Source organism: Anaerotruncus sp. 80 (assembly GCF_009936115.1).
GTDB classification, from domain to species: Bacteria; Bacillota; Clostridia; order Peptostreptococcales; family Anaerovoracaceae; genus Senimuribacter; species Senimuribacter intestinalis.
Genome location: NZ_QWES01000001.1, coordinates 230686 through 346028 on the forward strand (window position 1 = coordinate 230686; position 115343 = coordinate 346028).

The following is a 115343-nucleotide window of genomic DNA, read 5'->3' on the forward strand; positions in this document are numbered from 1 at the left end:
GATATGGAATTCTCATCAAAGCAGCAACAAAGTAAAACCGTTTAAAATACTGATAAGGCTTCGGATCGTCGTCAGCTTTAATAAAGCAAATGTCTGCGCTATCCATCATCATTCTGCCCTCAGACAGACTCAAATCACTTCTTACATATTCCTCCAGCAGAATTTTTTCGCTGACAAATCGCTTTCCTGCTATATCAAGACTACAGTTCAAATTCAGTTCCTTACCCTTCAACAAATAATCTGCATACATCGCAGGAAGATTTACACCGCACCGGGTAAAGGCATGAATTGATGCCCCCGCACGAAAGTTCAGCTCTACAAAATAGATATTTCCATCTGTTGTTTCAATAAGATCAATGTCAAATAAACCAGTGTAATTCAAGGAATCGACAAAAGCAATGCACTGCTCGACGATAGGCTGCAGAAGCGAATGAGAAACCGTTTCCCCCATTAACGCTACGCCTTTTCTCTCCCGGTGTCCGCCTGCTACAACCCTAAAAAGTCCCGGCGCTATAACGCCTGCCGCAGTACTCACCCCAAGCAGCGAATACTCCGCTTTAATTTCTGCAAAGGTTTCAACCAGAATTTCAAAATCAGACGATGCTGCGTACTCACGTAAAACACCGTTGAGTTCGTCCCTGTCCCTACATTTCATCATTTTTGCTTTAGTATCCTTTGAACTGACATTCGGCTTTATAAAACACGGATACACAATTGTTTCCGGAAGTTCAAACTGTCCGTTTCGGGATTTCACCAATACACTGTCAAGCACAGGTAACGAAAACGTAGCAGCAAGTTTCTTCTGCACAGCCTTGTTCATCAGTTGGCTTAGCGCTCCGGCACAATCTGAAATATTAGGGAGTATATAATAAGGTTTCAGTTCTTCTAGGTTCTCATCTATAATTTGTGCAGTATAATCATCTACCGGTATCAGAAGAGTTCTGCCATTTGACGCTGCAAGATCCGACAAACTGTGAAGAAGCCGCGCCGGATTATCTCCGCTCACACATTGGTGAAACTGTCTTACATACTTGCTGTAAATCTCCGGCTTCATTCTACTGAGCAGATTCATTACTTTCGGTTTCTTCTTATATACACGAAGGACATCTATCTGATATCCTTCCATTCCCAAATCTCGAGTCATCGTAAGGATATTGCCATAGTTTCTGCCTACTACCACAGCAACAGGGTGTCTATCATCGGCCTTTCTAGTATCCGCAATATCTTTTTTCTCCGTTTCTCTTTGCAAAAGATGTTTGACACGATGCTTCAATGCGCTTAAACGAATCCTTTTTTGAAAAATCTTTCCAGGTGCCGGATCGTCTGTATTTGAAAGGAGCGTGTAATCAGCATTTTTTATACAGCGATGAAGTTCACGCTTTGTCATATAGCCATAAATATAATCCTCCCAGACAACCTTTTCATATACAAAGGTTTTTCCAAAGGAAGTAATCGTCTCATCCTCACTGCTGCGCTCTTCTCCTGTGATTTCCTTTACAAAAATCTCCGGCAGATTTACACCGTTTAAATAGTACGCAAAATTAGGCCCACCGCTGCGAAAGTTTACTTCGTTGAAATAAATCTTATCCCCGCAAAGGTTTAATTCCACATCAAACATCCCAACATAGTGACACTGTTTCATGAGCATTTTAACACGTTCCAGGGTTTCACCTAATATATCTGGCGGCAACATTCTGCCGGACATAGTAACGCCTCGCTCATACTCTGCTACCCTGATTTTTTCTATGATTCCCGGAATAATAACCTTTTGATCCAAACAGATACCGGACATGTCATATTCCTTATCAATATGCAGATACTCCTGAATCAGCACAGATCGGTTACTGAAAAACTTTTTCATCTTCATCAGCTGCCCTTTTAATTGTGTTCTGTCCCAGCATACCATCATTTCTGTTTTGCGTCCAGAAACACTCTCAATAGGCTTCACAAAACAGGGATAAACCACGTCTTCAGGAATAATAACTGTCTCTTTCAGAGAAACCCTCCACGCCAAAGGTGTCAAAAGCCCTGCTTTTTTCGCTAGACTTTCCTGCATCGTCTTGTCCATCAAATCAACAATAGAACAATCAGAATCTCTTGTAGTATGCGGAATCAAAAAATGTTTATCCAATACTCCGCGATTAGAATCCACCACAGATGCAGTAAAGTCATCTGCCGGAAAAAGAACCATTTTTTCCCCACAGCATTTTGCATACTCCATCAGCACTTCCATCAACGATGCCCCAGTATCGCCCTGAATCTTAGGTGAAAGAACTTCTGTTGTTTTATTCAGATATTTGCTGCTAGAAATAATAACAGAACTTCCTTTTTTCTTCGTACTGGCAATCAAATCTACCCGATAGCCAGCAGCGCCCAAAGAACGAATAATGCCAAGTCCGGTAGAATAGTTTCTTGAAAGCACAATCACAAACGGTTTCAATTTACTCAATATAATCTCCTTGACTGTAATATCTCAAAATAGTTTTTCCATCTGTTGTATATATATGTCATAATGTTTAAATTTCAATGATATTTTACATATTCTTGATACTCCATTATATAACATCATGCAAAAAAAGTCAAACAGGTCAAAAGAACTGCTATGCAGTTTACAGAAACATCAGGGCTATATAAAAGGGTGTCGCATCATCTAAAAATAGAAGATTCTGCAACACCCATTTCTTTTCACGCAGAATATATTTACCTGCGTTCTTTCTATTTGCACTAACGATAAATGCGGTTCGCCTGATTGGACCACTTTGTGTAATACTTCATTCCGTTGATTACCCGAACTCCACGCACTTTGTAATAATATCTTGTACCATTTACAAGATTACTTGTATTCTTCAGTGTCCGTTTAGTTCCGTCCGTTGTAGTGTAAAGTGGCTTGCTACCGTAGCCACCCGACTTTGTACTTTTGAAAATCTCAAAATAATCCACTTTATATCCATAGGATCTTTCCCAATTGATACGGATATAACCATCCCCCAGTTCCGAACTTGCTGTCAGAGTAGTTCCTTCTACACCATCTATGATATCCTGATTTGGATTCTCTGGGCTTTTATATATGCGGTTGGCTTCACTGGACCACTGGGTATAATATTTCGTTCCGTCGATTACCCGAACTCCACGCACTCTATAGTAATACCTTGTGCCATTCACCAGATTGCTTGTGTTCTTCATCGTACGTTTAGTACCGTCTGTCGTGGTGTAAAGTGGTTTGCCATCGTAAATTCCTGATTTTGTGCTTTTAAAAATTTCAAAGTAATCCACTTTATACCCGTAGGATTTTTCCCAATTAATTCGAATATAACCGTCCCCCAGTTCCGAACTTGCTGTCAGACTAGTTCCTTCTACACCGTCTATGATATCCTGATTTGGATTCTCTGGGCTTTCCGGATTTTTATAAGTGCGGACGGTTTCATTAGACCACTTTGTATAATACTTCGTTCCATCAATTACCCGAACGCCACGCACTCTGTAGTAATACCTCGTATCACTTACTAAATTACTTGTGTTCTTCATCGTACGTTTGGTACCATCTGTCGTGGTATAAAGTGGTTTGCTGTCATAATTCTCCGACTTTGTACTTTTGAAAATTTCAAAGTAGTCTACCTTATATCCATAAGATTTTTCCCAATTGATACGGATATAACCGTCTCCCAGTTCTGAACTTGCGGTCAGAGAGGTCCCCTCTACACCGTCTATGATATCCTGATTTGGATTCTCTGAGAGAGACGAATCCTTGCTGACCGTCACATAGTAATTTTTTGTATATTTACCAGATGGAGATTTCACCTTAATCGTAATCTTATTGTCGCCTTCCTTCAGACTGTTCCCACTGATTGTCACAGTTGCATCACTATCATTTTTCATAGTCTTGATGGTCAATTTATCTACAGAAGCGCCTACCGTCGTCTTCACTGTATAGTTTGAAGTAAACCGGTTAAAACTTTTGGTAAATGACAGCTTTTGATCTCCTGCGGACACAGTAATGCTGTCTAAATAACAGTTATTACTTGCCGCACTGGGCTTTGCCGCAACTGTACTCGGCATACTCTTATAGACGGGAATCTCAAAAGTGAAAGATTCACTCAAAACACCGAAATCATAATAGTTATTCTGAATTAAGGATGCCTGCGTTGCTGCCGAAAATATTGCTGTTGCATATTGATAAGTTCCGATTCCCGAAAGCCCGTTCATGATATTGTATCTTTCGTAGTAAGAAGTATACTGATTCCTTTCCAAAAAAGTACTGGCAATATAAATTGCGCCTCCTTTAACTGCTTTTTCCAAAGTATTCCAGGGCCGTAAATAACTAGTGTCAGTCTTATTCACACCACCTGCCGCATAAACAAGCCCTTTGGTTGCTGCACTGCCGTCAGGACTGTCTACCGACCCAATATTATACACATTATAACAGTTTTCAAAGGTTTTTCCACTGTATGTAAATTTATGTCCGTTTATCATAAAATCGCTGCTGCCTAGTTCCTGTCTTGTCTTAGTCGCCAGATATACAGGACTGATCACATACTTTTTCCCGTTATAAGTCTGCTCTGCGGCACTGATATAATACTTTGCCGCAGTTGACGGCAGTGCAGTAGTTGAAAGAATTTTTTTCACCAGAGATTCTGTCTGATAGGTAGGATCATAATTATTTGGCTCAAACATAAAAATACTGGATTCCGTCAGCCAGTTTCTAGGATCCATATAGTAAGCAACGCCCTCTTTGGAAGCTGACACCCACGAATCTCCATCTTTTCCGATATAAGTATGCTTATCAAAGTCATAATCTCCCTTTTGAACAGATTTAAATCCATCCGAGAAATTTCTTGATACTAAATTCGCATTGGAATTTGCACATTGCTTATTCAGCGCTTCTTCCCATGTAAAGTCAACGTGTTTTGCGCGGAATTTCCAATTAGGGTGATTCACATGAAGTTTTCGAAGCATCGTCTTATAGCTTTCAGGAAAACCTTCTGACTCAAGCATTGCCTCAAACTGCGCATCGGTCAGTGCACCGCCCCCAATACCTTCAGAGGGACTGTCCATATCTACATAGCTTGCAGATATGTAATAGTACGCATTATTATAATAGATTTTATACCAGGACGAGCCCGCAGCGGTCTCTGCTGCCAAAGCTACTTTCACCTGTGTCCCTTTTTCCAGAGTTCCTTCACTGGAAAAATCCGTTCCCGGTCCTTTTCTATAATTAATCGTAGAAGTTGTCTTTCCCTCTCTATAAGAATAATTAACCGATGCCAAATCAGAACGAATATAACCGTCTCCGTAACTGCTGGAAATCTTGTACCAGATATCAGTCTTATTGCTACTTCCTGCAACTGTATACTTTTCTTTCTCTATATATACTGTGGATCGATATGGAATTGCTCCAACGATAGAGGAAGAAGTGGAATAACTGCTGCGTATATTAACGCCGTCACTTTCTGTGATAGTCGCCGTCGCTTCCGGTACCGATACTCCGTAAGACTCGGAAGTTACAACAAAAAGACACGTCACAGCAATGCACAACAAAAATAATACTGTTCTTGTAACATGGATTTTAATCGTCATAGACTCTTGCCTCCTATTATTTAGTAGAAAGGGTTCGATATATCTACTATTTCATAATTCAGTAAATCTCATTAGCTTATGATTCTTCAGTGCTACTTTTACATTTTATAGAATTCATAGCAATGGGGTTCTTTCAAAATACGATTGGAACCATAACTGCGTCCAGTATACCATAGTTCGACTTCTTTTTCAAATGTATAAAAAAGGTTATAGTCTGCTGATAACTCCCCATAGCGTTTCCCCAATGCTTCTCTGCTGGTGACGCGCCCCAGCAAATCATAACTACCCTTCAAAAGGGTGGTTTGCTCTAGGACTATAGCCCTTCACTACAGGCTAGCATCCCAAAGTGCTAGCTTTCACTTTGTTCAAGCTACATTGCCGTTGCCTCTTTAGCCACCCCACAAAGGGGTTTTCTTTATTTTGTAAATGGGTCGTTATACTCTTTCACGCTCAGTTTGTCAATCGCCTGATCATGTTTTTCTTGCTCTCTGACATATTTTCGGATTGTTTCCTCGTTCAATCCAACTGCAAGTTGATTACAAATGTACTCCGCAATTCGTTCTGTGTTTTTTCCTGCGGTATCAACATAATATCCCTTGCACCAAAACTCTCTGTTTCGATATTTGTATTTCAGCTCCCCGAATTGCTCGTACAGCATCGTACTGCTCTTCCCCTTGAGGTAACCTACAAATTTTGAAACAGAATACTTTGACGGAATCTCTAAAAGCATGTGAATATGGTCAGAGCAGACCTCTGCTTCTACAATTTTTACACCTTTCCACTCACAAAGCTGTCTTAGAATCCTACCTATTTCTCTCTTGTATTTCCCATAAAAGATTTTTCTTCTATATTTGGGTGCAAACACAATATGGTATTTGCAATTCCACTTGGAATGCGATAAACTGTTAATGTCATTCATACTCATTGAATGTCCTCCTTCTCTATTCTTCTTTGCAGTTGGCAGACCGCATTCCAAGTATAGCAGAAGGAGTTTTTTTATTCAAATGTGTAACATTTCCGGAACCTCGCGTCCAATGCGTGGTTTTCTCATATACAAAAATACAGGCATGTCTCAACGCAGTACATGCCTGTTTCTACATGGCTATTGCAAGGTTCCCATCGACACGTGAATTTCGTTTCCACATACAGCTGCTTCAATTGCCGCCTGCAGCCCCTTTGTGATATCTGAAAGAGCCATAGACGGTGTATCCTCCTTATCCGCTACTTGCTCCGGAATAAATGGCACATGAATAAAGCCTGCCTTCATCTGAGGATACGATTGTTCCGCTAAATGTAGGGCCTCATATAAAAGAGTATTGCATACATAGCTCCCTGCCGAATAAGAAAGATTCGCAGGAATTCCTGCCTGACGGATACGTTCCACCATCGCCTTTATCGGTAACGTCACAAAATACGCAGCTGCGCCATCTTCATGTATCGGAATGTCGATAGGCTGATTGCCATCATTGTCAGGAATGCGCGCATCAATCAAATTGATACCAATACGCTCCACCTCAAGGGCGTCTGCGCCGCCTGCCTGCCCAACGCACAGCACTATGTCCGGATTATGCGCTTTTACCGACTGAGCCAATACAAGCCCTGCTTTTTCAAACACCACGGGAATCTCTGCTTTTATAATTTCTGCACCAGAAATTACGTCCGGCAGCCTGTGAACTGCCTGCCATGACGGATTGGTATTTTCCCCGCCAAAGGTCTCAAATCCTGTTACCAAAACTTTCATCTTATCAACCTCCTCGTATTTTCTCAAATACTCCGTTTCATTCATTAGATTAAACTATTCTGTTAAAATGTCAACAGCTTTTCTAAAAGTATTCCCTGATAGCAAAAGAACCGTAAGCGGGTCATCACCTTGCTTACGGTTCTTTTATAGGAATACAACTATGTGTGTCGTTTGCTATATTAGTTTCTCTCGCCGCACAGTTCTAAAATCGCAGAGGCAAACATAGCCCCGCTTGTCAGAAGTACGTCTAAATCAGCAAATTCATCAGGTCCGTGCATTCTGTTGTCAACCCCCGGCATTGCGCAGCCAAAAGTGACACCGTAAGGCATATTGTGCACATAGGAACCTCCGCCTATAGCAATGCAGTGTCCGACAAAGCCCGTATAAGCCTCATAGCACTTTAACAGCGTCTTAACCAGTACCGTATCCTCAGGCACGTGGTGCGCTTCCTCTCTTTCAGCCTCATACTGCAATCCTTTTTCTTCCGCCATATCCTCAATAGGTTTTAAGTTTTCCAAATTTGCGCAAATCGGTGTACGTGAATCAAATTCACCGGTTAACGTTTTTCCATTATAATTTAGAATATCAAGGCTTACAGTAATTTTGCCGGACAGTTCATCCTCCATATAGATACCGGCAGCCTTTCCGTAATAATCTCCATGGGGAAAGATTTCCTGTAAACTCTGTAGCTTTTCAAAGCCTAAGGATTCAGCAACCGGAAGCCTCACTAAAAGCTGCAGCATCGCAGTCGCAGCATTTCTCGCCTGCTCCGGTCTGCTGGCATGGCCGCCTTCACCATCAGCAGTAATTCCAATGAAATCACCTTTCAGCTTTTCCAGCGAAAAATCCACATTGGTTTCTTCTGAAACCACATTTAAGATATTTTTTAAATCTTCCGCAGTCAGACCCTCTATCACTGCCTTTGCCGAGCTTGGAATCACATTGATACTGCTTCCGCACTGCACAGATACAATGCGCGGCAGTCTTTTATCTTCAGGAAACTCTGCTGTCAAAGCTCCTTTTAAGCTGCCCTTTTCAATGTTGACAACGGGAAATTCTCCGTCAGGTGAAAAAGCCATCTCTGCTGGTTTCGTTTTTGCTCTGTACATCTTCAAATCCAGGCAGCCCGATTCTTCATCGCAGCCAAGGAACAGCCTCACATTCTCAGCCAGCGCAATTCCTTGTTCTTTAATAGCGCGAAGTGCGTAAATCGCTGCCAGAGCCGGTCCTTTATCGTCAGCGGTTCCTCTTCCATAAACACAGCCATCGACAAGTTTCATCACAAAAGGTTCAGTGACCTGCCAGCCTTCCCCAGCCGGAACAACGTCCATATGGGCAAAGATATCCAGCTTTCTTTCACAGCTGTCATTTAGCTGTACAATGCCCAGACAGTTCTCCCAGTTTTCGGTATAAAGGCCAAATCTCTTCGCAATTTCAAGGGCTTTTTCAAGAGCCTGTGCAGGGCCGCGACCTACAGGAAAACCCGGTTCGCTTTCACCTCTGGTGCTGTCAATAGAAATCAGTTCTTCTAAATCCTGCAAAAACTCCTCTTTATATCCTTCAAAATACGCTTTTAAATTCTTTTGCTTCATAATATCTCCCATGCTTTAGTCTGCAATACGCGTGGCGCTTTCCTTACTGCAGCTCAGCAACTGCTTCGATTTCGATGAGAGTTCCCGGTTCAAAACCCTTTATCGGAACAATGATGCGGGCAGGCTTGTGTTCTCCGAAAAACTCTGCATAAATCTTATTCACAATATCCCAATATGTGTGATCCGCAACATACACCTTGCACATCACAATATTTTCCTTCACTGCACCTGCAGCTTCCACTACCTTCTCAACATTTTTAAGTGCGGCAACAGTCTGTGCTTCGATTCCAAGCTCCCTCTTTCCAGTCTCTTTATCTTCGCCGATCTGCCCTGCAATATAAAGGGTGCTTTCGCTGATTACACCTGCGGAATAATGTCCGCAATTTTCACCAAATGGATTTACAAATCTCATACTTTGACCTCTCTTCTCCCAGCTTATGCCTCTTTTACAGCGGCAATTAAAGTGATTTCTACCTTAAATTTCGTATCTGACAGTGCTGCGCCTACGCAGGTACGTACCGGCTGCGTGCCTTCTTCGAACCAGTTGTCCCACACGCCGTTAAATTCATCAAAAGTTCCCATATCCGGAAGATATACACTGGCAGAAATGATATGCTTCTTGTCTGATCCATACTTTTCTAGCTTTCCCTCCAAAATTTCCAGACAGGACAGCGCCTGCTCGGAAACAGTTTCGCCTTTATCAGAAATCTGACCTGAAAGGTAAAGCACTCCGTTGTGAATGACTGCTTCGTGGAAGCGTCCGTTTGAATTGTAACGTTCTAATTTCATATTTCTTTCTCCTTTTCGTTCCATAAATTATTTTCTTTGCATCTTTTTATTTTTACCGGTCTGCGTAGCGTTCTATCATACCGCTGCGCACATGGCTGTGGTTGCCATGCTCCATGGCGACTTTGCCGTTTACCAGCACATAGCTGATACCTTCCGGCTTGCTTCTGGGATCCACCATGTTCTTATTCGGTTTCAAGTTTTCCAAATCTGCAATGACGATATCTGCCTGCATACCTTCCTTCAGATATCCTCTCTTTGTTAAACCGAGAACCTTTGCCGCATTGCCTGTCAGCTGTCCCACTACTGTCTCCAGCTTATATCCACGCTCTAATCTGCTGTTGATGTACTCTATGATTCCGCAAAATCCAGATGGCGTTCCGTTATCCTTTGGCATATCCTCTACATCGCCTTCAAAATCATAGTTGGTCGCCATATTATCCGTTCCGATGCAAGCTTCCTTCGCCTCATAAAACCTTTCCGACTGCGGCTTGGCAAGAGACGGCGCAATGGGCTGAATATACCGAGTTTCCGGATCCCTTGCCAAAATTTCTATCAGTGCATGGGCAGAATCCGTTTCTAAAGCTTCTGCAATATCACAAATGCGTTTACCTTCCCATTCCTTGCATGCGCACCTGCCGATTACAGCTTGATCGTTCCACCTTGGAAATACGATGTTCTCATTTCTGTTGATGCACTCTGCCAGATACTCTCGGTATCCTTCACTTTTTAATCTTTCCCCGAAAGCCTTTTTGCCTCCGCAGCTCGTTACGTAGTAAAGCAGCACCTTACTCAAATCACTGAAATAGTACATGGCATAAAGGTTCGGCACCGAAACATCCCATGTAGCGCGCACGCCCTTTTTTCGATAGACTTCAATGAGTTTCAGCGTTTCCTTTTCACTTTCGTAGATTGCTTTTTCATCATCTAACTCATCAGCTGCTTCAATATGACTGACATGAACATGCACGCCGGTCTTAAGACCGATTTCCATCAATTCTTTTACGCCATCTAAAGTTCTATGGTCTTCTACGGTTTTTCCGTGGCGATGGTTTCGCATCTGCACATGGGCAGTGAGAATGCCATCATATGGCTTTAAGCATTCTGCTAACCTAAGGAGTTCCTCATCGTCTGCGTCCCAGCCCGGCGTATAGTCAAGACCGTATGAAATTCCAAAAGCGCCTGCTTCCATGGCTTCCTTGACCCAGTACTCCATTTCTAAAAGCTCCGCTTCCGTCGCAGGTCTTTCCGCATGGAGCCCCATGGCGTTCTGACGCATGTTACTGTGTCCTGCTATCATAAACAGATTGACGGCAACACCTTGCTCCCTCAAATACCGCTGATACTCCCCAAAGGTTTTCCACGACATATTGATTCCAAAGCACTTTTTCATGCCGGCTTTTAACGTCGGCACATCGATTGCCGGATATTCTCCCGGAAAATGTCCGATTGTAGAAAAAGGCATCATTTCCTCGTATGCAGGACCTTCTACGTGCATCAACGTCCAGTATTTATCAAGGGGCGTCATTCCCATACCGCAGTGGCCTGTAAATGCTGAGGTTACGCCTTGACCAATGAGGTTTTCCGCATCCGGCTGCATAAAAATGCTTACATCGGCATGGGAGTGCATATCGATAAAACCCGGCGTTACAAACTGTCCTTTTGCGTCAATGATCGCTTCACTGTCTGCCTCTGCAAGGATTCCAATTTTTGCAATCTGCCCGTCTTTTACTCCAATATCTGCTTGATAGCGCTCACTTCCCGTTCCATCAATGAGCATACCATTTTTTATGATTAAATCATACATGTCGACACCTCTTGGACTTTTTTCTATTTCTTTCCGATTTCTTTCGTCATATAAAGGTCGGTTCTTCTGCCGATGACAAGAGGCAGCTGCTGTCTGGTGTTCCCCACTTCTGCCATGTCAAGGTCCACATACAGCATGCAAGGCTTTTCCTCTGCTCTGACCAAAATGCGTCCCATCGGATCGCAGGCAATGGAGTTTCCGTAGGAAACATACACACCGTCAACATCTCTTGCAGGCGCTACACCCACCGTAAAAATCTGCTCATCTACGGCACGCTGTCTGAACATGGTCTCCCAGTGCAGTGGTCCTGTAGTCATATTAAATGCTGCCGGCACGATGGTTACCTGTGCGCCTTTCAGCATCATGAGGCGGGATAGCTCCGGAAAACGGAAATCAAAACAGATACATAGGCCAAAGGTAATACCCTTGAACGCAAATGTAGTCACATCATCTCCCGGCGTAAAGGTGTCTGATTCCTTAAAATACTGCCCACCCTTGATATCAATATCAAAGAGGTGCATTTTTCTATGCTTTCCAATCTGTTTTCCTGTCTCATCAAAGACATAAGCTGTGTTATAAATCTTTCCGCAGCAGGCTTCCGGCATACTGCCTGCGACAAGACCAATCCGGTTTTCTGCAGCGCATGCCGACATGGTTTTCCATGAATGTTCCCCTTCCTCTTCTGCAAATCGCTTAAAGTATTCTGCAGTATACGGACACTGGAACATTTCCGGAAGCACCGCAAGCTCTGCACCCCGCTGTGCTGCTTCCCTTACTTTCTCGCAAGCATATTTCAAATTCGCTTCCTTGTCCTTTGTGACAGGCATTTGAATCATCGCTATTCTCATCGTTTCTTACTTCCTTTCCTAAAGCCTTCCCAGCTGCTTTAATGCATCTGCTGCTTTTTCAATATCAGAAACCGAATTATGTAACCCGATAGAAAGTCTGATATATCCCGGTCTGTGGGTCACTCTTATCTTTGCCTTTTCAAAAATGTCACTAGCCCGGTCGTAATGCTTTTCATCATAATACATCACCAAAACCCCGGACAGGTTTTCTGACTGGGGCAGAATATCCAGCCCGCAGCCCTGCAGCTTTTCTCGCAGGAGTATTTCAAGACCTCTGACATGATTTTGTATATTTTCTTTGCCCAGCTCCAAAATCAGGCTCAAACTGCTCTCAAGAAGGGCAATGCCGATAGCATTTGTCGTACTTCCTTCAAAGCGCTCCGCATCGCTACGCAGGGAAACTTCATCAATACTATCCAGCGTCTGCGGCGGATCCGGTTCATATACGGCGCTGCTTCCTCCTACATACGAAGGAACTATCTTTTCAATCAAATCCTTGCGGCAATACATAATTCCTGTTCCAAAGGTTGCCAACATACCCTTATAGCAGCCGCAGGAAAGAACGTCTATGTGCAGTTTTTTTACGTCGATAACAAGTCTACCCAATGCCTGTATACCGTCAACTACAAAGAGAATATTTCGCTCTCTGCAAAATCTGCCGATTTTTTCTAAATCCAAGCAAATTCCCGTTCCAAACTGAACAGCCGATAAGCTGATTGCCCTCGTATTTTCATCTACCGCTGCAAAAATCTGTTCTTCCGACAGGTTTCTCCCATCCGTCTTTATCAGTTTCAACGCATACCCGTATTTCTTGGAACTGCAAATCCACGGATAGAGGTTAGACGGATTTTCCATATCACAGACAACCACGTTATCGCTCTTTTCAAAGGGATAGCCCTGCGCCACGATGGAAATTCCCTCCGTAGTACTTTTGGTAAAGGCAATTTCATCAGTGTCTGCATGAATCAATTCCGCCAGCATCTCCTTTGCGCTAGTTCGCTGTGGTCCAAGGCTTGTAATGCCGTTGACACAAAGACTCTCTACATAGCCTTCCATGAAGCGCGAACCCGCCCTTTGGGTGCGCAGCGGCGGAAGTCCTATAGAGCTGGTATTCAAATAAACCACATCGCCGAGAAACCCATACTCGTTTTGAATTAACGTTTCATTTATTACACTCATGCTTTGTTTCCACCAATCATCACATTTTTAACTAAAAGGCTCGGCCCTCCGTAGCAGTAGTTTTTATAATCGAATTCATGCAGCTGCAAATCTTCTCCTACCGCCGCAATATTTTCGAATAAATCACGGAGATTTCCTGCCATGGTAAGCTGATCTGCATAGCCTATCGCTGCGCCATTTTCATAGACCACCCCTTTGCAAGGAATGGAGAAGGAACCGTCGGCAACGTGAACGGAATGGAACTCGTCTGAGGAACAGGTGATATGGAGTCCATCCAGTAGCTTGTCTGTCAGTTCCTCTTTGGGCGTTTTGCCCGGCTTGATATAAAACACGTTTGGCAGAGTCTGCAGGTCGATTGGAAGCATTCCAGTCAGCGTAATCCCTCGACCGCCATGTCCGGTTGCTTTTAAGCCCAGCTTCTCTGAAGCCCTGTGATTTGTCATAGGCGATTTGAATATACCATCCTTTACAATTTCTGTCTCTTCACAAACAGTGCCTTCCGCATCTACCGGAATGTCATAGCCCCAGCCGTCGCAGCCGGCTCCGCTTATCACCGTAAAAAGGTCACTTCCCACTCTACTGTTCAATGCGTCCGCAAGAGGAGACAGCCCCGAAACCATGTGGTCTCCGCTAAAGAGCTGCCATGCAGTCATCAAAATATTGCAAACGACTTCATTGCTCAGAACCACGTCATATGTGCCGGACGGAATTTCAGTAGCCACAAGCTTTCCCGCTCCGTCCAGCAAGTTTGCTTCAGCGATTGCATACTGCAGCAATTTTTCAAAGTCAAGGTCTGCCAGTTTTTTTACACAGAATAACTTGGTACCTTTTTGAGGTTTTCCGCTTTCCCGCTTCATGGCAACCTGCAGCGTTACCATGTAATATACATTTTCAGCATAAGCGTCTACACCCCATGTATTTACTACATACCTTGTAAAGCAGGTTTTGCGCAGCGTCAGTTCAGCAGAAATAACACCTTCTTTTTCTCTTGCCGATTTCACAAGAAAAAGGGCTTTTTCCTTCATCTGATCATAATCTGTGCCGTCATCTTCGGCAAAAATCCTTACAGGCTCTGCGCAGTGATGCATCGGTTCTTTTTTGGTATTTTCACCCTTTGGGGCATTTGCCAGAGCCTCCAGAAGAAGCGCCTCCGGATCTGCGTTCATATCCTCGGTGTAAAGGTATCCTGTACCGGTCTTTTCTCCTACTGCCCGCAGGTACATACTGGTCGTATCGAAGTAACGGCTGTCCCTTACCTTATCATCGCAGATTGTGACGAGGCATTCTTCCCTACGCTCCGCGTTTACTTCCGCTTCTGTAACTTCTGACGGCAGATTGGAAAATATATTTTTAAACTGATCTAACGTAATTCTCATTTTTCGCCTCCTACCATCATTTCTTTTATACGCATCTGTGCGCCGGAAGTGGTTGTATTGACAAGGCCGGAAGCTGCACCGCAAAATGCGCCGCCGTCTTCATATACCATTTTCTTTCCGACACGGTCGATATTCATCATTGCGTCTTTTGCTCTTCCTGTAAGAATCGCACCTTTCACAAGTCTGTCAAGCTTTCCGTTTTTAATCAGATACGCTCTTTGTGCACCGAGAGAAAACTCTTCTCCCGCTGTACCACCTCCAAGCTCTTCTACGAAAAGGCCATAAGGCACAGAGCGAATCATGTCTTCTTCATCGTCTTTCCCACAAGCAAGATAGGTGTTGCTCATTCTTGCTACCGGCGCATAGGTATAATCCTGGCGACGGCCGCTTCCTGTTCTTGCAAAGCCTGTTCTAATGCTGCCGATTCTGTCGACCAGATAGGATTTTAAGATTCCATTTTCAATGAGTACATTTTTCTGCCGCAGCATGCCCTCATCGTCATAAATAGAGGAACCGTACATCTGCGGCAGCGTTCCGTCATCGATAACAGTCACCTTGTCAGAAGCAATCTGCTGCCCCATCTTTCCTGCATAAGTCGGATCAATCTGCAGATTAGTAACCTCCAGTCCGTGACCGCAAGCTTCATGGAAAAATGTGCCGGAACTTCCTCCTGCTGCAAAGATAACCGGCATTCTGCCCACCGGTGCAACCTCTGCAAACATGGTTTCCTCCATACTCTTTAAATCTGCTGTCATGCGATCGATATAGCTCTCGTCAGAAAAAGCTTCAAATCCCATCGGCCTTGTAAAATCAGTGAAATGCCCTGCCGATTTATCTCCGGCCTCAAGCTTTGGCATCTGTCTGATTCTGGATACAACTCTTCTGTCCTCTGCCAAAACACCTTCGGTATTTGCAATGCGTACCCTCTGGTCTACATCGAAATAGGTTAAATCCAAGCTTCTGAGGTACTTACAAGAACTCCTCATAGCTTTATCAGCATTTTCAAGAACCTTTAACTTTTTAGCACGCTCTACACTAGATGGTAAGACCTTTGCCTCGCACGGATTGGAAATCCCAATAGACGCTGTCTTTGGCGCTGTAAATCTGCCCTGTTTTTTCTCTTTCAGCATCGCAGCACCGATTCTTGCCAGCTTCATCATCTCGGTATGGGATAAACTATTTGTATATACATAGACACATTCTGTCCCCGAAATCAGATAAAGACCTGCCCCTTTGCGTCTTGCCTTTGCAATATTTCCTACCGATGACTCCTTGTATGAAATATTGAATTCATCCCTGTCTTCCAAAAATAGCTCAGCAAATTCAGCGCCCAGTTCCAGTGAGTACTGTAACACTGCATTGATTTCTGCCTGTTTCATAACCATTCTCCTTTCACGCCGCTCACTTTTCAGTTAAGTGACAGGCAGCAAAGTGCCCTTCTGCAATCTCCCTTAACTGCGGTTTTTCTGCTCTGCAGCGATCTGTCGCATAAGGACAACGCATTGCAAAATTACACCCTTGCGGCAAATTGATAGGACTCGGTACATCGCCTGTTAAAAGCATTCTTTTTCTCTTGCGCTCAATGGTCGGATTTGGAATCGGAATTGCAGAAAGCAGGGCTTTGGTATACGGGTGAGCGTGATTCTTATAAAGCTCATCGCTAGGCGCAAGCTCCACAATAGAGCCCAGATACATTACCGCAATCCGGTCGGAAATCTGTCTTACCATGGAAAGGTCATGGGTAATGAATAAATAGGACAGTCCTCTCTCCTCCTGCAGCCGCATGAGAAGATTTACAATCTGCGCCTGAATGGAAACATCCAGTGCAGAAATCGGCTCATCGCAGACAATCAGTTCCGGATCCATCGCAAGAGCTCTTGCAATACCGATACGCTGTCTCTGCCCTCCGGAAAACTCGTGAGGATAACGGTTGACATGTTCCTTATTAAGACCGACAAGCTGCAAAAGCTCTACAACCTTTTCCTGCCTTTCTGCCTTTGTCCCGATTTTATGAATTTCCATGCCTTCATCGATAGAACTTCCCACCATCACCAGCGGGTCTAAGGAAGCGTAAGGGTCCTGAAAGACCATCTGTACTTTCTGTCTGTAGGTAAAGTTTTCTTCTTTATTAAACTTCCAAATATCTTTTCCGTTATATTTGATACTTCCTTCACTGGGCTGATACAGCTTTACGACGGTACGCCCAAGGGTCGTTTTACCACAGCCGGACTCGCCTACAAGACCTAGAATTTCACCTTTTCCGATGGAAAGGGTAATATCGTTGACTGCCATCAGCTTGCCGCCGCCAGCCACATCAAAGCTCTTTTTTACGTGATCTAATTCCATCAACGTTTCTCTATTCATTGACAGTCACTCCTTTCTCTTTGATATAATCCGGATCGTGAAGCCAGCAGGACGCATAGTGACCTGCTTCCTCAAAGTCCTGTTTTGGCGGTGCGCAGCGTGCGCAGATATTCATGGCATATTTGCACCGTGCTGCAAAAGCACAGCCTAAAGGAGGCGCAAGCAAATCCGGAGGGGAACCCGGAATGGAAGATAACTGTTCTTTGTGATTGCTATCCAGTCTTGGCACGGAATCCAGTAGTCCCCATGTATACGGGTGCTTTGGATTTTCAAAGATTGTGTCCACATCACCGTGCTCCACAACCTGACCGGCATACATGACGTAAATTCTTTCTGCCATGTTTGCTACAACGCCAAGGTCATGGGTAATCAAAACGATAGATGTATCGATTCTGTCCTTTAAGGAATTCATCAGTTCAATAATCTGCGCCTGAATGGTTACATCAAGCGCCGTCGTCGGTTCGTCTGCAAACAGTACCTTCGGGTCACAGATCAGCGCCATGGCTACCATAATTCTCTGGCGCATACCGCCGGAAAGCTGATGTGGATAGCGCTTGATATTTTCCTCCGGCGAAGGCAGGCTGACAAATTTCAGCATTTCTACTACTTTCTCCATCGCCTCTTTTTTGCTGACCTTGTTGTGCTCTCTATAAGCTTCTGCAATCTGATCGCCTACTCTCATAGTCGGATTCAGATAGGTCAGCGGATCCTGGAAAATCATCGTCATTTCGTTACCCTGCAGCTTTCTCATCTGCTTTCTGCTGTAGTTTGTAATATCCTCCCCACGGAAGATGACTTTTCCCGATTTGATTTTTCCGGCAGGCTTTTGCAAAAGTCCCATGGCAGTCTGAATGCTGACTGTCTTGCCGCAGCCGGATTCTCCTACAATGGCAATGGTCTCTTTCTTATGTAAATGCCAGTCTACGCCTCTGACGGCCTGTACTTCTCCCGCATAGGTAGCGAAGCTGACCGCAAGATTTTCTACTGAAAGTATTTTTTCTCTTTCCATAATCTACCTCCTATTAGGAACGCAGGCGCGGGTCTAATGCGTCACGCAGTCCATCGCCGATCAGGTTAAAGCAGAGCAAGGTGATGCTCACAAAGATACAAGGAATAATAAACTGATATGGATAGCTCTTAAAAGATTCTGATGCAATTTTAATCAGCTGACCCCAGCTCGGTGTCGGCGGCGCTACGCCAAGACCGATAAAGCTGAGGAAGGCCTCGTTAAAGATAACCGACGGAATCAGCAGGGTCATCTCTACAACCAAAATACCCAGAGCATTTGGAATCAGGTGCTTAAACACCAGTCGTTTAGACGATGCTCCCAGCACCGTACTTGCCATAACAAAGTCTCTCTCCTTGTTTTGCAGCACCAGGGCTCTGGTGGTTCTCGCTGCACCCAGCCAGCCGGTCAAAGAAAATGCAATAATCAGCGTAAAGATATTGCCGCTTCCCAGTACCATCATCAGCAGAATGTTGTAAATCAGAGACGGAATACCCATGAGGATATCGATGATACGCATGATGACCATATCTACAACGCCGCCAAAGTAGCCGGCAAAACCGCCCACAGTCATACCGATCAAATATGGAATCAAGGTTGCCGCAACAGCAATGAATAAGGAAATTCTTCCTCCCTGCCATACACGAACCCAAAGGTCACGCCCCAGGGTATCTGTGCCAAACCAGTGTTCTCCGCCCGGCCTGCAATTGATAGCAGAGTAGTCGTTGCTGTAATAGTTATATTGTGAAATCATCGGTCCAATCAGTACCAGCAAAAGAATCAAAGCAAGTATCCATAGAGCCACGATGGCTGTTTTTCTCTTTTTAAAGTTTCTCCATACATCTTTCATAAAAGTTGTAGGCGGACGAGATATCACCTCGGCAAAGCCGTCGCTTTGCACCAGAGCTGATAGATCGTCTTTACGAAATTTTGTCTGTGTCATTCCTCTTTCTCTCCTTTAACTTGTTCTGATTCTAGGGTCTACAATGCCATACAGAATATCGACGATAAAGTTCATCAATACCAAAAAGCTTCCATAGAAGACGGTCAGTCCCATAACCAGCGGATAATCCAGTGTGCTGACTGCGTTGACAAAGTGCTTGCCAAGTCCCGGGATTACAAAAATTTGTTCCACAACGAAGGAACCCATTACCACACCTGCAATAGCCATGCCCATGCTGGTCAGAATCGGAATCATCGCGTTCTTCAGCTCATGGCGCAGGGTAACCTTTACCGGCGATAAGCCCTTAGCGTAAGCTGTTTTGATGTAATCCTGGGTCGTAATGTTTAGCATGCTGGCACGCATACTTCTGGTGACGCTGGCGATGGTTGCCACCGACATGACAAATGCAGGCACGATAATATGCTGCATCGTTCCCCAGCCGGAAACCGGAAATAGGTGTAGCTTTACGCCAAGGAAGAAACGAAGAAGCGGTCCGATTACCATACAAGGCAGGGAAATACCTGCAACTGCAAGGACTATCAAAAGATAATCAGGCCACCTGTTTTTAAATTTTACACATAAAATGCCGAATAAAATTCCCACCGCATAAGCAAAAAGAACTGCAACCAGTCCCAGCTTTGCCGAAATAGGGAAATGAGTTTTAATAATATCAGAAACACTTCTACCTACATATTTCAGGGAAGTTCCAAAATCTCCGTGAAGCAGATTTTTCATATAAGTCACATACTGCTCCATCACCGGCTTATCAAGGCCGTAGTATTCCATCTGCTGCTGCTGGATTTCCTTTGGTACCTTGTCATTTAAGAATGGATTGCCCGGAAGCAGCTTCATCAAAAAGAAGGTCAAAGTAGCCAGCACGAAAATGGTCGCTAAAGAGATTAAAATTCTCTTAAAAACATATTTTGCCATCTTATTTCTCCAATAAAATGGGACTGACTGATTATCTCATTCAGTCCCATATTCCAATAACTTATTCTGTCAGTTCAACGTAAGTTGCATCGATATAGTTTCCGTATGTGATGCCTTTTACATTTTTTGTATGTGCACAAAAGCTCTTGGACCAGTATGCAAGGATGCTTGCCGGGTCGTCGCAGGCAATCTTTTCCATATCAAAGAGCAAATCCTTACGTTCTTTTAAGGTTTCAGCACCCTTAGCTTCTTTATAGGTCTTAGAAAAATCTTCGTTCTTGTAGCCAAAACACTGAGAGCTGCCAAAGTCATACGCGTCAGCAATGCTGTCTGTGCTCGCCCAGTCTAAGGTACCGAGAGTCTTTCCGCCCCACCAGATGTCCCATTCGCCGTTATCGACCTTGCTCAGCATCTGCTGAATCGGAAGTGGGTTTAAGCTGCACTTGATATTCAGTGTGGACAGAATCATATCCTGTACTGCCTGCAAGGCCATAGTGCTGTTCTGAGATTCGTAGCATACCATGGTAAGCTCCGGTACATCGTCGATGCTTGCACCCAGCTCTTTCAGCGCAGCTTCCAGGCATTCCTTTGCCTTTTCCGGATTTCCTTCCGCCGGCCAGGCTTCAAACGGGTACTCCTCATTAAAGGTCTTTTCTACACCCAGTGCATCCGGCGCTGTAATACGAGTAGCCGGCTCTGCTGCTCCTGCGTAGATACTGTCGACCAATGCCTTTCTGTTTACTGCATAGTTGAGGGCACGTCTGAAGTTTGTATTTTCCATAAAGCGTTTGCTTTCTTCTGTACAGCCGCCGGAGTTCATATGTACAAACTGATAACCTGAAGTAAATGGATCAATCACAATGTTTCCGTCCTCAATGTCTTTTACTGACTCATAAGCAAAGGCTACCATTGCGTCCACTTCACCGGCAGACAGCATATCCGCAGCTGCTTTTTCTTCCACGTCTACGGTAAGCTCCATGCCGTCAACCTTGATGGAATCCTTATCCCAGTAGTTTTCGTTCTTTGCAAGGATAATCTTGCTGCCGTGTTCCCAGGAAGTCACAGTAAAGGCCCCGTTACCCATGAACTTTTCTGCTTCACTGCCGTACTCGATTCCGTATTCCTCTACCACATCTTTCTTCACCGGTGCAAACCAGTAGTTGGATAATTCATAGAGCTTTTCAAGACCAGAAGACTCAAAGGTAACCTTCAGCGTGTGTTCATCTACTGCTTCAACGCCTACATCTTCTGCCTTACATTCTCCCTTAAAGAACTCTTCACCATTCTTGAAAATAAAACCTCTGTCAGCATTGCCACAAGCATTATCTGCAGTGATTAAATTTAAGAAAGAATAGGCGAAATCCTCTGCTGTCAGCGGCGTACCGTCGCTCCAGGTTGCCTCTTCTCTCAGGTTGAAGGTATATTCTTTTCCATCATCGCTGACAGTCCAGTCCTTGGCAACGCCGGGTACGATTTCACCACCTTTAAATCTGACGAGAGTTTCCACCAGCAGAATCGCAACTTCATAAGAGCCGTCATCGTTGATGCTTCTAGTGTCAAGAGTCGTCGCATCATAGTTTCTAGCCCAGCGGAAAATCTTTGACTGGCTGCCGTCTCCGTCGTCTCCGCCGCCGCAACCGGTTACCATGGCTATACAAAGCAGTACAGCTAGCAGTGAAACTAATTTCTTTTTCATTTTTTCCTCCTCATTTGACTTCTCCAATTCCCTTTTGAGCCGTCTAATCTGTCTCCTCATTTCTGATTCTTTCTGTGATTAGATCACTAATTGGATTATAGTCTCCTCGCTGGATTTTGTCAAGTATTTATCTGAATTTTTCTACTATCATCAAATATTTTATCCCGCATTAAAGACCTGTCTTTATTTTGAAAAAAGACGAAGACTCTCTATTTTTCTTGTTAGATACGCCTTGTAAATTTTTTCTTGCCAAAAGTCAGAAAATGGTATAATCTATGGTTAGATAGTTTTAACAAAGGAGACCAGTTATGGATTCTATAGTAAACCGTGTTTACGATGATCTAAGACGCCGCATTCTGCAGAATGAGTTTGGACCAAACGGTGTTTTAGTAGAACAGGATATTGCCGAGGAATACAAAGTTAGCCGCGGCAGTGCCCGCGAAGCCATGCAAAAGCTTTGCGAAGCCAAATTTTTGATCAAAAGGCCTAGAAAAGGCTATTTTATTTACAATTTTTCTACCAGGGAAATGCAGGAAATTATACATACTCGTTACTTCCTGGAAGTAGGTGTTGTTAAGCATATCATTGCCCATTGCACTGATGAACAAATTCGCGATTTATACAACTGTATAGACGGCGAAGAGTATCCTACTTTACCTGAAAAGGTAGTCAACCGTCAGTTCCACCTGCAAATGGCTGAACTTACAGGAAATAAGTTTCTCGTAGAATTGCTGGAATCACTCCTTGCCTTTACCGTTCGAAAAGCAATTCATCTTTCCACCTCCAGCACCAAAAGTAAGCACGAAGCATTAATTGAGGCTCTTTTAGCAAGAGACGAAGAACTAATATGCCAACGCTTAAGAGAGGATTTAGACGTTGAACCTCTATTGCCGCAAAGCGACCTTGCATTCAGATAATCAAGGTCATGATTACCTCTTCCAGCAATAGTTTTTTCTATGGTCGCAAAATATTTGATACTCTTTATACTCTAATAATAATCCACCGGCTTAGCCGGTGGTTTTCGTTCTACAAGAAAAGGTATAGCCTCAAGCCTTTATGATTCAGCTTGACTCTATACCTGTTTTCCTCTAAAAACCCCTTTAAGTTTAGACCTCCGCCAAAGTCTACCCCCCCCCTAAAAAGTTTATAGTCCTTTAAAATTCTAGTTTTATTCAGCTTTCTTCACCATGCAGCCCTTCTTGTACATTGCAATTCCGTACTTTAATATCGGTCTGTATCCGTCAGCTGAAAGTGGTGCAGCATAATCCTGTGCTTCTATCTGCTGCAATGCCTCTTCGCATTTCTCTTCCATCTCTGCAAAGGTCTTTGCCACTTTTAACTCCAAAATCATAGCTTTTCCCATAAATTTCTTTTCACAGAGAATCAAATCCGGTCTGCCCGTTCCACTCTCACGATTGGACTGCACCATATACCGACCTGCATTCTTCAAAAGCCCTGTCAAAAATCCATGGTAGTAGCTCTCCGCATAGTCGAAGTAGCTGATGGTGTCCATCAGCTGCTGGCTGATGAAGTTCTCAGCCGCTTCGCAGTCCCCTTCTTCGAAAGCCTTGATGAGACTGCTTCTATCCACATTTGCTATCTTTTGATCAAACCATTCTTTGATGCTTTGTTCATAAATGGATGCAATCTCCTCGTTGGGAATCGCCATTTCAATATAGATATTCCGTTTCTCTATTCGCTGGCCTTTCATCTTTAGATATCCAGTGAAGAACAAAAAGTTCCATAGATTATCTTTCGATGTGTGAATATCTCCGTAGGTAATTTCTTCGTGAACCGGTTTTTCTATGGTGCCGCCTTCCATCAAAATCTCCAGCTCCTGGCGGGTCATATCGTCGGCATCCTCCACAAGTTCCTTTACAATTCCGTTGCTGGAAGTGTTGGACCAATAGGGTTTTGTTGAAATTTGATTACCCGACAGCACGCTTTTCGTATAGTTTAAAATGCTCCACGGATTGTAAATTTCTGTATTTCCGAAAAGATAGCCGTCATACCAGTCCCTTGCCTCGCAAAACCTGTCAGAAAGGTCATAATAGGCAAGCATCTCCTGCACTTCTTCACCCGTAAAACCAAAACAGCTGCTGTAATTCTCGCTGATAATCGAATGAATCTCTAAATTGTTCAGTCCTGTAAAGATGCTCTCCCTGCTGATTCGTAGGCAACCTGTCACTACACCAAACTTCAGATAGGGATTGGTTTTCAGGGCGGACTCAAAGAGGGAGCGGATGAAGCCAATCATTTCATCGTAAAATCCACCGAAATATGCACACTCTAAAGGTACATCGTATTCGTCAATGAGAATCATTGCTTCCTTCCCATGATATTTGTACAGGCACTCGGACAGAAATCGTATTGCGTCTGCATATAGAGAAGCTTCTTCTCTTTCTTCCAAAATCGCCTCGTATTTTTCCTGTGCGTTTCCGTTCATTTTTCCAGCAAGTACGTACTGATGTCTGGAAAACTCTGCAACAATTTCCCGTTTTAACATAGTGTACGCCATTGCAAAGTCACTTTGTTTGGCTGATTTTAGCGACAAAGAAATCACAGGGTACTGCCCCATATGGGCAAGATACTTTTCTCCGGAGCCCATGATAGCAAGCCCTTCAAAGAGATGGCGATTGTCTATTTTCTCGCCTTCCGGCGTTCTCTCATCTTCAAAGAAACGACGAAGCATGGAAAGATTCAGGGTTTTACCAAAACGGCGGGGTCTTGTGAGCAGCGTTGTCTGTGCCCCTGTATCAAGTAATTCCTTTATCAGCAAGGTTTTGTCTACTAAATACAAGTCTTCTTCTTTAAATTTCTTAAAATCCTCAAATCCAATGGGAATTCTCTTCTTATCCATCTTCGACTCACCTCTTTTTCTTCGTATCTATAGTATACGTGAAAAATGGGAAAATCACAAGTAAGATTTTCCCGTTTACTTTCGCTGTCACAGTATGCGTTTTTCAGCCAAAAAAGTCGTTTCACCAAATGGTAAAACGACTTTCGATATGCTTATGATTTATTTTCCGCAGTTCTTCTTTGCTGTTTCGCAAAGCTGTGCAAATGCAGCTGCGTCGTGGATAGCCAGTTCAGACAGCATCTTTCTGTTGATTTCGATACCGCTCTTCTTTAGACCGTCCATCAGTCTGCTGTAGGACATGCCGTTCATTCTTGCAGCAGCGTTGATTCTTGCGATCCACATCTGTCTGTACTGTCTCTTCTTTAACTTTCTGCCAACGTAAGCAGATCTCAGCGCTCTCATTACTGCAGGGTTAGCTGCTCTGAAGACCTTGCTTTTCTGTCCATAGTAACCCTTTGCTAATTTTAAAATTTTCTTATGTCTCTTGTGGGCGTTTACGCCTTTCTTTACTCTTGCCATGATTCATTACCTCCTAAAACTATTTTGCCATTGATCTTAACATTCTCTTAGTGTCAGCACTGGTTAAAATTGTGGATTTTCTAAGACCCATCTTTCTCTTCGGAGTCTTCTTAGTAAGAATATGGCTCTTGTATGCCTTGTTTCTCTTGATTTTACCGGTTCCAGTTAATTTCAGTCTTTTGCATGCGCCTCTGTGGGACTTCATCTTATTCTTTGCCATGATGATTTTTTCCTCCTATGTTAATACAAAGTTTTACTTATCAGTTTTCGGTGCCAGGAACATGGTAAGGCTTCTGCCTTCAAATGTCGGCTTCTTATCAATGGTGCTGACCTCACTGCAGCATTCTGCGAACTTATCCATAACTTCGCGGCCTTTTGCAGTATAGTCTTTTTCTCTTCCTCTAAATCTGAGACTCACCTTGACTTTGTCCCCATCCTGCAGGAATTTGCAAGCGGTCTTAGCCTTCACCTGAATGTCATGATCTTCGATAAAGGTACTCAGTCTGATTTCCTTTACCTGCATGTTCTTCTGCTTTTTCTTGGCTTCTTTTTCTCTCTTCTGGATTTCGTATCTGTACTTTCCGTAATCGAGAATCTTACATACCGGCGGCTTGGCGTTAGGTGAAATATTGACCAGGTCAAGCTTCTTCTCATCTGCCAAAGCAAGCGCCTCGTCTCTGCTCATAATACCGAGCATCTGACCGGTTTCATCGATGACACGCAGTTCTTTGTCACGAATTTCTTCGTTGATCTTGTTCTCCTTACTAATGGTTCGCACCTCCTGTGGTTTCTACACAAACAAGAAAGCGGGCACTTCATGTACCCGCTTCAAAACACGCTAAAACGCGCATGTTTCAAAATTATTAACCCAGCAAACTGACTGTCTGAAAGGTGAGAAGCGGATAACTTCTTCTTCATTACTGAAATAGGTTATCATATTTCCACGCCTGTGTCAAGGAAAGTTTTTGGATTTCCAACGACTTTCAAGAAATTTTCCTTATAGTGAAAAGTGTTCTTTCTTGATTTTATCCAAAAGTTCCTCATCTGTAAACAGCCTATAGGTCAATTCCAACAAAAACTTTGCACTGTTTAAAATAGCCTTATGGACAGCTGGCGTCGTCATTGCTCTTGCAAATTCATAGGTATGTGGTACCAGTCCTTTCCCAATGCCCATACATGGGTGGAATGCTGCGCAAGCGGTCGCCACATTCCCGATATCAGAAGAACCATTGCCCTGATTTTCCGGTCTGACTACTTCAAGTCCCAAACTATGAAAACAAGTGTCCATCACTTCTTCCTTTAGAGGTCCCGTAAAATAATCGTCATAGTCTTCGCCCGCCGGCAAAATTTCCACTTCTGTGCGTGTTGCCATTGCTGCCGCCTTTGCGCAATTTTTCACCCAGCTTGTAATATCGTTGAGCTGATGTCTTCTGGGCGCTCTAGTGATAAAAACCGCTCGGGTCTTGTCAGGTATGATGTTCGCTGCCTTTCCTCCATCGGAAATATAGCCTGAAATAATCGCTTCTTTAATGACATGCTGTCTCATCATATCTGTACTTTCAAATAACAGACGCACTGCATTCAGCGCATTCCTTCCTTTCTCCGGACATGCCGCCGCATGCGCCGGCGCACCTTTAAACACAAACTCCATGCCGTCCAAGGCGTAAAACTGCACCGCAGACTGATTTTCGCCCATCATGTGCACCATTGCCGCAAAATCATATTGGTCAAAGATGCCCTGTCTTTGCATAATTACTTTGCCGCCGCCCCATTCTTCGTCCGGCGTACCGATGATATCAATTTGCACATCACCCAACTGCGCCTTCACTGCATTGACTGCCAAAATCGCCAGAACGCTTGCTGCTCCCGATGCACAATGACCGCAGCCGTGTCCTATTTCCGGCAGGGCATCGTACTCTGCCAGAAAGACCGCTTTTTTCCTGCCTCCAGGATTGATAGACGCTTTAAATGCTGTCGCCATGCCGGCAAAAGGATATTCCACCTCTATTCCATATTTTTCAAGCAATGCTACGATATTCTTTGAGGATTCAAACTCCGCCGATCCAAGTTCTGGATTTGCCGCCATACAATCGCTGAGAGCATACGCTTCCTCTTCAAAAGCTGCAAGACCTTCACGGAGCAGCTTTTTATGTGTTTTCTCTGACCACATGTCAATTCCTCCATTTTAATACCCGATGACACCTGCAATTACCATAATAATCACGCCCGCTAAAACTTGCAAGAGGAAAACCGGCAAAATCCATTTTGCCCACTTCTCGTAAGGAATTTTTGCAAGAGACAGAGCCGCCATCATGATTCCGCCTGTTGGAATAATAATGTTGGATAAACCATCGCCCATCTGATATGCAAGAACAACCGACTGTCTGGATACTCCCACCATGTCACCCAGCGGCGCCAGAATCGGAATGGAAACGGCTGCCTGACCGCTTCCAGATGGAATCAGGAAATTCAGGCAAGTTTGGAACAGGAACATACATGCTGCACTGACTGCCGCCGGCAGCCCTTCCATTGCGCCTGCAACATAATATAGAATTGTGTGCATGATATTTCCATCGGTCAGTGTAACCATAACAGCACTGGCAAAGCCCACAACCAGCGCGCCGGCTGCGATTTCCGCCATGCCTTTCCCCAGCGCCTTTGCATAGTTGTTAAAGCCCATACCTTCAATAACAGCAACAACAATTCCCATGCCGAAAAAGAGTCCGGAAATTTCGTCCAGATACCAGCCCCATTTGGTGACACCAACAACCAGCAGAATCAGAGACGCAATAAACGCAAGCAAAATCAGTTTTTGCTTTCCTCCAAATTCTTTTAACTTCGCCATTGCATCATTGTCCATTTCCAAACGATCCTGTTCATACATGGACGACAGCTGCGGATTCTTCTTTACTTTCATCGCATACCGCATCGTACAAATGATTGAAATCCCAACCATTACAACAAAAACTGCGATTCTAAACGAAGATCCGGAGAAAAGCGGAACCCCTGCAATGTCCTGTGCCACACAGACCGTAAACGGATTTGTTACAGCACCTGCAAAACCGGCACTGGTCGCTGACATAACCATCACCATACCTGTAATAGAGTCAAAGCCCAGTGCTTTTGCCAGTCCAACCATAATTGGAACAAACAGAATCAGCTCTTCTGCCATTCCCACAAAAGCAGAACCCAGAGAAAATACAATCATCACGATAGGAATCAGTAAAATTTCTTTTCTGGCTGCTACTTTTGCCAGCTTGCCAAGGCCTGACTCTACAGCACCGGTCTCAGTCAGCACATTGAAACTTCCGCCCACAATAAAAATCAGAAAGATAATGGACGCGCTGCTTTGTAATCCTCTTGGAATTGCAGTCAGAAACTGTATTAACGATACAGGTGTCTGATCAATTCTGTGATAAGTTTCCGGATTCAGCACTTCCTTTCCGTTTTCAAGAGTAATCATATCATAAGCACCCGCCGGAATAATATAAGATAATACCGCACAAACAAAAACAATTCCAATCAATAAAATGTACACGTGAGGCATCTTAAATTTCTTTTTCTCGTTCATTTCTTTTTCTCCTCTACCTTTTCATTGGTATATACGACAGAAAATCCATCGCCCTTTTTCTCACACAAAATGCTTTCTTCCTCCAGATACTGATGACCTTTGCCGACACCTTTTTCTCCATCCGGTACAGATTCCTTTTCTATAATCGTGCGGAGCACTTCTGCAGTCTCTCTGAGCTTTGCTGCCGGTGCAATAAAATCGTTATGAGAGCAGTAAAGCTGCACATCTTCTGGAATCTCTCTGCTGAGTCTGTCCATCGTCTGCCAATACATAGATATGTCCGAACAGCCAAACTGCGCACAATGAAAGTGTGCGTACAATGCACCCATATAGAACGTATCTCCTGTAAAAAGAATTTTATTATCTTCATCATACAGCATAAGGGAGTCGAAACTGTGCCCCGGTGTATGCAGAACGCGCAGTTTACGATTTCCTAAATCAAAGATATACCCCTCCCTGACAGCTTTTACCTGATACGACGGCACTGCATATCGGTCCGGTGCAAAACCTTGCGGATAGCCTCCTTTAAACATATCTTCATCCATCTGCGCACCTACATCTGCGCAAGTCAGTCCTCTTTTTGCAATCCCAGACACATAGGAATCCACACAGCTGTTAACTGGTTCAAAAATATGATTGCTTCCAATATGATCAAAGTGAAAATGGCTGTTTACCGCAATCATTTCCCCTTGATAAAGCTCATCAATCAGCGGCTTTACAGGAACAATTCCCATACCGGTATCAAATAAAACCGCCCTGTCTGTTCCTACAATCAGAAAGAAATTTACTTCCTGAAAATGCCGCGGTTCCGCAATCGCATAGACATTCTTAGGCAGACGATAAACCTCATACCAGCCCCCATCATTTTTTACATCCATTCTCTCGTATTTCTCGTAATACGCCCGTCTGGGCATATCTTTCCACTCCATACTATTATCTCCTTTCGCTGGTTTACGATATCGTTACTGTAATATAGAGCAAATTCCGTGCCAAACAAAAAATCAGTATTTTCAGCCATAATCTTGAGATATCCGTTTACTTTCGTATCAATTTTCTTTATAATAGTAATATAATTTTTTACTCTTGATCGAATCGGAGGTTGCTGATATGCGTTATGAAGAAATCGCTCGTTCTGTCTTTCAAATGCAGAATTTTTTCGATGAGCTTACCATTTTTGATACAGATTGTATCTGCAGATATTGTGAAATCACCAATCCAGATACTTACAGTTTTACTGCCGACGAAATCATCGGCAAACATCTCTTTGAAATTTTCCCATCTGCCAGCGAAGAAAATAGCGAAGTATACAGTGTTGTAAAGACCGGTCAGCCGATCATTGGCTATGAAGAAAACGGCATCACCTATAAAGGCGACCACGTAAAAGGCTATAGCAGCGTATTTCCGCTATATCATAAAAAAAAACTCATTGGCGCTGCGCTTGCGCTTAAATTTATCGGCAACGAATACAAGAACGAATATATCAGCGTGCAGGATTTTTCCAGTAGGCGAAGCAAAGGCGCTGAAAACTACACGATCGATGATATTATTACCATCGACCCGGATATGGAAAAGCTAAAACAGAAGATTATAAAAGTACGTAATATGGATTCATCAGTGCTGATTGAAGGCAGCACCGGTACCGGCAAGGAACTGATTGCACAAGCTTTGCACTACTCCAGCAACCGTGCACCCATGCCCTTTATCTCCCTGAACTGTTCCGCAATTCCTGCCAATCTTCTGGAAAGCACATTGTTCGGTACAGAAAAGGGCAGTTATACCGGCGCCGTTACACGCAAAGGACTCATCGAACTTGCAGATCAGGGCACGCTGTTTCTCGACGAAATCAACTCCCTAGATATTGCGCTGCAGGCAAAACTATTAAAAGCCATCGAAGAAAAATCGGTGCTTCACCTTGGCGGCCATCAGCCAATTCATGTCGATGTTCGTATCATTGCTGCCATCAACGAAGAGCCCTTTGCGGCAATTGCGGCAGGGCATCTGCGAAGCGACCTGTTCTACAGACTCAACATCATCTCCTTCAAACTTCCGCAATTAAAAGACCGTCAGGGTGATGTTGACCACCTGACGGCATTCTATATTGATCAATTTAATAAAAAATTCAACCGGGATATCTGCGGCCTTACTGAAGAAGCGATACGTCTTTTCCATCTGCACGACTGGCCCGGCAATGTCCGTGAACTGCGAAATATGCTTGAGGGAGCCTTTGCTATAACTGAGAATGCATTCATCTCTGCAGATGACCTACCGGACTACATGAGAGACCGTGCTAGCACCACACCTGAAAACAGCAGTAAGCAGCCTTGCACCTATCAGGAATACCTGGCAGCTTTCGAAAAACAACTTCTAACAAAAACCCTAGCCTCTTATCCGACAAAAACTGAGGCTGCTAAAGCACTTGGTATCACAAAACAGGCCCTCAACTACAAGCTGACCAGTCTGGGTTTGAAATAAATCCTCAGCCCATTAACGTCAGCAGCACTGGTATCATCGGTAGTGACAGCAAAGTTGTCAGAATCACGCCGGCAGACGCCAATTCTTCTTTATAGCCCTGTTCCGTACAACCCATAGAAACCATTGCCGCAACAGGCATCCCCAGAGAAATGACCGCAGCGCCTCGAAGGACTCCATCAAAACCAAGGAAAGTCATCACAACGTAAACCACCGCGGGAAAGAGTAAGAGACGAATGGCAGCAACCAAATACAGCTTCCTATCACAGGAAAAAACACTTTTGATAGAATAGGTACCAATGCCTGCGCCAATGACCACCATAGAAAGCGGAGATGCCATTTCTCCAATGAAATTGCAAACCTCCGCTGCACCGTCGGGCAGCTTCACACCGCCAAAGAACATAGCAAGCGCCAAAAGAGAAGCGACTGTACCGGGGTTCAAAAGTTCCCGCACAGAGAGTTTTCCCTTTGTCGTACCAGCGCCTTTGCAAATCTGCCATCTAGCATAAGTATAGTATAAAATGTCAAATCCCAGATGAAAAATACTCAGTTGAAAAATACAGCCACTGCCGTAAAGAGACGCTGTCACAGGATATCCCATATACATCGTATTTCCAAAGATATAAAACTGTTCATAGACAGGTCTGTCTTCCTTTGGAATTCTTGTCAGCACATTGATTCCCTTTGCAATAAACGGAAGCAAACAGTAAAAAACACCGCCGACCAGAACAAATCGAATCAAAAGTTCTTTGCCCATGGCGCCGTCCGCCTCACTGAGAGAAGTAAGAATCACCAGCGGCAGACAGACATCAATGACAAAAGTGCAAAGCTTCTGATTCACGTCCTTTGTAAATATGTCTTTCTTGTTCAAATAGTAGCCAACTGTAAGCGCTAGCAGTAATTTGCAAAGAGTAACGATAATCATAAAATTTTCCTTTATATATTTCCTGATAAAATGTATCGGCAGCAAATGCCAGCTTTTTTATTTTATCATCTATTCTGCATAATTGCAAAATCATTTTTAAATAATCGTGAACAAATGTTTACTTTTTGTTCGTTTTATGATATAATACGAACAAAGAATTTCAATTAAGCAAATAAACGGAGGGTATTATGAATCAGCTTAAAGAACGCGAACAGAAGATTTTAGATTTTATGAAGGATGAGATCAGAACCAAGGGCTACCCTCCTACGGTCAGAGAAATCTGCAGTGCTCTGAATATCAAGTCCACCTCTACCGCTCACAAGGACATCGCAAGCCTTGTCAAGCAGGGTTATCTGAAGAAGGACCCGTCCAAACCGAGAGCGCTTATGGTTGTCGACATGGAGAAAGAGGTATCAGAATCTTCGACTTCCACTGCACCATCTTATGCAGAGGACTTTCATCGCGAAGATATTATCGATGTTCCTGTAGTCGGCAGAGTTGCTGCAGGTACACCGATCCTTGCAGAACAGAATATAGAAGAAACCTTTCCGATTCCTGCCCAGTATGCAGGCGGTTCCAATTTCATGCTCAGAGTTTGCGGCGAGAGTATGATTAATGTAGGCATTATGGATGGCGACCTGATTCTCGTTGAACAGCAAAGCACTGCCAGAAACGGCGAAATCGTAGTCGCTATGATTGACGGCTTCGAAAGCGAAGCCACAGTCAAAACCTTCTACAAAGAAAACGGTCACATCAGACTGCAGCCGGAGAATGACACTATGAGTCCTATTATCGTGCAGGACGTCAAGGTTCTTGGCAAGGTCAAAGGTGTCTTCCGATATTTTAGTTAAACCCAATCATATCGCAGGAAGAATTTACAATTTTTTCCACACTTGACCCGATTTTTAAAATCTGTTAAAATAATATTATCAATTATATAAATGGCAAACGACACACGTAGAGCAAGCGCTCGTAAATCTGATTACGGTACAGGCTAAGCGTGTGTTTTTTATTGTCTCACGCTGCGCCTTTCCGAAGTTTTGAAAAGCGTTTAGTTTTGTGTGTTTATTCTTGTCAAAATCGAAAGGAGTTTTGAAATGGTTGAAACACACAACCCAAAGACGCAATCTGGCGCCAAAGAAAAAACAACCAAGTATCAACTAATTATCTTTGTTGCTGCCTTTTCTGCTTTTCTCGCAACGTTTAACGAAACGTTCTTAAATGTATCATTTTCTGCTGTCATGGAAGATTTTCATGTCAGTGTCGGCACTGTACAATGGTTGGCAGCCGCATATATGCTCGGCGCTGCAATCATGGTTCCGGTCTCTGCTTTTGCATATAAAAGCATTCCGACTAAAAAACTGTACTTATTTACCGTAGGTCTTCTCATTGTCGGCAGTGTTATTGGCGCTGTCAGCAGCAATTTTTCAGTTCTTCTCATTGGACGTATCGTCCAGGCTCTGGGTACAGGTATGCTGATTCCAATCGGCATGAATATCACGCTGGAAGTCGCTCCAAAAGAAAAACTGGGTACTTTCATGGGTATTATGGGAGCCATGACAACACTGGGACCTTCCAGCAGTGTCATCGTTGCAGGCGCACTGTTAGAATTCTTTGACTGGCATGTGCTATTATGGGTCTTCGGCGGCTTATCTCTGCTTTGCTTCCTTTGCGGCGCAGTACTTCTGCCGAATATCGCAAAACTGACCCATCCAAAGCTGGACGTTTTGTCGGTCATTTTCATCAGTCTGGCACTGATCGGTATACTTTACGGTATTTCTACTGTTTTAGCAGGTAATGTAACCATCGCTCTTTTAGCTGCAATTATCGGCATTATCTTCCTGATCTTCTTTGTTAAAAGACAGGGAACTCTGACTGAGCCGCTTATTCAGTTAAGTCCGCTTAAAATCAAAGCATTCTCCATCGGCGTTATCATCAACATGATTTCCCTGCTGGTTATCTTCGCAATGAACATTGTAATACCATTGTTTATGCAAAGCGGCATAGGTATGTCACCGTTCAATGCGTCAATGGTGCTGTTCCCTGCTATTTGTTTATCTTGTGTGATTGCACCGATTGCAGGACAGATTTATGATAAAAAAGGCGGAAAAGTACTGCTGCCGCTGGGTTTCCTCTGTATCGGAGTTTGCACCGCTGCACTCTCTCTGGTTCACACAGAATCTTCGATTCTGCTGGCAATTTTGTACATTCCTGTTATCTGCGGTAGTGCACTGATCATCGGTCCTGTACAGTCCTTTGCTCTGGCAAAACTTTCTCCGCAGGAGAATCCTCATGGTGTCACCGTAATGAGTACAGGCTTTCAGATTGCGGGCTGTATCGGTTCCTCCCTCTTTTCAGGTGTTTTCGGACTCTTTGCTTCTGAAGCACAGGGATTCTCCGCTGTGGGCTTCCTTGCTACAGCCTTTGCTGCAGTAGGACTTATCCTGGCGGTCTGCGTAACTAAAGAATAATTGTGCAAAATCTCATAAAAAAGGCATTATGCAGGTAAAACTATTTCACTTTGCATAATACCTTTTTTCTTATTTTTCCAAAAGCCAGTCCAGCACATTGACGACTTTAATCCCCTCATAATTTCCCGTAGAAAAACGATCCAGCGTGAGAACTATCTTTTCATAATGATCAGGAATACTCCTAAGTGCTCTCATTTCCCGCTCAAAAGTTACCTCCGCTGTCATATCCGCTGTAACCTGATAGTACGTTATGACACCCTGTTTTTGAGCTACAAAGTCAACTTCCATCATCCCATTCTTCCCGATGGTCACTTTATATCCTCTTCGGAGCAGTTCAAAGAATACGATATTTTCTATGGAAAAGCCTATATCATATCTTTTTCTCGGTAAAATATGGTTTCTCAATCCCAAATCTACCATATACATCTTTTTATTGACCTTTAAAAGCTGCTTACCTACTATGTCAAACCGTTCTGCAGGGTAGAAAATAAACGACTCCGTTAAAGCCTCCACGTAATCACTCACTGTATTGGGCGATACTTTGCGTCCGGAAGATATCAGATAATCTGTTATTTTCTTAATAGAAAGCGGACTGCCGATTACACTTGCAAGATACTGCGCAATACTTTTCAGCAATACGATATCAGTAATTTTGCGAATGCCGCAATACTTTTCTTTGCGGCTCTGCCGCTCTTCAATATCTCTAATAATTACAGTATTATAAATGCCTTCTAAATATGTTTCTTCTTTTTCATCGGTGCGATTCATGGCAACAACATAAGGCAAGCCTCCGGTTTTCATATATTCTGAAAAAGCCTGCTCATCAGAAAGCCCTGTAACCTCAACATATTCTCGAAAAGAAAAAGGCAGCATAGATATTTCTACATAGCGCCCGGTCAGCAATGTTGCCAAATCACCAGAAAGCATATATGCGTTAGAAGCAGTAATATAGATATCTGTGTTCTCTTTTACATAAAGGCTGTCTACCACTTTTTCAAAAGAAGGTACTTTCTGAATTTCATCTAGAAAAATATACGTGATTTTATCAGCACATAGACGTTCTTTCAAGTATTGATATAATGCCTGATAGTCAAGAAGGTGCTCATATTCTAATTCTTCAAAGTTCACAGAAACAATTTGCTCCTGCGATACACCCTGGGCAGTCAATTCTGCCTGATACTGCTTCAGCAGTGTGGATTTTCCGCACCTGTGAATGCCCGTTACTACCTTAATAACCTGTTCATCTTTCCATGAAAACAGCTGCTCCAAATACACTTCTCTTTTTACCATAGCCGCACCTCCTTTTCTAAATATAGCATATTTTATTCTTTTTTCAAATTATATTCCTAAATGGGAATCTTTTTATTTGGTTTTTATCTCACCAGCAGTCTCTGTATCCCTTTATCCAGCCCATCTAAAGTCAGCTCAAACATAGGAAAAACCTGACGAACCATTTGAATCGTCCTACTTCCATAAGCATGCTCCCACCGCTGTTCTTTGATTGGATTCAGCCAAATACACTTCTTATATCGCTTCGGAAATTTCTGCAGCCAGAGAATACCCGGCTCTTCATTATACAGACTCCAATCGTTATTGCCGCCCTTTGCGATGAGCTCATAAGGTGACATAGCGGCATCGCCTACCAAAATCACTTTATATTCACTGTCCAGATTATTGAAAATCCAGTCAGTTTCTACCCACTCTCCATGCTGACACCTTGGACTTGTATAAAGATAATCGTAGATACAGTTATGAAAATAGTAGATTTTCAAGTCTTTCAGATGGGTCGACTGATGCACTGCCTGAAACAGCTGATTGCAAAGATTGGTATAAGGCGACATAGAGCCGTCAGAGTCCATAAGCAGCAGTAGTTTTACAGTATTTTTTCGAGGCTTCTCATAGACCAATTTCAGCATCCCCGCATTATTACAAGTTGCATCAATGGTTCCTTCTACGTCAAGTTCCGTCTTTGCCATATCCACTCTGGTTGAAAACTGACGCAGTTTTCGAAATGCCATCTGAAACTGTCTGGTATCCAGCGACTGATCCTGCCGGAAATCGCGGAAGTTTCTGTCTCCAGCAACCTGCACCGCTGTTCGATGGCGGCTGTAACCGCCTACACGAATGCCTGACGGATTGTAGCCGCCATGCCCCATGGCAGAGGTACCGCCGGTTCCAATCCAGTAATTTCCGCCGTCATGTTTCTCTGTCTGCTCAGCCAGTCTTTCCCGAAACATTTCCATCAGTTTGTCGAAATCATATTCCTTTGCCCAGTCAGGTCTGTCCAGAATATCCCGCTCCCGCTCCTCTGTATGCAGCCACTGCCAAAGTTCATCCGGGATTTGCTCTACTGTCTCTACTCCTTGGAAATACTCTGCAAATGCCAGATCAAATTTATCGTAGTCTGCCTCATTTTTTATCAGCACATTGCGACACAGATAATAAAACTCCAGCAAAGAGTTCATAGCAAGCCCCTTGTCCAAAGCCTCGACGAGACACAGCCACTCATCCAAGGATACGTTCAGTCCTCTGTCTCGAAGTAAATAAAAGAACTTAATAAACATGTCTGTATCCTTTAACTATATCGATGTCCTGATTTTTCTTTAAAAGCACGCCGATATAAGGAATCCGTTCTCTGATTTCATCTACAGAAGCGCCGCTGATAGAAAGCGCCTGCACCCAGTCGAGCAGCTCTGATGTGCTCGGCTTCTTCTGAATCTGCCGCATGTCTCTAATTGCATAAAAGGCTTCCATAGCAGCATGCACCAGTTTCTTGTTCATGTCGCCAAAGTGAACCTTGATAATTTCTTCCATTTTTCCACTGTCAGGAAAATCTATATAATGAAAAATGCACCGGCGCAAAAATGCGTCAGGCAATTCTTTTTCCGCATTGGAGGTAATAATGACAATAGGCCGGTGTTTCGTTTTAATCGTTTCCTTTGTCTCATTGATGTAGAATTCCATTTTATCAAGTTCCCAGAGCAAATCGTTTGGAAACTCCAAATCCGCCTTATCGATTTCATCGATGAGAAGCACCACCTGTTCGTTCGCCGTAAAGGCTTCACCCAGTTTACCCAGTTTGATGTACTGTTTGATATCAGAAACATCGCCCTCCCCAAACTGGCTGTCATATAGACGCTGCACAGTATCGTAGACATAAAGCCCTTCCTGTGCCTTGGTGGTGGACTTAATACCCCATATGATCAATTTCATCTCCAAGGCTTTTGCGATTGCTTCTGCCAACATGGTTTTGCCAGTTCCCGGTTCTCCCTTGATCAGCAAAGGCTTTTCCAGTGCAATAGCCACATTGACTGCATTCATCAACTCTTTTGAAGCGACATAATCTTCACTTCCCGTAAATCTTTTTCTTTTTTCCATTTATATACTTCCTCTCACTTATTTTACACACCAATTGCCAGCGTTACCAGAAGCGGAATCAAAATGCTTTCCGACATGCCGATAGCAAAGGAATACACTACGATATCAGGTCGCAAGGCCTTCTCCACCAGCGATAAGCCCATATCCCCCGCTGCCACACCGGGCAGACTGCACGCCTCAATATAGCCGATTTTCTTTGCTAGAATCGGAAGCAGAATAATGCCAAAGGTTTCCCTAAAGACATTGTGCATAAAGGACACTGCTCCCGCCATAACGTGACCTGCACTGGAAATCGCCACCGGTGCAAAGGTATACCAGCCAAATCCAAAACCGATTGCAATACACTCACGAACCGAAAGCGGCAAAAAAAAGCTCATAATCACAGAAGAAACAGCCGTTCCAACGATAACCGCCGCCGGAAATATCAGCACCCGAAATCCAATATGCTTCACCTGCGCAATGACTGTTCCCGAAAGCCCCATATCAAATCCAATGCTTCCTATCATAATGCAAAGCCCTAAAGTCATTACATTACCCACTTTATCATTAAAGCCATCAATATCTGCTACATTGACACGAAGATAGAAGTAACCGAACAAAAGTCCCAGCACCACAGCAATGATAATCAGCCAGGTCATCAAAGCCGCTGAACCACCGCCTTCTTCTGTATCCGCTTCTGCTTCACTCTCTGCGATTTCATCATTAGTCTGACCTTTTGCCTGCGCTTTTAATCTGCCGAACTTATCAATTCCCAGCAGCTTTCTAGCCGCCATGACTGAAAAAACACCGCCGATTACAACTACAATAGTAAAGATGAAAGCCTGCAGTCCAATGGTGCCAAGACTGGCAATAATCTCTTCATTAGAGCCCATGCGCATCCCCATCATCAAAACCAGCATAAAAACGCTGGCTAAAGTTACCACATTAATAATCTTACTGAGGATTTCTCTGTGATTGCGCAATTTGCTGGCAACAAAATAACAAATAATCATACATGTCAGATACAGTAAAACGTATGCCATAAAATTCCTCCTATTTTTACTCATATAGCGAAAATCGGAGCATTGCGCTCCGTTTTCAATTTTTTATATGCACTTAAATCGAATGGTGAATCATTTCAATCAGCTGATGAATATAGCTTTCATAATCAGAAAGCGCCTGCGCCCAGTTGGCAAGACAACCCTTTCCCTCGGGTGTGATGCTGAAAATTCGTTTAGGTTTTCCCGCATCGTCCAAATCCTCAAGCTCCCATTTGGAAGTCAAAAGTCCGGAGCTTTCCATTTTTTTCAAATATCTGTACACACCTGTCGCATCAGGTACTTTGTCTGCGAACCTTGGAATCTTCCCGATTTCTTTCAGGATTGCAAAACCGTGCATATCGCCACCCTGCAGTAAAATGCAAAGGATCAATGGTTGTAATAACTTATCCAAATTCTTGCCCTGACAAGGGCAATCCATATCAATATACATGAAAATCTCCTATTCTTTATGCACTAAATCGCTTCCATAATGAGAATCAAACATGGTCTTAGAATACTTTTCCAGCTTCCACTCAGGAACTTTACACTGCTTGCACGGCTTCAGTGCCCATTTATTCCTCAGCCACCTTGCCGCCCTGGAATTACGAGAATTGTAAAGACGCATGCTTTTTCCGCAATGGGTCGTAATGGTAATGTACTTTCCCGCAAGATCAATCTCTCTAATTCCATGAAGCTGACCGCTTCTCGCCGGCCATAGCTTCATCTTATTGAGTAAAACAAAGAGTTCTACGTTTTTTCGATAGTACCTCTTCTTTGCCTCTGCCATTAAATATAGAACCTTCCTTCCAGAATATTCTTTGCGTTCTCTGTAATCAGACTCATCATCTTAATCCCTACCGATGAAATTACGACGATTTCTGTTTTTTCCTCAGTCTTCCACGGTGTAATAATCAAGTTATTGACCACACCGCTGACTTCCACCGTGCCTTCTTCGATGGTCTGACAGAACCCCTTGATTCTATAGCTGCTGTCAGAAATAGACTTGATAAAAGCGATGAGTTTTTCTTTTTCCACAGGCTGATCTGCCTTGACGATAAAAGTCTGCGGTCTGCTCTCATAAGTGTTGGTTGTATCTTCGCTTCTCACCAGGCTCGGCGCAAAGTTATCTACAATATCTTTAATATCTACGTCGCATTGGGTTGCCGCATAAATCTTAGTGCTCTCATTGATTTCAGCAATTTTTTCAGCAATTTCTTTAAAAGTTTCGTCATCAATCAAATCCATTTTATTGACAATCACTGCATTGGCATGCTTCACCTGTCTCTCCAGCGCTGGCAGCACTTCTACCAGTTCCAAAAAGTTGCAGGAGTCAGCTACACAGATATTTCCTTTAATCAGGTAATTATCGTTGGTATCCTTCTTAATTCCATCAACGATGTCGCCCATGTTGGATGGGTCTGCAAGACCGGACGCCTCGATGAAAAGATATTCAATGTCGGTTTTCGACATCTCAATCAACCCGTCTACAAACTTGTCTTTAATACAAGCACAGAAAATAGAACCATTTGACAGTTCCGCAATATCAATACCATCTCTGCTTACAAGCTTTGCATCAATATTAATTTCGCCAAACTCATTGATAATAACACCAATTTTGTGTTCTTGATAGGTATCTAACAGCCTCTGCATTAAGGTAGTCTTACCAGCACCTAAAAATCCACTGAGCAGTACAATCTGAATCATGGTTTACTCTCCTTCTATGTTAGAATGCCGCTTTTCTTCGGCAACAGTTTTGTATATTTGATGATTTTCACTTAGTTTGCACAATCCTGCGCTGCCGTGTTGTGCATTTTCAGCTTATCTCGTACATTTTGCACAATTCCAGCTTTCAAAGTTTTGCATTTCGGATTAATTATATTCATTTTGCACAACCTTATCCCTGCTAGCATTTACAATTAGGCACATTTAGTCCGTTTTACGCCATTCCCAGTGTATAAAGTTTTGCATTGCTAGGTGTTTTCACTCATTTTGGCACAACCTTGATTCGTTGCGTTGTGCATTTTAAACTAATCTTGTTCATTTTGCACAACCCTTACATTCAAAGTTTTGCATTTCAAATGGCTCCAGCGTATTTTGCACAACCTTATGAAAATCGGCTTTCACCGTAGCATTCTTCCAATCATGCTTCTCATTCTTGGGAAAGCCTGATGTGAGACCTGCCAACGGTTTGCTTCACAGCAAACCGGGCTAGGGCTTCATGGCGAGGTGCCCGGGAGTCTCACCCGGCTGCATGGATTTAGAGTCCATGTGATCCATACGATCCGCACCCCACATCAGTTTTATTTACCAAACAAACTTTCTCCGAGCATAATTGCTGTGCCGATTTCCAGATTGTCGTGAACAGACTGCGCTTCAAAAGCTGCAGCTGTCTCTTCATCCATGGAATATGGCACGCCCGGGCTTGCGTAAATGACATCCGCACGCAGATCTTCTCTGTGCAGCCATTCACCTTCATTGGTAAAATCCAAAATATATTGATAATCCTTGATTTCTTCCTTTGTAGAAATAGTCTTTCCTTCAAAATCAGTAATCGCAGCAGGATTGTTGTCATATAAGTCAAAATCTATGCCCATTGCTTTTAAAATTGCTGCAGATTCTCTTCCTACGATACCGTAGCCAATCTGCAGAATCTTTGCCTCAGCAATATTCTCACCTTGTCTTTTCATCATTGCAAGCAGAGTCTTAACAAAGCCAAGCGCTGTAGCATAATTATTGTCAGACGCCTTTCCAGAACGGATATTCAGTGCTAAGTATCGGATATCATCAGCAAAGAACAGTACGTCATAGCCACCGAGAGTTGCATCGTAAATTCCGTCTACATCGGTATTAGGCATTACGTCTGCGCAAAATCCCATGGATCTCACAATGGCTGCCACAGACTCGCTGAAACTTCCGATAATCCCTTCACCTTGGGTGATTGGAACTACAGCAACTTTTATGTTCTTTTGTGCCGCAGCTAAATCGAACTTGCTGACACAGAAAGTATCCGCCATAAGTGCAGCAAGATCCATGCCTGTCTTAGCAGCTAAATCCCTGTTATATTCCTCCATGCCATCCAGCATGTAAGTAATCCATTCGGTTCTAAGTCTTGTCATCAGAAATTCCTCTTATCTATCTCAAAATTATACATTCAGCGGCTGACCGTCAATAAAGGCGATACTTCCGCCATAACGTTTGATGGTCTTGCTTTTGTTTAGCGCCATGGTCAGACGCTCAATGCCAAAGCCGATTCCCACCCATGTATCGAACACGCCCCACTGCGCATCGAGAAAATGCGGACCATAGGAGCCGGAAGCGACTTCCATGCCGTTAATCTCAATGTCCAAAGTATGCCCGTAAACAGTGGATTCCTCCACAACAAACTCATATTCATCTTCCGGCACCTGCAGTGCTTCCATGGCACATCTTGCCAGGCGCTTCATTTCCTCAAGCTGTCCGCCTTCTGGAATGGCGGCAAGCTCCACACAGTTGAGCATGGTAAACTCGTTCATGTGCTGCGCTCCTTGAGATTCCTTTCGGAAACAGGAGCCGCGCTCAAAAATCTTAACAGGCTCTCCCGTAATCCGATGAAGTTCTCTCATCACTACATAGAGGTTCGGTGCAAGCATAGGTCTGAGACATCTCTTCTTGTCCAGCCAAAACACCTGCTCTGACAGATGGTGAAACTCATCAATCGTCATCTTCGCAAGCATATCCCTGGTGATAATGGTAGGCGTCACCACCTTGGTAAAAGCTTCACCCATCAGCCAGTCTTCCAGACTTCTGCCAACTAGAATATTCTGTGTGATATGCTTCTCATCGAGGAGCGACTTAATCTTGGCACGACTCTCACGAACCAACTCTTTCTCAGCCTTGCGAAAAGCCTGATCACGCTCCGCCTTTGTTTCAAACTCAGCTTCAATCAGTTCTTTGCTGCCGTTGAGTTCTCCGATTCTTTCTGCCTGTGTTACGGTAAATTTCTCCATAATCAGCACTCCTCTGCAACTTTTTCAAATTCATTCTACCAGTATTGTATCATAACCAATATTGTTTTGTTAACAATATTTTTTAATTTTATGGTAAGGTTTTTAGATTTCTCAAAATTTGTTCTCTCTGTGCTTCCAATTTCTCCTTTGAATCAGCCCAGTTTACAAAAATGCCGCAGAAATCTCCGTTTTCTTTTTCGTCGAGAAGACTCACTTTGCTGCCGCAAAAGTCCATTCGTTTCTCCAGCGGTCCGGCATCGCTCATCATATGTTCACCTTCCTGCACAACTGCGCCTTTGTCACGGCGATAATGCTCATAGACACTGAATCTGCCCAAATCGCACTGCGGCGATACAAATTCGCCTTTTACAATGATATCTGCAAGTTCCGATAGTTCGTTTATTCCCGATGCGTACAGCACAGCAATAGGAGTCTGACTCGGAATCCTGGCGTCGATTTCCAGTACCTTAAAGTCCTCGCCGTCGTCAATGACTTCCACATCCATGATGCCGTGCAACTTGACAAGCTGCGCCAGTTTTTTACCCAATACAGAAAATTTCGCTTCCTGCTCCTTTGTAATTGGACACGGACAGGTCACTTTGCAACAGTCGTAGAACTGATCCATATGAATCTGCGTCACCGCATAGGTTCTGTAATTGCCCGGAATACCGATGACTTCAATAGAATAGGACGGTCCTTCCAAATACTCCTGTACAATCCAGTTTTCAGGATCTGTGCATTTTGCTAAAAACGCCTCTACCTCCTCTTTGCTGCGGGCATAAGTCACGCCTGCCGAACCGCTTTCCCCTGAAGGTTTCATGATATACGGCGCCTTTCCTTTTGGGTAATAGCGAGGTGCCGGAATGCCGTTTTCCAGAAACAGTCTGTCCGACTTTTTCTTGGATTTGGTAATTTCATAAGCTGCTTTGTCGAAAGCAAGGGGCAGACCCTTTTCCTCGCAAATTCTGCAAACCGCCTCAAGCACTCGGTCGTTTTCGTTGGCAGGTAGCACAAAGTCCGCTTCCATCATGGCAGCTATCACAGCTTCATCGCTGGCCGTAATATCCCCGCAGATAGAGCGGTCTGCAAGACCGGCAGCGGGAACATTCGGATTACTATCGATTAAAATGCTCTCAAAACCGCAGGCAGAGGCTAGATATACCGCCTCTGTTCCCTGCAGCTTTCCTCCGATAATTGCGACCTTCATGGGCGCACCTGCCGAAGGAATGCTTCGTATTCTTCTTTGCTTGCAATTCGCAGTCCCATTTCATCCAGAATAGAAGCTGCTTCTTCCACAGTTCTACCACCTTCATCTACATCCATAGTACTGTGGGCAACCCCCATAAAGCCGGATTTAGGAGGAATAATGGAAGTAATCAGATTAGCGCCTGCATTGATCCGATCCTTTAAGCCCCTTATGCCGTCCACATCCAAAGACGCCGGAATCAGGGCACTCGGATACAAAAGTCTCATCAGAGCGATAATCTTCAGCTCCTCAATTCGGTCTGGAGTCTTGCAGTCTTCCATCGGACTTCCCTCTTGGGGAATAAAGCTCATGACGCGCACCTGTCTCGCGCCGATTTCACCCATAGTCAAAAGAGAATCCACGATATCCTCGCTCGTTTCGCCAATGCCTGCAAGAAGCCCCTCTTCGATGTAAATCCCCTTCTCCTTCGCGTAAAGCTTCGCATTCATACGAGCATCGTAATCCTGTCCAACTCTCATCTTCGCATAAAGTTCTCTGTTGTGGGTTTCCTGATAAAGCGCATAAAAATCCGCTCCTGCTTCTGCAAATTTATCGATAATATTGTGATTTACCACACCCGGTGAAATCATCACCGGCGTATCATAAACATCTTTTATCTCTTTAATAATCTGACAGACAGTTTCAAAGTCCTCAGCATGATATTGCGGATCCTCTCCCATGGTCAAATCAATGAGATTGACGCCGGAGTCAATCAAGGACTTTGAAATAGCAAGAACCTCGTCTTTATTCTTTCTGTATCTCTCGATTTTGTTAGAATTTCTGTAATAACAGAAGTTGCAGTTATTTCTGCAATAGGTCGTAAAATACACAAATCCATATGCAAAGATTTTATTACCCTGCACTTCCTTTCGGATTTTCCGCGCCTGGCTGAATAAAGCCTGTAAAATCTCAGGGTCATCTGAAGCCATGATACGCAGCAGTTCTTCTTTGGAATAATCTTTTCTGCTAAAATCTAACATGATTTCCTCCGTCTCGTCTTTTTTGTCAATCCTTTCTCACAAGCAGACATTAAAACATCATTGCCATCATATACTGATCCTGAAAATCGCTTCTTGCCGCAAGCTCGATATGCTCGATTCTTCTTGCCGCCACCTCTGCTTCTTCTTTGCTTCTTTCTGAAAGGAGAATCATGGAAGCGCCGATACCTGCGGAATTTCCAAGAGAGTAAATCTTTTCCTCTGCAATTTTCGGTAGCAAACCGATATTGATTGCACTGGTGTTTCTGATGTAGTTGCCGAAAGCACCTGCGATACTGATTTTTTCAAGAGTATCTTTGGTAATCCCGATTTCTTTCATCATAATCGTAATGCCAGCAGAAATAGCCGCCTTTGCAAGCTGCACTTCTCTGACGTCCTTCTGGGTGATGACTACATCACTTTTGCCGTCTTTACTAAAGTATAACACAAAATCATTGGACTTGTCGTCCTCTTTTATATGTTTCAGGATATTTTCTGAAATGCCCTTCTTTGCCAGCTTTTCTCTTCCAAGAAGTCTGCCTGATTTATCCACGATACCGGTACGAATCAGCTCACCTACAGCATCGATAATGCCGGATCCGCAAATACCGATTGGCTCTGCATCGCCAATAACCGCAATCTCTACACGATCTTTTAGAATGTCCACTCTCTCAATGGCGCCTCTTGCAGCACGCATACCCTGTTTGATGGAACTTCCCTCAAAAGCAGGTCCTGCCGCTGTGGAGCAAGCTACCGCTCTTCCGTTTCCGGTCAGTACGATTTCACCGTTGGTGCCGATATCGATAAAAAGGTGTCCTTTATCGCAGTCCATCAAATCGTTTGTGATAATGCCCGCTGTAATATCGGAGCCCACATGACCTGCAATATTGCCAGCCACGTGTACTTGCGCATCTTTATGCCCTGTCAGCGCCAGCTCTTCGCATCTTGCAGAGAGACCTTCAGTAAATACTGGTGTAAACGGCGATACCGCCAGCTGGGCAGGATTTACACCGAGGAAAATATGGCTCATTGTCGTATTGCCTACTACCACGTACTGATATATATTTGCAGGGTTAAAGTGGTGCTCCGCAGCAAAGCCTTCCACCGCCTTATTGATACAATCGATAATAACGTCGTGAATCACATCCAGATTGCCTTCTTTTTCCATTACAAACGTGATTCTGGAAATAACATCGGCACCGTATGCCCCCTGCGGGTTAGTAGATGCAGAAACATCCATCATCTCACCTGTCTGTACATTCCAAAGCATAACAACCGCTGTAGTCGTACCAATATCCACTGCAACGCCGTAATTTTCAGAAGTGGTGTCTCCAGCTTCCAAATCAATCATTTCATCGCCGCGAAGAGTTGCTGTAACCAGATTGCCAGCTTTAAGCACTTCCGGGATTTTTTTCGTTACAGAAAAAGTACAGCTGAGGTTTTCAAAGCCCAGCGCTTCAATCATTCTCTCCGCATCGCTTCTCTGATCGTTGATGTCAGACGCCTGCACTTCCACACAGATTTTTTCTACCTGCGGCACTTTTTCAAAGCCTTCCGGCAGATGAATCAGCTTTTTCTTTCTGGAAGCTGTAGTTTCAGACTCCGGCATTTCGATGATCATGCCCTCAGATACGGGATGACAACATGCCAGTCTCCATCCCGCCTCAATTTCATTTTCAGACAGTTTGTGGTGATGGTCATTTATGGTCTGTCTATCGCCTTCAATAATCTTTACTTTGCACTTTCCGCAGGTTCCCATACCTGCACAGTTTCCGTCTATATTTACGCCGGCTTTCACCGCTGCCTGCAAAATGGTTTCGCCAGCTTCTGCTTCCCAAGTTATGTTCTGTGGTAAAAAAGTAATTTTCATAGCTACCTCCCTCTAATTCGTCTCAGCTTCCGCTCTAACTGCACAAAATTGACATCCAGAAGCATTGCCCCTACACTGCATACACTCCGGTTCTGCCTTTACGCCCTGCCTGTTCAGCACCAAATATAAGCCCGCACAGGTTTTCTGCGGAATCATCAGTCCGCTGTCCTTCACCCAAACCCCGATAGAAGCCCCGTCCAATATATTAAAAAATTTCTTGGATTCTATGACCGGCATACCGAAATATCCCGGACCAAACTCATCGGATAAATACAGATCTCGCTTTGGAAACCTCTGCTTCAAATCCTCTAGAAGTCTTGTTTTCAAGATTTCAACGCCAGCGTCTACATAATTCGTTCCCCAAATATCAGCATATAAAAAATCCATTATATTTTCTTCACTGGAAAAAAGACATTCACCAACGGTGAGCATATAGAAGTAAACACCCTCTACCCACTCTTTGGGAATCTGTTCGAAATAGTTGCAGTAGATTTGCGTATCTCCTATTTGCACCTTGCTGTCGTGATAAACTTCACTGCCATAATACGACACCAGGGCATCGATTTTGATGCCGTCTATCCCCTTGTTTCTCACATCCATGCCCATCTTCATCATGCGCTGATGCTTTTCGGTTTCCAGATTAAAACCGCAAGTTCTGATAAAGCGCTTCTCTGCCAGAGGATACGCTTTCGCCTCTTCTATAGATATTTTTTGATTTTTCATACCTTGCCTCGCTGAACAAAATAATAAGGTGATAGACCACCGGCCTACCACCTTACCAATCATTCAAAGTGATTTATTTCTTTAATTTAGCCTGTGCTTCTTTTACAGATGCAACTAATTCATCCTTGGAAGGGATGATGGAAATATATTTCTGCTCACCGTTAATGCACATAGTCGGCAGATTTGCAATGCCCATCTTTCTGGTTCTTGCGATATCATCTTTGATGAAGTATTTGTATACTCTGTATTCTGCCATATCCTTCAGATCATCCCAGTTATCTTCTACGGAAGCCAGCATGTAGGTGCAGGCTGCGCACTGTTCAGGGTCGAGCAGGAACAACTCGATGAGAACCTTATCCAGGTTTTCATAGTCAGGAATTTCGATGTTGGAATCATCGATGACAGTTTCGTAGTTTTTAATTAATTCTCTGGTGCTGTCAGGATTCTTCACTGCCTGTGCGCAAGCGATTGTATTTTCAATCGGTGTATCATAAGGCATGTCGCATCCCGGAGCAATAATCAGGTTCTTATGGTTATCAATGGAGTCAATCAGGTCAATAACACCCTTCATGTTGTCTTCCTGATTACCGTGCAGCATGGTAGTAGTAAGAGGAATGTTACCACCAATAGTAACGTTGTACTGGTCAGTAACTTTCTTAGCTTCTGCCAAGTTAACGTTTTCGTCAACAGAAACGCCATCCGGGTTCATCTTGCACATTACTTCGATCTGCTTAGTAGCATTACCACATACGAAGAATGCAGAGTAAGCACCTCTGGATCTTACATAGTCAAATACTGCTTTGAATCCATCAGACAGCATCTTTTCGATGTGCTTAGGGGATACCTGGGATACCAGCGGGTCAACGACTGCGATAACATCCATACCAGCATCGATGTACATCTTAGCCATAGCAATGGAAACCTCAGCACAATAGTTTACCAGTTCCTTTACGTAGTTGGAGTCACCTACCATATCCATAAAGATATCAGTTCCACGCAGGTGAGATGCTAAAGTGAATGGTCCGCAAATCAGACCATACAGAGCAGTATCTTCACCAATTGCTTCTTTGACTCTTCTCATAGCAGACAGAATCATAGGAAGTCTGCCGTCATTTTCTGTAGGAATCTTGCATTTGCAAGGGATAGTCTTTTCTGCTGCCAGCGGATGGCTCTTTACTGAAGGCGGATTGTTCTCAGCCCACATCAGGTCACATCCCAGAATTTCTGCTTCAACCTGCAGATCGAAGATGACAGGAAGTCCATCCGGTGTATATAATTTGTTTGCTTCAATCAAGCATTCTACCAATTTGTCTTCATCTCTTAAAACTTCTTCTGCAGTGTAGCCCTTCAGTTTACCAACGTGCACACCTGCAAAAGGCACCCAAGGAAGTTCCTTGGTTTCTTCATGTCTCAGCGCCTGAAAAATAAGTTCTTTGCCCATTTTATTTTCCTCCACATTTACGAATTCTTTTCTTGCTCTTCTTTTTCTTTCATAAGCTGAAGTGCTACCTTAACCGCTTCAATGGCATCTTCACTGTAGCCGCTGGCACCAATTTTCTTAGCCCAGCGCGGTGTGCACGGCGCTCCTCCAACCATGGTAATAAAGCTTTCTTTTTCGCCGGTTTCCATCAGAAGCTTCTCCAGCTTCTTCTGCTCTGTCATAGTAGAGGTGAGCAGCGCACTGGTGCCTATAATATCTGCTTTATATCGTCTGGCCTCTTCAATAATCGTCTCAACGGGAACTTCACACCCAAGATCGATTACCTCAAATCCCGCTGTCCGCAAGGTGGAAGCCACGATACCTTTGCCTATATCATGTACATCACCCGCTACGGTAGCCAGTAAGATTCTTCCTCTTTTCTCAGGAACCGGTCTTTCATTTTCATTTAATAAATTTAGAATTGTGTTTGTCACACTCTTCATCACTTCTGCCGCGTAGATCAATTCAGGCAGAGACAGAGCACCTCTATCAAATAGTGAACCTATCTCGTCATTGCCGGCACCAAACCCAGACAGCAGTAAATCCAGGAGATCAAATTCTGCGTTCTTTGCCTCCTCGATAATACGCAGAGCTTTTGCCTCATCAGCATCAACAATGGCATCTTTCGCTCTTCTGAATAAATCCTGCTTATCCAAATATGCGCCTCCTTTACATACGTGTGAATAGAAAAATAACAAATTTATAGTCTTTCTTATTCTATCACACAAATTTAGAATTTGCTATAGAATTTTCGTAAGATTATTCTCTGTTTTCTGCTGATTATTTTAGCAGCTGCGTTTTATCTTCACATATCTTATCATATTGCAACAGGTTACTGAATTTGAACTATTCTAAAATTCAGTAATTTCAAGTTTAATAATATGGAATAGGCTTACTCCTTGCAAACCTATTCCATTTTATATTTTTTGTAATTTGAGTCGTCCACTCAATCAGACTGTTGTTTTGCGTCCAGCCTACTCCTTGCAGACTGTTCGATCAAAGAAACTTCTGATTATTTAATGCCGGCTCTTTCTTTGAATCTTTCAACGGAGTTGATCTTGATGTCAAGAACTTCAGCGATTCTGAACTTAGCTGCCATACCGTTGTTTTCTTCTGCGCAAGGCTCAACGTGTGTCAGACCAAGACCAAGGTCAGTTCTCTTATCGGTCATAGTCACGATGTCATGTAATTCATCGAGAGATACGCCGAGTTTTTCAGCTACATACGCTTTGGCTTCGTCGATTTTCATCTTTTCAGCAAGCTGCATACGTAATACCAGATCTCCGGCAGTACGAACGCCGCCCATACCAGCACAAATTGAGTGTGTAGCTTCAGCTCCTACAGGGTCACCTACGCCTACCTAGAACCCGTCGACTTTGCCTATTTCTACTAAGGCTTTGTCGGCTCTGGAAATCATATCAGAAGGCATATTTTCTACCATTGGAACGCCGCATACACCCATACCAACGTTTGCGTGTACCGGAATGTTTGCAACAGCAGTACAAGCTTTGATGAATGTGCAAACTCTTGCAATGTTCCAAGGGAAAGTCTTGTTGCAGTTAGTGTTTACTACTGCACCAAAGATGCTTGCGCCAGCTTTTTCTACCAGTTTAACCTGGTCATGCGGATAAAGACCAGCCAGTCTCTTTCCGTCGTATTTCAGTTTGCCGTGCATACCCAGTACGAATTCGCCCGCCATACCGATTTCAACGCCCATATCTGGGAACTGTTTTTTAATCTCTTCGCAAGCCTGCAGAGCAGCTAAGAAGTCTGCGTCGCCAGCAGCTCCGGAAGTATCTAAGTTGATACCATCAGCACCAACATCGTACATCTGTTTTGCAACGTATACGATATCTTTTACTGCGTGCGGAATTGCATCTTCCTGCGCAGCCATTGCTTCTTTGATCTGTCCCAGCGGCAACAGTTCTGCCCAGTTTTCTACAGGACCATCTGGTTTCGTGTAGAAACCAAGGTTAGTCATAGCACCGTAGAACAACGGCATAGTACTGATGTTCAAAGCCTGCTTCAGCGCACCAGCTTCACGCTGTGCAACACCTTTTGCAGTCTTGTAGTTGTAGTCGGAGTTACCAACGTCTACAGAGTCAACACCCAGACATCTTTCGTAAATGAGAACTTCGTTATCTTTTACGATAGGAATCTGGCTCTTGATGTTCAATTTGTAAGCACCGGAGTCATTGGTCAATACAATCTGTTTTCCAGGTTCTACACCAACGATGCTGCCCGGCATTGTGATGATATCGTAAAGATGCTCGACTTCTTCATCAGTAAGAGGGTCAATTTTGCCTCTCTTTACAGCATCTGCAATACCTTCAGCCATGTCCGCACGGATTTCGGCTTCTGTCATATATACGACGGAACCGTCACCCATACGGGTAAAGTATTTCTTTTCTTCAGCCATATCGAATCCTTCCTTTCCTGTGATATTCATTTGAAAAAAAATCTTAAACGGGATTAGTGTTTCTTCGCTTCAAACTTAGCTAATTCTTCAGCTTCTTCTTCCCCTTCAACTACGATCTCATGAATCCTCTTCTTAACATCTTCTGGAAGTGGTTCTGGCTTATAATTTTCTAAGATGTCGATTGCCTTAGCTCTGGTCGCTTCGGTCATCGTCATAGCGCCTTTCTTTTCCCAGGTTTCTCTCTGTGTACGGTCGATGTACTGTGTCGTAGACAGTTCCTGTCTCATGTACTTTCTGGTATGCTTATGTGCTAAGTAATTGTTAGCAGGTCCTACTGCTTTAATTACGTCAAGCGCCATTGTATCCTGGTTTACAGGAATTCCCTGCAGAATTCTTCTCGTCATTCTTACGATTTCTGCGTCGGTCAACAGCTGTTCATAGCTCATGGTCATACCCATTTCCATCATACCCATACCATAGATGACGTTACTTCCTGTCAGTGCAGGCAGCATGTTAGTCATGGTCTTTTCATGTCCTAACTGTACGTCAAAGCACTTGCCGTCAGCCTATGTACCGCCTACATTGGTAGGAATTCCATAGTAGTGACCCAGCTGACCTACAGCTGCGGAACACATTGCGTGCTCAGGTGCACCTACAGGTGACTGTGCAGTCTTCATATCCATGATTGTAGTAGAAGATCCGTAGAGAATCTTGTTTCCTGGATTTACGATCTGTGCAAGTACGATACCTCCCAGGATTTCTGCATTGGTGCAAACCAGAGTACCTGCAAGAGTTGCCGGTGTGGTAGCACCGCAAAGTCCCATGGACAGAATATCGATTGGCAGACCGTGTCTAGCGGACAGAATGATAATGCTGGTTTCATTTTCATTGATTTCCAGCGGGCTGTTTGGGCAAGCACCCATCGCAACGATCGGTCTTTCTCTCAGCTTATCATAACCGCCCTGAATGGCAGCAGCCATATCGATAAATCTCTGTGTATTCTTTACACCCTCAAGGTCGTGTGCAAAGTTCTTGGTCAGGTTGTTGAATACAACTTCTGCTTCGTGCAGGGAACGAACCTTCTGGTTTACATCACCTGCGGTTACAGCGATAGAGAATACGTCGATTTCTGGAATCGCGTCAATAAATCTTGCTACATTCCCCAGGTCTTCTTTGGTGGATTCTCTCAGTTCTCCTGTGTAAGGGTCAAAGATGAATACGCCTGTACCAAAGTTCTTGTATGCAACTTTCTTACCACCGATCAAAGTATCTTTGTCAGGAGTTCTACCGCAAAGAGTGAACTCTGCAGGACACTTTTCGATTGCATCGTTTACCAGATTTCTAGGGAATTTTACTCTGTCGTTTTCGTAATCAACTTCACAGCCAGCGCCGGCTAAGATGTCTAACGCTTCTTTTCCATGCATCTGAAGGCCGTAGTCTTCCATCAGCTGGAGGGTCGCTTCGTGAAGTGCGTCTAAATCATCATTGGATAAAATGTTATATCCTGTGATGTCAGTTTCGTGGATAAATTTACCCATCTCACTTACCTCCAATATTTATTCAGTTACTATCAGTTACGGTTGTCCGGCTTACAGTTTTGCAATCCAGTCCATGATGAAGTTTACTGTATCGGAAGCGTCTTCGCAATAAGCGTCAGCACCGATTTTTTCTGCCCAACGATTGGTTACAGGAGCGCCACCTACCATAGTCTTAACTTTATCTCTGATGCCAGCTTCTTTCAGCGCATCTTCGATGTCCTTCTGTACTGTCATTGTAGTAGTTAAAAGAGCAGAGCTTCCTACAAATTCAGCGTTGTGCTCGATTGCAGCATCAACAAAGTTCTGTGCAGGAACTTCTCTTCCCAGGTCAATCACTTCTACACCATTGGTCTTAACCAGGGATGCAACGATACCTTTACCGATGTCGTGTACGTCTCCTTCTACAGTACCGATTACTAAAGTACCAGCGGATTTAACTTCGGACATGTCCATCTTGCCTTCGATTTCAGCACTTACTGCCTTCATAACTTCTGTTGCGAAGATCAGTTCTGGCAGGAAGATTTCTCCCATTCCGAACAGGTCGCCTAATTCCTTCATACCTGCGGAATATCCGTCGCTCAGTAATTCAACCAGATCTACACCTTCAGCTTCAGCTTCAGCCAGGGCTTCCATAGCGATATCTTCGTCAGCTTCAACGATTGACTGCTTTGCTTTTTCCATGATTGCTTCTTTGCTCATTCTTGTTACCTCCAAATTATTAATTAAAAACTAAAATAATAAAGACTATGCTTTTTATACTCTCATTGTACAGGTTTTAAACGAGTGCGGTATATAGAACTTTTTAGAAATTTTAGTACTATTTTTGTCACCCTCAAAAAAGTAATATTTTTATATTTCTTTGCCGCCTTATATAAATTGGAATTGTTTTTACTTTCTGCCTGTGCTATAATGTGAATGAAAATTTTTATAAAAAATTGTATATTTTTTACATAATGTGAAACCGACGAAAGGGAGTGTATTTGTTATGAAAAACTTTGTAATTCCAAGCCTTGACACACCCAATGCAGAAACTTTGTCAGAGTACTTGAATACTTCTTTAGAAGCTTTTTCAGATATTACAGACATACCTGTTACCTATTTTAACAACCACGACCAAATTATAAAAGAATTCAAAACTGAAGATAAAATTTGTAATATCTTCAGTATTTATAAAAAAGAAGACAGTCCATGTCGAAAGAACCTAGCTTCCGCCGGACAATTTGCCTCTCGTCTCGGAGAACCCTATATCTTTCTTTGCAAAGCCGGTCTTGCTAACATCGCAATTTCACTGATTATCGACGAAGTATTCGCCGGTTATTTCGTTGCAGGTCCTGTTATCATGGGGGAACTCCGAAACAGCACTGCATCTAGCTTCGCCAACCTCAATGCGCTGGACGAGCAGGCTGCCGCTATGGCAAAGATGTTCGCAGGCAAGATGAAAGTATATCATCCTAGTCAGATTTCACAAATTGCACTGCTGTTTTACAATTGTATCATCACATCAGTATCTGGCAGCGACGATTACAGTGCACTGCGCAACCAATACAGTGAGCAGAATAAGATTAATATCGACATTCAACACTATAAAAAAGAGCATCTCACTGTAGAATACCCTTACGACTTAGAAAAAGTCCTAATCGACAATGTCAGCAACGGACAGGTTGCTGCCGCAAAAGAAAATGTAGCCAAACTGCTCAGCACCTTCTCCATTTTGGAAGTGGGCAATATGGAAGGAATCAAGGCAAAAGTTCTCTGGCTCTTTGCCATCATTATCCGAATCGCCAGCGAAAGCGACAGCAATCTCAATCAGGTCATCGACACCGACCTTGACATCATCAACAGACTCAGCGAAACTGACAGCTACAATGAGCTGCTTTCTGTATCAGAGTCTCTAATCGAGATGATTACAAAGAACATGCTGACTTCTATTTATAATGGACGTTCCCAGATAGTAACCAAAGCACTGCAGTTCATCAACAAAAACTACAAGGAGAAAATTTCCCTAAAGGACATCGAGACCAATCTCCATGTCAACTCTTCTTACTTTTCCACCTTGTTCAAACAAGAAATGGGTGTGACCTTTACTGATTATCTTAACACCTTAAAGATAGAACATGCATGCAATCTTTTGGCAAATACCAATTTAAGCATTATCGATGTTTCCTTGTCCACAGGTTTTGATGACCAGAGCTATTTCACCAAAGTATTTAAAAAAGCCAAGGGCATGACACCGAAAGCTTATCGTGCCGCCCACGGCATAGTGGAAGAAATTTAAGGGCTGGCAACTTACAGCTAGTTACAACCGGAGCAACTGAGCATGGGGCGGTCATAGTTAGCGGAAATGCATATATTTGCAAAAATCCCCCAAAATATGCACAGCGCTCTGCATATATTTTGAAAAAATCCTTAAAATATGTACATTTAAAGCTGGAAAAGGACGATTTTTCTGTTTCTTTGCCAGCTTTCTCCGTTTTTGCGATGTCATTATGCATATAAGAAGTGTTTCCTACAAAAATATGCACACGATTGTGCATATTACCGGCAAAATCACTAAAAATATGCACGTTCTCTCACAACAAAGAGTTCCGCGGACGCCCCACGGCGCCCGTCCGCAAAAGTCCAAAAGCCGCCGGCATAACCACCGGCGGCTCATTTTAAATATGTATTAAATTTTTTCCTGCGACTTTTGCAGGAACGCGCGGGTGCGCGCAGACTTTGGATGATCAAAGACTTCCTCTGGCGTGCCCATTTCTTCAATGAGTCCATCCGCCATAAAGATGACTTTATCCGCCACGCTTCTGGCAAACTCCATCTCGTGGGTAACAACAATCATAGTGCTGTCACTGCCTTTGAGTCCTTTGATTACTTTCAGTACCTCGCCAGTCAGTTCCGGATCCAGCGCCGACGTCGGCTCGTCGAAACACAAAATATCTGGATCCATCACCAGAGCGCGAGCAATTGCCACACGCTGCTGCTGTCCGCCAGAGAGCTGGCAAGGATAGTTTTCCAGCTTATCGGTCAAACCGACCCGTTCAATGGTTTTGAGCGCATGTTCTTTAATGTCTGCCGCCGTGCTGATCTTCAAAAGTTCCGGCGCCAAGGTTACGTTGCGCAGCACGTTATACTGCGGAAACAGGTTGAAAGACTGAAATACCAAACCGAAGTGAAGCCGGTTCTTTCTGATTTCGGCTTCGTTATAACGATTGGTCACGCCGCCCTCATAAATCACCTCTCCGCCAACGGAAATAGTTCCCTCATCTGCATACTCAAGGAAGTTCAAACAGCGAAGCAGCGTAGTCTTTCCGCCGCCGGAAGAGCCGATAATTGCCAGTACCTCGCCCTTTTCCAGAGAAAAATCAATGCCTTTGAGCACGCTGACTTTGCCGAAACTCTTTTTCAGATTTTTGACTTCTAAAATCGACATATCCTTTCCTCCTTAACTTTCAAAATAGCTCAGTTTCTTTTCCAGCGCATTAAATGCCAGCACCAGAATGCCGCTGAATACCAGATAAAATACACCGGTCATCAGAAGCGGCCAGATGATACCGCTGCTCTTGATAAATGCCTGTCCTGCCCAAATCAGCTCGTAAACCGCAATGACGCGGGCCAGGGAAGTATCTTTAACAAGGTTAATCAGTTCATTGCCCATAGGCGGTATGATTCTCTTAATCACCTGCAGTAGCACGATTTTAAAGAAAATCTGCCGTTTGGTAAGACCAAGGACCTGTCCTGCCTCGTACTGTCCCTTGGAAATACTTTCGATGCCGCCTCTGTAAATCTCAGAAAAGTAGCAGGCATAGTTAAAGATGAAAGCAACCAGCGCAGCAATGAATCTGCCTGCATTGCTGCCGCCCCAGAGGTTATTTCCAAACATCAGACCCGGACCGTAATAAATTACAATCAGCTGCAGCAAAAGCGGCGTTCCTCTGACAATCCAGACAACCGTTCTGGAAAGCACCTTGATTACCTTGATTCTGCTCATAGAGGTAAAAGCAATCAAAAGTCCCAGAGGAAGCGACCCAATCAGCGTCAGCACAAATAATTTAATTGTGACTAAAAATCCACTGGACAGCGCCAGCATTACTTCCTGCATCATAATTTCTATAAACTTCCTTTATTTCTGTTCGATGATAGATTCCTGTACACCGTACTTCTTAGCGATTTCCATCATAGTGCCGTCAGCATAGCTGTCCTTAAAGAACTGATTTAAAGCTTCCACAAGGTCGGATTCCGGACGGAATGCCACGCCATATTCTTCGTTATTCAGCTGTACAGTGTAAGTCAAATCTTCGTAGCTGGTGCCTTCGCCAATCATAGCTCCTGCCATGATCAGGTCGATAACGCAAGCATCAGATGTGCCTGCAGATACTTCCATGAGAGCGTCAGCCTGTGTCTGCACGGCAGTCACCTCAAAGTCCATGCCTTTCAGCGTCTTTTCTCCTGCAGAACCTGCTTCTGCAGCAAAGGTCAGACCCTGCAAATCTTCTTCAGACTGAATCTGATCTGCTTTCTCTTTCTTAACAACTACTACCTGACCATTCTTGCAGTAAGGATTGGTAGTGCCCAGGGCAGAAGTTACTTCGTCTATAAGGGTCATGCCGTTCCAAACCACGTCAATGCTCTTGCCTTTAATCTCAGCAATCTTGTTGTCCCAGTCGATGACAGTGAATTCCACATCTACGCCCAGGCTCTCCGCAAAGGCTTTTGCCATATCTGCATCAAAACCGATCCAGTCGCCGTTTTCAGCTTTGTAATCCATCGGTTCATATTCTGTAATGCCGACAACCAGCGTGCCCTTTTCCTTTACATACTCCATATCGGACTGGGCATCGTCTGCGCCGCATGCTGCCATGACAAAAGTCATCACCAATGCCATCATTAAAATAAATACTTTCTTAAAATTTTTCATGTCGTAAATTTCCTTTCTTAAAAACGTAGCATTACTATAATACTCTACTTTAGTAAAGTAGTAAAGTACTTTTTTCAAAAATATGCAAAAAAGAAAAGGAACCAGCCCGCAGGCTGGCTCCTTTCCTTTTGAAAGAAGTATTTATATCAGCTCAAATAGCTAAGATTATGCTTCTAATTCTCTCTTTGTCGCTTCTTCTTCTGCTCTTCTAGCTTCTAACATCTTTTCGTATTCTTCGTCGGTCATCTTTTCGATGGTAAATCCGGTGAATCCGTAGATGATAGAAATAATCGGACACAGATAGTTAACAAAGGCATATGGTGCATATGCGATTGTCGGCTGTCCCAAGAAGCCTGTCATCGTTGCGCCACACACATTCCAAGGAATCAGTGGTGAAGTCAGTGTACCGGAGTCTTCCAGACATCTGGACAGATTCTTGTTCTTCAGCTTTCTGTCTTCGAAAGCAGTCTTGTACATTCTGCCCGGCAGAATGATTGCCAAGTACTGGTCTGCGCAGAGCAGGTTGATGAACAGACAAGTCAGTACGGTAGTCATAATCAGAAGTCCGTTGGTCTTTGCAACCTTCAGAATCTTTTCTACCAGCTGTCCCAGCATACCTGTTGCTTCCAGTACGCCCGCGAAAGACATAGAGCAAAGTACGATGGATACAGTCCACAGCATGCCGTCAAATCCGCCGCCGCCGACTACGTCAGCTACGGAATATTCTTCAGTCAGAACGATGTCAGCACTGGAGGATTTATAGCCGTAGTGCATGATGGAGAACCACTGATCCGCATCAATTCCCTGCACAACACCCATGCAGAAGATACCCATAACTACGCCAACAAACATTGCCGGCAGTGCAGGAATCTTAAGCACTACTGCTGCAAGCAGGAACAGAACCGGCAGCATCAGGAATGGACTTACTGTAAATTCATTCTGAATTGCATCCTGGAGGATATCCTTCATTTCCATCTGAATTCCGCCGCTCGGCGCTGCACTTCTTCCTAAGATGAACCACAGAACCAGTGCGATGACATAAGATGGTGTTACAGTCCACACCATGTGCTTAATGTGATCGAAAATGTTAGAACCGGATACAGCCGGTGCCATGTTTGTAGTATCGGACATCGGAGACATCTTGTCACCGGTGTATGCGCCGGATACGACTGCGCCTGCAGCCAGCGCCGGATTGATGCCAAGACCAACTGCAATACCAATCATCGCTACGCCGATGGTACCTGCAGTGGTGTAAGAAGATCCGATTACGAAAGAAATAATCGTACACAGCAGAGCCGCAGTTACTAAGAACAGTGCAGGACTGATGATGTCCAGTCCATAGTAAATCATGGAAGGAATGATGCCGCCTGCTTTCCAGGTGGATACCAGGATACCTACTGTCAGCAGAATCAGGTTTGCCTGCATAGAGCGGCTGATACCCTGAACCATACCTTTTTCCATGACACTCCATTTCCAGCCATTGAGGGCGCCAACAATCGCTACGAAAGCAGCTGCCAGAATCATCGGCATATGTGCTTCACCATAATCCGGTGTAAGGAAGATGGAGTAACAAATTACGCCTAGCGTAAATACCACGCATAGTAACACTTGCCACATAGGAACTCGTCTACCCATAAGTTTACCTTAGTGCAACATAGAAGATAGGGGCTTCTAAGTCGTACTTTTCCTTTCTTATAATTTAAGTAAAGTATAATTTCTTTTATGACAAAAACCTAAACGTCTACCCTACTAGCGATTAAGCTTCATCATACTTTTTAATCAGGTCCTTTGCGACCTCTTCGGAAAGTCCAGCGTCAGCACAAACTTCAATGAAAGCAGCATCGAGGGCTTTTCTCTGTTCATCGGACAGCGGGCAGATAGTCTGTTTGTCGATTTCCTGTACATACTCTCTCGCCTTGTCCATGATGGACTTCTTGCCTTCTTTGATCCAAGCAGCTCTTTCCTGATAGTTCATGGTGATATTGCTGTAATTCTGTTCTTTTTTATAATTCTTTAATGTGTGTTTCTGGGTCATGAAATTTCCGCCGGAACCAACTTCCAAAAGCAAATCTGCAGCCAGCGCTTCATCATCAAAGCGAATGCCTTTCTGCAAGTGCTTCAATGTGCCGATATAGTCGTTGTCGATAACCAGCTTTTCGATGGACATTTCAGCGATAACGTTCAGTCCGCCCGGACCGGATACGTTAGACACACCTGCCATCATAGCCATGAGGCCAGATCTTGCAGATTCACTGCCTGCCTGATAATCTACAATCTTTGCGTCAGACATTGCAGCATAAGTATGTACCGGAAGTCCGTAGTAGTGACCCATCTGCGCATAGCCTGCCATTACCATGCTGCATTCCATGGATTCCATCGGGGTGTACATGGTCTTCATGTTGAAGATGCAAGGTGCACCGCCATAGGAAACAGGATGTCCCGGTTTAGTAACCTGTGCAAGTACCAGACCTGCCAGAATTTCCACGGTGTGGTTCAGGATACAGCCTGCCAGGGTAATTGGACCAGTTGCGCCCGCAATCTGTGCAGAAATCAGATTAATAGGGATATCCATTCTGACACAGTCGATGATATTTCTTGCTCCGATATGGGACCACTTCAGCGGAGATGTCACGCAGATATCGAAGAGTGTATACGGTTTGGTTCTAACTGCTTCTTCCGACCCTAAAACAGCCTTTAACAGCTTGAAGGTTCTAGGTACGCCTTCTGCATCAGTAGAACCGCCGATAATCGGTTTGATGGAGTTCTGCATCTCTGTGTAATACAGGTACTGGGAACCAAGCTCTCCCGGTGCCTCCTCACAAACGATGGAAGAAGATACAAAATCGATGTGCGGCAGGCTCTGTGCAACTTTCGTCAAAAGTTTCAGATCCTTTACGCCGGATAGTCTAACAGTCTCGCCGTCGCTTTCCAGTACGTTGCCGGCACTGCTTCCCGGATTAAAACGGGTCTTGCCATCGCCGAATGTGCAGTAAAATTCGCCGTTTCTGTCATATAAATCAAAAGTGCTCGGCGCAGATTTGATTGCATTCTCGACTACTTCTCTCGGGAACTTAACTTTCTGCGTTGTTCTGTCTACTTCGCAGCCTGCTCCCTCAAGTAAATCAAGTGCCTCGTCATAAGCAAAAATGATTCCTAAATTTTCCAACACATATAATGCCTTTTCATGCATTTCTTTTACCTGCTCGTTGCTCAGTACTCTAAGCTGGGGCATGTTGTCAAATGTAAATTTGTTCATTCTTTTTCCTTCGCCTTTCATACTTTGTTTATCTATTAAATTATACATAATTTCTGAATATCATTTTAGGTCTTTTTTCAGATATTTTGGAAAAAAAATTGCCATTTCAATATAGCCTTTTTATACAGTGCTTCTGCATGTCCTTCCTCCCTGATTTATCAACATTTATCACACATTGTCAATTATTAGACAAAGTCTGTTTTCCTGTCTTAGACTTAATTTTTCCTCAAAAAAATACCAAAGGAAATAATCTTTATATATGGACTTCCCCACTTTTTCCATGGTAAAATAGGTCCATTAGAATAGAAAATGAAGATATAAGCTTATAAAAAAGGAGAACACCATGGTAAAACAAATTTATCCGAGAGTTGAAATCAACTTACAGTATCTAAAAGAAAATGTAGCCGCAGTAGTTGAGAAGTGCAAACCTTTCGGCATTGACATTGCCGGCGTTATCAAAGGAACAACGGGTATTCCTGAATGCGCTAAAATGTTTGCTGAAGGCGGCGCAAAGCTGATTGCTTCCTCCAGACTGGAACAGATTGAAGATGCTATTGACTGCGGTATTGATCTTCCAATGCTGCTGCTGCGTGTTCCAATGCTCAGCGAACTTCCAGAAGTTGTAAGACTTTGCGATGTCAGCTTAAACAGTGAGGTCTCCGTACTGAAAGCTTTGAACGAAGAAGCTGCAAAGCAGAACAAGATGCACAAAGTCATTCTGATGGCTGACCTTGGAGACCTTCGTGAAGGATTCTGGGACAAGGACGAAATGGTTGATGTTGCTGTCATGGTAGAAAATGAGCTTAAGAATCTGGAACTAGGTGGCGTCGGCACCAATCTGGGCTGCTACGGCTCCATCGAAGCAACAGCTGACAAACTGGACGAACTGGTTGCTATCGCAGAAAGAATCGAAGGCAAAATCGGCAGACAGCTGGAATACATCTCCGGTGGCGCTACTACAAGCCTGCCTAGAATTATCAATCACGACATGCCAAAGAGAATCAATCTGCTCAGAGTCGGCGAAGGTATTCTTCTCGCAAGAGATTTAGATGTATTTTACGGTTATGACATGAGCTGGATGCACCAGGACACTTATACGCTGAAAGCTGAAGTCATCGAAGTCAAGGACAAACCGTCCCACCCGGTTGGCAAAATTTCTATTGATGCTTTTGGACACACACCTGAATATGTTGACAGAGGCATCAGAAAGAGAGCCCTTCTTGGTATCGGTAAGGTTGATTACGGCAGTATCGACGAAATCTTCCCGAAAGATAAAGGTGTTGAGGTCATTGGCGCTTCCTCCGACCACACTATCTTAGATATCGAAGATGCCGAAAGAGATCTGAAGCCTGGTGATATCGTATCCTTTGGCATCAACTACGCTTCTATCGTATATCTGACCAACTGTAAAAACGTACAGATTGTATTCGTATAAAATATTCTTATCCACGACGCATAAAATCCCCGGCCGGCAAGAAAGCCTTGTTTGCCGGGATTTTTATAAAGGAGGTAACAAGCAATGGCAAAACTAATCGATTACAGCTGTAAATACGCAGAGTACAGCGGCATGTCAAAGGAAGAAGCTGCAGCAAAGGGACTTTTTCTTCCTGAGGCATATTTTAGCGCAGAAGCAATCGCCACCCTGGCAGGCGAAAATGCAGTGCTGCCCTTTGACCCAGTTCTTGAGGCTGAAAGCATGGGCGCAAAAATTAAGTTTGACGATTCCCCACTGGGCCCCCGCAAGGACACCGATATTGTCACAAAAATCGATGAGCTTGCAAACCTTTCTCCTATGGACATTACCAGCAGACGAATCAGCGAAACCCTGAAAGCAGTCAAAGCGATCAATGAAGCCGGCGGCAATGCAACGGTGGAGCTTCACGGACCAGTTACCATCATCAACGGCGTCAGTGATCTAATGAAAATACTTATGGGCTGGCGAAAAAAGCCGGAAATCATGGATCAGTTCTTCACGAAAGTTTCTGATGGACTTGTAGATTTTGCGCTGGCGGCTTACGATGCCGGCTGCCGCATCATCTACTATACCGATTCCCCGGGAAGTCTGAATATACTCGGTCCAAAATTTGCAAAGCAAATCACAGAAAACTTCACTGTTCCGTTCTTGAGAAAACTGGATGAAACGCTTCCGGCAGACTGCATCGTACATCTCTGCCCCAAGACTTCATTCCTTCTGACCGGTTTTGAAAAAGCGCAGTGGCGAAAGTTTGAGATTGACGAAAAGATGCCATACAAGGACGCATGTTTATTTGCCTTGGGAAAGGTTCGCATTCTGGGGCAGCGCTGTCGCAAAGCAGACAATATTACCGTTTCCCATATCAATTATCTGCATCTGAACGAATAAGGAGGCATCCTTATGGAAAACAACTACTATAACTCCTACTTTAAAGTAGATATGGACACTGTTGTGAACAATTATAAGATTGTAAAAAAACACATCGGTCCTGATACGGATATTATCCCTGTCGTCAAAGGCAACTGCTACGGTTTTGGTCTTGTACCTATGGCAAAACTTTTTGTAGAGCGCTGCGGTGCTAAACTGATTGCAAACTCAGCGATGCACGAGTCTGTAGAGCTCAGACATGCAGGTCTTTCCTGCGAGATTCTCATCGTTGGCGGCATCCCACAGCATCTTCTCCACGGTGCAGTCGAATACGACCTGCAGATTCCGCTCTTTGAAGAAGTCACTGCCCGCCGGCTCAATGCTCTTTCTGGCGAAGCAAGAAAAAAGACCAAAGTCCATATCAAAATTAACACCGGCATGAATCGGCTCGGCGTAAAACCTGGTCAAAATTTGGAAAATCTTTTGAATTTGGTAAAATCTTTTGACAACATTGAAGTAGTCGGCGCTTATACCCACTTTGTATCTTCGACTGCCGATTATTATGATCCCTTCACGTTGGAACAGTTTGCACGCTTTCAGGAAGGCGTTTCCCAAATAAAGGCGGCTGGCTTTTCTCTGCAGTACGTGCATTGCTGCAATTCAGCTGCTACTTCATGGTACAGAGAAGCCATAGACTACAGCACCCATGTCCGTTCATGCACTTCGATTCTAGGGCACATGGCCATGGAAGACGGCAGAGAGCCTCTAGGACTTACAGAACCTGTAGAAATCGGCACCTATATCACCAACGTACACCAGATTGATACGGGCGACAGTGTAGGTTACAGCCGCGCATTCATTGCCAGCGAACCGATGAAAATTGCTACACTTTCAGTAGGATTCGCCGATGGATTTTATCCTGGCTGGATGAGAAAACAAGGACCTGTCCTGGTAAATGGCCGCCGCACACGATTCCTCGGCTGCTGTATGGATCAAGCTTTTATCGATGTAACAGGTATTCCTTGTGAGATCGGGGATAAAGTAATCATGGTGGGACGCGATGGCGATGAGCAGATTACAACGTGGGAGATGGAACAATTCTGTGAAAATACCTTTGAATTTTTGTACGGCACGCTGGGACACAGAGTCGCAAGAATTTATAAATAAAGAAAAGTTGCACATACTATTGACGGCAGATTCTAAACTCTGCCGTCTTTTATACTGAAAGAGGTGCACGATGATTAAAATTTTAGAAGAAAAGGATGTCTCAACGTTAAAAGAATATGTGAATGATGACATCATCCGCCGTTTAGATGATAGCCGCAGTTTTTTTACAGTACTTTCAGAACGGACATATTTTCTGACCTTCTACTGGATGGATGGAAAGAAGGTCACCATCTTCGCGGACAAAAATCATCTGCTCATTGCCAGCGACAGCACTGCAATTTGTGAATTTGCACAAAACATAGATACCCCTTTTGACGGAGTTTTGCAGCTTCACGAATTTCTGCTGGAAATGACTGCAAGCGATGTACACAAGCTGGAATCTCTGGAAAACCTGATCATTTCCCTTGAGGATAAGCTGCTCATGGATAGCACACCAGGAAAGGATGGCATTTCCGACATCGTCAAAGTCCGCAAGGATTTAATCAAGGTTAAGCGCTATTATGAACAGATGGAATTTCTCACAGATGCGCTATGTGCGGTAGATTCCAGCTTTGCCTATATTGACAAAAAATTTGACCGTCTTTTGGAGTTCACCTTTCATCTGCAGACTTATTTGGAATCGGTGCGGGAGGCCTATCAGTCCCAAATCGATATTGAGCAGAATAACATCATGAAAGTTTTCACTGTAGTCACGTCAATTTTCCTTCCTCTTTCCCTGATTGCTGCTTGGTACGGTATGAACTTCTCTCTGCCCGAATATCAGTGGTCCTATGGCTACCCTTTTGTGGTTTCTCTATCATTAGGACTGGTCGTAGGTCTTTTGATTTTCTTTCGAAAGAAGAAATGGTTTTGAGGATTCCGGCAATTTAATTCTATTTTTTATATCAATTTCTATTTTTTGTAAATTTTTATTGCATTTTACATTTTATTCATGGTATAATCGGATTAAATTACGGTATGTCCGTTCCAGTTTGAAACCGTTTTTTACCAGTTTTCAGATTTTCTCCAATCGGTTTTCAAAATCCCGATTTCATTCGCAAAAAGAAACCTTTTTGGGTACTTTTGAAAACCTTCTTCTAAAAAGCTGAAAACTGGAAGACAATTACACGACATACCTGCACATGAAAGGAGATGATTCAAAAATGAATTTCGTCGATACAGCTACCGCACAACTTGATTTTTTAAAAAGACAGCAACAATACTGCAAAAATCAATTATCTGACCTTCCTATGGGAAATCTAGTAAAGAAAAGCAGCAAGGGAAAGAATACTATTACATAGATACCGGCACTGCACTTGTCAGTTTGAAAAACAGCCCTGAATTATACCAGCAATACAAAAGTAAAAAAGCACTCCTGCAGCAACTTCGCTCTCTACAAATTGATATTCCCCTGTTAAAAAAATTGTTAAATACTTACCAGCCAATTATCCCTCTTGAGAACGACTGGCACAACTTTGCCGCTGAGCAGAATACTGGCTGGAAGCAGGATAAAAAACATCTTTATCAGGGTGTCTATTACCGCTCTAAATCCGAAACACTTATTGCTTCCATACTGACCTCTTACCAATTTCGTTTCAAATATGAGGTTGAATACACAGTAAACGGTTTTAAATATTATCCTGATTTTCTCATAGAGCGTCCCCACGATAAAAAAATATTCCTCTGGGAACATTTTGGAAAAATCGACGATGAAGAATATGTGCGCAAGATATTTTTTAAGCTGCAGGACTACCACAATGCAGGCATTAACCTTTGGGATAATCTGATTATTACCTTTGATCAAGCTGACGGCAGTCTGAATGCCGATTATATTGACCGCATTATAAAACTATATCTGTTGTAATCCTCTCTCAAAACGTGCAAAAGAACGAGATTTCCCAAATTCTCGTTCTTTTAAACCTTTTTTTATCTATTACTACTTATTTTAAACTTTCAAGGAATGCCCTTCCCGCTGCAATCTGTCTTCTGACCTCTGACGGCGCTGTCCCACCAAAAGAAATTCTGGCGTCGACGCAGGCCTTAATACTGATATCGCCAAGGGATTTCTTCGAAATTCTGCCGTCGATTTCGCTGAGCTGTTCATCGGTTAAATCCTCAAGCTGACAACCATTAACCTCACAGACTTTCACCATGCGCCCAACAATTTCGTGTGCTTCTCTGAATGGAATGTTTTGCTTAACAAAATGCTCCGCAATATCGGTAGCGTTTAGGAATCCCTTTGCCATCTGCGCCTCAATCTGATCCAATCTGAACTCCGTCTTTTCCAGCATATTAGCAAAGATGGTAATGCTGGCCTTCCATGTGTCTACCGCGTCAAAGAGGCTTTCCTTATCCTCCTGAAAATCCTTGTTATAGGCAAGAGGCGTCCCCTTCATCACGGTCAGAAGCTGCATCAAATCTCCATAGACTCTGCCCACTTTTCCGCGAAGCAGTTCCGCCATATCCGGGTTCTTTTTCTGCGGCATAATGCTGCTGCCTGTACAGTAACTGTCATCGATATCAATAAAACTGAACTCCTGAGAGTTCCACCACACAAACTCTTCCGCCCATCTGGATAGATGCATCATGGAAATGGACGCATCGCTTAAAAATTCAATACTGTAGTCCCGATCGCTGACACTGTCCATGGCATTTTCTGTTGGCGCTGCAAAACCCAAAAGCTTCGCGGTTTTATGCCTGTCAATGGGAAGAGTCGTCCCTGCAAGAGCACCTGCTCCTAAAGGACATAAGTTCATTCTGTGGTAAGTATCATGAAGCCTTTCGATATCTCTTTTAAACATCTGGAAATACGCCATGAACACAAATCCTAAGGTAATTGGCTGCGCATGCTGAATATGGGTAAATCCCACGGTCAAACAATCCGCATATTTCTCAGCTTTTTCCAAAATTACTTCTTCCAGATAATAGAGTCTGTCCAGAATCTCTCCAATTTCTTTCTTTAGATACATTCTGCCATCGACTTGGCACTGGTCATTTCTGCTTCTAGCTGTGTGCAGTTTCTTACCCACATCGCCAATCTCAGCAATCAGCCGGCTTTCAATTCCCATATGAATATCTTCATCTTCTACGTTAAATGTAATTTCACCGCTTCTAATTTTTTCACGTATGGTTTCAAGACCTTCGATAATTTTCCCACTCTCTTCTTTTGTGACAATCCCCTGCGCCGCAAGCATTGTTACATGCGCAATACTGCCGTCTATATCTTCGTTATACATTCTTTGATCAAATCCGATAGATGCATTGAACACCTTTACAATTTCATCCATTTCCTTTTCAAATCTGCCACCCCATAAGCTTGCCATATTGTATTCCTCCTTCACTTCTTATACACACTGTTGCTCGATTCTCATTATTATACTAGATAATTCATAAATATACAAGCTTTTCCCCCCTGTTTTTTCTTTCAAATATGTGGTACAATATCTTTCAGTAAATGAACAGGAGGATTTTATATGACTTTAGGACGTGAGAAATTACATTTTCTCAATTCACCAACCCCGATAACCTATCTCGAAAATATTTCAAAAGAACTAGGCGTCAATTTTTATCTGAAAAGAGACGATTTGACCAATTTCGGTACCGGCGGCAATAAGCTACGTAAGCTGGAATATCTGGTAAAAAATGCATTGGACCAGGATGCGACTATGCTGCTGACCGTCGGCGGCGCACAGACCAATCACGGCAGACTAACTGCTGCTGTCGCTGCAAAATACGGTCTTAAAGCTGCCATCGTAGCCGTTGACCCTTATCCAGGCGAAATATCAGCTAATCTTCTTCTTGACGGTATCATGGGCTGTCCTGTTTATCTGGTGCAGGACGACGGCGTACATACCGCAGACGAGCTTGAGGCAGCAACAGTTAAAAAAGTGACAGAAGAGTGGGAGGCAAAGGGTGAAAAAGTCTACTTTATTCCGGTTGGCGGCTCTAACGAAATCGGTGCGTTAGGTTACTATGACTGTGCTTTAGAGCTGGCTGCACAGGTAGAAGAAATGCAGCTTTCTGACGTTCGTCTGATTTCTACTGTAGGTAGCATGGGTACTTACATGGGTCTTGCCTGTGCCATCAAAAACGAAGGATTGCCCCTTCGGCTAACTGGTATCAGCATTTCTCCAAAGAAAGATATCTACGCCATGGCGGCTGATTACTATGATCGTATGAAAACTCTTTTCAATCTGCCAAAGGAAATGAACAAATCTGATTTTGATATCACGACTGAATACGACTGCGGTGCTTACAATAACCCGGTTAAGGAAGTGCGCGAAGCCATTTATTACATGGGGCGCAAAGAAGCCGTAATCTTAGATCCTTGCTATACAGGAAAAACCTTTGCAGGCATTTTGGATATGATAAAAAAAGGCACAATCGCGCATGGCGAAAATGTCATCATGCTGCATACCGGTGGCATTCCTGGTATTTACACTGCACACCACCGTGTTGAGATGGAAAAAGAACTGAAAGATTATATTCATATTATTTAATCGCCTAATAAACGAAAAAGCTGATCTGCCGGAAAGGTATGCCGCAAGGCGCCTTCTTCAGCAAGTCAGCTTTTTAGGTTTATATTCTAACAAGACGCTCTTCAATTTGGTTGAGACGATTATAGATTGGCGCCATTTTCTCGTCTGCTAAATTGGTGACTTCATCATAGCACACAATTATACTGTCTACCAGTCTCTTGGGGTGAGATCCTCAAAGTTCTGCAATTTAGATTCTTCCCCTTACAAATGGCTAAAAATACCGGAAAATAAGCCCTGTAAAATTTCTCTTAAGTCTTAATAAAATTCCATTTTTTACCAGCAAGGTGAGCACCAGGACGTAAGGCAATAAAATGTGCAGCAATTTGCGCAGCAGTCATCACTTCGATTATATCCCTGCCCGTCAGAACGGTTTTTATACATACTTCCCTGCGCTATCATCTGCTGATAAACTCTCTGATATTCAAAATTATTTGGATCCATATCAATAGCCTGGCGCAGATTGCTGATTCCATCATCAATCCAGCCTTTCCGATAAGATAGCACTCCACTTAAGAAAAACCACTCAGCATCTCGCATAGGTGCATGAATCAGCATTTGTTCCGCTCCTATAAAATCACCTCGGTCAATGGCCTGGCGAACTGCATAATAATCACTGCTGCCAGAAGCACGGCTATTTGAGCCACCTGCATACCCCCTGCCAGAATCTGAAGCCCATGTGCCGGACCAGCTACCAGAGCCGCCGCCGGCTCTTCCCTTCATCAGCACATCATACGCCTCATTTATCTCCTGCAGCTTCTCTTCTGCTAAATCTGCAAGGGGATTGTTCTGATATTTATCCGGATGATATTTTTTTACAAGCGCTTTATACGCCGCTTTGATTTCTTCATCTGAAGCGTTCTGTGAAACGCCCAGTACTTCATATGGATTGCTCATCTGTATCTATCCTTTCTCTAAGAATCTGGTCTGTGCGTGCGCGCAGTCCCATAAAAATAATATTTTCGACAATCTCTGTATTTTGCTTTAGTTCCAGTAAGTCATATGTCATCGCAATTTCCCCCAGACATTGATATAGCAAAGTGTCCATGCCCTCAAGGTGATTTTTTCTGTAAATCAGAGGATTATAGCAGCCTTTTTCCATATCCTTTTCATAGTCATCCAATGCATCTATGATATAAATCCACCGCCCCAGCGCACGACCCAGCTGGGCAAGCACTCTGGTCTGCTTCTCTTCTTTCGCGGATAGAGAACTGCTCTCCCAAAATCCGGTAAATAGCACTTCCATCAAATCAGAAAAAGTCTCCGCGGTCTGGTCTACAGAGGTTGACTTTCCCTCCTCCAACAAAGATAGCTTTGTCAGTGCTTTCTCAACGTTTGTACAAAGGTTCTGATAACGCTTTTCTAGTTTCTTGTAGGCATGGCGCAAAGCGGTTTTTCCCGCAAAGCCTGCAACACTTTTTTCGTCTTTCCAGTCGTCTAAAAATTTATGATACGTTAAAATTACCATAACGTCCGCTCCATAGTCAATAGCAGCATTATCGTAAATCACAGGTTTTTTCTCTATGGGGTGAGTGATACAATGCTCCAGTTTCAGCGTATCTTTTGTATCTTCAAAGCCCGCCAAAACCAGTGCAAGAAATACTGCGTCATAGCTGAGCCCAAGCCTTGGAATCTGGCCAATTCTTCTGGCTATGGATTTACAGATACCGCAGTAATAGCCCTGGTACAGGGTATAATCCCGCACCTTCAATTCATTTTTCTCTATGGTAACATAACCCAACATAATATCTTGATAATAAACCATTTTCATGAAGTTTTCAAGAAGTCTATGTGAAAATTCTACTCATGCTGTCGACAAATTCGGACAAATTTGTTAAGATAGAAGGGCATAGTAAAATTATAATTTTAGGAGAGATGAAATGAATACAAAAAAACTACTATTAACTGCGGTTTTATCCATTGCCGCTCTCTTTGCCACCTGCATAGTCGCCTCTGCCAGCAGCGCCGTTGTGGATTCCGGCGGTTATTCCCATGCTTCCAAATTCGGAAACACCCTGGTCATCGACGGCATTGATGTATCCGAGTATCAGCAGCAGATTGACTGGGCCAAGGTGAAAAGACAAGGTATCGACTACGCCTACATTCGTGTCGGTTTTTCTTATCTTGCCTCACCTCACCGCACTAACACTGACTCATATTTTGAATACAACTATAAAGAAGCCCGTGCCAACGATATCATGGTCGGCGTATACTACTATTCCACAGCAACTTCCCCGACAGAAGCACAGAAGGAAGCCAAGTATGTGCTGGATGTGCTGGACGGCAGAGAATTGGATTTACCAGTTGCTTATGACTTTGAGATGCCTTCTGGCAGCAGACTCACCAGTGCATATAACAGCTGGTCCTCTTCCACCAGAAAGGACAAGGCTGCGACCAACTCCCTTGCTTTTCTAAACTACATAAAAAAGAACTCCGACTATGAGTCCATGTTTTACTCTTATCGCGCCATCACCTCCCCCTACGGAAGTCCCAGCAGCAACAAAATAAACATGAATCTAATTGACAATAAATTCAAAGTATGGCTGGCACAGTACTCAACTGACAATAGCTACGAAAGACCTTACGAATACTGGCAGTACACTTCCAGCGGAAGCATCACCGGTATCAGCGGTCGGGTGGACTGCAACTTCTGGTACTATGATAATAATGCCGAAGAAACAAAATCTGGCACGAAATCCATAAAAAACGCTTCCGTTTCTCTCGGAAAAACGTCCTACGAATATACAAAATACAGAAAATACCCTTCAGTCTCCGTTACCTACAACGGCACAAAATTGACGAAAGGAGTCGACTATAAAGTCAATTACATCAAAAACGTATTGGCTGGCACTGCTTATGCACGCATTGAAGGTATCGGCAAGTATTCCAACGTAAAAATGGTTCCATTTACCATTACTACCACCGATATTGCAGACGGCGGCACTGTCGGCAGTATTGCCGATGTAACCTACAGCGGCAGCGCAAAAAAGCCAACTGTAAAAGTTCAGTACAAAGGCACTACGCTTAAAACCTGTGATTACTCCGTTTCCTATTCCAACAACAAGAACGCAGGCACAGCAACAGCGAAAATTACAGGAAAAAGAAATTATCACGGCACCTTAACCAAGACCTTTAAAATCAAAAAAGCGACTCCAAAGTTTACCGGATACACCACCTATAACCGGACCACTGACAGAGATGATTTCACCATCAACACCAAGTGCGACAGCGATGGAAAGCTGACCTACAAATCCAGTGATACTTCCATCGCTACAGTCAGCAATACAGGTAAAGTTTCCCTAAAAGGAGGCACCGGTACAGCGGTCATTACCGTAACCTGCGCGGAAACCAACAACTACAAAAAAGCAACCAGACAGGTCAATATAAAAGTAACTGCGGCATCTTCCGAAGTGGAGAATACCACCATCAAAGTGAGCTCCACATTAGAAGACGGCTTCATTCGGTTGAACTGGACAAAGTCCACTGGATGCAATATCGACTATTATGAAGTTTACAGGAGCACCACTGCAAATAGCTACGATAGTACGCCATTTTATACAACCAGCTCAGGAACCATTACAACTTACAAAAATACCAAAGATTTAAAAGACGGAACTCGCTATTATTACAGAATTCGCGGTGTCCGCACTATTGACGGAAAGAAATACTACACCCAGTGGTCCAATCAGGCAAACAGAATTTACAAAGCGCCTGTTGACCCTAACACCAAACTGATTACAGGGGTTAATGCAACCACTATCACAGCAAAATCTGATCGTGGCAAAGGATTTATCCGAATCAGTTGGACTAAGTCTTTTGGCTATAAGGTGGACTATTTTGAGGTTTATAGAGCAACGAAATCCAATACATACAGCAATACACCTTTTTTCAAAACTGCAAACGGCTCAATACGTACTTACAAAAATACCAAGAGTCTACAAAAAGGAACTCGCTATTATTACAGAATTCGCGGTGTCCGCACTATTGACGGAAAGAAATACTACACCCAGTGGTCCAATCAGGCAAACAGAATTTACAAATAAGCACAAAAAAATATTTTTTATAGTTCTGTCTGAAAAGAAAAAAGAGTTGGCATCAAAGGCAAATAAAGTGATATCGGAAGAATATCCCTCTAGCCTAATCTCAATGCCATTAAATTAACATTTTATACCATCGTTCAGGAACGAACCCCCATGCAAAAACAAACAGTATGGGGGTTTTCCTAATGCGAGAAAGGGACCGTCTCATTTCCTTTGATATACTTCCCTTCTAGGTAGACAAGTAAAAAAGTAAAAACTTGTTATCTGAAAAGAAGCATTAGTATGTCTAGAAAAATATCAGCAGAAGAGAAAATTACAGCCGTAAAGTGCTATCTAGATGGGAAAGGTTCACAGGATGAAATCTGCAAAAAATATGAGATTCGTTCAAAAAGTAAACTCCAAAAGTGGATAAAGATGTATAATGGTGGTGAGATTCTAAGGGTAACTGGAACAGGAGGCTTTGCCATCATGGCAAAAGGACCAAAAACAACATTTGACGGACGCATTGAAATCGCACAGGATTGTATTGCGCACGAGTGAAATTATGCACAAACCACTGAAAAGTACAAAATTATCCTATCAGCAGGCCCACAGCTATATCATCAAATATGAAGAGCATCGCATAGAAGGACTTCGTGATGGTCGCGGTCGTCGTAAATCCGTAAACTGGAGAAGCTTCGTGTAGAAAACCGGCTTTTAAGAACAGAGAAAAAGCGTACAGAAACGGAGCAAAACAGTCCAAAGTAGCGAAGTGTATTGATAATGGTCCAATGGAAGGCTTCTGTGGTGTTTGAAAACGTGAACGGTACTATGTAAGAAGATTTACTAATAGAGAGAGCCTGGTTGGAATGATAGAAAACTACATTAATTATTACAACAACAAGTATTTGCAGAGAAACTTGGGGGTTTTAAGCCCAATGGAAAAACATCAGTTATATCTGCAGACTGCATAAAAACACCAGTCAGAAAACACTTCCGACTAGCTAAAAAATTTAGCTCTATAAATTTTTTAGGGATGCAGACACGCCTTTCAGCTTGGTGGGGGCAAATTAAAAACGCTCTAAACTTAATGAGGGGACTATTCTATCATAAGCCTTTTCAATTTTGAAGAAAAGGATATCTCCGATATTGAAATTATCTCTGTTAACGAAGAATCTTTCACCTTCATCACACTTCGCTGCAAGGAAGTTTCATGTCCAACTTGCAAAAGTTCTACTTCCAGAATTCATGATTACAAGCTACGCACAATCGAACATCCTATCCTAAAGGAAAAGCACACCACTTTAATATACAACAAAAGAAGGCATGTCTGCTCTAATTGCGAAAAAGGATTTTCGGAAACAAATCCCTTTGTCGCTCCCGGAAGAAGACTTTCAAACCTTGTCACTCTTAGAGTGATGAAAGCTTTAGAAAAACCAAGAGTTACCTTTGACATGACTGCAAAAATCGCAGGGATTTCTACTACGATGGCGCTTCATATCTTCGATACTCACGTTGGAATCAAGAGAAGCCCTTTTTCTCAAATTTTTTGTATTGATGAAATCTACGCCGTGAAAGATCAACAAAAAGTATATGCCTGTGTCTTGGTAGGTTTTATGACTCGACAAACTTACAACCTGCTGTCGGACAGAAAAAATTTCATCTGGCAGAACATTTCTCTCATATTGACCGCTACACTCGTATGAAGGTGCGCTATATATCGATGGACATGTGGGATAGAGATATATGCTCTATCTACTCTCTAAATGCTAAACTTTGTGCAGACAGTTTCCATGTGGTGAATCTTGTAACTCGTGCTTTCAATCAGGTGCGTATTCGTGTGATGAAAGCATACCCTACCTCTTCTGACAAATATTATTACCTTCTTAAGAAATTTCATTGGCTTCTGAACAAAGATTACGTCGATATTCCTCCCTGGAAAACCATTACGGTTTATCGCAATGTATCTTTTCTCCATACAAAATATCAGTATGCAACTTCTGAAAATGCTCCATAAAAGCTGGATTGTCTCCTGGAAGATTTGTATACATTCAATATTCCTGAATTTAATACAATCGGCAGAAGTATTAAAAAATGGCGTCAGGAAATCATAAACAGTTTTGACACATACGATGGCAGGCGCATATCAAACGGTCCGATAGAATCCGTAAATTCCAGAATTAAACTACTTAAAAGAAATGCTAATGGATACAAGAATTTTGACAAATTCAGAAGAAGAATTCTGTATTCTTTGAATTCCAACTTAACAGTTAAATTCTATGCTCATTTGTTAAATCTATATTAAAATGATTCCGCAAAAGAAAAGGTATAGAGTCAAGCCTATATGATTCAGCTTGATTCTATACCTGCTTTTTTTCTAAAAACCCCCATTAATTTTAGACTCCAACAAAGGTCAAGCCCATAAAAAGTTTATAGCGCCCTTTTGGTTAATTACTTTATTTTTTTGAATTTTTTCTATAAAATAAGCTAAAATGATTGCGCAGATAAACAGTAAAAATGATAAGAATAATTGATTAAAAATTTTATACATAATTGAAATAGTAACGATAACACTTGTAGAATAAAGTATCCAAAGAATTTTTTTCAATTGTAATAAATCTCCTTTTCAAAAATTACTTTACGTTATATTGTACTTTTTTTGATGAAAAAGTCAAAGCCTACCCTGTTAATAAAAACCAATAGTACCTTTATAATATTTTTTATCTTTTATAGGGCTACAATCCTATCGCTGATATGTTCCACCATAGGAAGATCGTGGGCGATAATCAGCATCGTCAGATTTCGCTTTTCGCACAACTCTTTGAGCAGATGAATAATCTGTGCCTGCAGAGAAACGTCAAGAGAGGTAATAGGTTCGTCTGCGATGAGAAAATCCGGATCTGTAATCAGTGCCCTTGCGATAGCCGCACGCTGCCTCTGTCCACCGGAAACATGGTAGGGATGCCTTTCTGCAAGTTCCGGAGAAAGTCCAACCAGTTCCATCATCTCCTTTACCTGCTCTTTCACTTCCGCCCTGCCCAGCGCTTTCCCTTCCTTTTTTCTGCTGGAAATCTGCAGCGGCTCTGCAATAATCTGAAAAAGACTCATACGCGGATTAAAAGCCGACGCACTATCTTGAAAAATCATTTGTTTTTTACAATCCGGCGCAAAAGTAATCGTACCGGCTGACGGCTTTTGAATCCCCGCAAGACATCTTGCAAGAGTCGATTTTCCGCAGCCGGAAGGTCCTACAATGCCGACGATTTCCCCTTTTTCAATGGTAAGAGAAAAATCTTCAAAGACCTTGTGTACACGTTTTTTTCCAAGGGAAAAATATTGAGAAAGTCCGCAAATTTTCACTAGCGGCTCTGAATCCACCGCCGCAAAAGACGCTTCTTCTCTAACTCTTCCATGAAAGTGACTGCCGCTCTTTCCATACTGCGCATAGTGCAGAAGCTGCTTCGTATACCCATGCTGCGGATTTTCAAAAATCGCCCCAGTCTTAGAGTTCTCCACAATAACACCGTCCTTCATGACGATAATTCGATCCGCCATCTCCTTTGCCAGTCCCAAATCATGGGTCACAAAAAGTATGCTGCAGCCTGCCTCACTGCTAACTTCTCGCAGCAGCTTGATGATCTGCCCCTGGGTATCTATATCCAGCGCCGTCGTCGGCTCATCACAGATGAGCAGCTTCGGATTACAAGCAAGGGCAATGGCAATAGCAACTCGCTGACGCATCCCGCCGGAAAAATGATGGGGATACTGATGAAAACGCACTTCTGCATCCTCAATTCCCACCCGCCTCAGCAGGGAAATCGCCCTCGCTTTCGCTTTGCTTTTGCTGATTTTCTCGTGACGTAAAATCGGCTCCATAATCTGACTGCCCACGGAAAACACCGGATCCAGAGAAGACATGGGGTCTTGAAAGACCATAGCGGCGCTGCGACCGCGCACATCTGTCAATTCCGCCTCAGTCATATGCGTCACATCTCGCCCGCAAAGATAAATATGTCCGCTGTCCACTTCTGCATGACGGCTATGCAGCATCATAACTGCACGACAGGTTGCCGTTTTGCCGCAGCCCGACTCACCAACCAGAGCCACCTTTTCTCCGGGAAAAATTTCAAAATCAATCCCCTTTACCGCCTCCACTTTCCCGCCTGCACCGTGAAAGGACAATTTGAAGTTCTCTATTTTTAAAATACTGTCCATAGTTTTACTGAATTTCCCACTCCGCTATATTCCAGAACACACCTACGCCGTGATGACCCAGCACTGTATTTTCTGTGATTCCCTTTACATTCTCACGTACTGCATAGGAGGCATCCACGTAAGCGATGAAGCTGTACGGCATAGCCTTTGTCAGTTCCTCCTGAAATTCCATATAAAGCTCTTTTCTTGCGCTGTCATCTTCTGTATGTCTTGCTTTTTCAAGAATCCTGTCAACTGCCGTATTTCCATAAGCGGTGTAATTATCGCCAGCACCGGTAGAGAAGATTTTATAGGTGTGGTCATCCGGATCAAAAGGACTTCCCCAGCCGATGATACAGCAGTCCTGATTTGCCCAGTCTAAAGAAGCTTTCGCCTCAGCTGTTGCATTAATTCCGATTGACCGAAGCTGTGCTGCACACATTTTCGCCATATCAACTCGCACTGAATCATCCGCCATGGCTGAAATGACAAATCCCAGTTCTTCTCCATCTTTCTCATAATAGCCGCTTTCTCCTTTTGTCCAGCCGGCTTCTTGTAAAAGCGTTTCTGCTTTCTTTGGATTATAGTCGAAACGCTCCATCTCTTCATTATTGTAAGCGCCCTTTTGCAGCGGTGAATAAGCCGCTTCCCCCTCGCCAAGAAGAACGCTTTTAACAATCGCGTCTCTGTCGATGGCATAACTGAGAATGCCGGCAAGTTCCGGATTTTCCGAAAATACAGGCTTAGCAAAATTATATGCAATGGCTCTGTAGTCTGCGGTTTTCATCTGATATATCCGATATCCGCTCTCCTTTGCTACACTGGCGGAAGTCTTCGCCGTAATCATTGCCATATCGATTTCTCCAGAGCGAAGCTGCATGGCTCTTGCGTCAATCTCTGGAACAATTTTGAAAATCACCCGTTCAATTTTTGGTGTTCCACCGTAATACTGATCAAACCGTTCCATGGTAATAGACTGTCCTTGATCCCAAGAAACCAGTTTATAAGGACCTGCGCCGACCGGATTCTGATTGAAACTGTCAGTTGCCGGATCCCTCTCTTCCAAAAGGTGCTTCGGCAGAATGCCGATAGTCATGTAATCAGGAAATGCCACATTGATCTGTTTCAGTTTTATTTCTACGGTCAAATCATCAGGACAGTTTATCTCCTGAATATCTGTATAATTGGAAATAATTTCCGACTGATTATTCTCATCCAGAATCAGATCTAGTGTAAATTTTACATCAGCAGAAGTCAGCGGCTGTCCATCGTGAAAGGTCAGACCTTCTCGAAGTTGAAACGTATAGGTAAGAGTTTTCTCATCAAACTCCCACGTCTTTGCCAGCCCAGGCACTACATTATTCTCCGCATCATGCGCAGTTAACCCAGCAAACAGCAGCAGGTTGATCTCGCCATGCTCATAAAGTGCCGGATTGATGGCTGTATAATCCTGACTACCATATACCAGCGTGTTTTCACCAGCCGCCATTGCAGACGCGGTGCTGCCATTTTCACTGCTATCTCCGCAGCCTGCCAGCGCCACTCCCACTATAATTACCAATATCATACATAATATCGTTGTCAATATTTTTCTTTTCATCTTCATTTTCCTCTTCTATAAGTTACTGTGAAGTTTGTTGTTTTGTTTTCTCACTGATTCTCCAATCGCAGTTACACAAACTAGCGTCACAATGAGCACCGTGCCAGGCAGAAGCACCATCCACCAGTTCCCGGAAAGCATCGCCTCCTGCGACATGGACAAAAGACTTCCCCATGACACCATGGTAAGCGGCAGCCCCAGTCCCAGAAAGCTCAATGTGGACTCTGTAATCATCGCCTGCCCGATATTGGTCACTACCATGAACATGATGGAAGAAATAAAATTAGGTAAAAAATGTCTCCATAAAATATACCAGAATCCACCCTCCATGGTTTTGACCGCCAGCACATAATCACTTCCCCGGATTTGTCTGACCTCGCTGCGAACTACCTTTGCGATTTGCATCCAGCCGGTCAGTCCGATGATAACAGCCAGGGAAAGCACTGTGGTTTTTCCCCAAAGAGCCTGCAGAAAAAGAATCAGTAAAATCTGCGGCAGACTCATGATAAGTTCTGAAAACCGCATGAGCAAATCACTAATCCATTCACCTGCCAGCCCGCTAACTGTCCCGTAAACCACCGCAATAGCTGTGGAAATCAACCCACTGATCAGTCCGATTAGGAGAGAAGCTCGTCCTCCGTATAAAATCAGAGTCAGTAAGTCTCTACCCATGGGGTCTGTTCCAAAGGGATGGGCTATACACGGCGCTACGCTTGCGGCACTGCTGTCCATCATTTCAGGGGAATAAGGCGATAGCACGCCTGCCAACCCGCAGCAGATAATAATCCCAAGAAGCGTGCAGAAAGCTGCCTTTGGCAGTTTTTTCATAAGACTCATGCCCTCACCTCCCGAAATGTTTTCTCGTACTCCATGCGCGGATCAAGCCATTCGCTCAGAATTTGCGCCAGTATATTAAATACGACCACGATAGCGCCAGTCAGAAGTGTCAGCGCCATCAGCATATTATAATCCTGATACATAGCAGCTTCAAAACCGAGCATGCCAAGCCCCGGATATCCGAAAATCATTTCTACCACATAAGTGCCCCCAAGAATATGAGGCAGGGAAATCGCCATGATGACAAACATAGATGGCATAATATTGCGTAAGCAATGTTTTCTCATAATAGTCTTTGCATCAATGCCTTCGGCTTTGCAAAGGAGCACGTAGTCCTTGCGGGTTTCCGCGAGCAGCTTGTTTCTCACCATATAGGCATAATACCACAGATGTTCTAAAACCATAACTGTCACCGGCAGAATCAGATGTAAAAAGCGATCTGTCAAATTTTCTCTGTTTCCAAGGGAGTAAGCGCCTCCTGCTGGCAGAATTTTCAAGGTTACCGCAAAGAGCAGAATCAATACCAGCGCCAGAAAAAAGGACGGTACATTGGCTGAAATGACACCAATTTTGCAGATGAGCCGGTCGGAAAGACTTCCCTCTCTGCGTGCGCAGAACATGCCCAATAAGATTGCAAATCCAAAGGTTAGCCCGTAAGACACGCCGCCAAGAATCAGGGTGTTTGTCCACACATTTCCAATCACTGCCTGCACAGGCTGTTTGTACTTATAAGAAAGCCCTAAATCGCCATCCAAAAAATTTTCAGCCCACCGCAAATACTGAGTCAGTATGGAATCATTGAGCCCCAGACGCTCTCTGGCAGCTTCCTGCTGCATGGTGCTCATACGCTCTATCCCGTCGCCGTAGTAGGCTTTAAGCGGATCACCTGGACAAAGACGAGCAATCACAAAGATCGCCACAGATAGAAGCACTAATATGATAAAAAGCTGCATTAATTTTTTACATATTTTTCTCATTAGATTTTCTCTTTGATATCCCTGATAGAAAGACCCTGCGCTTCCGCTATTTCCGCTACCTGTGCGAACTCCGGCTTTTCTCTGGTAACTCCATAGCCGCTGCAAACCTTCACATCAACTTTGCCCCAAGGCGTCTGTCTTGTCTCTACTCTTCGCTTGAGAGTAAAGCGCTCCAGCCCATATGCGCGCACCCCGATGGTGGTAGTGTGTTTTAAAATCAGCTCTGCAAACTTTTCTTTTTCTTCCGGTCTACACATGCAGACCAGTTTTACCGCCGGACGGGACTTTTTCATGATAATCTGCTCAAAATACACATCTAATGCGCCCTCTTTTAAGAGGGTTTCCATAGCAAAGCTCAGTTCTTCCCCTGTCATATCATCAAGGTTTGCTGCAAGCTCTACTACTTCATTGGCTGCAGCTTCCGCAATACCATCATCTCCCAAAAGCACTCTGACGCAGTTTGGTCTTTGCTCAAAGTCCTTTGTGCCCATACCATAGCCTATTTTTTCTACGGTCATGGCAGGCATAGTTTCAAAAGATGTTCCAAAATATTTCAAAAGAGCTGCGCCTGTCGGCGTGCACAGTTCCCCTTTGATTTCTCCGCCGTAAATCGGAAGTCCCTCAAGAAGCAGCGCTGTTGCAGGCGCTGGTACAGGCAGTATGCCATGGGCGCATTTTACGCTGCCGGATCCGACATGAATCGGCGATACCACAATGCGCTGTGCTCCGATTTTTTCCATGAGCAGACAGTTTCCAACTACATCTGCTACTGCGTCCAGCGTTCCCACCTCGTGGAAATGAATTTCCTCCATGGTCTTTCCATGCACCTTCGATTCGGCACTTGCAATCAGTTTATAGACCGCTTTTGCATCAGTCTTTACTTTTTCAGCAACCTCCATAGCCTCTATCAGTTTGTAAATCTCCGCAATCCCGCTGTGATGATGGTGGTGTTCAGCGTGAACATGTTCATGATCGTGATGTCCATGGTGGCAAACACCTTCCTCTATACCGTCAACAGTAACCCGTATATGACTTCCCGTCACACCACACTTTTCGGACGGCTCCAAGGCAACTGTCACCTTCTCCGGCAGAAGGCTGTTCAGCTGCTTTAAAACTTGCTCTTTATCTTCTATCAATTCCAAAAGCGCCGCCATCAGCATATCCCCTGCAGCGCCCATATTACACTCTATATACAAAGTCTTCATTTATTTTCCACTCTCCATATTATTGATCAAATTTGCCTGATATCCAGCGCCAAAGCCATTGTCGATATTGACAACACTGACTCCGCTGGCGCAGGAGTTCAGCATGGACAAAAGTGCTGTCACACCGCCAAGGGCTGTGCCATAACCTACGCTGGTAGGTACCGCAATCACCGGACAGTCTGCAAGACCTCCGATGACAGAAGCAAGGGCTCCTTCCATCCCTGCAATAGCGATAATCACCCTGGCGCCCATAATTTTTTCTACATGGGCGAGAAGACGGTGAATACCCGCAACCCCTACATCGTAAAGCCGCTCTACACGATTACCCATGATTTCGGCAGTCAGCGCAGCTTCCTCTGCAACTGGAATATCGCTAGTGCCCCCTGTGGCAACCAGAATATAGCCTTCGTGCTTTGGCGCAATTTTTTGACCGACAAGTCCAACTCTTGCTTCCGCAAAATACGTAAAAGGAATATCCCTTTGAAAATATTCTGCAGCTTCTTGACTCATACGCGTAATGAGGATAGTCTTCTGCCCGCTGTTCCAAAGACTATGAGCGATTTTATCAATCTGCTCAGGACTTTTTCCCGCCCCATAAATAATCTCCGATGCACCCTGGCGGATCCCTCTGTGATGATCCAGCGATGCGATATCAATTTCCTCAAAAGGCGCCATTTTCAGTCCTAACAAAGCTTGTTCTACATCTATCTGTCCTGCAGCTACTTTCTGCAGCAGCTGCCTTACTTCGTGCTGTTCCATAGTTATTCCTTTCTGTTTTCCTTTATCGTGGCTGCATATCCAGCAGTATTATATTGAAATATGGTTTTAACGCTTCGGTTACGGACTCCCTCACAGCTACAAATTGATCCATTTGTGCATCTGGCAGTTGTACTCTGGCGCTGTCATGGAACATTCGGATCCGAAAATCAGAAAATCCCAGTTTCATCAGTGCAGCCTCTGCGCCTTCTATCCGGCACAGCTTTTCTTCGGTGATCTTTTCGCCTGTAGGCACTCTCGTCGCAAGGCAGGCATAAGATGGCTTATCCCAGGTAAAAAGCCCAGCCGCTTTCGAGCGATCTCTAACCTCTTTTTTTGTCATTCCGCAAAGCCTCAGCGGTGACAGAACTTTCATTTCGGAAAGCGCCCGCATGCCCGGTCTGTCCCCGGCATCATCAGAAGCATTAGTGCCGTCAATGATAACATCGTATCCGTCTGCTTTTGCCGCCTCAAGCAGCCTACCGAAAATGTGCTTTTTACAGTAATAACATCTGTTTTCCGGATTTGCTGCAACGGTTTCGTCCTCCAGAATATCGCACTCCAAAATGCGCAGCTTTGCAGAAAGCTCTGCAGCCAACCTCTTTGCATCCGAAAGCTCAAACTGCGGCTGAAATTGACTCTTTGCAAAATAGGCAGTCACATCCGCTTCCCATCTTTGCGCCGCACAAAGTAAATACGCAGAATCCACTCCGCCTGAAAAAGCCAAAGCTACCTTTCGATTTTCTTTAAAAAACTCTTCTAAATTTCTATATTCCATGTTCATCCTCTCTCGACAAAACAAAAACGCCACGAACAAAGCTGGGTTTCTGCGAAACCCTATCTGCCTTCGTGGCGCAATCTTTCTAATATGTAATTTATGATGCAATGTTTATCAGAACTTTTCAAAGTCTGCACGCAATTTCTTCATGAAATCTAATATATATTGTACCCCAGCCCGGCTCAAAAATCAAGTTTTTTTGAGCCGGAACCTGTTATCCCTAAGCTTTAAAATAGCCCTTTGATATGATACACCGAAAAAAATGTATTTGATTTCATGGATTTTATAATTAGTTTTGATAATTTAATTTTCCCCAACACCGAAATCGAATAAGGACACATTCTTCCCTGGCGACTATTCTATTATAGAAAAAACAGATTCGTTTATTGTTGTTTTTTACAGCATTTGAGATGTAAAATTCGTCTAAGATATATATAATTAATCATCAGAATCATTACCCCAATCAAATTTACAAACAAATGATACTCCCTATAGATAGTGCAGTTATATCTACTTTCATTTGTTTGCTGCGGCTGCTGAAACTATATAATAGATACTCCATTTCCATAGTAAAATCAATAAAAAAAGAAGTTATCAACATTCCATTTGAATGTCTAAACGCCACCATAAATGACAATAGTCCCAAGAGAAAAATTGGCATTAGAAAAATCTTCTTAAAGTATACAGGCTTACATAATAGTAGGTAGGACCCCACAATTGCAGCATCTAGCCCACACCATGCAATGTGTATAAAACTAGCCGTTCCTTCAACTGTAATATCTTGGAGCAAAGCGTTTATCTCCCAAGCAAAATTTATAAATATTGCGATTGGCGGTATATTCGTATTCCGATTTTTTACGTTATATACAATTATTAGTATATATGTAACACTCCAAAACAGACCTTGCAAAACGTCAAAATTCTGCATAAATGTCTTCCTTTCTCACTATAATGCGCAAAAAGACAACCTATAAAGGTCGTCTTTTTGCATATAAACTCTACATCAATTAAATCCTTCTCCAGGCTTTTGTTGACCAAGGGGTGTAAATCTTCTGATCTCCAACCACTTTATAGCCCCTTACCTTGTAGTAGTAAGTTCTGCCTTTCTTCAGTTCCTTGTTATTGATATAGTTTTTCTTTGTTGTTGTCTTGAAATATGGAGTCTTTCCAAATCCAGAGTATCTCTTGGTGGATTTATATACTTCATATCCGTCCAAACCAATGTCCTCGATGTTCTTTGGAACAGTCCACGTCACCTTAATTGCCTTCTTTCCGTTCAGCTTCGTCAGCTTGGAAGTCAGCTTAATCTTTGCTCCCTGCATATTCCATTTTCATAAATGTGCTTACCTGTCGCCGGCACAACCTCGGACTCAATCAAAACTTTATCACACACACTGCACTTACTCCCAGCTGTCTTTCCATCCTTTACACAAGTTGCAGCTGTTTCTTCTATATCAACCGGTGTATGCGCTTCAGTTTTCGGAACTATCTTCTGCGCTTTTAATACAAGACCGCAAACCTCACAGTGACTGCCTTCAGTTAATCCAGTTGCAGCACAGGTTGCTTCCACAGCTTCATCAGCTACTGCCTTATGTCCCAGCTTTTCAATTACTACGCCGTTCATTTCTTTGTAGCCTTCATCAAAATTCACATGACAAGCGCTGCAAGTGTAGTGTGCAAGAATTCCATCTTCTTCGCAGGTTGCCGCTTTACCCTCTATTAGCTTACCGTAATAAGGAAAGCTTCAGATGCGCGCCCGCAAACATTGTTATCCTCAGACAATAAAACAGCCCTCTGCAAGAATCTTCCCTCGCAAAGAGCTGCGGCTACAACCTTATTCCATATCTTCCAGCCTGCCATGTTTTTCATAGCGGCTGACACGACTGATTTTATTCTCATCGTCCACGAAGATTACGCTCGGCGGATTTTCCGATGCCTCTTCCGGCGTCATCTGAGCATACGCCATGATGATGACCTTATCTCCTTTCTGCACGCAGCGAGCTGCTGCGCCATTAAGACAGATAATACCGCTTCCTGCTTCCCCTGCAATGGTATAAGTCTCAAAACGCGCCCCGTTGTTGATGTCCACAATCTGCACTTTTTCGTATTCCAAAATGCCGGAAGCTTTAAGAAGCTCTACATCCACAGTAATGCTGCCCACATAGTCAAGTTCTGCCTGCGTTACTGTTGCACGATGAATTTTTCCTTTTAACATCTCGATGTACATGATTTTCCCCCTTAGCCTTCGTAAATAAAGTTGTCGATGAGTCTGGTCTTTCCGATATAGACTGCCATAGCTACCAGCACCGGCGGCTTCATCTCAGTAATCGGTTCCACAGAAACTGCGTCTACAGCCTGTACATAGTCAATCTTTGCCATAGGTTCTGCCTCGATGACCTTTTTCATGGCGGAAACGATAGCGTCAGCAGATTTCTCACCGCTCTCTGCCATTTCGCTTCCCAGCTTTACCGCCCGTGAAAGCACCAGTGCCGCCTTGCGTTCTTCCGCGTTCAGATAAGTATTTCTGGAACTCTTTGCAAGACCGTCCGCTTCACGAATAATCGGGCAGCCGACAATTTCAATGCCAAAGTTCAAATCGCGCACCATGCGACGAATAACGGAAAGCTGCTGCGCATCCTTCTGTCCGAAGTATGCTCTGTCCGGCGTCACGATGTTAAACAGTTTAGAAACCACCGTGCACACACCGCTGAAATGAATCGGTCTGGACTTTCCGCAAAGCTCTCCTGTGAGGGCGCGCATGTCCACAAAGGTGCAGGCATCGTCCGCATACATTTCGGAAGGTTCCGGATTGAACAAAAGGGCTGCCCCAGCCTTTTCGCACAAGGCTGCGTCTCTATTCAAATCTCTCGGATAGCTTTCCAAATCTTCGCCTGGTCCGAACTGAGTCGGATTGACAAAATCGCTGACAACAACTCTATCGTTTTCTGCTGCCGCACGAAGAATTAAACTTTCGTGCCCTTCATGGAGAAAGCCCATGGTAGGCACCAGTCCTACGGTAAGCCCCTCTGCTTTCCAAGCCTTGACGGCCGTTCTGACTTCTTCTATGGTTTTTACGATTTTCATTCTCTTTGCTCCCTATTTTTTAGTACAATTTATTTATTACATCATCAGAAATTTTAAAAGTATGTTCTTCCGCCGGGAACGTACCTGCCTTGACTTCTTCGATATAGCCTGCAATGCCTTCCCTCATAGCTGCGCCAACATCAGCAAAACGCTTTACAAACTTTGGCTTAAAGTCGGAGAAAATTGCCAGCATATCCTGATATACAAGAACCTGTCCGTCACAGCCATTTCCTGCGCCAATACCGATGGTCGGAATAGAAATAGTCTCACTGATAATCTTTGCCAGCTTACCCGGAACGCATTCCAGCACTACTGCAAAAGCGCCTGCTTCTTCAACAGCCTTCGCCTCTTCAATCAGCTTCTTTGCTGCCTCTTCGCTCTTTCCCTGCACCTTAAATCCGCCAAAAGCATTGACAGACTGCGGGGTCAAACCGATATGGGCAACCACTGGAATAGATGCCTCTACAATAGCCTTAATCTGCGGGCAAACCGCTGCGCCGCCTTCCAGCTTTACAGCCTGACATCTGCCTTCTTTCATCAGTCTGCCGGCATTAACCACTGCATCATAGACGGAAGTCTGGTAACTCATAAAAGGCATGTCCCCAACTACCAGTGCGTTCTTAGTTCCTCTTGCAACCGCCGCAGTGTGGTGTATCATATCCTCCATGGTTACAGACAGTGTGTCCTCATATCCCAGCATAGTCATGCCCAGGGAATCTCCTACCAAAATAGTATTTACACCGACCTCATCCATCAGTTTTGCGGTAGAATAATCGTATGCTGTCAGCATAGTGATTTTATCTCCGTCCAGTTTCTGCTGCTTTAATGTTGCCACCGTGTTTTTCATTGTTCTAACTCCTTTTTCAATTTCCTGTAATCTCTACTCGGATTTTTTCGTCCTGCAATCTTAACAAGTCTTACTGACAGCGTTCTATAGGCCCGCAAAATCTCCTCGCCTAAAGATTCTGCCGCCTCAAGTGCCTTTATATGCGCCGCCACAGTTTTGTCATCTCCTCGCTCGCAAGGTCCTGTCAGGGCTTTTTCCGCCCCGAATGAGGTCACCGCCTGCGCATTGCCCAGTATCAAAGGCGCCAACGCCTTCTCTGCGTCTTCCTGTTCAAAGCCGCACTGCTGTAAAAGTTGCGCTCCTATATCGGCAAGAGCAATCATCTGATTGCTGACCATGACTGCCGCTGCATGATAAAGGGTTTTCACCTCTGGACTGATGATTCCCACCTTGTTTCCAAGAGCTTCAAAGCACTGCCTCATCTCGTCAAGCCTCGCCGGGCTCCCTTCAATAGCAAAATATGCTTTTGGAAGTTCTTTGTAGGATTCGTACTTGCTGCTGATTGCATAAAGAGGATGAATGGAATACCTGAAGGCCCCCCTATCCTCCGCATTAAAAAAAACGGTCGATGGAATCGAACCGCTGCAATGACAAATATTCTTATCTTCAATAGGCAAACTGCGCATGTCATCCCAAATCTCACTGATACAGCCGTCGGGCACTGTAATGAAAAGGGTATCACTGTCGTTCACAATATCTGCTAAAGTTTCGTAGTATCTGCTGCCTGTAAAGGCTGCTGCGTCTTTGGCGGACGCGGGGCTTCTGCTGTAATAGCCGCTAAGGGATATACCACCCTCCGCCAGATACTTTCCCAGTGAGAAGCCGACCTTTCCGGCTCCTATAAAACCTGCTCTCATACCTATCACCTCCTGATTTTCTCGGGGAGTAGATATGCGCTAAGCTCTTCTGCCTCCAGTGTCGTTCCGTCAAAGCGGATACAGTCCAAAGACATTTCCTGTTTTAGATAAAAATTGGTATCGCTTCGGTTCATGAATGCCATCCATGTTTACTATAGCATTTTAACGCAGGTTTGTACAGTGTTTTTTGTTAGAAATACACGGCAAATACACGAAAAACGTTTAGTGATTTTCTGGGACAGACAAAGCTGACAGTTTTTTAGATTTTTGTCAGTTTTGTCTGTGTTTCTATCAAAAATCCTGACAGAGCTGACAATTATTTTTGATTTTGTCAGCTCTGTCAGGATTTCGGGCGTATTAAGATGGGGTTCTTCACGATTTGCTGACAAAATCCTGCATGCTGCTCTCATTTTGTCAGTATAGATGGCTAATAATATTTTTCATGCGTTTACCGTAGTTAGAAATACTGTATGGGTTGCTGCTGACTGCTGCAGATCGTCTGCAAATTTCTCCGGGTTAGATTCCTGTTATATTTCCAACAACACTCTCTATTTTTTGCTTTACCACAAAACAATCTAATTAAAACGAGACTGCAGCCCGGTTTAAACCAAACTGCAGTCTCTCACACTGTAATAACGATACGTCCCAGTATTCTTTCTGTTTTACGCCGTTCACGTCTTTACAGTCTCGACATTTCTCTCCATTTTATGCACATCTCTTCACCCTCTTACAGCTATTCTCTGCCCTTGCGTCTTTGACAGACCGACATTGCTGCCAGCCCGCTTCCTGCGAGCAGAAGTCCTGCAATCCAAAGAGGCAGTCCACTGCCATCACCAGTCTGTGGTACATCACCAGTCTGCGGTACAGCACCTGCCGAAGAATGATCCAGCTCTGGCACATCCGCTAAAGGCGGCTCCATTTCCGGTACATCAGCAAGCGGTGGTTCCTCATCTGGTATCTGCGGATATTCAGAAAGCGGTGGTTCCTCGTCCTCGATATCAACTGGCTCCTTCGGAATCCATGTTGCAGTATAAACCACATTTCCCGTCACAGTATCACTGATTGTAATATCCCAGCCGGCAAAGACATATCCCTCCCTTTCTGGAATACCATCTTTAAATTCCGGGGTTGTTTCCCCATAATAAAGATTTGAGTTAATCTGATCTGTAAAAACATCTTCCCCGTCTACACCATCGGTATAAATTACAGTATAAGTAATCACCGGCGGTCTCGGTTTTACTGTCTTCACAGGTTCCCAGACTGCTACATAAGTGACATCCCCTGTTACAGTTTCGCTGATTTCTTTGTCCCATCCGACAAAAGTATAACCGTCGCGAACCGGAGTTCCGTCAAATTTAGGTGTATCTTCTCCCAAACTCAGGTTCGGATATACCTGTGTTTCAAAAACTTCATCATCTTCCACGCCGTCTTCATAGGTGACAACATATGTTTTCACATCACTGCCGCCTTCATTATACGGCGAATATGGTCCACTTACGTCTGCAAAACTCTCGTTTGCAAACACTACCGTCCCTGCTAAAATAAACATAAATAGAAGGGCGGCAGAACAAAAGAATTTTTTTACACTGCTTTTAAAAAGCATCTTTTTATCACTTCCTCTTCTTTCATTATTATTTTATTACTGCTCTAAAAAAGAATTGCTTCCATTTTCCAGAGCTATTTTGAATCTGATGTGCTTAATTTTTGATTCACCGCATCAGAAATGTCGACCATTTTGCTTTCCAGATATGCGCCCGGGCACTCTGTCTTTTTTGAAAACATTTTGTGCAAAGTCAGGTTCCCTGCAGCATCACCAGTATACACCAGCTTTTGTATCCCATTACGCCTGCAGATATCTGCACACAATGCAATAAGTTTCTCATAAGCGGCATCGCTGACATGCCAGCTGCCGCCGATTTCATCATTGGCGACTTCAATAGTAACTGCCATATCATCATTTTCCTTGCTGCTGGAGCTCCATGGACGGTTGCCTTCCTCTACATAAAGCGCCACTCTGCCGGTGCTGTCTATGGCATAGTTAGAAGAGGCCTTTCGGTCACTAGTCGAAAAATCTTTTCCTACCTGTTCCAGTGTAAAATTACCCGCCATATGATGAATTGTAATTTTTTGTATTTTCTCACCTCTCGGAAAATCCGCATTGGCAGTCAGCCAGATATAATCAATCATTGAACTGTTTCTTTCAATTACTTCCTGCTCTTCTGCTGCAGAAAGTTCCCGTCCTACCGTATCAGGAATGCTGGACATGAAGCGATACGCCATCAGCAATACAAAACAAGCCATGACACAAAATCCCAAAAGCAGCATCTTTTCGCCAGTATAACGCTTTTTATTTTTCATTTGTATGTTCTTTTTTCCCATGAAAATCGAGCTCCTTCTAAGTCCCTATACCACACAGCAATATACATTATATGCAAAATACAGCGCAAAACTGCCAAAAATTAGTCTTGTTACCTTTTCACTGATTACCTGCTTTTTCGCTTCATCATCCTCTGTTGTCAACATAACAAACGGCACCGCCGCCACATAAAGGAATGTCGTATCCATAAAGCTGTGCACCAGCGCTGCTGTGAAACCGCTCCTCTGTGCTGCACTCTCTTTTTTCTTGTAGTGCCGCAGTACAATAATCAGCAGCATTGCCAGCGCCACTAACCCCAGCTCTACGCCCACATGAATAAAAATATTGTGGATATGCCAGGTGTTAAAGTACTTATCGCTGTCCTGCAGATTAAGAATCCGCCACTGCTGCGGTCCCACACCCAGGATAGGATTTACAAAAAAATATCCTAAACCATTTCGCATCATACCAATCCGTTCTGCAAAAGTTGCAGTAGCGTTAGGTCTTAACAGAATTGCACCCAGTGCACCCAATGTGCCGACGCCTACCATAAAAAACGAAGTCAATGGACTTTCATTTAAAAACCGCTCTAATCGGCTCCACATCACTATGGCGATGAGACAATAAATAAACATGACCGCACAGACCCACGGCGCGTTGGTTTTGTCCCCTGCGATATAAAGAAGCAGTCCTGTTCCCACACCGAATCCAACTCTGGCAAAAAGCGAGGCAATCTCATTCATGGTGTATCTCCGCAAGATTATCATAACCAAAAGTCCGATTGCCATAGACAGAAAAGATCCCATTGAAAGGGTCAGCGCAAGGGCAATCAGCAGAAGCGGTTCCGCGTAAGAAAAGACACGGTTCCACCCCCCCTCATCAGTTTTTTTGTCCTCTTTACAACTGATAGCCGCAAACCAGCCTATGACGAGAAATGTCCCAAGCGCATTGGGATTCCCAAAGACTCCACCAAGTCTGCCGGCGTCCCCCTGCAATGCATCTGCCACAAACTGCAGGATTCCCATTGCCGCAATCATGCTCATCCAGACCACACTGAGTCGTTTTAAAAGAACTCTTTCTTCTGCGGATAAATATGAAAGCAGCAAAAGCATCACTGGAAAAATCGACTGAGTCGATGCAAACCCTTTAACAAAATTCCCATAAACCGCATAGGATGAACAGGCACTCATCACATTATAAAAAATCAATGGCAGCAAGATCCACAAATCTACCTTCGCTGCAGGCTGCATCATACCCGTCATACATAAAATGATACCCACAAGTCCTATCACTAAAACAGTGCCGGTTTGACAAAGGGTCAGAATAAAGAAAGCGAGAAACAAAAGGAGCAAAGTTACATGCTCCATCCAACTGCTGCATTTTTCTTCTAAACTATTGCCCATCTTTTCTCCTCCCTGAATTATAATATGCATGCAAAAAAAGCGTACTCTTTCTTCCTCTATACAAACTGCATATAAGTGCGCCTAAAAAATATCCCAAAACTCAAATCTAATCCTCAATCTAATATATTTTATCATAAGGCAACATGGCTTTCAAGATAATTATTTTCCCTCTTCCTCGTGTTTCTTTCTCTCTTAACGAATACAGCCGGGCGTCTTACTCTTCTTGTAAGATCCCCGGCTGTACCCGCTAAATATCTAAATTACACACTTTTGATTGTTCTTCGACTTTTATACTCTGTTTTTTCTTTTCAGGCTTACTGCTGTTACTGCAGCGCCACCTGTCGCAAACAGTAATAATCCTGCCCACAAAATTAAGCTGCTGTTGTCTCCAGTCGTTGGAATGTCAGAAAGGGGTACATCAGCATCGGAAATATCTGTCATCGGCTCATCCGGCGTATCTGGCGTATCCGCAAGAGGCGGCTCTTCTTCCGGCAAATCTGCAAGCGGTGGCTCTTCTTCCGGTAAACCTGCAAGAGGCGGCTCTTCTTCATCAATATCTACAGACGTATCCGCGCCATCTGTATCATCTAAATCCGGAAGTTCCGGTGTTGTGCCCGGCTCACTTGGTCCAGGCTGCTCCGGTGTTGGCACTGGAGTCGGCTCCACTGGCTTCGGCTGCTCCGGTTCCGGCGTTACACCCGGTTTTTCTGGATCAGGTGTTACAGTTGGTTCATCCGGCTGCTCTGGTGTAACACCTGGTTCTTCTGGATCAGGCGTTACAGTTGGTTTATCTGGCTGCTCTGGCGTTACACCCGGTTCTTCTGGATCTGGTGTTACAACGCCCGGTGATTCCACACTGCCATAAGAATCATATGGGTCATAAGCATCATAAGAACCATAGAGTCCCTCAATACTGTCATCTGCGAAAACAACCGTCCCCGCTATTACAAACATAAACAAAAGGGCGGCAGCGCAAAAAAGTTTTTTTAGTCCACTATTAAATACCATTTTGGTCGCTCCTTTACTTTTTTCTTATAATTTATACCTCTATTATAAACATCGCCGGTTAGTTTTTTGTTATATGGTCGTTATATAATAAAAAAATCCGGACTTTTTTTCAAAAAGTCCAGATTTTTTTCTAACCATTTTTCAAATCTTATACGCTCTGCCACCTGATAACTTTTTTCTGAATCCATGTCACCAAGGCAGAGAGCAAAGTTACCACAAAAGCCACCACCATGATACCGGCAATAACCTTTGTGTAATTTCCGTAAGTGTTATAATTTACAATGTAATAACCCATTCCTACAGTGGAGCCCATCATCTCAGCAAAGGTCAGCATCATCACTGCTGTCGTCATGGTGACCCGAAGTCCTTTGACAATACCCGGAATAGAGTAAGGCAACAGGATTTCGAAAATCATGGAAAAGCTTTTAAGTTCCAATGACCTCGCCGAATCGATAATATTTTTGTCGATTGATTCCACAGAAATAATCGTCTTTAAAAAGGTTGGCCAAAAAATTCCAAGAATAATAACCACCACAGAGGCACTGCGAAAGCTGGGCATAAGTGCAATGACATAAGGAGCAAAGACTACCGATGGAATCGGTGCCAGCACATTCGCAATTGGGTAAAACACTTCTTTCAGCCGCTTATGCCAGCCGCAAATCAGTCCCAAAAGCGTGCCACAGGCAAGTCCTACCAGCACACCGAGCAGAAGAATTTCCATAGAAGAAAGGATTCCTACTCCCATTTCCAAATAGTCCGTCCGAAAAGCATGGAACACGTTTTCTGGTGCCGGAATCAATACGGGATGACAAAGATTCAACTTAGTCACCATGATTTCCCAAATCAGAAACAGTGCCCATAAAATGGAAATAATGTCCGACGCCGAGTCTCTCTTATTCGGAAAACGGACCAGCCTGTAAAGATAATATCCCTCCATCAATGCCGCCGCGCACAAAAAAGAAACATAACTTTCCGTTGCCTTTTGGGCAGGAAGTAATATCGTTACGATGAGCGCAAAAAGCAGCAGATGGCTGATAACAATAGACATGCGTGTTTTCTTTATCATTCGTACCACCTCGCAAGCTCCGCTTTCAGGCTCAAACAGTCCACCTGTCCCAGTTCGTCACAACAGCAGCTGTTGATCTGGCTGTCGATGTATTTTTCCTGCGCCACTTTGCCATCTTTGATAAACACGATACGGCTAGCCATAAGCATAGCCTCCTCTAAATCATGGGTCACAAAAATGACGGTCTTTTTTTCCTCCCCATTTTCCCATAGCTGGTGCAAAAGCTGCTGCAGCTCTTTTCTGATCTTAGTATCCAGTGCCCCAAAAGGCTCGTCTAAAAGCAGAAAAGGTGAATCCATTGCCAGCGCTCTTGCAATGGCTGTTCTCTGACGCATGCCGCCGGAAAGCTGGTAAGGGTATTTGTCTGCTGCATCCGACAGTCCCGCTTTTTCCAGAAAATATACTGCTCTTTGCTCCATCTCTTCCTTAGAAAAACGACCCGTTTTTTTCATGGCAAAAAGAACATTTTTCTTTACTGTCATCCACGGAAACAAAGAATACTGCTGAAAGACAATAGTCCGGTCCGCTGACGGACCGGCTAGTTCTTTTTCATCTATGTAAATTTTGCCTGTCTGCGGCCGGTCCAGCCCTGCTGCAAGACGCAGCAGGGTCGACTTTCCACATCCGGAGTGTCCAATTACGCAGAGGAACTCCCCGTCTTTTATATCTAGGCAAAGATCGCTGAGCACTTTACTGTCTCCCCCAGGATAAGTAAAATCCACGTGTTCAAATCTTATCATAATTAGTTATTCGCCTCAAATTCTTCTAGTAATGTTTCATAGATGTCTTTGTTTTCACCCTCGGCAATGAGGTATTTCAACGCGTCCTCATAGATGGACGTATCAATGTAATCGTTGATATCGTACTGAGTATTTGCATCGATATCACCGTTAGCTTTCATAACTTCATAGAAATCAGCTACTTTTTTCTTGTTCGGATCAAGAGATACCTTCATGGCATTCTTATATGCGTCAGTGCCGTACATAATCGCCTCTACATAGGCGGCATCCTGTCCGGAATATTTAACCAATGCTTCAATGCTGGTTTCTTTATCGTTTAAGAATGTGGCGTATCCCCTCAGCGCAGCCATTTCAAACCTTACCAGCGCATCTCTCTTGGTTTCGATTGCTGTTCTTGATGTAGTCTGTCTGCAGCAAGGGAAATCACTTTCAAAGTCACCCACCTGGAAACCAATATGTGCGCCGGTCTGTTCTGCAACATAACCGTAACCGCTGTTTACCATACCAATATCCACTTCACCTTTGTTCACCGCTTCAACGATAGACTGGGAAGAATCCAAATAGATAAACTCTGCATTAACCCCTGCTTCTCTGAGAAGACCTTTCATAATCATATGACCAGTTTCCATTCTGAAACAGCCGAATTTCTTTCCTTCAAACTGAGAAAGCTCTGTATACTTCTCGTCACCCTTTACGATACCTTCGCTGCCCTCAGAAATGGTTCCGCCAAAGATAACAACATCAGTACCCTGAGAAATAAATGAACAGCTAGGAATTGAACCAAACGGTAAAATATCCAGTTTATCCATGCTGACAGCAGTCAGACCGTCCGGCAGAGAATTAATCTTCTCAAACTGCACATCAATACCGGCTTCGTCAAAATATCCCAGCTCCTCTGCAATTATAATGCAAGCAGTTTTAATGTCCTTACCAATCATGCCGACCTTCAAGGTTACAACTTCTTCTGCTTCACCAATCTTCTCGCCTTCATCGCTTCCGCACGCTGTTAAAGCCAGTGCAGAGCAAATCATTGCCAGGCAAAGAATCACAGATAATATTTTCTTTTTCATCACTTGTTCCTCTCTGTTTCTTTATTAGACTTCATCAACTACAAGTGATGGTACTATGACTTTTCAAAAAAATCAATAGGACTAAGTCAACTACTCGAAATTCTCCAAAAGATAGAAAAAATTCTACCAAAACCGACTTGCCGCTTCAAAAAGAGCCTCTCTTTCCTCTTCGCTAGCTCCCATTCTCCGGCAAATATCCGTCAGCTCCTCTTTTGAAAAGACAAAACCGTCTTCTGTGCAGAGCTTTGTAAACTGGTCTTTTCTGATACCGGTCTGTCCGAAAGACATCTCACCGGAGGTGATTTTTCTATCGTACAGCCGGAAAAATAATTGTTTGAATGTCATGTTTTCTCCCTCCATTTCTATTCACTTCTTCTGCTATTCTGCCTAACGCCTGAAATAAATTCTCGCGTTATGGAAAATCACCCTTTGTCTCACATAAAAAAAAACCTAAAATACGCAAAATTTTCGCAGCAAATTAAAAGCAGCCCTTAGCTTCAATTTATCTAAAAAACATATAAATCATCATTTTTCCACAGTCAGAAAACAACTATCTGGTGATATGCCTCAGATCTTTTCTTTTTTCATCACCGTCTTCTTCCTTGTAAAGAAAGACGACAGTTTGTCCGGCGCACCTGAATCGAATGAACCTCTTATAAAATCGCCTCGTCAAGAATAATAGTAAAAGGACCGTCGTTGAGCAGGGATACTTTCATCTCTGCGCCGAATTCTCCGGTTTCCACCACCGGCACGACCTTTCTGCATTCTTCCACAATGTAGTCATAAAGGGCTTCGGCTTCCGCCGGTGCGCCGGCGTCCACAAAGCTGGGGCGGTTGCCCTTTTTGCAGTTTGCGTAAAGGGTGAACTGGGATATGAGCAAAAGCTGACCGTCTACATCGGCAAGAGACAAATTGGTCTTGCCGTTTTCGTCTTCGAAGATTCGAAGCCCCAGTAGTTTCTTGATGTACTTGTCCGCAATTTCTTTGGTATCTTCTTTCCCTACGCCGATTAGCACCAGAAACCCTTTGTCAATTTTTCCCTTTATCTGATTATCTATAGTCACCGCCGCTTCCGTGACACGCTGAATTACAAATTTCATGTTTTTTCCTCCGTGTAAAATAAAATAGTCAATCTCTCAGACCTCTAAAACAATATAACCTGTTTCATCAAAATCATCAATACTGTTTTGTATTTTTTATTACATCATTCTCCCGCTTTGAAGTTGTACAGTGGTTTCAGTCTATCTAACGTATTTCACATGTCTGAGTTTTCTTCGTCAGGAAATAGGATTCGCATATAATTCCGCCGTGCATATAAAATACGGTCAATGTAAATGTCCTGCCCTGAAATGCGATAAAAGATTAAATACATGCCGATTACTAAAAAACGGTATTCACTTTCTGTATCAATGATAGATGACAAAGATGCGCCAATTTCTGCAAAGTCCTCTAACCTACTCACTTTATTAATAATTTTATCAACCGTTTTTGCTGCCGCATCCACGCTGCATAAATCAAAACTGATATAATCCCAAATCTCATCAAGATCTTTCAATGCTTCTGGTGAATAGTGCAGTTTATTTCCCATTTGCTCTCATCTTGAAATGTGCTTTCACATCATCGGCCGAAAGCCATCCCTTTTCCTCTCCCGAATTCTTACCCCGCGCAAGCTCGTTCATCAAAGCTATGGTTGCCTGCATTTTTTCAAAGTCCCGCATATCCACAATCGCATAGCGGCCTCTGCCATTTTTGGTAAGAAAAACAGGCGCGCCAACCGAAACGTCTCGCAGTACTTCACTGTAGTTTCGCAAGTCGGAAATCGGTTTAATATTTGGCATATAAATCAGCTCCTTTCATCGCTTTCATCATACACTATTTTGCTGTAAAATTCAACAGCAAAAATTACAGCAGATAGCGTAAGCACATAAAGTAGCAGTATGCATTACGTGAGATTGCATAGTCTGCACAGTAGTTATTCACCTGCTGACCGCTGGCTTTACAATCCTGGATGATACTTGGGTCACTGTTGAAGTTTAATATTTTTCGTTACAGTTTGAATTTCGTTGATAGATACCCCTCCGAGTTTAGAAAGTGCGCAAAGTTGACAAAGTTTTTCAACTAGAGCTATTATCTCAAAAATTCAGGTTGTGTGAAGACCTGCGGTGCTTTACCATTTATGTAAATACATAACGGCATCAATTTGATGCCGCTACTCACCTGCTTTTTAAGTTGTTCAGAATTACTTGTAAGATTACACTACTCTCAAACCGCCGTAAAAAAACGTGATGGCGTTTATAAGTTTGACTACCATATGAAATTACACTACTCTCAAACAATCGCTTACAGTGCTCTCTTCAATCTCATGTTTGACTACCATATGAAATTACACTACTCTCAAACTCTTTGTCTGTTTTATCTTCCATTTTCTACGTTTGACTACCATATGAAATTACACTACTCTCAAACAAATCTTGATTGCGCTTCTGATTTGGGTGAGTTTGACTACCATATGAAATTACACTACTCTCAAACAGCAAGCGCAGGAGCTTTTACAGAAGCGAAGTTTGACTACCATATGAAATTACACTACTCTCAAACAGGTTTATTGATTCGACATAATAAAAATCAGTTTGACTACCATATGAAATTACACTACTCTCAAACTGATAAAATCATTTGATTTTACTACTAATTGTTTGACTACCATATGAAATTACACTACTCTCAAACAGCGTCGTTGTCAGGTTTAAAATGATATCAGTTTGACTACCATATGAAATTACACTACTCTCAAACTTCGAGGGTTGTAATAGTCTGACCGCCCTGGTTTGACTACCATATGAAATTACACTACTCTCAAACTTATAGTGTCCGCTCTACCTGCTTTAGACAGTTTGACTACCATATGAAATTACACTACTCTCAAACAAAAATCATGGTGTCAATTGGTTCAGTTGGGTTTGACTACCATATGAAATTACACTACTCTCAAACAACTGCAATTGCAAGCTTATTATATACGCTGTTTGACTACCATATGAAATTACACTACTCTCAAACCAGTCATACTCGCCGCTATTCATAGGTACTGTTTGACTACCATATGAAATTACACTACTCTCAAACTCGATTTTCTCAACATACCAATAGATGATAGTTTGACTACCATATGAAATTACACTACTCTCAAACCTCAATTCTCAAGCACAGGCCACTACGCCCTCGTATCCATATGGTAAAACACTAGTGTATTTCACATAAATCTTTATCAATTATATACTCTTTTTTTATTTTTGGCAAACGCAACTGTCTGTTTTCTACAAATACAATGCACAAATCATAATGTGCTACCGCTTTTTCTATATGTTCATAATCCTCTTCATCTAAATATCCACTGCAATTTGCAATGATAAAGAGTTCCTTCTTTAGCAGTTTGTGCATGACAATCATATAATCTATCAGTTTTTCAACATATAATCCTGCCGGATCGGTCAAATGTACGCCGCAGTTTTTTAGAATATCCGAGACTGCAAAATCCGAATTATACTCGATTTCATAATCCGCGGCAAAACGCAGTTTCTCCAGCACCCCAAAGAGACTTCCGTAAATCTCACTAAGTTCAGAAACCAACTCCTGTTCCTGCGCAGCCGCCTCAAGCTCGGCAAAGAGCTTCTTTGAAATTTCTTTTTTCGCAAATGTCAAATCAAACGGGGATATAACAAGATCGCAGCACTTGATAAGCTCCAATTCTTTCTCGTCTTCCGAAAGGGCAAAAGCTGAGCACTCCTTTCCAAGCTGTCCGTGAAGACTTACAAGAAAATGTTCAAAAATAGCAGGACTTTCAAGGATAATTGAAAAAAGACCGCCTCTTTTCAATTCTATGGTAAAATTCAATTCGTAATACGTCAGTCTCATAATACTATCACCCTGTCATCTGAATCCACAATTGTATTTTGACCGCTTCCGACGACGAACTCCATTCTGTTATACTGTTTTTCCGTAATTACTAGCATTTGCACCAAACCCCGCGCAGGTTTATTGCTTCTGACCGCCTGCACGATTCCATCAGCAACCGTAGTATTCAGCGCTAGCTTGCAGTAAACACTTTCCTGCATCATCAGAAATCCTTTTTTGATTAAAAACTTGCGAAAATTCCTGTATTCTCTCTTATCTTCCAGAGATTCTGTCGGCAAGTCAAAAAATACAATTACTCTCATATATCTATAGCTCATCTCTATAAAATCTAATCAGCGATATATCGCCTTCATTGAGTGCGTCAAACAAACTCCTGCAGTATATCTTAATCGCATTGCTGACATAATGATATTTTCCGTCAATTTCCACGTTCTCACTGAGAAGATACACCAGCTCCATCTTCTCTTCCCGTTCAAATTTGACCGGTGACATTTCCCAGACTTTTTTATCCACCAGTATTCTGAACGGTTCCATGAAATCCGACGCCAGATTGAACTGGTTAAACATATTATCGTGAAAAAGTCCCAGCTGGGTCATATAGCCGCTGGCTGTAATTTCACGATTAAAATAGGAAAGCAGAATGCCATACCCATAGTTCAGCGCAGCATTGACTGAGTTTTCCTGACTTCTGGAAAAATCCATTCCAAATAACGCATTGAAGTAAACCTTCGCGGCATGACCTTCTCGATTGGTTTCATCTCCAAAAGAAAGTTCTTTTATATACTGTTTCAGCGTATCCGCCTGCTGGTAGCAGCCTCTTTCTTCCAAATGTAATGCCTGCTTGCGAATTTTTTCTGCAACAATTTCTGTCCAAACAGCTTTCTTGCTGCTGTCGCTCCATCCGATCTGTCTTTTTATCTTGATACTGGTATCATGACTGCCGTAGTAAGGCAACAGTTCTGAGTGAGGATTATGCTGTTCATCGCAGAAAATCACTTTCACCTTTCGCTTGGTCAGTTCACACAGCAGTACCGCCGTAAGGGATACTGCTGTGGATTCAATCATCAGAAGACCGATTTCACTCAAGTGAACGCGCTTCGTCTCGTCCTGCTTTCTGACAACCAGGTAGTCCATCTTGTAGTCAAGCTTTGCGCAGCCTGTAATCACAACCGTCCGCCAGCTCATATCAAAGCTCGATTCTGTTTTCAAAGAGACCGGTGACAGACTGATTGACAAGGATTAACTTGCTCTTGCCAGCGGTATTTTTATTGACCGAAATACTTCCAGCATTCGCACTTCCTCCCACGGAAGTCAAATCTGCTTTCGTATTAATATCACAGCGAACCATATTCAGGATTTGGTTGATTACTCTTGCCTTATCTCTTAAGGATAACTGCAAAAACCTTTCTCCGCCTACCTCCAGCGTTTTCCACTGATTAGCAGGTCTCTTCTCATACACCGTCTTCAGTTTTTCCGTCAAAATATCGTAAAGATTGATTAAGCTTTCCTCACTCAGTTTGTCCCTCTTTTCATCTACATCAAACTGTACGTTCTTCTCCAGATACTTTTCGATATGGCGTATCAGTTCTTCACAGAAATCCAGCTTGGGTTGTAAACTATTTTTAAATAATATATTTTTAGAATCTACACCCCGAATTCTCATCGGATATCCATCCACGCGAATCAGTGCATTCTTCTTGATACAACCGCGAAGAATGCTTACATTTTTCAAGCCCTTTATCTTCGTGCAGTACTCCAGGTAAGCGTCCGGCTTGTGCGGCAGCATATTTGCAACATAAATAGGCACTTCCATGATGTTCCTGATTCGTTCACCCTTCTTTCCGTCAAACTCGATAAACGCAAAATACGAGGTATTCGGGCTCTTGTATCCGCCATACTTTTCCGGATCCAGGCCAGCCTTTAGCGGTATGTTTGCACCTTCAGTTTTCTTAGCAATAGTCGCATTAAACAGTTCCCCTTTTTCGCAGTAAGTGTGCTCCGTATATAAAATATTATTCTGTTTCACGATTTTCCTGATACGATCCAGGGTTCCGCCAAACTTATCACCGTCTGCATTGCGTTTTTTCCCATTGCCTTCCGGTGCTTCCCAAATGCAGGCATTTCCGCGATAAACATCAAAATCGAAAACTCTGTTCATGTGATAGTTCTTCTCTTTTTGATTTTTTAGCCATGTTCTTGGATTAGATGTGAATCTTGCGTCATACACATCACCAGCAACGATATTCAAGTAAGCGTCCTTCGCATGATGATAATCGTTTACCCTTCTTGACTTCAGGATATTAAGATCCCTTTGTCTGAACTGCGACACAATCCCTGCTTTCACTGGAATGACTCTTGTTGTATCGTACATTCTGTTCAGAAGATCAACAACTGCTTTCGAGGACTGTCGTGTTTCAACCATTTGCCGATTGATAAATCCAGCCAGTTCATCATCCGAAAAATCATCTTTCCTAGTCAGTCGTTCGTACTTCTTCCTTGTGATTAATCCCATTTTCAGCAGGCTGTCCCAGAATGGTTTCTGCTTCCTCTGAATCTCTTCAGAAATCATTTCATTACTCTTTTTAGCATTGAATTCTTTCTTCACTAAAACCAAATTATCCAAGCTGTCATCTTTTATTTTAGACTGCGGATAGATGTGGTCTCTATCCCAGCGGGCATTCGCCGTCATCAGCTGGTCTATGCTGATCTGCTCTCCCGTATACATACACCTTCCCATCTGCGTATAGTAAAGATAGAGTTTCATGCTATTGAAGTCACGTTCATCACGGTCTTCGATTTCCTTCGCCCAGTCACGCCCGTCTGCCTCGCAGCCTTCATAAAGGGCAAGGAGCCTTGCCTTTCTGGACACGGTTCTCTGCTTGTCATTATCCTCGCCTCTCGCCAATTCTACAAAAATCTTATCGGGCTCACTTCCCATGACTTTTTTAATTTCCTCTACAATCTGGATACTCTGCCAAATAGCCCGTTTTACCGCCGGCGATACATATAAATCTTTCACCAGCGCATCATAACTGATTTCCGTGACTTTTCCGGTTAATTCACCGTTAATTTTGTCGATTTCTTCCTTAAAAGTAAACCGGTTGCTAAGGAGCTGCATCAAATTGCAGTTTGTATGCCATAGCGCTTCTATAATGGTAAAAGACTCTCCCGTATCCTTATCAACACCTTCTACACCGCACAAAAACTTTTTAGAGAAATTGCCCCAACCACTATAATGAAGCCTGCGAACCGCTTTTAGCTGATCTGCATTTAATTCACTCGGATACTTTCTCTCGATAATTTTCATCAGTATGCTGTTGTCATCATCATAGATTGTTTTCCATCTTATAATGTCTTCCACCATAGACTTTACACGATCCTCGGCAATTCTTTCGCCAAATACCTGCTTTTCAAAATCCAGATAAGACGACAGATTTGCTTTAAAATCTTCATCAAAGCCGCTGAGATCTTCAAACTGCAAATCACGGTCGCTTTCTCTAAGGTAATTAAGAAGCTGCTTTCCCTTTACTTTCGTATGGGTTTTGAAAACATGGTTAAAAATATCCTGTTTCAACCCAACACTGATTTCTCTTCCTCTAATTCTAAGGTTATTCAGTTCATTCAAAACCATGTACCGGCTGTACAGCAAGGAATTTTTCGCAACTACATCTTCACCAATCAAATATGTACATTTATTTGTCATACGACGAATAAATTCTTCATTGGAGGCTTCTCTGTCAACTTTTTCATCAAAATTCCAAGGATAGATTTTTCCTTGCCCATCGTTTTTTCTTACAATCCAGGCATTTGCTCCCGTCTCTTTGTGCCGATCACTGAGCGGTCCTACATAATATGGCACTCTGAATGAGAAAATACACTTTATCTTTTCCGATACAGTTAAATTGTCCGCACCCTTTTCCCTTAAAAAGACAAGATAGTTTTCTGCATTTTCCAGTATTTTCACAAGCTCCGCCAGATGAATCTGATTTGGAACAGCGCCATTATCCTTGCTGCGCTGCAGTGGAAGCATTCTCTTTAATTCCGCCTGCTGCAGCAGTTCTTCCCAAACAATGCGGTCATTTTCCTCTACCTGCATCTGTTGCAAAAGCTTTTTTAATTCTTTGTAAAAATCATCTTCTGCGCACCTCTTTACATCGATTTTTTTTCCTCTGGTCTTTACGCTGCCGATATAACTTGCATAATTAACTTTTCCGCTGCAATCGTCAAAGAACTGCCTATACACTTTCTTAGTGCAGTACTTTTTCATCAATTTCCGCAGCTTGCTCAAATTATTTTTGTGCACTTCGTAGTGCTTCACCTTTGCAAAAGAAAAGTATTCCTGCCCATCTAAAACATCTGCCAAAACACTCCAATCATACACTGCTTTCATGCGATCGATGATAAAAATCTTGTCCGCTATGGCACTTTCCAGGCTTGGTCTTACACTCTCATCATAGCTGGCATCAGAAAAGCTGAATGACGTTTTCTCCAGTTCTGTAAGCTCTTCTTCAAAAATTTTCGCCAGGTCACCTTTGTTTCCTACAATAAATTTGCAGATTGCATCTATCGCTGCTTTTCTGCGTTTGGTTTCGTCCTTAATATATTCACCTTCATCTACTGTCAGAATACTGCTGAGGCGCTTTGCTTTTGCACTCTTTGCCAGCTTTTTATCTCTTAAAACATCTTCAAAGCTCTCTTTGCTTTCAACAGAAACTCCGATAGCAAGTTCTGTCTCAATCATATCAATCAGCTGTTCAAAGACCGCACCAAATTCAGTGGCGCGGCTAAGATCGCCATCGATGAGAAAATGACCTCTGTTTTTCAGGATATGATGAATTGCCAAATAAATCAGCCTGATATCATGTTCTTTCGGATTCTCCATCAGATCTTTTCTCAGGTGAAAGATTGTTGGATACTGTTTATAATAGTTGATGTCTGAATAGCTATCATCGGTAAACAACGGATACTTTTCCTGTACCTGCTTGTCCTCCATATGCAGTCTGCTCTCGTTAAGTCTAAGAAAAAATGTCGGATCAACTTTTGCCATCTCTTCCGCAAAGAGTTCCTGCAGCAGATTAATTCTCTGCTTCTTTCTCTGCAGTCTTCTTCTGGCTGTTCTTTTTCCGCGTCTTTCTTCTGCAGTCTTTCCTCTCTCAAAGAGCCGGATACCCCACATATCTTTCTTTTTAAATCTACACAGGTTATACTTTTCATCTGTTACTGCCCAGCCTACTGAGTTTGTGCCAATGTCCATTCCTACATAATACTTATTCATACTTTTCCCTTCCCATGTTGACAAATTGCAAATACTATAGTAGAATAAATTCATCTCAAATGACTACCATATGAGATTACACTACAGGTTCAAATAAAGAACTTTTCTAATCGCCCTTTGGGCTCCACATGATGTGGATAAACTCGCAGCTGCGAGTTTTTTCTTTTGCAAAAAAGTAGCAATATAAGCTATATATTGAGTTTGAATTTATATTTAAACTTATTATACCACATCTGATTTACTCAGACCATATAAATTTCAAGCTGAAACAGCGCACCCAATTATCGTCGGGTGCGCTGTTTCAATACATATTTACTTTTACAGCTTTCCTATCTCAAATCAAACTCCGGATTAATTGCATAGAAATTTTTAGAATCCAGATTATCCTGAACAATTCTCAGCGCTTCACCGAACCGCTGATAATGTACAATTTCTCTCTGGCGCAGGAAACGAATTGGATCCAGTACGTCAGGATCATCTACCATTCTCAGGATATTGTCATAAGTTGTTCTGGCTTTCTGTTCTGCCGCCATATCTTCATGTAAATCCGTAATGGCGTCACCCTTTGATGCAAAGCACAATGCATCAAAAGGGAATCCTGCCGCTGCCTGGGCATAAACGCCAGAAGTATGGTCTACGAAATATTCCTGAAATCCAGCTTCTTTTATCTGATCCATGGTCATATTCTTGGTCAGCTGATGCACAATAGTGGCTACCATTTCATAATGCCCGATTTCTTCGCTGCCGATGTCGGTAAGCACCGCTGCAACTTTTCTGTACGGCATAGAGTAACGCTGGGACAAATATCTGAGCGACGCACCAATTTCACCATCGGGTCCGCCATATTGGCTGATAATAAACTTCGCCATGGCCGGATTTGGATTTTTGATTTTTACAGGGTATTCTAATTTCTTCTCATAAGTCCACATACTAATCCTCCATTTCCCACGGCCAAGGTGTTTCTACCCATGCCCAGCCGTTATCGGTGTTGGTATCCTGCGCAGTCAAAGGACCAAACTGCTGCTCATACTCTTCCACAGCCTGCAGATACCGCATTCTTGTACTCGCATAAAAATCCAGTGCTTCCCTGTTGGTCGGGTGGGTATCAAGGAACAGTCCTGTATCAATCAGTGCAAAGTCATACATCTGCACCTGTCTCATTGCTTCTTCTCTCGTCATCTTCTCATACCTCCCTGTGCGCCCAGAAACGGTAAATTCAGGTCAGGGAAAATCGTTCCTGCCTTCAGACCCTCTTCGTATTCATACGGATTCTGCCATCTCTGCCAAGGCACATATGCCATAGCAAGCATCATTTTCTGCTGCGGCGGCTGCACACTGCAGTTCTGACAGCTGTCATCGTACAGACATGGCATACATGCAGATGTCTGCGGCGGTCTCGATGGCTGTGACGGCTCTGACGGCTGCGGTGGTTGTGGTGATGGCGCAACAGGTCCCTGCGGCGGCGTCGGCGGCGTTTCATCGCAAGCCGGTTTATCGCAGTCACAAGTGCCGCAAAGGTCCGATTCGCCTAAAATAATCGGCATACCAATATAAGGCTCCATTTTATTCAAAAGAAAAACCCCTTTCACAGTAAGATACTTTATACTATGTCAGGGATTCTTCTTTTGTGACTATTTTTTCGCTTCAGGTGCAGGAGCAATCTCCTTCAGAATCTTTTTACATGCCAGCATTTTTGCATAGCTTTCTACCGCCATGGTCAGTGCCAGCTCAGCAAGACTTTCCTTGCTTTCTTCTTCGCAAAGCCTGCTTGCTGTCTCCGTAAAAGTTTCATCTAAAATCTCAAGATATTGGTCGTAAAATGTTCGGATATCGCTGTGCTCCATCTCCTTCTCCAAAAGGGCTCCCGTCTCACTGACACTGAGCACCTGTTTTAAAAGACAGATTGCCGTCAGATAGGCAAGATGTTCTCTGCTGTACCGCTTTCCCTTTGCCCTTGGAAGCAGCCCATGTTTCACATAATTATTAATCATAGCTGCAGTCAAACTCTCATCGCCTAAAGGCTCAAGCCCGATATGTTGCCTGCTCATATAGCTGATGACCTGATCCATATAAAGATCAATATCCGGAATCTGGTCCCAGCCCTCAGGACGCATATTCTTTAGCTGCTCTTTAAATAGCTTTAATTCTTCCATTCCGTTTCTCCATATCGTGTTTCGTCATTTTCATTATTTTATTTCACTATATTTTAAAACGTTTATAAGAATTTTGCAAGATATTTTACAGCTTGCTCATGACGTAATCGGCAAACTCTTTGCAGGTAGCCCCAGAAGCAAAACCAGTTACCACTACTTTCTTCTCTTTTTCGCTGCATTCTTCCAATACAGCTGCCAGCCTGTCTGCCTTAGCTGTCAATCCGATGTGCCGAATCATCATTTCTGCAGCCTTGAAAATACTGGACGGGTTGGCATAATCGCCAAGACCCTCCTCTATCATTCTCGGTGCGCTGCCATGAATGGCTTCAAACATGGCGTACTGGTCGCCCATATTTGCGCTTCCTGCAGTACCTACGCCACCCTGAATTTCTGCTGCTTCATCGGTGATGATGTCACCGTAAAGATTTGGCAGCACAAATACCTGAAACTGATTTCTGATATCCTTGTTCACTAAGTTAGCAGTCATAATATCGATGTACCAGTCGTCCGCTTTGATGCCTGGATATTCTGCCGCCACCTCATGACATATTCTAGTAAAATTGCCGTCCGTCTTTTTCATGATATTTGCCTTGGTCACAATTGCTACACAGCCTTTTCCATTTGCCTTGGCATATTCAAAGGCAGCCTTTGCAATTCTGCGAGTTCCCGGCTCTGTAGTTACTTTAAAATCCATCGAAAGCTTGCCAGGCACTTCAACGCCCCGGCTTCCCAAAACGTACTCTCCCTCCGTATTTTCTCTGTAGAAAATCCAGTCAATCCCTTCGTCTGGTACCTGCACCGGACGAACGTTCGCATATAAATCCAATTCTCTGCGAAGAGTAACGTTGGCACTTTCCAAAGTGCCGCCCTTTGGTGTAGTAGTCGGTCCTTTGAGCAGCACATCGCAAGATTTAATTTCTGCAAGGACATCTTCCGGCACAGCTTTTCCAAGAGCCATTCTGTTCTCAATAGTCAGACCGTCAATTTTTTTCAGTACAATTCGTCCTTCTGCAATTTCCTCAGCCAGTACCTTGTTCAGAAGTCTATCTGCCTGCTCCATGATAATAGGTCCTATTCCATCACCACCAACAATGCCAATGGTTATTTTCTCCATAGACGTAAAATCCTTAGGTACACTGCTGGTTTCCATTTTTTCTGTTCGCGCAAGCTGTTCCAAAAGCAGTGTACGAAACTGCTCGCAGGCTTTTTCAATATATGTATCCATCTTATTTTCCCTCTTTTGCTACGTATTTCAAAAGGCTCCCTGCCTTTAGAATTTCTTTCTGTCTCTGTGTAAAATTGCATTCCAGCGGAATTTCCTCACCGGTAGACAGGTTCGTCAGTGTAATCTTTCCGCTGTCCATACCTGCATAGATATCCGAAAGTTTCAGCTTATCCCCTTGAGACACTTTATCGTAATCCTCAGGATTTTGAAAGGTCAGCGGCATAATACCGGCATTAATGAGATTCGCAGCGTGAATTCGAGCAAAACTCTTAGTAATGACAGTGCGAACCCCCAGATAAAGTGGAACCAGCGCAGCATGCTCTCTGGAAGAACCCTGCCCATAGTTGTTTCCGCCTACGATGATACTCTCTCCCGCCGCCTTTGCTCTTTCCGGGAAGGTTTCATCGCACACACCGAAGCAGTACTGAGACAGGTGCGGAATGTTGGAGCGGTACGGCAGAATCTTTGCGCCTGCCGGCATAATGTGGTCTGTGGTGATGTTATCGCTAACTTTAAGCACCAACTCTGCTTCCAGACTGTCCTCCTGAGGTTTGCTGCTTGGAAAAGCCTTGATGTTCGGTCCTCGTAGAATCGGAAGTTCCTTTGCCTCCTCAACTGGTGCAGGTGCAATAATCGCACTATCATCAATTTTAAAGGCATCCGGCATAACAACTTCCGGCATCTCCCCAAGAAGCATAGGATCTGTAATCTCGCCGGTCAGTGCCGCTGCAACAGCGGTTTCCGGAGAAACCAGATATACTTTTCCATCGGCTGTGCCGGAACGCCCTTCAAAGTTTCTATTAAAAGTTCTAAGAGATACGCCGCCGGAATTTGGCGAAAATCCCATGCCGATACATGGTCCGCAGGCACACTCCAGTACTCTTGCACCGCTGGCTAAAATATCCGACAAAGCGCCGCAGTCAGCCAACATTGTCAGCACCTGCTTGGAGCCTGGTGAAATAGACAGACTTACCTCCGGTTTGATAGTCTTGCCTTTCAGCATAGCAGCCACTTTCAGCATGTCATACAGTGAAGAGTTAGTGCAGGAGCCAATGCAGACCTGATCCACCTTGGTACCTTTCAGAGTATGTACCGGCACTACATTATCCGGACTGTGAGGACATGCAATCATCGGCTGCAGCGCAGACAAATTAATGTCGATGATACGGTCGTACACTGCGTCAGAATCGCTGGAAAGAGGCATATAATCTTCTTCTCTGCCCTCCGCCGCCAAAAATGCGCGGGTTACCTCATCAGACGGGAAGATAGATGTGGTTGCGCCTAGTTCTGTGCCCATATTGGTAATAGTAGCTCTTTCCGGTACAGACAGAGTTTCTACGCCTGGACCTGCCCACTCAATGATGGCGCCTACGCCGCCCTTTACGGACAGAATACGCAGAATTTCCAGACTAATATCCTTTGCAGTCACAAAAGGATTCAGCTTTCCGGTCAAATTCACCTTGTACATCTTTGGCATGGTGATATAATAAGCGCCGCCGCCCATAGCAACTGCCACATCAAGGCCGCCCGCACCCATGGCGAGCATGCCGATACCTCCGCCTGTCGGCGTGTGGCTGTCAGATCCAATCAGAGTCTTGCCCGGTTTGCCAAAGCGCTCCAGGTGCACCTGATGACAAATGCCGTTGCCCGGTCTTGAAAAGTACAAGCCGTACTTCTTTGCCATAGACTGAATGAATCTATGATCGTCAGCATTTTCAAAACCAGACTGCAACGTGTTATGGTCAATATAGGCAACAGAAAGCTCCGTTCTGACTCTGGGAATGCCCATGGTCTCAAATTCCAGATAAGCCATGGTGCCAGTTGCGTCCTGCGTCAGAGTCTGGTCTATTTTCAGTGCTATTTCACTGCCTGGTGTCATATCTCCGCTGATTAAATGTTCTTTAATGATCTTCTGTGCTATTGTCAGTCCCATACTGTTCGTTCACCTCCATGATATTGTTGTATGCGTGGTCAATATGCAAAAGCATAATAGTTTCAATCTTATCACCATCTTTATCTGCAATGGCATTATAAAGAGATTTGTGCTCTGCTACAGACGCCACAATCCTGTGGGATTTTTCCAGAGAAAGCCGTCTAAACTTCATCATCTTGTGATGGATTGGAGACAGGATCGTCTCAAAAGTCACACTGCCGCATTCTCTATAAAGGATATCGTGAAACTCCGTATCCAGGTCCCTCACCTTGATGACGTCACCTTTCTGGGCAAAAAATTCCTGCTGCTCTACATTTTCTTTCAGCGCTGCAAGCCCCTCTTCGCTGATATTCTCTGCCGCTCTTCTCGTTGCGATGATTTCGATTCTGCGTTTCACTTCAAACAAGTCTTTGACATCATTTTCTGTCACACCTACAACTACAGTCCCCTGGGGAGAATCTTTAATCAGCTTCTCGTGGGCCAGCTTTGCCATAGCCTCTCTGATTGGCGTTCTGCTGACACCCAGTTCCTCAGAAAGTCTGGTCTCACTGATGATTTCCCCTGGCGCATAAGTGCCGCTCAAAATGTTGTATTCTAATCTATCATAAACCTGATTTGCAAGAGAAATAGTCTTATATTCAATCATGGTAAGCCTCCTTACTGTTCACTCTCAGACGTTAATTCCCGAACCTTATCTTCCAGCTCTTTATTAGATAAGCTGGTGGTTCGTCCGTCTGCATACATCTCATCAACCCATTCCTTTAGGGTGTGCACAATAGGCGTATCCTTGGACATTTTCTCCTCGCCGCAAAGACCGTAATGCTCGTTCATCCAGTATGCGATACCTGCAAGACCGCTGGTCTTGCTGACCGCAACCCCCGGCGTTCTTCCAAGAAGTTTCTTCGTGTCAAAGATATTGTAAATTTCCTCGTCCTTCATTAGCCCGTCGGCATGAATGCCTGCCTTCGTCACATTGAAATTCTCACCAACAAACGGCGTCATCGGTGGAATATTGTATCCCATCTTATCTCTGAAATATCTTCCGATTTCAGTAATTGCTGTCGGATCCATACCGTCCATGGAACCTTTCAGAGAGGCATATTCAAAGACCATAGCCTCAAGCGGGACATTTCCTGTACGTTCTCCAATACCCAGCAGAGAGCAGTTTACAGCGCAGGCACCGTAGAGCCACGCTGTAGAAGCATTCGCCACAGACTTATAAAAGTCATTATGCCCGTGCCATTCCAGCATCTCGCTGGGAACACCGGAGTACTGCTGCAAGCCGTAAATAATTCCAGATACACTCCTTGGCAGCGCCGCTCCATTATACGGAACGCCATAACCCATAGTATCACAGGCTCTGATTTTTACCGGCACGCCAGCCTCCCTGGAAAGCTTCATAATCTCATTGACAAAAGGCACTACAAAGCCATAAAAATCTGCTCTGGTGATATCCTCCAGGTGACATCTAGGCACTACACCCTCCTCAAAGGCTTCTCGAATCGTTTCAAGATAGTAGTCCACCGCCTGTCTTCTCGTCATGTTCATCTTCTTAAAAATGTGGTAATCACTGCAGGATACCAAAATTCCGGTTTCCTTAATCCCCAGTTCTTTTACCAGACGAAAATCCTCTCGTTTCGCACGAATCCATGTAGTGATTTCCGGGAATTTCAAATCCAGTTCCATGCATTTTTCTACTGCCTGGCGGTCTTTTTTCGTATAAATAAAAAACTCAGACTGACGAATCAGTCCATATGGTCCGCCCAGTCTGGAAAGCAATTTGTATAGATCTACAATCTGCTCTACAGTATAAGGAGCCATAGATTGCTGTCCGTCTCGAAAGGAAGTATCTGTAATCCAAATATCTTCGGGCATGTTCATCGGCACCCGCCTATGGTTAAACACCACCTTCGGCACCTCAGAATAATTGTACATATCTCTATATAAATTGGGCTGCGGAATATCCTGCAAGTCATATTTATAGGTTGGTTGTTCCAACAGATTAGATTTCCTCGATATCTCTATCATATTTCTACCTCCTTTTTCCTTCATCCGCTTTTGTGCATTAACGCATTCGATTATCTGTATACAAGTATAATTGTTTTCATCTTGTTTGTCAATAGAATATGTATAATTGTTCTTAAATTGTTTTCACATTTTACTCACATCTTCTATCTTATGCAGGCACTGCTGCCCGTACAACGCATTTCCAATAAAAAAGAGACTGTGTATTACAGTCCCAAAATTTCTTTTATTAGCTCCGGTCTTTCCGGTTTTTCTTTTCCTATCACAAAAGCCTTCTCCGCTTCCTTTACAGCAGCCGCCAGCTTTCCTTTACTGCTGCCGTAAAGGGTAGCCAAAACTTCTCCTTTGGCTGCCTTGTCGCCAACTTTGCAATGAAGGTAAATGCCCGCCGCCAAATCCACGGAATCTTCCTTCGACTGTCTGCCGGCGCCGGTATGCTGCGAAGCAATCCCAATTGCCCTGGCGTCAATAGACGTAATAAAGCCAGCTTCAGGCGCAGTGAGTTCCATGCTGTACGCAGCCGACGGAAGCAAATCGTAGTCCTCTATGACCGCCGGATTTCCACCCTGTCTGGTAATCAGCGTTTTCAGCTTTGCCAATGCCGCCCCGCTGTACAGCGCCTGTTTCGCCATCATTTCTCCTTCTGCCGAAGTTTTTGCTCTTGCACCGAGGAAAATCATCACGCCTGCCAGTTTCAGAGAAAGTTCTGTGATATCCGCAGGACCATTGCCTTTAAGGGTCTCGATGGCCTCGATGACTTCCAAACTGTTTCCTACAGCGTGGCCCAGCGGCTGATTCATATCGGTCACTACCGCTACAGTTTTCTTGCCCGCTGCGCTGCCGATTTCGCACATCAGACTGCCCAGCTCCTCTGCCGCCGCCTGATTTTCCATAAAAGCGCCGCTGCCACATTTTACATCTAGTACAATGGCATCGCTGCCTGCAGCAAGCTTTTTGCTCATAATGCTGGAGGCAATCAAGCTGAGATTTTCCACCGTGCCCGTCACATCCCGCAGTGCATAGATTTTTTTATCAGCCGGCGTGATATGGGCGGTCTGACCGATGACGGCAATGCCCGCCTCATTGACCTGTTTCAGGAAAGCTGCTGGCTCAAGGGTGGTCTGAAATCCAGGAATGGCCTCCAGCTTATCCACAGTTCCACCTGTAAATCCAAGGCCTCTGCCGCTCATCTTTGCGATAGGAATGCCGCATGCTGCAGCAAGGGGCGCACAAATCAGCGTGGTTTTATCTCCCACGCCGCCGGTGGAATGCTTATCTACCTTGATGCCGAAAATTCCAGACAAATCCACCGTATCGCCGGAATATCGCATAGCGTCAGTCAGCGCAAAGGTCTCTTCCTTATCCATCTTCTGGAAATAAATCGCCATCAAAAGTGCCGCCGCCTGATAATCAGGAATGTCGCCCTGCGCATAGCCCTTGACAAAAAATCCGATTTCCTCTGTTGTCAGTTTACCGCCGTCCCGTTTCTTTACGATGATATCGTTCATATTCATTTTAAAATCTCCTCTAAGAAGCTCTCTCCAATTGCAGTTTTTTCAGTACCCAAATATGCCGCAATGCTCGCCCCGATATCAGCAAAGGATTTGCGCGTACCTAAATCGACGCCTGCTTTGACATGCTTTCCATAGACCACCAGTGGAATGTACTCTCTAGTGTGATCCCAACCGGCATGTACCGGATCGTTGCCGTGGTCAGCACAAATCATCAGAATATCGTCCTCGCCCATAGCTGCTGTGATTTCAGGAAGTCTTCTGTCAAACTCCATAATCGCCCTGCCGTAGCCTTCTGCATCTCTTCTATGGCCGAATTTAGAGTCAAAGTCCACAAGGTTTGTAAAAATCAGCCCCCCAAAATCATCAGTTAACGCCCTGATGGTCTGATCCACGCCGTCCATGTTGCTCTCTGTATGTACCGAGGTAGAAACACCGCAGCCGTTGAAAATATCACTGATTTTACCCACCGCATAGACGGTCTGTCCCGCTTCACTGACAAAATCCAGGAGTGTTTTCTGCGGTGGTGAAACAGCATAATCCTTTCTGTCCGAGGTTCTGACCCGCTTTCCGTCTTCCATTACATAAGGTCTTGCGATAACTCTACCGCAAGCAAACTCTCCGGTGAGAAGTTCTCTCGCCGCCTGGCAGATTTCGTAAAGCCTTGGCAACGGAATCACCGCCGTATTTGCAGCAATCTGAAAAACGCTGTCAGCCGATGTATAGACGATAGGCTTGCCGCTAGCCTCGTGCTCCGCTCCAAGCTGCTCGATAATTTCTGTGCCGGAAGCCGGATAATTACCCAGACAGGAAATTCCGATTTTTTCCTCAAAAGCATCCATAAACGCTTTCGGAAACCCGTCCGGATAAGTCTTAAAGGGTGTCCTTGTTTCAATTCCGGCAATTTCCCAATGGCCTGTAATAGTATCCTTTCCTTTAGAAACCTCTGCCAGCCTGCCGAAAGCGCCTTTTGGTGCATCTTCCCTAAGCGCACCTTCAAGGACACCTTCAATATTGCCAAAGCCCATT

The 115343-nt window shown here is 43.6% G+C and carries 103 protein-coding genes, 2 pseudogenes, 1 CRISPR repeat array and 1 other annotated feature (2 of these 107 only partly in view); of the genes and pseudogenes, 15 read left to right on the plus strand and 90 right to left on the minus strand.

All coding sequences use genetic code 11. From position 1 onward, the window contains the following. The 17 genes from D1155_RS01065 to D1155_RS01145 form a co-directional block, all read right to left on the minus strand. Window positions 1-2449: the 5' portion of an ATP-grasp domain-containing protein gene (locus D1155_RS01065; RefSeq protein WP_160200560.1), read on the minus strand. Its footprint begins 29 nt before the window's first position; only the first 2449 of its 2478 coding nucleotides appear in the window; the start codon lies at window positions 2447-2449; the stop codon falls past the left edge of the window. Window positions 2450-2724: 275 nt separating this feature from the next. Continuing rightward, a complete protein-coding gene (locus D1155_RS01070; RefSeq protein WP_160200561.1) occupies window positions 2725-5574 on the minus strand; it encodes an SH3 domain-containing protein in 2850 nt (949 codons plus the stop codon). A 415-nt stretch (window positions 5575-5989) separates the two neighbouring features. Beyond that, window positions 5990-6493, minus strand: a complete 504-nt coding sequence (tnpA, locus tag D1155_RS01075) for an IS200/IS605 family transposase (RefSeq protein ID WP_160200729.1) — start codon at window positions 6491-6493, stop codon at window positions 5990-5992. Between the two features lie 183 nt (window positions 6494-6676). Next, window positions 6677-7315, minus strand: a complete 639-nt coding sequence (pcp, locus tag D1155_RS01080) for a pyroglutamyl-peptidase I (RefSeq protein WP_160200562.1) — start codon at window positions 7313-7315, stop codon at window positions 6677-6679. 179 nt (window positions 7316-7494) lie between these two features. Then, window positions 7495-8907 (minus strand): Sapep family Mn(2+)-dependent dipeptidase, encoded by a 1413-nt coding sequence (locus tag D1155_RS01085; protein ID WP_201759498.1) that lies wholly within the window; start codon window positions 8905-8907, stop codon window positions 7495-7497. Between the two features lie 43 nt (window positions 8908-8950). Beyond that, entirely contained in the window at window positions 8951-9319 is a 369-nt protein-coding gene (locus D1155_RS01090; RefSeq protein ID WP_160200563.1) for a RidA family protein, read from the minus strand. A gap of 23 nt (window positions 9320-9342) precedes the next feature. Beyond that, entirely contained in the window at window positions 9343-9696 is a 354-nt protein-coding gene (locus tag D1155_RS01095) for a RidA family protein (protein ID WP_160200564.1), read from the minus strand. Window positions 9697-9748: 52 nt separating this feature from the next. After that, window positions 9749-11500, minus strand: a complete 1752-nt coding sequence (locus D1155_RS16065; protein ID WP_160200565.1) for an amidohydrolase family protein — start codon at window positions 11498-11500, stop codon at window positions 9749-9751. 23 nt (window positions 11501-11523) lie between these two features. Next, window positions 11524-12348, minus strand: a complete 825-nt coding sequence (locus D1155_RS01105; RefSeq protein WP_160200566.1) for a carbon-nitrogen hydrolase family protein — start codon at window positions 12346-12348, stop codon at window positions 11524-11526. 18 nt (window positions 12349-12366) lie between these two features. Next, entirely contained in the window at window positions 12367-13527 is a 1161-nt protein-coding gene (locus D1155_RS01110) for an aminotransferase class V-fold PLP-dependent enzyme (protein WP_160200567.1), read from the minus strand. Then, the gene (locus tag D1155_RS01115; RefSeq protein WP_160200568.1) at window positions 13524-14903 is read right to left on the minus strand and encodes a metallopeptidase TldD-related protein; all 1380 of its coding nucleotides are present in this window, start codon (window positions 14901-14903) and stop codon (window positions 13524-13526) included. The genes D1155_RS01110 and D1155_RS01115 overlap by 4 nt, the downstream gene beginning before the upstream one ends. Then, a complete protein-coding gene (locus D1155_RS01120; RefSeq protein WP_160200569.1) occupies window positions 14900-16282 on the minus strand; it encodes a TldD/PmbA family protein in 1383 nt (460 codons plus the stop codon). Before D1155_RS01120 ends, D1155_RS01115 begins: the two co-directional genes overlap by 4 nt. 22 nt (window positions 16283-16304) lie before the next feature. Then, the gene (locus tag D1155_RS01125; RefSeq protein WP_160200570.1) at window positions 16305-17267 is read right to left on the minus strand and encodes an ABC transporter ATP-binding protein; all 963 of its coding nucleotides are present in this window, start codon (window positions 17265-17267) and stop codon (window positions 16305-16307) included. Then, window positions 17260-18276: an ABC transporter ATP-binding protein gene (locus tag D1155_RS01130; RefSeq protein WP_160200571.1), complete on the minus strand. Its 1017-nt coding sequence runs from the start codon at window positions 18274-18276 to the stop codon at window positions 17260-17262. The genes D1155_RS01125 and D1155_RS01130 overlap by 8 nt, the downstream gene beginning before the upstream one ends. Window positions 18277-18289: 13 nt before the next feature. Next, window positions 18290-19216, minus strand: a complete 927-nt coding sequence (locus tag D1155_RS01135) for an ABC transporter permease (protein WP_160200572.1) — start codon at window positions 19214-19216, stop codon at window positions 18290-18292. A 15-nt stretch (window positions 19217-19231) separates the two neighbouring features. Next, complete coding sequence (locus D1155_RS01140; protein ID WP_160200573.1) at window positions 19232-20146, minus strand: ABC transporter permease; 915 nt, start codon at window positions 20144-20146, stop codon at window positions 19232-19234. A gap of 61 nt (window positions 20147-20207) precedes the next feature. Then, window positions 20208-21842, minus strand: coding sequence for a peptide ABC transporter substrate-binding protein (locus D1155_RS01145; RefSeq protein ID WP_160200574.1), 1635 nt, complete (start codon window positions 21840-21842; stop codon window positions 20208-20210). 308 nt (window positions 21843-22150) lie between these two features. Here D1155_RS01145 and D1155_RS01150 point away from each other — a divergent pair, with 308 nt between their 5' ends. Next, the gene (locus D1155_RS01150; RefSeq protein ID WP_160200575.1) at window positions 22151-22759 is read left to right on the plus strand and encodes a GntR family transcriptional regulator; all 609 of its coding nucleotides are present in this window, start codon (window positions 22151-22153) and stop codon (window positions 22757-22759) included. 251 nt (window positions 22760-23010) lie between these two features. Here the strand turns inward: D1155_RS01150 and D1155_RS01155 are convergent, their stop codons facing one another. The 7 genes from D1155_RS01155 to D1155_RS01185 all read right to left on the minus strand — a co-directional run bounded on the left by D1155_RS01155 (window position 23011) and on the right by D1155_RS01185 (window position 29721). Beyond that, window positions 23011-24702 (minus strand): AAA family ATPase, encoded by a 1692-nt coding sequence (locus tag D1155_RS01155; protein ID WP_160200576.1) that lies wholly within the window; start codon window positions 24700-24702, stop codon window positions 23011-23013. A 159-nt stretch (window positions 24703-24861) separates the two neighbouring features. Then, entirely contained in the window at window positions 24862-25221 is a 360-nt protein-coding gene (gene rplT / locus D1155_RS01160) for a 50S ribosomal protein L20 (protein ID WP_160200577.1), read from the minus strand. A gap of 19 nt (window positions 25222-25240) precedes the next feature. Further along, window positions 25241-25441, minus strand: a complete 201-nt coding sequence (rpmI, locus tag D1155_RS01165; RefSeq protein ID WP_160200578.1) for a 50S ribosomal protein L35 — start codon at window positions 25439-25441, stop codon at window positions 25241-25243. Window positions 25442-25474: 33 nt separating this feature from the next. Then, the gene (gene infC / locus D1155_RS01170) at window positions 25475-25999 is read right to left on the minus strand and encodes a translation initiation factor IF-3 (protein WP_160200579.1); all 525 of its coding nucleotides are present in this window, start codon (window positions 25997-25999) and stop codon (window positions 25475-25477) included. Window positions 26000-26013: 14 nt separating this feature from the next. Then, window positions 26014-26142 (minus strand) — a sequence feature (ribosomal protein L20 leader region). Between the two features lie 76 nt (window positions 26143-26218). Next, window positions 26219-27391, minus strand: a complete 1173-nt coding sequence (locus tag D1155_RS01175; protein ID WP_160200580.1) for a M20/M25/M40 family metallo-hydrolase — start codon at window positions 27389-27391, stop codon at window positions 26219-26221. A gap of 15 nt (window positions 27392-27406) precedes the next feature. Continuing rightward, a complete protein-coding gene (locus D1155_RS01180; protein ID WP_160200581.1) occupies window positions 27407-28792 on the minus strand; it encodes an SLC13 family permease in 1386 nt (461 codons plus the stop codon). Further along, complete coding sequence (locus D1155_RS01185) at window positions 28789-29721, minus strand: MBL fold metallo-hydrolase (protein ID WP_160200582.1); 933 nt, start codon at window positions 29719-29721, stop codon at window positions 28789-28791. Before D1155_RS01185 ends, D1155_RS01180 begins: the two co-directional genes overlap by 4 nt. A 178-nt stretch (window positions 29722-29899) precedes the next feature. On the opposite strand from D1155_RS01185, the gene D1155_RS01190 reads away from it, so the two are divergent. After that, window positions 29900-31264 (plus strand): sigma 54-interacting transcriptional regulator, encoded by a 1365-nt coding sequence (locus D1155_RS01190; RefSeq protein WP_160200583.1) that lies wholly within the window; start codon window positions 29900-29902, stop codon window positions 31262-31264. Window positions 31265-31268: 4 nt separating this feature from the next. Here the strand turns inward: D1155_RS01190 and D1155_RS01195 are convergent, their stop codons facing one another. Next, entirely contained in the window at window positions 31269-32186 is a 918-nt protein-coding gene (locus D1155_RS01195; protein ID WP_160200584.1) for an AEC family transporter, read from the minus strand. A gap of 185 nt (window positions 32187-32371) precedes the next feature. Here D1155_RS01195 and lexA point away from each other — a divergent pair, with 185 nt between their 5' ends. Next, window positions 32372-33037 carry a transcriptional repressor LexA gene (gene lexA, locus D1155_RS01200; protein ID WP_347560949.1) on the plus strand — a complete coding sequence of 222 codons (666 nt, stop codon included), beginning with the start codon at window positions 32372-32374 and terminating at the stop codon, window positions 33035-33037. Between the two features lie 246 nt (window positions 33038-33283). Continuing rightward, window positions 33284-34657, plus strand: coding sequence for an MFS transporter (locus D1155_RS01205; protein WP_160200586.1), 1374 nt, complete (start codon window positions 33284-33286; stop codon window positions 34655-34657). 69 nt (window positions 34658-34726) lie between these two features. Here the strand turns inward: D1155_RS01205 and D1155_RS01210 are convergent, their stop codons facing one another. From D1155_RS01210 to D1155_RS01305, 18 genes and pseudogenes are all read right to left on the minus strand, one after another. Next, window positions 34727-35947 (minus strand): ATP-binding protein, encoded by a 1221-nt coding sequence (locus D1155_RS01210; RefSeq protein WP_160200587.1) that lies wholly within the window; start codon window positions 35945-35947, stop codon window positions 34727-34729. A gap of 83 nt (window positions 35948-36030) precedes the next feature. Further along, window positions 36031-37221 carry a VWA domain-containing protein gene (locus D1155_RS01215; protein WP_160200588.1) on the minus strand — a complete coding sequence of 397 codons (1191 nt, stop codon included), beginning with the start codon at window positions 37219-37221 and terminating at the stop codon, window positions 36031-36033. Beyond that, entirely contained in the window at window positions 37211-38035 is an 825-nt protein-coding gene (locus tag D1155_RS01220; protein ID WP_160200589.1) for a MoxR family ATPase, read from the minus strand. Before D1155_RS01220 ends, D1155_RS01215 begins: the two co-directional genes overlap by 11 nt. A 23-nt stretch (window positions 38036-38058) precedes the next feature. Then, window positions 38059-39057, minus strand: a complete 999-nt coding sequence (locus D1155_RS01225; protein WP_160200590.1) for a lysine exporter LysO family protein — start codon at window positions 39055-39057, stop codon at window positions 38059-38061. 73 nt (window positions 39058-39130) lie between these two features. After that, a complete protein-coding gene (locus tag D1155_RS01230; protein WP_160200591.1) occupies window positions 39131-39505 on the minus strand; it encodes a PadR family transcriptional regulator in 375 nt (124 codons plus the stop codon). 9 nt (window positions 39506-39514) lie between these two features. After that, entirely contained in the window at window positions 39515-39841 is a 327-nt protein-coding gene (gene pylSn / locus D1155_RS01235; protein ID WP_160200592.1) for a pyrrolysine--tRNA(Pyl) ligase small subunit, read from the minus strand. Further along, window positions 39841-40758 carry a CobW family GTP-binding protein gene (locus D1155_RS01240; RefSeq protein ID WP_160200593.1) on the minus strand — a complete coding sequence of 306 codons (918 nt, stop codon included), beginning with the start codon at window positions 40756-40758 and terminating at the stop codon, window positions 39841-39843. The genes pylSn and D1155_RS01240 overlap by 1 nt, the downstream gene beginning before the upstream one ends. Window positions 40759-41354: 596 nt before the next feature. Then, window positions 41355-42170, minus strand: a complete 816-nt coding sequence (pylD, locus tag D1155_RS01245; RefSeq protein ID WP_160200594.1) for a 3-methylornithyl-N6-L-lysine dehydrogenase PylD — start codon at window positions 42168-42170, stop codon at window positions 41355-41357. A 27-nt stretch (window positions 42171-42197) separates the two neighbouring features. Next, complete coding sequence (pylSc, locus tag D1155_RS01250) at window positions 42198-43040, minus strand: pyrrolysine--tRNA(Pyl) ligase large subunit (RefSeq protein WP_160200595.1); 843 nt, start codon at window positions 43038-43040, stop codon at window positions 42198-42200. An 88-nt stretch (window positions 43041-43128) separates the two neighbouring features. Continuing rightward, window positions 43129-44247 (minus strand): 3-methylornithine--L-lysine ligase PylC, encoded by a 1119-nt coding sequence (gene pylC, locus D1155_RS01255; protein WP_160200596.1) that lies wholly within the window; start codon window positions 44245-44247, stop codon window positions 43129-43131. Further along, on the minus strand, window positions 44244-45266 hold the full coding sequence (gene pylB / locus D1155_RS01260; RefSeq protein WP_160200597.1) for a methylornithine synthase PylB: 1023 nt from the start codon (window positions 45264-45266) through the stop codon (window positions 44244-44246). Before pylB ends, pylC begins: the two co-directional genes overlap by 4 nt. Before the next feature lie 49 nt (window positions 45267-45315). Continuing rightward, complete coding sequence (locus tag D1155_RS01265) at window positions 45316-47133, minus strand: ASKHA domain-containing protein (RefSeq protein WP_160200598.1); 1818 nt, start codon at window positions 47131-47133, stop codon at window positions 45316-45318. A 12-nt stretch (window positions 47134-47145) separates the two neighbouring features. Further along, window positions 47146-47856 (minus strand): hypothetical protein, encoded by a 711-nt coding sequence (locus D1155_RS01270; RefSeq protein ID WP_160200599.1) that lies wholly within the window; start codon window positions 47854-47856, stop codon window positions 47146-47148. A gap of 73 nt (window positions 47857-47929) precedes the next feature. Continuing rightward, a complete protein-coding gene (locus tag D1155_RS01275; RefSeq protein WP_160200600.1) occupies window positions 47930-49297 on the minus strand; it encodes a uroporphyrinogen decarboxylase family protein in 1368 nt (455 codons plus the stop codon). A gap of 17 nt (window positions 49298-49314) precedes the next feature. Further along, window positions 49315-49992, minus strand: a complete 678-nt coding sequence (locus D1155_RS01280) for a cobalamin-dependent protein (RefSeq protein ID WP_160200601.1) — start codon at window positions 49990-49992, stop codon at window positions 49315-49317. Between the two features lie 356 nt (window positions 49993-50348). Then, window positions 50349-51785: pseudogene (gene mtbB / locus D1155_RS01290) on the minus strand ([dimethylamine--corrinoid protein] Co-methyltransferase). A 23-nt stretch (window positions 51786-51808) separates the two neighbouring features. Further along, a pseudogene (locus tag D1155_RS01300) lies at window positions 51809-53293 on the minus strand (trimethylamine methyltransferase family protein). A gap of 51 nt (window positions 53294-53344) precedes the next feature. Next, the gene (locus D1155_RS01305; RefSeq protein ID WP_160200605.1) at window positions 53345-53992 is read right to left on the minus strand and encodes a methyltransferase cognate corrinoid protein; all 648 of its coding nucleotides are present in this window, start codon (window positions 53990-53992) and stop codon (window positions 53345-53347) included. Between the two features lie 286 nt (window positions 53993-54278). Here D1155_RS01305 and D1155_RS01310 point away from each other — a divergent pair, with 286 nt between their 5' ends. Then, complete coding sequence (locus D1155_RS01310) at window positions 54279-55568, plus strand: AraC family transcriptional regulator (protein WP_160200606.1); 1290 nt, start codon at window positions 54279-54281, stop codon at window positions 55566-55568. A 390-nt stretch (window positions 55569-55958) separates the two neighbouring features. On the opposite strand, the gene D1155_RS01315 is transcribed toward D1155_RS01310, so the two are convergent. From D1155_RS01315 to D1155_RS01335, 5 genes are all read right to left on the minus strand, one after another. Beyond that, on the minus strand, window positions 55959-56717 hold the full coding sequence (locus tag D1155_RS01315) for an amino acid ABC transporter ATP-binding protein (RefSeq protein WP_160200607.1): 759 nt from the start codon (window positions 56715-56717) through the stop codon (window positions 55959-55961). A 12-nt stretch (window positions 56718-56729) separates the two neighbouring features. Beyond that, entirely contained in the window at window positions 56730-57386 is a 657-nt protein-coding gene (locus D1155_RS01320) for an amino acid ABC transporter permease (protein WP_347560950.1), read from the minus strand. Window positions 57387-57407: 21 nt separating this feature from the next. Continuing rightward, on the minus strand, window positions 57408-58202 hold the full coding sequence (locus D1155_RS01325; protein WP_160200609.1) for a transporter substrate-binding domain-containing protein: 795 nt from the start codon (window positions 58200-58202) through the stop codon (window positions 57408-57410). 165 nt (window positions 58203-58367) lie between these two features. Next, window positions 58368-59819 (minus strand): Na+/H+ antiporter NhaC, encoded by a 1452-nt coding sequence (gene nhaC, locus D1155_RS01330; RefSeq protein WP_207709505.1) that lies wholly within the window; start codon window positions 59817-59819, stop codon window positions 58368-58370. A gap of 139 nt (window positions 59820-59958) precedes the next feature. After that, on the minus strand, window positions 59959-61458 hold the full coding sequence (locus D1155_RS01335) for a trimethylamine methyltransferase family protein (protein WP_160200611.1): 1500 nt from the start codon (window positions 61456-61458) through the stop codon (window positions 59959-59961). A 343-nt stretch (window positions 61459-61801) separates the two neighbouring features. Between D1155_RS01335 and D1155_RS01340 the strand changes: the two genes are divergently transcribed. The 5 genes from D1155_RS01340 to D1155_RS01360 all read left to right on the plus strand — a co-directional run bounded on the left by D1155_RS01340 (window position 61802) and on the right by D1155_RS01360 (window position 66809). Continuing rightward, entirely contained in the window at window positions 61802-62893 is a 1092-nt protein-coding gene (locus D1155_RS01340) for an alanine/ornithine racemase family PLP-dependent enzyme (protein WP_160200612.1), read from the plus strand. A gap of 84 nt (window positions 62894-62977) precedes the next feature. Continuing rightward, window positions 62978-63820, plus strand: a complete 843-nt coding sequence (locus D1155_RS01345) for a uroporphyrinogen decarboxylase family protein (protein WP_160200613.1) — start codon at window positions 62978-62980, stop codon at window positions 63818-63820. A gap of 12 nt (window positions 63821-63832) precedes the next feature. Beyond that, window positions 63833-64966 carry an alanine racemase gene (gene alr, locus D1155_RS01350; protein ID WP_160200614.1) on the plus strand — a complete coding sequence of 378 codons (1134 nt, stop codon included), beginning with the start codon at window positions 63833-63835 and terminating at the stop codon, window positions 64964-64966. Window positions 64967-65036: 70 nt separating this feature from the next. Further along, window positions 65037-65819: a CorA family divalent cation transporter gene (locus tag D1155_RS01355; RefSeq protein WP_160200615.1), complete on the plus strand. Its 783-nt coding sequence runs from the start codon at window positions 65037-65039 to the stop codon at window positions 65817-65819. A 450-nt stretch (window positions 65820-66269) separates the two neighbouring features. Beyond that, complete coding sequence (locus D1155_RS01360) at window positions 66270-66809, plus strand: hypothetical protein (RefSeq protein ID WP_160200616.1); 540 nt, start codon at window positions 66270-66272, stop codon at window positions 66807-66809. Between the two features lie 76 nt (window positions 66810-66885). Here the strand turns inward: D1155_RS01360 and argH are convergent, their stop codons facing one another. Beyond that, a complete protein-coding gene (argH, locus tag D1155_RS01365) occupies window positions 66886-68268 on the minus strand; it encodes an argininosuccinate lyase (protein WP_160200617.1) in 1383 nt (460 codons plus the stop codon). 150 nt (window positions 68269-68418) lie between these two features. Between argH and D1155_RS01370 the strand changes: the two genes are divergently transcribed. Further along, complete coding sequence (locus tag D1155_RS01370) at window positions 68419-69444, plus strand: pyridoxal-phosphate dependent enzyme (RefSeq protein ID WP_160200618.1); 1026 nt, start codon at window positions 68419-68421, stop codon at window positions 69442-69444. A gap of 312 nt (window positions 69445-69756) precedes the next feature. Here the strand turns inward: D1155_RS01370 and D1155_RS01375 are convergent, their stop codons facing one another. Together D1155_RS01375 and D1155_RS01380 are read right to left on the minus strand one after the other, a co-directional pair. Then, a complete protein-coding gene (locus D1155_RS01375) occupies window positions 69757-70377 on the minus strand; it encodes a J domain-containing protein (protein ID WP_160200619.1) in 621 nt (206 codons plus the stop codon). Beyond that, complete coding sequence (locus D1155_RS01380) at window positions 70361-71245, minus strand: DUF5685 family protein (RefSeq protein ID WP_160200620.1); 885 nt, start codon at window positions 71243-71245, stop codon at window positions 70361-70363. Before D1155_RS01380 ends, D1155_RS01375 begins: the two co-directional genes overlap by 17 nt. A 115-nt stretch (window positions 71246-71360) precedes the next feature. Between D1155_RS01380 and D1155_RS01385 the strand changes: the two genes are divergently transcribed. From D1155_RS01385 to D1155_RS15705, 4 genes are all read left to right on the plus strand, one after another. Next, entirely contained in the window at window positions 71361-73523 is a 2163-nt protein-coding gene (locus tag D1155_RS01385) for a GH25 family lysozyme (protein ID WP_160200621.1), read from the plus strand. Between the two features lie 279 nt (window positions 73524-73802). Next, entirely contained in the window at window positions 73803-74060 is a 258-nt protein-coding gene (locus tag D1155_RS01390) for a helix-turn-helix domain-containing protein (RefSeq protein ID WP_160200622.1), read from the plus strand. Window positions 74061-74064: 4 nt separating this feature from the next. Beyond that, window positions 74065-74205: a hypothetical protein gene (locus D1155_RS01395; RefSeq protein ID WP_160200623.1), complete on the plus strand. Its 141-nt coding sequence runs from the start codon at window positions 74065-74067 to the stop codon at window positions 74203-74205. Window positions 74206-74917: 712 nt separating this feature from the next. Beyond that, window positions 74918-75205, plus strand: coding sequence for a hypothetical protein (locus tag D1155_RS15705; RefSeq protein ID WP_243150975.1), 288 nt, complete (start codon window positions 74918-74920; stop codon window positions 75203-75205). Between the two features lie 1021 nt (window positions 75206-76226). Here D1155_RS15705 and D1155_RS01420 read toward each other — a convergent pair. The 39 genes from D1155_RS01420 to D1155_RS01610 all read right to left on the minus strand — a co-directional run. Beyond that, on the minus strand, window positions 76227-77714 hold the full coding sequence (locus D1155_RS01420) for an ABC transporter ATP-binding protein (RefSeq protein ID WP_160200625.1): 1488 nt from the start codon (window positions 77712-77714) through the stop codon (window positions 76227-76229). Between the two features lie 4 nt (window positions 77715-77718). Next, window positions 77719-79293 (minus strand): ABC transporter substrate-binding protein, encoded by a 1575-nt coding sequence (locus tag D1155_RS01425; RefSeq protein WP_306770904.1) that lies wholly within the window; start codon window positions 79291-79293, stop codon window positions 77719-77721. A gap of 15 nt (window positions 79294-79308) precedes the next feature. Further along, window positions 79309-80130, minus strand: a complete 822-nt coding sequence (locus D1155_RS01430) for an ABC transporter permease (protein ID WP_160200627.1) — start codon at window positions 80128-80130, stop codon at window positions 79309-79311. Continuing rightward, the gene (locus tag D1155_RS01435) at window positions 80127-81107 is read right to left on the minus strand and encodes an ABC transporter permease (RefSeq protein ID WP_160200628.1); all 981 of its coding nucleotides are present in this window, start codon (window positions 81105-81107) and stop codon (window positions 80127-80129) included. Before D1155_RS01435 ends, D1155_RS01430 begins: the two co-directional genes overlap by 4 nt. Next, on the minus strand, window positions 81107-82312 hold the full coding sequence (larC, locus tag D1155_RS01440) for a nickel pincer cofactor biosynthesis protein LarC (protein ID WP_160200629.1): 1206 nt from the start codon (window positions 82310-82312) through the stop codon (window positions 81107-81109). Before larC ends, D1155_RS01435 begins: the two co-directional genes overlap by 1 nt. Continuing rightward, the gene (larB, locus tag D1155_RS01445; RefSeq protein WP_160200630.1) at window positions 82313-83071 is read right to left on the minus strand and encodes a nickel pincer cofactor biosynthesis protein LarB; all 759 of its coding nucleotides are present in this window, start codon (window positions 83069-83071) and stop codon (window positions 82313-82315) included. 22 nt (window positions 83072-83093) lie between these two features. Further along, on the minus strand, window positions 83094-83846 hold the full coding sequence (gene larE / locus D1155_RS01450; RefSeq protein ID WP_160200631.1) for an ATP-dependent sacrificial sulfur transferase LarE: 753 nt from the start codon (window positions 83844-83846) through the stop codon (window positions 83094-83096). Between the two features lie 469 nt (window positions 83847-84315). Continuing rightward, window positions 84316-84774: a hypothetical protein gene (locus D1155_RS01455; protein ID WP_160200632.1), complete on the minus strand. Its 459-nt coding sequence runs from the start codon at window positions 84772-84774 to the stop codon at window positions 84316-84318. Window positions 84775-84853: 79 nt separating this feature from the next. Then, the gene (locus tag D1155_RS01460; RefSeq protein ID WP_160200633.1) at window positions 84854-85168 is read right to left on the minus strand and encodes a hypothetical protein; all 315 of its coding nucleotides are present in this window, start codon (window positions 85166-85168) and stop codon (window positions 84854-84856) included. Continuing rightward, entirely contained in the window at window positions 85144-85497 is a 354-nt protein-coding gene (locus D1155_RS01465) for a hypothetical protein (protein WP_160200634.1), read from the minus strand. The genes D1155_RS01460 and D1155_RS01465 overlap by 25 nt, the downstream gene beginning before the upstream one ends. A gap of 183 nt (window positions 85498-85680) precedes the next feature. Next, the gene (gene panD, locus D1155_RS01470) at window positions 85681-86073 is read right to left on the minus strand and encodes an aspartate 1-decarboxylase (RefSeq protein WP_160200635.1); all 393 of its coding nucleotides are present in this window, start codon (window positions 86071-86073) and stop codon (window positions 85681-85683) included. Between the two features lie 11 nt (window positions 86074-86084). After that, window positions 86085-86930, minus strand: coding sequence for a pantoate--beta-alanine ligase (gene panC, locus D1155_RS01475; RefSeq protein WP_160200636.1), 846 nt, complete (start codon window positions 86928-86930; stop codon window positions 86085-86087). A 19-nt stretch (window positions 86931-86949) separates the two neighbouring features. Continuing rightward, window positions 86950-87777: a 3-methyl-2-oxobutanoate hydroxymethyltransferase gene (gene panB / locus D1155_RS01480; protein ID WP_160200637.1), complete on the minus strand. Its 828-nt coding sequence runs from the start codon at window positions 87775-87777 to the stop codon at window positions 86950-86952. Further along, window positions 87774-88634 (minus strand): Rossmann-like and DUF2520 domain-containing protein, encoded by an 861-nt coding sequence (locus D1155_RS01485; RefSeq protein ID WP_160200638.1) that lies wholly within the window; start codon window positions 88632-88634, stop codon window positions 87774-87776. Before D1155_RS01485 ends, panB begins: the two co-directional genes overlap by 4 nt. Before the next feature lie 733 nt (window positions 88635-89367). Further along, window positions 89368-90183, minus strand: coding sequence for an InlB B-repeat-containing protein (locus D1155_RS01490; RefSeq protein WP_160200639.1), 816 nt, complete (start codon window positions 90181-90183; stop codon window positions 89368-89370). Between the two features lie 128 nt (window positions 90184-90311). Then, on the minus strand, window positions 90312-91013 hold the full coding sequence (locus tag D1155_RS01495; protein ID WP_160200640.1) for a peptidoglycan recognition family protein: 702 nt from the start codon (window positions 91011-91013) through the stop codon (window positions 90312-90314). A gap of 24 nt (window positions 91014-91037) precedes the next feature. Beyond that, on the minus strand, window positions 91038-92393 hold the full coding sequence (locus tag D1155_RS01500; protein ID WP_160200641.1) for an O-antigen ligase family protein: 1356 nt from the start codon (window positions 92391-92393) through the stop codon (window positions 91038-91040). Window positions 92394-92681: 288 nt separating this feature from the next. Next, window positions 92682-93401: a hypothetical protein gene (locus D1155_RS01505; RefSeq protein WP_160200642.1), complete on the minus strand. Its 720-nt coding sequence runs from the start codon at window positions 93399-93401 to the stop codon at window positions 92682-92684. 148 nt (window positions 93402-93549) lie between these two features. Next, entirely contained in the window at window positions 93550-94467 is a 918-nt protein-coding gene (locus tag D1155_RS01510; RefSeq protein WP_160200643.1) for an ABC transporter permease subunit, read from the minus strand. Beyond that, entirely contained in the window at window positions 94464-95207 is a 744-nt protein-coding gene (locus tag D1155_RS01515; RefSeq protein WP_160200644.1) for an ABC transporter ATP-binding protein, read from the minus strand. Before D1155_RS01515 ends, D1155_RS01510 begins: the two co-directional genes overlap by 4 nt. Window positions 95208-95209: 2 nt before the next feature. Next, window positions 95210-96277 (minus strand): ABC transporter substrate-binding protein, encoded by a 1068-nt coding sequence (locus tag D1155_RS01520; RefSeq protein WP_160200645.1) that lies wholly within the window; start codon window positions 96275-96277, stop codon window positions 95210-95212. 123 nt (window positions 96278-96400) lie between these two features. Next, complete coding sequence (locus D1155_RS01525; protein ID WP_160200646.1) at window positions 96401-96622, minus strand: hypothetical protein; 222 nt, start codon at window positions 96620-96622, stop codon at window positions 96401-96403. 308 nt (window positions 96623-96930) lie between these two features. After that, on the minus strand, window positions 96931-97377 hold the full coding sequence (dtd, locus tag D1155_RS01530; protein WP_160200647.1) for a D-aminoacyl-tRNA deacylase: 447 nt from the start codon (window positions 97375-97377) through the stop codon (window positions 96931-96933). 155 nt (window positions 97378-97532) lie between these two features. Continuing rightward, window positions 97533-97865 carry a type II toxin-antitoxin system RelE/ParE family toxin gene (locus tag D1155_RS01535; RefSeq protein WP_160200648.1) on the minus strand — a complete coding sequence of 111 codons (333 nt, stop codon included), beginning with the start codon at window positions 97863-97865 and terminating at the stop codon, window positions 97533-97535. Beyond that, window positions 97855-98115 (minus strand): type II toxin-antitoxin system prevent-host-death family antitoxin, encoded by a 261-nt coding sequence (locus D1155_RS01540; protein WP_160200649.1) that lies wholly within the window; start codon window positions 98113-98115, stop codon window positions 97855-97857. Before D1155_RS01540 ends, D1155_RS01535 begins: the two co-directional genes overlap by 11 nt. A gap of 394 nt (window positions 98116-98509) precedes the next feature. Then, window positions 98510-99469: a CRISPR direct-repeat array (repeat unit 36 nt; unit sequence GTTTGACTACCATATGAAATTACACTACTCTCAAAC). Window positions 99470-99520: 51 nt separating this feature from the next. Further along, window positions 99521-100192 (minus strand): type II-A CRISPR-associated protein Csn2, encoded by a 672-nt coding sequence (gene csn2 / locus D1155_RS01545; RefSeq protein ID WP_160200650.1) that lies wholly within the window; start codon window positions 100190-100192, stop codon window positions 99521-99523. Then, a complete protein-coding gene (gene cas2, locus D1155_RS01550; protein WP_160200651.1) occupies window positions 100189-100494 on the minus strand; it encodes a CRISPR-associated endonuclease Cas2 in 306 nt (101 codons plus the stop codon). The genes csn2 and cas2 overlap by 4 nt, the downstream gene beginning before the upstream one ends. A gap of 4 nt (window positions 100495-100498) precedes the next feature. Further along, window positions 100499-101401, minus strand: a complete 903-nt coding sequence (gene cas1, locus D1155_RS01555) for a type II CRISPR-associated endonuclease Cas1 (RefSeq protein WP_347560946.1) — start codon at window positions 101399-101401, stop codon at window positions 100499-100501. Further along, window positions 101379-105467, minus strand: a complete 4089-nt coding sequence (cas9, locus tag D1155_RS01560) for a type II CRISPR RNA-guided endonuclease Cas9 (RefSeq protein ID WP_160200652.1) — start codon at window positions 105465-105467, stop codon at window positions 101379-101381. Before cas9 ends, cas1 begins: the two co-directional genes overlap by 23 nt. Before the next feature lie 329 nt (window positions 105468-105796). Then, the gene (locus D1155_RS01565; protein ID WP_160200653.1) at window positions 105797-106396 is read right to left on the minus strand and encodes a manganese catalase family protein; all 600 of its coding nucleotides are present in this window, start codon (window positions 106394-106396) and stop codon (window positions 105797-105799) included. Between the two features lies 1 nt (window position 106397). Further along, window positions 106398-106646, minus strand: a complete 249-nt coding sequence (locus D1155_RS01570) for a spore coat protein CotJB (protein WP_160200654.1) — start codon at window positions 106644-106646, stop codon at window positions 106398-106400. Next, window positions 106643-107029, minus strand: a complete 387-nt coding sequence (locus D1155_RS15710) for a spore coat associated protein CotJA (RefSeq protein ID WP_243150976.1) — start codon at window positions 107027-107029, stop codon at window positions 106643-106645. Before D1155_RS15710 ends, D1155_RS01570 begins: the two co-directional genes overlap by 4 nt. A gap of 69 nt (window positions 107030-107098) precedes the next feature. Next, window positions 107099-107620, minus strand: a complete 522-nt coding sequence (locus D1155_RS01580) for a DUF1836 domain-containing protein (protein WP_160200655.1) — start codon at window positions 107618-107620, stop codon at window positions 107099-107101. Between the two features lie 85 nt (window positions 107621-107705). Then, a complete protein-coding gene (locus tag D1155_RS01585) occupies window positions 107706-108845 on the minus strand; it encodes an isocitrate/isopropylmalate family dehydrogenase (RefSeq protein WP_160200656.1) in 1140 nt (379 codons plus the stop codon). Window position 108846: 1 nt separating this feature from the next. Further along, the gene (locus D1155_RS01590; protein ID WP_160200657.1) at window positions 108847-110778 is read right to left on the minus strand and encodes an aconitate hydratase; all 1932 of its coding nucleotides are present in this window, start codon (window positions 110776-110778) and stop codon (window positions 108847-108849) included. Next, window positions 110747-111424, minus strand: coding sequence for a GntR family transcriptional regulator (locus D1155_RS01595; RefSeq protein WP_160200658.1), 678 nt, complete (start codon window positions 111422-111424; stop codon window positions 110747-110749). The genes D1155_RS01590 and D1155_RS01595 overlap by 32 nt, the downstream gene beginning before the upstream one ends. Before the next feature lie 11 nt (window positions 111425-111435). Then, window positions 111436-112806 carry a 2-isopropylmalate synthase gene (locus D1155_RS01600; protein ID WP_160200659.1) on the minus strand — a complete coding sequence of 457 codons (1371 nt, stop codon included), beginning with the start codon at window positions 112804-112806 and terminating at the stop codon, window positions 111436-111438. Between the two features lie 203 nt (window positions 112807-113009). After that, window positions 113010-114317, minus strand: coding sequence for a pyrimidine-nucleoside phosphorylase (locus tag D1155_RS01605; protein ID WP_160200660.1), 1308 nt, complete (start codon window positions 114315-114317; stop codon window positions 113010-113012). Continuing rightward, window positions 114314-115343 carry the 3' portion of a phosphopentomutase gene (locus D1155_RS01610; protein ID WP_160200661.1) on the minus strand. 143 nt of this gene lie beyond the right edge of the window, so the window shows 1030 of its 1173 coding nt (coding positions 144-1173); its start codon lies off the right edge, out of view; its stop codon occupies window positions 114314-114316. The genes D1155_RS01605 and D1155_RS01610 overlap by 4 nt, the downstream gene beginning before the upstream one ends.

Coding starts and splice junctions, on each gene's coding strand:
- csn2 (WP_160200650.1), bottom strand. CDS start 100,192: ATGAGACTGACGTATTACGAATTGAATTTTACCATAGAATTGAAAAGA.
- D1155_RS01570 (WP_160200654.1), bottom strand. CDS start 106,646: ATGACGAGAGAAGAAGCAATGAGACAGGTGCAGATGTATGACTTTGCA.
- D1155_RS01105 (WP_160200566.1), bottom strand. CDS start 12,348: ATGAGAATAGCGATGATTCAAATGCCTGTCACAAAGGACAAGGAAGCG.
- rpmI (WP_160200578.1), bottom strand. CDS start 25,441: ATGGCAAAGAATAAGATGAAGTCCCACAGAGGCGCATGCAAAAGACTG.
- D1155_RS01460 (WP_160200633.1), bottom strand. CDS start 85,168: ATGCAGGGAGCAAAGATTAAGCTGACTTCCAAGCTGACGAAGCTGAAC.
- D1155_RS01455 (WP_160200632.1), bottom strand. CDS start 84,774: ATGCAGAATTTTGACGTTTTGCAAGGTCTGTTTTGGAGTGTTACATAT.
- D1155_RS01375 (WP_160200619.1), bottom strand. CDS start 70,377: ATGAGCAATCCATATGAAGTACTGGGCGTTTCACAGAACGCTTCAGAT.
- D1155_RS01120 (WP_160200569.1), bottom strand. CDS start 16,282: ATGAAACAGGCAGAAATCAATGCAGTGTTACAGTACTCACTGGAACTG.
- D1155_RS01210 (WP_160200587.1), bottom strand. CDS start 35,947: ATGGTAAAAAGAGAAGTGTATTTGGAGCAGCTGTTTTCATGGAAAGAT.
- D1155_RS01150 (WP_160200575.1), top strand. CDS start 22,151: ATGGATTCTATAGTAAACCGTGTTTACGATGATCTAAGACGCCGCATT.
- D1155_RS01190 (WP_160200583.1), top strand. CDS start 29,900: ATGCGTTATGAAGAAATCGCTCGTTCTGTCTTTCAAATGCAGAATTTT.
- D1155_RS01495 (WP_160200640.1), bottom strand. CDS start 91,013: ATGGGAAAAAAGAACATACAAATGAAAAATAAAAAGCGTTATACTGGC.
- cas9 (WP_160200652.1), bottom strand. CDS start 105,467: ATGAATAAGTATTATGTAGGAATGGACATTGGCACAAACTCAGTAGGC.
- argH (WP_160200617.1), bottom strand. CDS start 68,268: ATGGCAAGCTTATGGGGTGGCAGATTTGAAAAGGAAATGGATGAAATT.
- D1155_RS01205 (WP_160200586.1), top strand. CDS start 33,284: ATGGTTGAAACACACAACCCAAAGACGCAATCTGGCGCCAAAGAAAAA.
- D1155_RS01175 (WP_160200580.1), bottom strand. CDS start 27,391: ATGTGGTCAGAGAAAACACATAAAAAGCTGCTCCGTGAAGGTCTTGCA.
- alr (WP_160200614.1), top strand. CDS start 63,833: ATGGAAAACAACTACTATAACTCCTACTTTAAAGTAGATATGGACACT.
- D1155_RS01370 (WP_160200618.1), top strand. CDS start 68,419: ATGACTTTAGGACGTGAGAAATTACATTTTCTCAATTCACCAACCCCG.
- D1155_RS01220 (WP_160200589.1), bottom strand. CDS start 38,035: ATGGAAAAAAGAAAAAGATTTACGGGAAGTGAAGATTATGTCGCTTCA.
- D1155_RS01265 (WP_160200598.1), bottom strand. CDS start 47,133: ATGAAAATTACTTTTTTACCACAGAACATAACTTGGGAAGCAGAAGCT.
- D1155_RS16065 (WP_160200565.1), bottom strand. CDS start 11,500: ATGTATGATTTAATCATAAAAAATGGTATGCTCATTGATGGAACGGGA.
- D1155_RS01385 (WP_160200621.1), top strand. CDS start 71,361: ATGAATACAAAAAAACTACTATTAACTGCGGTTTTATCCATTGCCGCT.
- D1155_RS01595 (WP_160200658.1), bottom strand. CDS start 111,424: ATGATTGAATATAAGACTATTTCTCTTGCAAATCAGGTTTATGATAGA.
- D1155_RS01510 (WP_160200643.1), bottom strand. CDS start 94,467: ATGATAAAGAAAACACGCATGTCTATTGTTATCAGCCATCTGCTGCTT.
- D1155_RS01380 (WP_160200620.1), bottom strand. CDS start 71,245: ATGGTTTATTATCAAGATATTATGTTGGGTTATGTTACCATAGAGAAA.
- D1155_RS01525 (WP_160200646.1), bottom strand. CDS start 96,622: ATGACATTCAAACAATTATTTTTCCGGCTGTACGATAGAAAAATCACC.
- D1155_RS01145 (WP_160200574.1), bottom strand. CDS start 21,842: ATGAAAAAGAAATTAGTTTCACTGCTAGCTGTACTGCTTTGTATAGCC.
- D1155_RS01125 (WP_160200570.1), bottom strand. CDS start 17,267: ATGAATAGAGAAACGTTGATGGAATTAGATCACGTAAAAAAGAGCTTT.
- D1155_RS01490 (WP_160200639.1), bottom strand. CDS start 90,183: ATGTTTATTTTAGCAGGGACGGTAGTGTTTGCAAACGAGAGTTTTGCA.
- D1155_RS01600 (WP_160200659.1), bottom strand. CDS start 112,806: ATGATAGAGATATCGAGGAAATCTAATCTGTTGGAACAACCAACCTAT.
- cas2 (WP_160200651.1), bottom strand. CDS start 100,494: ATGAGAGTAATTGTATTTTTTGACTTGCCGACAGAATCTCTGGAAGAT.
- panB (WP_160200637.1), bottom strand. CDS start 87,777: ATGAAAAACACGGTGGCAACATTAAAGCAGCAGAAACTGGACGGAGAT.
- D1155_RS01585 (WP_160200656.1), bottom strand. CDS start 108,845: ATGGATACATATATTGAAAAAGCCTGCGAGCAGTTTCGTACACTGCTT.
- D1155_RS01230 (WP_160200591.1), bottom strand. CDS start 39,505: ATGTATATTGATATGGATTGCCCTTGTCAGGGCAAGAATTTGGATAAG.
- larE (WP_160200631.1), bottom strand. CDS start 83,846: ATGGAATATAGAAATTTAGAAGAGTTTTTTAAAGAAAATCGAAAGGTA.
- D1155_RS01240 (WP_160200593.1), bottom strand. CDS start 40,758: ATGATTCAGATTGTACTGCTCAGTGGATTTTTAGGTGCTGGTAAGACT.
- D1155_RS01500 (WP_160200641.1), bottom strand. CDS start 92,393: ATGGGCAATAGTTTAGAAGAAAAATGCAGCAGTTGGATGGAGCATGTA.
- D1155_RS01130 (WP_160200571.1), bottom strand. CDS start 18,276: ATGGAAAGAGAAAAAATACTTTCAGTAGAAAATCTTGCGGTCAGCTTC.
- D1155_RS01355 (WP_160200615.1), top strand. CDS start 65,037: ATGATTAAAATTTTAGAAGAAAAGGATGTCTCAACGTTAAAAGAATAT.
- D1155_RS01185 (WP_160200582.1), bottom strand. CDS start 29,721: ATGGAGTGGAAAGATATGCCCAGACGGGCGTATTACGAGAAATACGAG.
- D1155_RS01325 (WP_160200609.1), bottom strand. CDS start 58,202: ATGAAAAATTTTAAGAAAGTATTTATTTTAATGATGGCATTGGTGATG.
- D1155_RS01565 (WP_160200653.1), bottom strand. CDS start 106,396: ATGTGGACTTATGAGAAGAAATTAGAATACCCTGTAAAAATCAAAAAT.
- D1155_RS01580 (WP_160200655.1), bottom strand. CDS start 107,620: ATGGAAGAATTAAAGCTATTTAAAGAGCAGCTAAAGAATATGCGTCCT.
- D1155_RS01270 (WP_160200599.1), bottom strand. CDS start 47,856: ATGAAAAATCAAAAAATATCTATAGAAGAGGCGAAAGCGTATCCTCTG.
- D1155_RS01095 (WP_160200564.1), bottom strand. CDS start 9,696: ATGAAATTAGAACGTTACAATTCAAACGGACGCTTCCACGAAGCAGTC.
- D1155_RS01275 (WP_160200600.1), bottom strand. CDS start 49,297: ATGGGCAAAGAACTTATTTTTCAGGCGCTGAGACATGAAGAAACCAAG.
- rplT (WP_160200577.1), bottom strand. CDS start 25,221: ATGGCAAGAGTAAAGAAAGGCGTAAACGCCCACAAGAGACATAAGAAA.
- D1155_RS01340 (WP_160200612.1), top strand. CDS start 61,802: ATGGTAAAACAAATTTATCCGAGAGTTGAAATCAACTTACAGTATCTA.
- D1155_RS01315 (WP_160200607.1), bottom strand. CDS start 56,717: ATGTCGATTTTAGAAGTCAAAAATCTGAAAAAGAGTTTCGGCAAAGTC.
- pylC (WP_160200596.1), bottom strand. CDS start 44,247: ATGAAGGTCGCAATTATCGGAGGAAAGCTGCAGGGAACAGAGGCGGTA.
- D1155_RS01435 (WP_160200628.1), bottom strand. CDS start 81,107: ATGAGAAAAATATGTAAAAAATTAATGCAGCTTTTTATCATATTAGTG.
- D1155_RS01090 (WP_160200563.1), bottom strand. CDS start 9,319: ATGAGATTTGTAAATCCATTTGGTGAAAATTGCGGACATTATTCCGCA.
- D1155_RS01430 (WP_160200627.1), bottom strand. CDS start 80,130: ATGAGTCTTATGAAAAAACTGCCAAAGGCAGCTTTCTGCACGCTTCTT.
- D1155_RS01140 (WP_160200573.1), bottom strand. CDS start 20,146: ATGGCAAAATATGTTTTTAAGAGAATTTTAATCTCTTTAGCGACCATT.
- D1155_RS01520 (WP_160200645.1), bottom strand. CDS start 96,277: ATGAAAAAGAAAATATTATCTGTGATTCTTTGCCTGGCAATGATTTGC.
- D1155_RS01420 (WP_160200625.1), bottom strand. CDS start 77,714: ATGGACAGTATTTTAAAAATAGAGAACTTCAAATTGTCCTTTCACGGT.
- larB (WP_160200630.1), bottom strand. CDS start 83,071: ATGGAACAGCACGAAGTAAGGCAGCTGCTGCAGAAAGTAGCTGCAGGA.
- D1155_RS01195 (WP_160200584.1), bottom strand. CDS start 32,186: ATGATTATCGTTACTCTTTGCAAATTACTGCTAGCGCTTACAGTTGGC.
- D1155_RS01395 (WP_160200623.1), top strand. CDS start 74,065: ATGCACAAACCACTGAAAAGTACAAAATTATCCTATCAGCAGGCCCAC.
- larC (WP_160200629.1), bottom strand. CDS start 82,312: ATGAAGACTTTGTATATAGAGTGTAATATGGGCGCTGCAGGGGATATG.
- nhaC (WP_207709505.1), bottom strand. CDS start 59,819: ATGTGGCAAGTGTTACTATGCGTGGTATTTACGCTAGGCGTAATTTGT.
- D1155_RS01310 (WP_160200606.1), top strand. CDS start 54,279: ATGAAAAACTTTGTAATTCCAAGCCTTGACACACCCAATGCAGAAACT.
- tnpA (WP_160200729.1), bottom strand. CDS start 6,493: ATGAATGACATTAACAGTTTATCGCATTCCAAGTGGAATTGCAAATAC.
- panD (WP_160200635.1), bottom strand. CDS start 86,073: ATGTACATCGAGATGTTAAAAGGAAAAATTCATCGTGCAACAGTAACG.
- D1155_RS01320 (WP_347560950.1), bottom strand. CDS start 57,386: ATGCAGGAAGTAATGCTGGCGCTGTCCAGTGGATTTTTAGTCACAATT.
- D1155_RS01070 (WP_160200561.1), bottom strand. CDS start 5,574: ATGACGATTAAAATCCATGTTACAAGAACAGTATTATTTTTGTTGTGC.
- D1155_RS01135 (WP_160200572.1), bottom strand. CDS start 19,216: ATGACACAGACAAAATTTCGTAAAGACGATCTATCAGCTCTGGTGCAA.
- pylSn (WP_160200592.1), bottom strand. CDS start 39,841: ATGGCAGAGGCAAAGAAGAGGTACTATCGAAAAAACGTAGAACTCTTT.
- dtd (WP_160200647.1), bottom strand. CDS start 97,377: ATGAAATTTGTAATTCAGCGTGTCACGGAAGCGGCGGTGACTATAGAT.
- D1155_RS01485 (WP_160200638.1), bottom strand. CDS start 88,634: ATGAGAGCAGGTTTTATAGGAGCCGGAAAGGTCGGCTTCTCACTGGGA.
- D1155_RS01515 (WP_160200644.1), bottom strand. CDS start 95,207: ATGATAAGATTTGAACACGTGGATTTTACTTATCCTGGGGGAGACAGT.
- pylD (WP_160200594.1), bottom strand. CDS start 42,170: ATGACAAGACTTAGAACCGAATGGATTACTTACATGCTGGATGGCATG.
- D1155_RS01535 (WP_160200648.1), bottom strand. CDS start 97,865: ATGGGAAATAAACTGCACTATTCACCAGAAGCATTGAAAGATCTTGAT.
- D1155_RS01505 (WP_160200642.1), bottom strand. CDS start 93,401: ATGGTATTTAATAGTGGACTAAAAAAACTTTTTTGCGCTGCCGCCCTT.
- D1155_RS01180 (WP_160200581.1), bottom strand. CDS start 28,792: ATGAACGAGAAAAAGAAATTTAAGATGCCTCACGTGTACATTTTATTG.
- D1155_RS01215 (WP_160200588.1), bottom strand. CDS start 37,221: ATGTTTATTAAGTTCTTTTATTTACTTCGAGACAGAGGACTGAACGTA.
- D1155_RS01225 (WP_160200590.1), bottom strand. CDS start 39,057: ATGGCATACGTTTTACTGTATCTGACATGTATGATTATTTGTTATTTT.
- D1155_RS01590 (WP_160200657.1), bottom strand. CDS start 110,778: ATGGGACTGACAATAGCACAGAAGATCATTAAAGAACATTTAATCAGC.
- D1155_RS01110 (WP_160200567.1), bottom strand. CDS start 13,527: ATGAGTGTAATAAATGAAACGTTAATTCAAAACGAGTATGGGTTTCTC.
- D1155_RS15705 (WP_243150975.1), top strand. CDS start 74,918: ATGAAAGCTTTAGAAAAACCAAGAGTTACCTTTGACATGACTGCAAAA.
- D1155_RS01425 (WP_306770904.1), bottom strand. CDS start 79,293: ATGAAAAGAAAAATATTGACAACGATATTATGTATGATATTGGTAATT.
- D1155_RS01345 (WP_160200613.1), top strand. CDS start 62,978: ATGGCAAAACTAATCGATTACAGCTGTAAATACGCAGAGTACAGCGGC.
- D1155_RS01115 (WP_160200568.1), bottom strand. CDS start 14,903: ATGAGAATTACGTTAGATCAGTTTAAAAATATATTTTCCAATCTGCCG.
- D1155_RS15710 (WP_243150976.1), bottom strand. CDS start 107,029: ATGGAGCCTTATATTGGTATGCCGATTATTTTAGGCGAATCGGACCTT.
- D1155_RS01335 (WP_160200611.1), bottom strand. CDS start 61,458: ATGAACAAATTTACATTTGACAACATGCCCCAGCTTAGAGTACTGAGC.
- D1155_RS01155 (WP_160200576.1), bottom strand. CDS start 24,702: ATGGATAAGAAGAGAATTCCCATTGGATTTGAGGATTTTAAGAAATTT.
- pylSc (WP_160200595.1), bottom strand. CDS start 43,040: ATGGAGAAATTTACCGTAACACAGGCAGAAAGAATCGGAGAACTCAAC.
- pylB (WP_160200597.1), bottom strand. CDS start 45,266: ATGTTAGATTTTAGCAGAAAAGATTATTCCAAAGAAGAACTGCTGCGT.
- panC (WP_160200636.1), bottom strand. CDS start 86,930: ATGAAAATCGTAAAAACCATAGAAGAAGTCAGAACGGCCGTCAAGGCT.
- D1155_RS01390 (WP_160200622.1), top strand. CDS start 73,803: ATGTCTAGAAAAATATCAGCAGAAGAGAAAATTACAGCCGTAAAGTGC.
- D1155_RS01540 (WP_160200649.1), bottom strand. CDS start 98,115: ATGCCAAATATTAAACCGATTTCCGACTTGCGAAACTACAGTGAAGTA.
- D1155_RS01605 (WP_160200660.1), bottom strand. CDS start 114,317: ATGAATATGAACGATATCATCGTAAAGAAACGGGACGGCGGTAAACTG.
- pcp (WP_160200562.1), bottom strand. CDS start 7,315: ATGAAAGTTTTGGTAACAGGATTTGAGACCTTTGGCGGGGAAAATACC.
- D1155_RS01085 (WP_201759498.1), bottom strand. CDS start 8,907: ATGAAGCAAAAGAATTTAAAAGCGTATTTTGAAGGATATAAAGAGGAG.
- D1155_RS01305 (WP_160200605.1), bottom strand. CDS start 53,992: ATGAGCAAAGAAGCAATCATGGAAAAAGCAAAGCAGTCAATCGTTGAA.